The following is an 88,311-nucleotide window of genomic DNA, read 5'->3' as shown; positions in this document are numbered from 1 at the left end:
CCGCAGCGTGGACCGCCCGGCCTACGACACGCTGATGACCAGCCAGCTGGAAGAGGCCGTGGCGCAGAAGGGCCAGGGTGATCTGGCCGATCTGCTGATGGGCGGCGACACCTGGCGCATCGGCTGACCATGCCGTTCCTGAGGCGCCGCCGGATCCCCGGCGGCGCCTCAGATGCGTGAGAGCACCCGGTCGCTGACGAAGCAGAGCATGCCGAACTCCCTGGCCCGGCGGCAGGCGAAGTCGGTCAGCTCGTCGCTGTCGGCGTAGTCCAGCGCGTACAGGTCGAGCCCGAGGCCGAGCAGGCGTTCGGCGACGGTGGCGTGCGCCTCCAGCACGTCGTCAGGCCAGGGCGCGTAGCTCTCGGTGTCCACCCAGCGGGCCGAGAAGGACTCGAAGAGCACGCCGTCCACCAGGTCGGCGAGCTCGGGCAGCAGCCCGAACCCCCGGTTGGCCAGCAGGTAGCCGGGCCTGGCCTCCTCCTGCACGGCGGCGATCAGCAGCAGCAGGTGGGGCAGGTCGTCCGGGTAGTTGTGCTCGATGTTGAGCGTGTCCAGGAACAGCCCGTGGAAGCCCTTGTCCATGGCCTGGACCGCCTGGTCGACCACGTGCGCCACCCAGCGCGGGTCGCCCACGTGCACGAACGCGCCGCCCCAGTCGGGGTTGCGCTCCTCCCGGTGCCACGGCGCGGACGGCCCGACGTCCTCGGTCAGCGACAGGTAGCCGAGCGTCCGCACGCCGCGCTCGCGCAGCAGGTCCAGCTCGGTCCGCGAGTAGAAGTCGGCCTGCAGGACGACCATGTCGAAGCCGGAGAGCCGGTCCACCTCCCCCGCCCCGTAGTAGAACGCGATCGGCCTGGTCATGTCGTCCACGACTCCCGGTACCAGGCGTACGTCCTGCGCACGCCTTCCTCCAGCCGGACGCGCGGCTCGTACCCGGTGAGCCGGCGCAGCAGCGTGAGGTCGGGGCAGCGGCGCGCGACCGATCCCGCCGGGGCGGGCAGCTCGCGGACGGCGGGGCTGATCCCGGCGATCCGCAGGACGAGCTTGGCCAGGTCGCCGATGTTGGTCTCCTCCGTGTCGTCGCCGATGTGCACGATCCGGCCGGCCGCCTCGGGGGTGTCCATGAGCGTGATCACGGCGTCGGTGGCGTCGTCGACGTGGCAGAAGGCCCGGCTCTGGTCCGCGCCGTAGAGGTCGAACGGGTCCTCACCGCGCATGGCGCGCAGCGACAGCTCGGGGATGACGTGGTCGGCGCCCATCCGCGGGCCGTAGACGTTGTGGAAACGGCCGACGACGGCGGCGAACCCCTTGGCCCTGGCGGTGTGCAGGACCGCCGCCTCGCCGAGCATCTTGGAGATGGCGTAGGTGTGGCGCGGCGAGCCGACGTCCTCGATCATCAGCGGCACGCTCTCCGGTGTGGGCACGGGCACCACGCCGGCGCTGACGCCGCCCGCGTACGCCTCGCTGGTGGAGGCGAAGAACAGCCGCGCGCCGGGGGCGATCCAGTCGAGCAGGTGCATCAGGGCCAGCGTGTTGACCCTGATCACCCGGGCCGGGTCGGACTCGACGTTCCGCACGCCGACCACGGCGGCGAGCATGTAGACGTGGTCCCAGCGATGCTCCAGGGCCGCGTACGAGGCCGGGTCCGTGAGGTCGGCCGACCTGATCTCGACCTGGCCGGCGAGCCGGGTCAGCGTGGGGTCGCGGCGGCCGCGGGAGAAGTCGTCGACCACGGTGACCTCGTGCCCGGCTTCGAGCAGCCGCGCGGCCAGGTGGAGGCCGATGAACCCGGCGCCGCCGAGCAGCAGTGCCCTCATGACACGCGCCCCTTCGTGCGGTAGCCGATGCCGGCGTAGCGGACGCCACGCGCCGTGACGGCGGCCTCGTCGAGGATGCGCCACGAGTCGAACAGCACCCGCACGCCCGACCCGGCCAGCTTGTCGTCGACCTCGATCTCCCGGTAGTCCGGATGGTCGTTGATCACGATCACGGCGTCGGCGTCGGCGAACGCCTTGTCCAGGCTGACCGGCTCGCCGCCGTAGCGGCGGATGACCTCGTCGGCGACCAGCGGGTCGTGCCCCCGTACGGTGAGCCCGGCGGCGGTGAAGACGGGCATCATGTCCGCGATCGGGGTGCCGCGCATGTCGTCGGTGGCGGGCCAGCCCTTGTACGCCCAGCCGAGCACGGACAGCCGGATGCCTTCGGTGCGGCCGAACTCCTCGCGGACCAGGCCGACGACCCGCTCGGCGACGTGCCCCGGCAGGCTCTCGTTGAGCGCCCGAGCCCGGCTCACCAGGTACGGTCTGCGCGACATGCTCGCGAGCATCAGGTACGGGTCCTTCGTCAGGCAGCCGCCGCCCACGTAGCCGGGCTTGGCCAGGTCGGGCCGGGGATAGTCGAGGTTGGTGGCCCTGATGACCTCCAGCGGGTCGAGCCCGTGCTGCTCGGCGATGAGGGCCAGCTCGTTGCCGAAGGCGTAGATGACGTCGGTGTGGCAGTTGTTCGACAGCTTGACCATCTCGGCGGTCTCCAGGCTGGAGACGGGGACGATCTGGTCGGCCAGCCCGGCGAACAGCTCGACGCCGGCGCGCAGGCTCTCCTCGTCCAGGCCGCCGATCACCTGGGGCAGCTCGACCAGCTCGCGCAGCGCCTGGCCCTGGATGGTCCGCTCGGGCGCCATGACGAGCCGGGGGCGGGCCCAGCGGGCGGCCAGGGCGGGCAGCACGACGTCGCGGCTGGTGCCGATCGGGACGGTGCTGCGGACCACGACCAGCGTGTCCGGGTCGCACCGGCGGGCGATCTCCTCGGCGGCGGCGGCCAGGTTCTCCAGCCGTGGGGTGCCGGTGGGGAAGTCCACCGGCGTGGACACGGACAGGATGACCGCGTCGAGCGGCTCGGCGGGCAGGTGGTCGCCGACGAAGATGCGCTCGCCGAGGAGCTCGGCGAAGGTCTCCGCCACCCCTGGCTCGTAGACGTGGACGCGGCCGCTGGACAGCGCCTCGACCACGGGGGCGCTGGTGTCGACCCCGACCACGGTGTAGCCGTTGCGTGCCATGGCCGCGGTCAGCGTCAGCCCCACGTAGCCCATGCCTACCACGCCGACTGTCTTCGGCATCGGACGCTCCTTTCCTCTCACTTGGATGCACAAGGCGGGCTGACGCGGTCGAGGTCGACCACGGTGACGTTTCCCGCGACTGCGTGCCTGCGGTAATGGGCGCAGGCGGCCTGGACGTTCGCCGGGTCCACGGCGTAGTCGGTGGCGAGCACGGCCTTGCCCAGGGCTTTCAGCGCGAGGGTGTCGGCCAGGTTCTGGTCGCACCACTCCTCGCGGCAGGGGTCGTCGGTGGCGCGGAAGAACAGCTCCTCCATGCCGATGCCGTCGATCGCGTCCGCGTACCCGGGGAAGTGCCGCAGCTCCGGGGAGTTCTGCGGGACGATCGCGAATCCGGGGCGGCGTTCCTTGGCGTGGCGGCTGATGCGGATGACCAGGTCGGCCATTTTCCGGCCGAGGGTGGCGCGGGTCTCGCCGGGCACCCTCGCCAGGTCGATCTCCTCGTACGCGAGCGGGGTGTCGAGGTAGACGCCGTCGAAGCCGGTCTCCAGCGCCCGGTCGAGCCGAGGGCGGACGACCTGCTCCCACCAGCGCTCCTCCCAGTAGCGGGCGAAGTGCTCGTCCGGCCAGTCGGGCCAGGTGTGCAGGAGCAGGTCCTGGTCGACCTCGGCGAAGTCCGTCCTGAACTCCTCGATGGAGCCGATCTCGAAGTACGCCAGCACCAGCTTCCCGGTGGCGCGTACGCGGGCGATCTCGTCACGGGTGAAGTACCCCGCGACGGTGCCGTCACGGGACAGATCGACCACGGCGAGCCGCTGCGGCGCCCGCGCCACCCCGTCCAGCCGCCCTTTCGGATACCCCTGCAGCACATACGTGAACGACGCCACATCCCCCAACTCCGGCGCCCCCCGCCCTTCAGCGGGCGCGGGCGCAGCCCGGACACACCCCCCCAACACCACCAACGCAGCCCCGACCACCAACACCGGCGCCACCGACACACGCGGCCGCGCAGGACGGCCCGGCGCGCGCCCCCGAACCCCAGGACCTGGCCGTGGGAACCCACCCGACGCGAGAGATCGCGGAGATCGCAGAAGCGAACGCGCGATCCCCTTCGACCTGCGCCCCCACACCACACCCGCTGACGGGCGCGGTCGTGTGGAGCCGCCCGGCTCGCGTTCCCGCTCCGCCCTCACCGGCAGGCTCGGGCGGGAGGAAGCCGGTGTGAGGCTTGGGGCGCTCATAGCATGGCCTTGATCGAGTCGGGCAGGGGGAACTCGGGCTGCCAGCCGAGGACGTTCCCGATGCGGGTAAGGTCGGCGCGGCTCCAGGTGACGGTGGCCGAGCGGCCGGCGGGGGGTGCGCTCTCGCGGATCTCGCCGGTGAAGCCCGCCTCGCCCGCGAGCAGGGCGATCGCCTCGCGGACGGGGACGGCCCGGCCGCCGCCCACGTTGAAGACCCGTTCGGGCAGGTCGGGCGCGAAGGCGGCGCTCACGACGGCGCGGCCCACGTCGCGCACGTCCACGAAGTCGCGGTACGCGCCGAGCGGGCCCAGGTCGAGGTCGCGCACCCCGCTCGCGAGCAGGTCGCGGGCCCTGCCGAGCACGCTCTCGCCGGTGAGGCCCGGCCCGACCGGGTTGAAGACCCGCAGCGACGCCCCGTCGACCCGGCCGTCGGCGGCGGCCTGCTCGACCAGCTGGGTCCCGGCCAGGTGGCTGATGCCGTAGCCGCTGACCGGCCGGGCCGGGTCCTGCTCGTGGACCGCGTGGCCGGGCGGAGTCGGCCCGTACTCGGCGGCCGAGCCCAGGCGGACGAACCGGGCGCCGGGCGCGGCCTGGGCCATCGCCTCGATGATGACGGCGGTGGCCAGCGCGTTGCCCCGCATCAGCTCGTCGTACCCGCCGGACATCCGCCCGGCGCAGTTGAGCACGACGGACGGGCGGACGGCGCGCAGCAGGCCGGCCACGTCGGCGGGCCGGGCGGCGAGCAGGTCCAGGTCCGCCCGGCCGGGGCAGTGCAGGCCGGACACCCGGCCGTCCCGTGTCAGCAGGTCCCTGACCTGCCGCCCCAGGAAGCCGGACGCGCCGAAGAGCAGGACGTCCGTCATCGCACCGGATCCCTGGACGGCAGCAGCTGCGGCCTGATCTCGTCGAAGCGCGCGTTGGCCTCGTCGTAGTCGTCGGGGCGCCCGATGTCGAGCCAGTAGCCGTCGAACTCGTAGATGCCCGGCGGCCTGTTCCGCGCGAGCAGGTCGAGGACGAGGTCGTCGAAGCCGAACGGCATCCCCTCGGGGTAGTGGGCGATGGTGTCCCTGGACAGCGCGTACACGCCCATGCTGACCAGGTAGCTGAGCAGCGGCTTCTCCCGGAAGCCGACGATCCGGCCGCCGCTGGCCTCCAGCACGCCGAAGTCGATCTTGACGACGCGCGGCGAGGTGGCCACGGTCAGCGGCGCCGCGGAGGCGACGTGCCGGGCCAGCAGGTCGGCGTAGTTCAGGGTGGTGAGCACGTCGCCGTTCATCACCAGGAAGTGCTCCGGCAGCCGGTCCCTGATCGGGAACAGCGGCCCGATCGTCGACAGTGGAGCGAGCTCCTCGGTGAAGTCGACCGACAGCCCCCAGCGCGAGCCGTCGCCGACGAACGCGCGGATGAGCGGGCTGAGGTGGCCGACCGCCAGCGTGGCGTGCGTGAACCCCTGATGGGTGAGCTGCTGGAGGATGATGTCGAGGATCGCGTACTCCTCACCGATCGGCACCAGCGGCTTGGGCAGGGCGGAGGTGTACGGGCGCAGGCGGACCCCCTTGCCGCCCGCGAGTATGACGACGTGCATGCTGGTTCCCTCCTGTGGATCAGCGATACCGCTGCACGTCCCGCAGGCTCACGGCCATCGGGACGAGCAGGATGAGGAAGAAGACGAGGCCGGCGACGAGGAAGAGCAGCACGTCGGCCAGGACCGGCGGCGCGCCGGACAACAACGGGCGCGCCCCCGGATGGACGGCCAGGGCGAGCGCCTGCGCCGCGCACAGGTGCCTGACCTTGCCCTGGTTGGCCAGCAGGAAGGCCACGAAGTAGGCGGTCCCGACGACCACGTGCGCGGCAGCCATGACCACACTGGCGTCCGACAGCCGGCCGGTGGCGTGCAGGAACGCCAGCGGCAGCGCCGACAGCACGGACAGCGTGCCCAGGCAGGCGAGCACGCCCTTGGCGAGCAGCCACCGGCCGTGCGAGGTGAACTCGGCCGGGTAGCTCACCCGCCGGATCGCCGCCCTGGCGTCGTCGTCGAAGACGTGCGCCCGGTACTCCAGCACCCCCATGCCGAGCACCAGCCCGGCCCCGGCGATGGCGATGTCGCTCCTGTCGAGCACGTACCTGGCCTCGGCCTGGAGCAGGAAGAGCGCGGTGAGCAGGCTGTAGAGGAAGGCGGGCGGCAGACCGCGCAGGTTGGCGCGCAGCAGCGTGCGCAGCGGCGGCTCGGCGGCGGGCTGTTCCCCCTTGTCCGGGGTGGCGAGGGTGAGCAGCATCGCGGCGCCGACGACGGCGGCGACGCAGATCACGCCGAGGCAGACGGTCAGCAGGCCGACGAAGCGGTCGGCGACGCCGATGTAGCCGATCCCGGCCAGCACGGCGGGCATCATCATCGCGGCGAGCCAGGCCTCGCGCCGGTAGAAGAGCAGGATCCCGGACGAGATCTGGAACGCGATCTGCGTGACGCAGAGCGCGACGAGCGCCACGGGCGCGCCCATGCCCAGGGCGAGCCCGGTGGCCGTCAGCGCCGCGCAGCCCACGCCGATCACCAGCCCGGTGCGGAGCACGCGCCCGGCCGAGCGCGGGCAGCCGCGTCCCATGAGGGTGTAGGCGATCTGGGCGGCGGAGCTGCCGAGCACCCAGCCGATCCCGGTGGTGAACACCAGCCCCGGCATCAGCCACTGGGTCCCGACCAGGCCGGAGGCGGCGGGCAGCAGGGCCGCGGGCAGCCCGTACAGCAGGCCGTGCAGGATCTGCGCGGTCGGCCTGGCCCGGCGCAGCGGCGCGTCGGGCACCGGCGGCACGGCCTTGGCCGCCACCCGCGAGAACGCGGTCTCGGCCAGCGAGAACACGTCGGTGTGCCCGTACCGCTCGCGGGCGATCTTGTCGTTGAGGCCCTCGCTCTCCAGGATGGCGGCCACCTGGAGGGGTTCCACGGCGCGGGCCAGGCTCGCGTCCATGGGCTCGATGAGGGCGTCGATCGGGTGTGCCTGTCCGTCGTCCCTGGCCGCCGTCACGGCCACAGCTCCGTGTAGACGGCGCGGTAGTCGTCCAGCGACTGCCGGAGCGTGAAACGTTCCAGGACGCGGCCGCGGGCGATCGCGCCGAGGCGGCGGCGCAGCGGCGCGTCCTGGAGCAGCCGCACGGCGGCGTCGGCGGCGGCCACGTGATCGCGCGGCGGCACGATCAGCCCGGCGTCGGCGACCGCCTCCGCGACGCCGCCGACGTTCGTGCACACCACGGTCCTGCCGCAGGCCATGGCCTCCACGACCGTGTAGGGGAAGCCCTCGGAGATGCTGGTCAGCGCGACGACGCTGCCCGCGTGGTAGGCGTCGACCGGGGTGGACACCCGGCCCTCGAACACCGCCGCGCCCTCCAGGTCCAGCTCGTCGATGAGCTCCAGGCAGCTCTGGTGGTAGCTCTCGTTGCCCGCGGGCACGCCGCCGAAGATGCGCAGCTTCGCCTTCGGGATCTTGTCGTGGACGATGGCGAACGCCCTGATCAGCGTGTGCAGGTCCTTCAGCGGGTCCACCCGGCCCATGAAGACCAGCGTCGGCTCGTCGGGCTCGGTCTCGGCGAGCGGGAAGTCGTCAGGGTCGACGCCGTTGTACATGACCCGGATCCGGTCAGGGTCGGCGCCGTTGTGGAGCTGCCAGCGCCGGTTGTACGAGGAGTGCGGCGCGATCCGGTCGGCCGCCACGTAGGCGGCGCCGGCCAGCCTGCGGAAGAAGCTCAGCAGCAGCACCCTGACCGCGTGCGAGACGGGCTCGTGGACGTACTGCAGGTAGCGTTCGCGCAGGTAGACGCCGTGTTCCGAGAGGACGACCGGGGTGCCGTGCTGCCACTTGGCGGTCATCGCGACGAGCATGCTGAGACCGTTCATGGCCACGTGGGTCAGGTCGGTGCGCAGCGGCGGCTCGGCCAGCGGGCGCAGCATGTGGCCCATCAGGTCGGCGGCCACGATCGCGTCGGCCAGGTTGATGCCGTCGGTCCTGTTCCAGTACCACGCGTCCATGAGCTGGCTGAGCGAGTCGTTGGCGACGAGCGCGCCGACCAGGTCGCCGCCGTCGTGCGCGTACCGGTAGAGCGACTCCAGCACGGACAGGAACTCCGCGCTGCCCGCGCCCATGACGGCGGGGGTGAGCACGATCTGCAGGAAACGCTCGTACGCCTCGGCGAACTCCCGCCCGGGCGGGCGGCCGGACCGCCGGTGGCCGCCCTTCCACAGCGGGAGGTTGATCACCTGCTCCAGGTTGGGCGGGAGATCCCACACCGGCCGCTCGGCGCCGTCCACGGTCATCGTGACGACGTCCCACCGGTAGTCCGGCATGCCCTTGATGAGCTGGTCCATCCACACGCTGACGCCGCCCATCGCGAACGGGTACGTGCCCTCGGACACGAGCGTCACTTTCACGGGCGCACGCTCGCGTTGACGGTGAGCGGGACGCCCATGGCCAGGTCGAGGTGGGCGATCTTGTCGGTGCCGTACGTGGCCGCGCCGGCCGCGGCGGCGTTGGTGGCGAACACCTCGGCGTCGGCCGAGGCGGTGAACGTGATCGTCCCGGCTGTCCTGTCGTACACGGCGCGCACGTCCGCCAGGTCGTCGAAGTGGACGGTCCGGTCCTCGACGTAGCCGGCCAGCCCGCCCCAGTCGGGCGTGAGCAGCGGGACGCCGTAGTAGCCCTCGTACTTGGCCATCACGGCGTTCAGCCAGTCGAAGACGAGGTTCTTGTTGCCGCCGTAGTTCCGCAGGTTGCCCTGGTGGAACGTGTGCGTGTACACCGATCCCGACATGACGTGCTGCATGGCCACGTCGCTCTCGTGGTCGAGGACCTGGCTGTAGGTCTGGTCGACGGGCCAGTACGGGAACCTGCCGTTCGGGCCGTAGTAGGAGTTGTAGAACAGCGTCTCCTCGGCCGGCGTGGTCGTGTGGTACGCGATGTTCGTCGGCCAGTCGGGCACCACCATGACCGACGGCTTCAGCGGGTGGCGGATGCCGCAGTTGAAGCACGCGGGCCGGTGGCTGGCGAACGACATGTTGCCGTGGAGATACTTCACGCCCAGGTCGGCCGCGGCCTGCAGCAGGTCGGCGTTGGACGCGGCCAGGCCGTGGTCGGTCGGCGGGTCGATGTCGTTGTCCGGGTCCGGGTGGTAGACGCCCAGGCCCGAGTACTCGCCGGTCTTGAGCACGGTCGGGTCGACGGTGAAGCCGAGCGCGGAGCCGATGGTCAGGTTGTCCTCGATCTCGGCGTAGCTGGTCGCGTAGTCGGTGTCGTTCATCTTCGGGTGGCTGAACGTGTGGTTGATCCAGGTGAACGACGACGCGCGGCAGCGCGAGTACGCGGTCAGCCCGTCGGTGAGCAGCGGGGGCAGCAGGCACAGGGTGGGCACGTTCAGGCCGGCTCCATCGCCGTTGTAGGCGATGTTGAGCTTGAAGCCGCCGGCCAGCGGGTGCGCGGTGCGGAAGGAGTTCTGCTGCTGGTACGTGCTGACGGCGTCGCTCCTGCTCATCCGGAAGCCGGGATCGGAGTCGACGGTGCCGTTGGCGAGCAGGTGGTCGGTGTAGCTGAACCAGTCGTCCACGTCGGCGTTCAGGTAGTGGCGCTGCTCGCCCAGGTACAGCCCTCTGGTGGCCCACCGGAACAGCCCGAAGGTGAGCAGGTCGGCCTGCGGCAGGTACTGGTTGGAGGTGAAGGTCAGCGCGGCCCGCTCGCGGCCGTCGGTCGAGGTGCTGCGCACGCCCAGCACGTCGGTTCCGCTGGTGATGAGCGGGTCGGCGGCGCAGCCGGCGGCGATCGTGCCGCGGTAGAGGTACGACAGCGAGATCGGCACGTTCACGCCGTTGCGCAGGTAGTCGAACACGCCCGCGCCGGCCGGGGTCAGCGCGGTGCTGATCGGCGTGTCGCCGACGCCGCCCTCGCTGCCGGCCCGCAGGCAGTAGTCCTCAGGCCAGGTCCCGTACGCGGTGTAGAGCGACACCTGGCGGACGCCGTAGTCGCGCTCGTACGCCCATAGAGCGTTCCATTCGTCGGCGTCGAGACCGCTGAGATAGGAGCCGCCGTCCTCGTAGAGCAGGCTGTTGCTGGTGAGCAGGATCGCGTTGTAGCGGCCGGTGCCGTCGGCGGCGATCAGGTCGGCGAGCGGCTCGGTCCTGCTGTGGAGGACGTCGTAGGCGGCGCCCACCCGGTCCAGGGTGGCCTTCCAGGTGTCCTCGCCCCAGTCGTCGCCGTCCACGGCGATGACGAGGGCGCGCAGCTCGACCTTGTCGGTGGCCGCGGCGGCGAGGGCCTCGGCCGTGGTGGCGGCGCGGGCGGACCGGTCGAGCTTGACCTTGCCCTGCTTTTTCGGCAAAGGGTCCGGCATTTCCACTTTGGGACGTTCCACTTCGCCGCGCAGCGGGGCGTGGCTGTGGGGCCGCCGGTCTTTGGGCGCGGATTCGGCCGGCTCTGAATGGGCTACGAAAAGCCCCGAAACGAGCGCTACCAAGCCGGTCAGCGCGATCATTCTGCTGGAACGTACCAGATTTTTGTTCTTGGACAGCCGAAAAGAACCCACTCGTATCACCCGTCTAAGCCCTGGCCCCCGATAAGCCGTAGAAATGCCGAGCAATCCGTCGTCGGCAAGCCCCGAGTGTGCGGACGGCGGGTTTCACTCGGGTTTCAAGGAGGTTTCCCGCAAAACAGGCAAGGTGACGGCAAGTGTTGGCTCTATAACTGAGGGATCGGGAACGGCACGGGAAGGGGAGCCCATGCAGTTCGGAATTCTGGGTGCGCTGGAGGTGGTCTCGCAAGGCCAGCGCTTACCCGTGCGCTCCGCCAAGCAGCGCACGCTCCTGGCCCTGCTGCTCTGCCATCGGGGCCGGGTGGTGCGCAGCGACGCGCTGATCGACGCGCTCTGGGGCGGGGAGGCCGCGGACGCCGGGCATCGGCGGCTGCGGCTGCAGCTCTTCCGGCTCAGGCGGACTCTCGGGCCGGAGGCGGAGATCGTCCACGACTCGGCCGGTTACCTGCTGCGGGTGCCACCGGGCGCGGTGGACGCGTGGCGCTTCGAGGAACTGGTCAAGGAAGGGCGGCAGGCGTTCAAGAGCGGTGACGTGGGCAAGGGCGGCGAGCTGCTGCGGGCGGCGCTGGGGCTGTGGCGCGGGCAGGCGCTGTCGGGGCTGGACGACCTGCCGCTCCTGCACGCCCAGGCCACCCGGCTGGAGGAGGAGCGGCTGGCCGCGCTCGCCGACCGGGTGGACGCCGACCTGCGGCTGCACCGGCACGCCGACCTCGTCGGGGAGCTCACCGGGCTGGTCCGTGAACATCCGCTGCGCGAACGGTTCCGCGGTCAGCTGATGCTCGCCCTGTACCGGGCTGGGCGGCAGGCGGAGGCGCTGGAGGTCTACCGCGACGGGTGGCACATCCTCACCAACGACCTCGGCCTGGAACCGTCGCCCGAACTGCGCCGGCTGGAGGCGGCGATCCTCACCAGCGACGCCTCCCTCACCCTCACCCGCGCCGACCACCACCACCGTCCCACCCGCCGCCCCACCTCAGGCTGCCCCCACTGCGCCCGCCGCCCCCGCTGACCCACCACAAGGGGGAACCCCCGGTACGGCGCTTCCCCCACAGCCACCTCCTACGGACGTGAGCGGGATACCGGCGCAACGCCCCACAACCGCCCCCGCTCGCACTCCCCTCACCGAGCGTGGGCTTCCGCCGAACCCCGCAACGGCGAGCACCGTGTCCGCACGAGCTCCCCACAGTGCCCCCACCGGAGCGGTCTGGGGGTGGGATCTGGCGCGAGCCACCGCCACCACCTCCACCGGAGCAGCGGGGCGTGCGCGGGATCCATCACGAGCACCCACAACCGCCCCCGGCGGAGCGGTGAGGCGAGGTGGGGCGGGGCGCGAAATGGGTGCCATCCGGCGCGAACTCCCGCATGGCGAGCCGCTGGTGAGGTGCGGTGGGGCCTTGGTGCAATCTGGCGCGAGCCCCGGCCATCGCATCCGCCGGGGTGCTGGGGGATCTGGTGTGGAGGGTTGGTCTCGGGTGAGGATGCCGGGGTGAAGGTGTGGTGGGGGGTTGGCGCGGTGGGGGTTGTCGCGCTGGTGGTGATCGTCGTGGTGCTGGCGGGTGGGCAGGGGCGGGAGAAGCCGCTGGAGGGGGCGGGGGTGAGCGACGGAGCGGTGGTGACGGAGGGGGAGACCGGGGCTGGGCGATGGGTGCCGGATGGGTTTCCGGATGCGGGTAGTACGGGGGTGCCGGTGGGGACGGAGCTTGTGGTGGTGGCTGGGGATCGGACGTTCGCCGTTGACGGTGAGGTGGTCGAGGGCAGGGAGTTCCATGGGTTCGTGACGGTGACCGGGCGGGGTGTCACGTTCAGGAAGTGCCGGTTCCTCGGGGGGAAGGCCGACCGGGTGCGGCCGCTGGTCGACACCGAGCATGCCCGCGACACGGTGATCGAGGACTCCGAGTTCCGGCCGGCCCACCCGTCTCCGTCGGTCGACGGCATCTGGGCCGCGCACACCAGCATCCTCAGGTCGGAGTTCACCGGCACCGTGGACGGGATCAAGGCGCACACGGGCACCCTCGTCCGCGACTCCTACATCCACGACCTGAGCTGGTTCCCCGAGGACCCCGATCAGGGCGGCGGCCCGACCCACAACGACGGCGTCCAGGCGTTCGCCGACCAGACCGGCGTCACGCTGGAGCACAACACGATCGACCTGTCCACCACCCGCGACCCCAACGCCGCCGTCCAGTCCTCGGCCGACGACCTGCGCGTGGAGGACAACTACCTGGACGGCGGCGCATGCGTGGTGAACATCGACCACACGCCGCTCGGCCGCCCGCTGCGCGGCCAGCACGTCACCGGCAACCGGTTCGGCCGGGCGTCCGCGTACGACTGCCCGATCCTGCTCAGCACCGCGTCGGAGCTGGCCGACGGCGGCGGCAACGTGTGGCACGACACCGGCGGCCCGATCCCCGAACCCGAACGGCACGACTAGGAGGCGCACATGTGGGAAGGCACGCCGGCGCTGGTGACGGGCGCGACGGGGTTCATCGGCGCGCACCTGGTCAGGCGGCTGGCGGCGCTGGGGGCGCGGGTGCACGCGGTCAGCCGCCGCCCGCCGGACGTCTCCGGGCACGGCGAGCGCTGGCACGCCGCCGACCTGGGCGACCCGGCCGCCACCGCGAAGCTGGTCGCGGAGACCGCCCCCGAGGTGGTCTTCCACCTGGCCAGCGAGGTGACCGGGGTGCGGGAGCCGGGCGTCGTGGCGCCCACGCTCGCGGCCAACCTCACCGCCGCGGTCAACCTGCTCACCGCCGTCACCGGCTCCCCCGTACGCAGCGTGGTGCTCGCCGGGTCGGTGGAGGAGCCGCGCGACGGCCTCGCGCCCGGCTCGCCGTACGCCGCCGCCAAGGCGGCGGCCACCGGTTACGCCCGCATGTTCCACGCGCTCTGGCAGGTGCCGGTGTCGGTGCTGCGGGTGGCGATGGTGTACGGGCCGGGCCAGCGGGAGACGTCCAGGCTGATCCCGTACGCGACGCTGGAGCTGCTGCGCGGCCGCGACCCGGAGCTGACCTCGGGCACCAGGATGGTGACCTGGGTGTACGTGGAGGACGTGGTGGACGCGTTCGTGCTGGCCGGGGCGGGCGGGGCGGCCGGCGAGGTGCTCGACGTCGGCACGGCCGAGCCGGTCTCCATCCGCGACACCGTGGAGCTGCTCGCCCGGGTGGTGGGCGGCGCGGCGCGGCCCCGGTTCGGCGCGGTCGCGGCCCGGCCGCTGGACCGGACGCAGCGCTCCGACCCGGGCCCGGCGGAGCGGGTGCTGGGCTGGCGACCGGCCACGGAGCTGGAGGAAGGACTGCGCCGTACCGTCGCTTGGTACGCAGAAAGTCTGTAACGTCGCATCTCGGACGCCGATATCCCTCCTGGCGACTACTGACGCAGGGGGCGGGATGCGTGCGGTGACCAACCTGACCGTGCACGGCATCGGCCGCACCACCCGCGAGCTGGACCCGGGCGAGGGAGACACCTGGGTGAGTCTGGCCCAGTTCGAGCAGGTGGTGGACGCCGTGGCGGGCCGGCCCGACGTGCGGCTCACGTTCGACGACGGGAACCTGTCCGACGTGGAGATCGCGTTACCCAGGCTGGTCGAGCGGGGGTTGAAGGCCGAGTTCTTCGTGCTGGCCGGGCTGCTCGGCGAGCCGGGCCGGCTGGACTCCGACGGGGTGCGCGAGCTGCTCGGCGCGGGCATGCGCATCGGCTCGCACGGCTGGGCGCACCGCGACTGGCGCACGCTGGGCACGCGGGAGGCGGCCGAGGAGCTGTCGGCCGCGCACCACCTGCTCGGGCAGCTCGTCGGCGAGCCGGTGTCGCGGGTGGCGATCCCGTTCGGCTCCTACGACCGGCTGGTGCTGAACCGGCTCAGGCGCATGGGCGTGACCCGCGCGTACACCAGTGACGGCGGACGCGCCCGGCCGGGATCCTGGCTGCAGCCGCGCACCAGCCTCCGCCACGACCTGGACCGCGGCTGGATCGCGCGGGTGCTGGGCGGCCCGTCGCTCCCCCGCCGGGCGGCCAAGCTCGCCACGCGGCTCTACAAGCGGATGCGCTGATGGGCCGGGTCGCCGTGGTGATCGTCACCTACAACAGCGAAGGCGTGCTCGGCGGCTGCCTGGACTCGCTCGCCGCCGGGGCCGAGGGCGTGGAGCTCGTGGACGTGGTGGTGGCGGACAACGCCTCGAAGGACGGCTCCGTCGCGGTCGCCGAGCGGGCCGGGCCGCCGGTCAGGGTGGTGCAGACCGGCAGGAACGCGGGCTACGCGGCGGCGGTCAACGCCGGGATCGCGGCGCTCGACCTGGACGCGGTCGACGGCGTGTACGTGCTCAACCCCGACTGCCGGCTGCGGCCCGGGGCCGTCGCGCCGCTGCTGGCGTGCCTGCGCGAGCCGGGCCGGGGCATCGCGGTGCCGTACATGGTCAACCCGGACGGCTCGCTCCAGCCGTCGCTGCGCAGGCGGCCGACCGTGGGGCGGGCGCTGGTGGAGGCGGTGATCGGCGGCAGCCTGGCGGGCCGCGTCGGGCGGCTGGGCGAGCTGGTGACGGACCCGCGCGACTACGCGCGGCCGGGGGCGTACGCCTGGGCGACGGGGGCGGCCATGCTGATCTCGCCCCGGGTGATCCGCGAGGCGGGGCCCTGGGACGAGTCGTTCCTGCTCTACAGTGAGGAGACGGACTTCTGCCTGCGCGCCGCCGACCTGGGCTGGACCACCTGGTACGAGCCCGCGTCGGTGATCGAGCACATCGGCGGCGACTCGGGGATCGACCCCACGCTGGCCGCCCTGCTGGTGGTCAACAAGGTGCGCCTGTACCGGCGGCGGCACGGGCCGCTGGCCGGGCTGGCCTACTACCTGGCGGTGCTGGGCGGCGAGTCCGTGCGCGCGCTCGCGGGCCGGCGCACCTCGCGCGCCTCCGTCGCGGCCCTGGTGCGGCCGTCGCGCCGGATGACGGCGCTGCCGCAATGAGCCGCGCTCCGGCCATGCGGACCGTGCCGTTCGACGGGCTCTCCGCCGCCGAGCTCGACGCCTGGCACGCGCTGCGGGCCGCCAACCCCGTGCTGGACAGCCCGTACTTCCATCCCGGTTTCGCCGCCGCCGTGCACGCGAGCGGGCGGCCCGTGCACGTGGCCGTGAGCACGGGCGACGGCGGGATCGACGCGTTGGTGCCGCACCACCGCGACGGGCGGGTGCTGCGGCCGGCCGGCTGGCCGGGCGCGGACTTCCAGGGGCCGGTGCTCGCCGCCGGGACGCCGTTCCGGCCGCTCGGGCTGCTCTCCAGGGGGACCGCCGCGTACGCGTTCGACCACCTGGTGGAGGCGGCGCCCGGGTTCGGGCCGTGGGTGCTGGGGCGCAGGCCGTCGCCGTACCTGGACGTCACCGGAGGGCTGCCCGGCTACCTGGGGCGGGCCTCGCGCAGCGGCAGGGACAACATGAACCAGGCGCGTCGCCGGGCCGCGAAGGCCGAGCGCGAGCACGGCACCGTGAAGTTCGAGGCCGACTCGCGGGACCGGGACGCGCTCGCGCTGGTGATCGCGCTCAAGCGGGCGCAGTACGCGGCCACCGGCGCGGCCGACTACTTCGCCGAGCCGGACCGGGTGCGGCTGCTGGAGAGCCTGCTGGGCGCCCGCGACGGGTCGTTCGGCGGGGTGCTGTCGACGCTGCACGCCGGGCCCCGGCTGGTGGCCGCGCACTTCGGGCTGCGCGCGGGCGGGGTGCTGCACTGGTGGTTCCCGGTGTACGACCCGGAGTTCGCCCGGCTGTCACCCGGCTGGATGCTGCTGCGCGAGCTGGTCGCCGCCGCGCCCACGCTCGGCGTGGACCGGATCGACCTCGGCCGGGGTGAGGACGAGTACAAGCGGCGGGCCAAGACCGGCGAGACCTGGGTGTGCCAGGGGTTGGTGACGCGGAATCCGGCGCGGCGGGCGGCGGCGGTGGCGATGACCCGGGCACGGGCGATGGTGAGATCTGTCCGAACTCGGACACATCCGTAACGTTCCAACGGACATCCCCGACATATCCGGTGGAGGCGGGGAAGATCGCGAACGTCCTCTGCACGGTCCAGCACGCTCTTCAAGCGGGGGAAGCCATGCGGATCAGCGTCTTCGGGCTCGGCTACGTGGGGTGCGTGTCGGCGGCGTGCCTGGCCTCGATGGGCCACGAGGTCGTGGGCGTGGACGTCAACCCCGCCAAGATCGAGCTGGTCAACGGCGGCCGGGCGCCGATCGTCGAGGAACGCATCGGCGAGCTGGTCGAGCGCGCCGTGCGGGAGGGCAGGCTGCGCGCCACCTCGGACGCCGCCGCGGCGGTCGGGTCCAGCGACCTCTCCCTCGTCTGCGTCGGCACCCCGTCCGCGCCGAACGGCAGCCTGTCGACCGCCTACCTGGAGCGGGTCGCCGAGCAGATCGGCCGGGCGCTGCGACCCGGGCACGTCGTGGTCTTCCGCAGCACCATGCTGCCGGGCACCTGCGCCGAGCTGCTGATCCCGATCCTGGAGCTGTCCTCCGGGCTGCGGGCGGGCGCGGACTTCGGGGTGGCGGTCAACCCGGAGTTCCTGCGCGAGGGGACGAGCGTGCGCGACTTCTTCGCGCCGCCGAAGACGGTGATCGGGGAGTCGGATCCGGCCAGCGGGGACGTGGTGGCCGCGCTGTACGAGGGGCTGCCGGGCGAGGTGTTCAGGGTGCCGATCCCGGTGGCCGAAATGACGAAATATGCGGACAACGCCTTCCATGCTGTCAAGATCGGTTTCGCCAACGAGCTGGGCGCGGTCTGCCAGGCCCTCGGCGTGGACTCGTACCAGGTCATGGACGTGTTCCTGGCCGACAGGAAGCTCAACATCAGCCCGGCCTACCTGCGGCCCGGGTTCGCCTTCGGCGGCTCCTGCCTGCCCAAGGACCTGCGCGGCCTGGTGTACGCGGCGCGCAAGGCGGACGTGTCGGTGCCGCTGCTGTCGCACGTGCTGCCCGCCAACGAGGCGCACCTGCGGCGGGCCTTCGACCTGGTCACCGCGCCGGGGCTGCGCAAGGTCGGGCTGTTCGGGCTGTCGTTCAAGCCGGGCACCGACGACCTGCGCGAGAGCCCGCTGGTGGAGCTGGCCGAACGACTCCTCGGCAAGGGCTACGACCTGCGCATCTATGACGCCAACGTGTCGATGTCGCGGCTGATGGGGGCCAACCGCGAGTACATCGCCGAGCGGCTGCCGCACCTGGGCGACCTGCTCGCCGACTCGGTGACCGAGGTGCTGGACCACGCGGAGGTGTGCGTGATCGGCAGCACGGATCCGGCCGTGCTGGACGGGCTCGACGGCTTCCGCGGCAAGGTGATCGACCTCGTGCGCGTGCCGGGAGCCGCGACACACCGGGACAGAAGGGATTACGTGGGCATTGGCTGGTAGAGCGCTCATCCTCGTCGAGAACCTCTCCGTCCCGCTCGACCGCCGCGTCTGGCAGGAGAGCGTCGCGTTACGCGAGGCGGGCTGGGAGGTGCACGTCATCTGTCCGATGGGCGCCAAGCAGGACCGCGAGGCCGAGGCGGTGATCGACGGCGTGCGCATCCACCGCTACCCGCTCCGCGCCGCCACCGGCGGACCCGTCGGCTATCTGCGCGAGTACGGGTCGGCGCTGTGGCACACCTTCCGCATCGCCCGCCGGCTCGGGCGCTTCGACGTGGTGCACGGGTGCAACCCGCCCGACCTGTTCTTCCTGGTGGCGCTGGCCATGCGGGGCAAGGGCACCCGGTTCGTGTTCGACCAGCACGACCTGGTGCCCGAGTTGTACCTGTCGCGCTTCGGCCGGGGGCGCGACCTGCTGTACCGGGCCGTGTGCCTGCTGGAGCGGCGCACGTACCGGGCCGCGCACGTGGTGATCGCCACCAACGAGAGCTACCGGCAGGTGGCGCTGTCACGCGGCGGCAAGCTGCCCGGCGAGGTGTTCGTGGTGCGCAGCGCGCCCGTCGTGGAGCGGTTCCACCAGGTGCCCGCCGAGCCCGAGCTGCGGCGCGGCAAGCCGCACCTGCTGTGCTACCTCGGCGTGATGGGGCCGCAGGACGGGGTCGACTACGCGCTGCGCAGCCTGGCGCGGCTGCGTGACGAGCACGGGCGGACCGACTGGCACGCGGTGTTCGTCGGCGGCGGCGACACCTTCGACGCGATGGTGGCGCTCTCCCGCGAGCTGGGGCTGGGCGAGGCCGTCGAGTTCACCGGGCGGATCCCGGACCCGGACCTGATGCGTTACCTGTCGACGGCCGACGTGTGTCTGTCGCCGGACCCGTTGAATCCGCTCAACGACGTCTCCACCATGAACAAGGTCATGGAGTACATGGCGATGGCCCGGCCGATCGTCTCCTTCGAGCTGCGGGAGGCGCGGGTGTCGGCGGGCGAGGCGGCCCTGTACGCGCCGGCCAACGACGAGTCGGAGTTCGCCAAGCTCATCGCGCGGCTGCTGGACGATCCGGACGAGCGGCGTCGCATGGGCGAGATCGGCATGCTGCGGGTCGCGGGACCGCTGTCATGGGACCACTCGAAGAAGGCCCTCCTCGCGGCCTACGAAGCCGCCACGGACCCCCGGTGACCCCTGCCACCGCGCGTCGCGGCTTTTCTATGGGGGTCCGGTTTCCGCTCGCGGCTGCCGGGTCACGGGGTTGCCGGGGGTCGTCCGCTTCGGGTGCCGGTGTCCGTACCCCAGGCCGTCTTCCCGCCTCTCAGGAGGGTGAGGGCGCGGTCGGCGGCGAGGACCGTCAGGTAGCAGGCGGCGTCGAGGGCGCTCACCTCGCGGGCGGCGAGGAGGTCGCGCAGGGCTCCGGCGCGGAGCGAGCGGCCTGGCCTGCCGAGCCCGGCGAGCTGCCGGTTGCCCTGCCTGACCCGCACCCGGCGGGCCAGGTGGGCGCGGACCGTGCGGGCGGGCCGGACGACCGACCTGGCCTCGGTCACCACCACGCGCTCGTCGCCGGTGAAGGACCCGTCCACGTAGCCGTCGTCGGAGATCACGTCGGGCAGCGGGAACACCCGCCGGTGTCCCTCCTCGGTCAGCACGTAGACCCCCACCCCGGCCAGCGCCCGGGACGGCGCGATCAGCCGGTCGTGCACCCGGTGCACCCGCCGGACGACCCGCCCCGTCCCCGCCAGGTCCCACTCGGGCACCGGCGCGCAGGCCAGCACCCCCGGCCGGGACGCCGCCTCGGCCAGCGCGCGCACCGACTTCGCGTCCAGCCGCACGTCCGCGTCCAGGTAGACGCGCGGGAAGGCGCGGCAGGCGTCGTCGCCCAGGCGCAGCGCCTCCACCTTGCCCGCTCGCGAGGTCTCCAGCACCCGCACGCCCGGCCGGGCGGCGGCCCGCGCGGTGCCGTCCGTGCAGGCGTTGGCCACCACGATCACGTCGAACTCGCCGGGCCCGGTCCCCGTCAGCAACGTGTCCAGGTTCGCCGCGATCACGCCTGCCTCGTCGTGGGCCGGGATCACCACGCTGACCGTCGGCTTCATCACACCGCCTTTCGGAAGGAGACAGCTTGAGAGTGGAATCGGGCGAGATCGACGGGGTTCTGCTGTTCAGGCCGGTGCCGCACCGGGACCGGCGCGGCCTGTTCACCCGGACGTTCGACGCCGCCGTGGCCGCCGAGGCGGGGCTGAAGCCGGAGACGTTCATCCAGGACAGCCAGTCGAGGTCGGTCCGGGGCACCGTCAGAGGGCTGCACGGGCGCGGTGGGCAGGGTGAGGCCAAGCTGGTGCGCTGCGCCCGGGGGGCGATCCACGACGTGCTGGTGGACGCCCGGCCCGGCTCGCCGACCTTCGGCAGGCAGATGGCTGTGCGGCTGGACGACGAGGACTTCACCGTCCTGTACGTGCCGCCCGGGCTGCTGCACGGCTTCCAGGCGCTGACGGAGCCCGCCGACACCTGCTACCGCATCGACCGCGAGCACGACCCCGCGGAGGATCTCGCGGTCCGGTACGACGATCCGGACCTCAAGATAGCGTGGCCCCTGCCGGTGACCGAAGTGAGCGACCGCGACCTGCGCGCGGGCTCCTGGGCCGACCTGTCGCGCCGGCTCGGCGGCTGAGAGGTGATGCCCGTGAACGCCCACCCCACCACACCGGTTCCGGGCCGTGCGGCCGTCGTGGTCATCTCGATGGTGGTGCTGCTGACGGCATGTCAGGCGGAGCCGCGGCCCACGGTCGCGCCGCCGGCGCCCAGTCCGTCGGCGGCGATCGTCAGGCCCGACGGCAGTTCCTGCCCCGACCATCCCACGCCGGCCTGTACGGGAGCGCCGAAGGGTGTCCGGCTGACCGAGGTCCCGCTCAACACCGAGGACGTCGCGTACAAGGTCCAGACACCGGGGGCCGTGCTCGACGGCGTGCACATCCGCGGCCCCCTGCTCGTCCACGCCGACGACGTCACCATCAAGAACAGCGTCATCGACGGGCACGTCACCAACGCCGACGGCGACCGTTCGTTCCGGTTCACGATCACGGACACCACCGTCGGCACCACGAGGACCTGCGGCCCGCTGCCCGCGATCGGCCACGACAAGTACACCGCCACCCGCGTGCTCGTCCAGGGCCACAGCGACGGCTTCCGCGTCTCCGGTGACGCCGTGGACATCCGCGACTCGTACGTGAAACTCTGCTCGAACCCCGGCGACCACTCCGACGGCATCCAGGCCTACAACGGCGGCAAGGGCCTGACCTTCCACCACAACACCGTCGACCAGCGCGAGGCCGAGCACATCACCGCGCCGATCTTCCTGGTGGACGAGAAGTCCGAGGACGTCGTGGTCACCGGCAACCTGGTGATGGGCGGCACGTTCAGCATCCAGGTGCGCAACGCGCGCGGCAAGCAGGTGGTGCGCGGCAACAAGCTCGTCGACAAGTCGTGGGTGTACGGCCCGGTCGACTCCGAGTGCGGCCGTGCCGACTGGGCCGGGAACGAACTGGTGACCATCGACGCGAGCTATCGGGTCACCTCGATCGTCGGCCCGCTGGCCTGCGAGGGCGCGAGCTGATCGGCGCGTACCGCGCGCAGCAGCGCGCCCGCCGCGCCGACCAGGAGGAACGAGATCCCCGTCACGGTGTGGAACGACAGCAGGTCGAACGTGAACGACCCGGCCAGCGGCACCACCAGGCAGGCGGCGACCGTGAGCCCGAGGTCGCGGGTGACGGGGTCGGCGCTGAGGAAACGCGACCGCAGCGCCGCGTAGCACGCGACCAGGAACAGCCCGGCGAACGCCGCCGTGCCGATCAGCCCGGTCTCCACCATGGACAGGATGTACTGGTTGTCGAAGATCTGGTGCTTGGGCGCGTACCAGGTGCCGAGCCCGCGGCCGAGCCAGAAGTGGCGGCTGATCTGCTGCGCGGCGACCGCGTAGTCGTGGGTGCGGTACTGGATGCTCTCGTCGTTGCCTAAGTTGGTGAACAGGCCGACGAACGTGCCCAGCAGCCCCGGCACAGCTATGCGGACCGCCACCAGGAACCCGGCCGCCGCCACCAGCGCCTGGAGCCGCCGCCTGACCGGCCAGCCCGCGAACAGCACCACGCCCACCACGGCCAGGCTGAGCATCGCCGAGCGGGACACCGAGAACATCAGCCCGCAGCCGATCAGCAGCGCGCACGCCCACCAGCGCAGCGACGGCTCCCGGAGCGCCCGCGCCCGCACGCCGTAGTGCACGGCCAGCGGCAGCAGCATCGCGCAGGTGACGCCGAACTCGATCGGATGCCCGGTGGTGGCGGCCACCCGCCGCAGGTCGGCCCGCTCCAGCACGAACGCGTCGCCCTCGGTCGTGTAGCGCAGGATCGGCAGCTCCATGAACCGGGTGAGGTCGATCGATAACAGGAACTGGAGCGCGCCGATCACCGCGATCACCGCGCCGGCCACGACGAGCGTCTTCAGCACGAAGTCCAGCCGCCGCAGCCCGCGCACCCCGTCGCACACGGTCAGCGCCAGCCCGACGATCGCCACCACGAGCACGAACGAGTGGTCGGCCAGGTTGAGCTCGTCCGACTCCATCGGGCCGTACGTGGCGAAGCCGTACGTGGCGAGCATGGCGGTGAAATAGGCGAACAGCGCGGTACGTACCGGATTGCGCCCCTTGGCTGCCCCGAGCGCGAGCGTCAGCTGCGCGCACAGCCACAGCAGCGCGGCGACCAGGCTGACCACGTTCGCGGGCGTGAGCGACAGCGGCAGGTACTTCAGCACCAGCCGCGCGGGCACCACCAGCAGCACGAAGGCGAACACCGCCGCCACCGTCGCCCCATCCGCCCGGGGCGGTGGCTCCGTCACGGCCCTGCCTTCTCGGCGCCGACCAGTTCCCTCTCCTCGGGCTGGGGGCCGGGACGGCGGCGGCGGCGGCGGAGCGGGGCCGCCAGGCTCTCCGCCGCGAAGGCCGCCGTCAGGGCGGCGATCACGCCGAGGCCGAGGGCCGCCGCCGCCGAGCGGAGCTTCCTACCCTGCTGGGGCGCGGGCGTGGTCGGCGGCACCGCCTCGCTGATCGTGATGTACGTTTCCGGCGGCGCGTGCACCTGCCGCTGCCGCACGTCGAGCTCCTGCCCGACCCGCTCGATCACCTGCCGGACGATGGCCGCGGACGCCTCCGGCGTGCGACTCTCCCCCTCGACGAACACCAGCGGCCCGGTCGCCAGCGACTCCAGGTTGTTGGTGCCGTTGGTGACCGCGTACTCGGTGTCGCCCTCGGCCGTGCCCATGTCGGCCACCATGTCCGGCGTGCTCATGACGCTGATCAGCATCGAGGCGGCCACGTCCAGCCCGTGGTCGAAGTTGAGCAGCGGGTTGACCTGGGGCACGGGCTGGTCGGGGTCGGGTGGCAGGATCCCGCCGGTGGTCGGCGCGGTCAGCACGAGCACGGCGGTGGTGGTGTAGGTGACCGGGATCGTGCTGTAGGCGTAGAAGGCGCCGCCGAGGGCCAGCAGAAAGGCCGGCAGGGCCACGTACCAGCGTCTGATCAGGACGAGGATGGTCCCCCAGAAGTCCACACGCCCTCCCGTACGAGTGCCGCCCCATGGATGTCGGGCGTAGAGGGGTGGAGCGTTACACGAGCATCTGTCCTGTTACTGGGTGTTATGTGCAGATGTCGTTCCCGCCGTCAGCGAGGCAGTTGTGCCCATACGACGCATTCACCCGCCTGCGTGCGGTGGGTGCCCCAGCACCCGAGCGTGAGTTCGTCCACGATCCATAGGCCTCTGCCCCTCTGCTCATAGAGGAGAGGCATACGCGGCATAGGTCCGGACTCGGACAGGCCGGGGTCTGTCACGGTCAACTGCCAGTAGCGCTTCGTCCGTTCTTCTTTCGGACGCAGACTCATCCTGACCCAGTGGGCACCGCCATGGATCACCGCGTTCGTGACCAGCTCCGACGCGAGGAGCTGAAGGTCCTCAAGGGCCGGGTGATCGCCCATCCACGTTCGAAGCTCACGGCGGACCATCGCGGGAAGCAGAGCGCGGTCGTCCAGCTCGCTGATCACCCAAGCCTTGATCCCTGTGTATGGGGGATCTGTGACGGCTGCTCTCATGATCGCCTCCGATGCACATCCAGACCTGTGTCTGTGCGGTTACATGCCTCAGCATGGCCCTCTACCTCTTCAAAGTCGCCCTGAATGTCCCTCCAAAACTCTCACAACATGTGATTGGCTTGTACGTATGGAGGTGCGGCCATTCCGAAAGGCGTGATAGGCGAAAGAGGGCAACGTCAATGGCGAAACCGCCAATAAGGAATACTGCCGACGCATGCGCCAATATCGCACGAAAAGCGGGCTTACTCATGCACGCTTGGCTCCACTGATCCCTTGCAGCGAAAGCCTCGTGGGCGCTGTGGAGCGAGGAACCAGGCCGCCAACAGAGCCTTTCACCCGAGGGTTGGAGAGGGTATTCGGACTAGATGGCGAGTTGCTTGAGTTGCTGCCCGCCATCCGGGATGTCAATCCGACGTGGTTCCGCAAGTGGCCCGCCATCGAAGCCAGCGCCAAAAGCATCCGCATCTACCAACTAGCCTTGATCCCCGGCCTTCTCCAGACAGCGAACTACGCCCGCGCAGTCTTCGAAGGTGAACCTGGAGCCGTGCCGGGCGAGGTGGAGAAGGCCCTCAAAGCTCGCCTCCAACGTCAAAGCATCCTGTCCCAGACCAGCCCGCCGAGCCTCTCTGTGATCCTTGACGAGAGTGTTCTCCTTCGCCACATCGGCGGCCCCGAGGTTATGGCGGAGCAGCTCCGATATCTCCTCGACATGATGGCCCGTCCGTACATTACGGTGCGGATTGTCCCCCTGGCGGCGCGCAGCACGGCGGGACTGATAGGGCCGTTCGTGCTGGCATCCGACGACGACACCAACGCGGCGTTCCTGGAGAACGCCGAGACCGGAGAGGTCATCCACCAGGCCGAGATGATGCACAAGCTGAATCAGCGATGGGAACTGCTTTCCGGCCTGGCTCAGCCGACCTACGAAACCATAAAGATCATCTACAGGATCATGGAGGCGCAATGATCGAGAACGAGTTGGCCACTGCCGCATGGCGGAAGGCCACCACCAGTGGAGGAACCGGCGGTGACTGCGTGGAGGTCGCTCCACTCAGCCAAGGCCGTGTAGCAGTGCGAGACAGCAAGAATCGCAGCGGGCCTGTTCTAGTGTTCACGGCCTCGGAATGGGCCGCGTTCAGGGACGGCATGGCCAAGGGAGAGTTCAACTTCTAGATCGTCAAGTTTTCGAGGGGCCCGCCTGCGGGTGAGGCCCCTCTGTGCGTCATGATTCCTACGTTGCACCCCGAACTTGCAAGTTGCCGACGAGATCCAGCGCAGGATCGAAGCGGGCGAGATCGGCTACAACGACGTCATCTCCGAAGTGCAGCTCGAACGCGAACTTGAGGTCTCACGCCCGACGATCCGTCAGGCTATTGCCCACCTGAGAGACGACCTCAAGCTGATCGAAACCATCCCGGGCCGAGGCTCCTTCGTACGAGAAGACGAGCCAAAGGCGCCAGAGCCCCGAGGCGGCTGACCGCCGGCCGCCGGAGCTACCAGAGCCAAATATCACTCGGAACGCGCCTTAATCACCGGCCAGGGGCGTCCGATATCGCTTTGTGATCCATCTCACAGCGCGTGTATACCGTATCCATGACATCTCGGTTGACCAGCGAGTGTCGCCATCGTTGACGTAAGGACCTGACTGAGGGTGTCGGGTAAGCGACGCTCCCGTCGTTGACCGATCTTCGCTGGACGATCACATTCCTAGTGATCGTCTTATTGCTGCTTTATGACGCACACAAGGCCCCTTCGTCGGGGTCTGCGTCAGCGTGCCCTCGAAGGGATCCGACATGCGCGGACGGTTCGCAGCGCTGCTCATCGGCCTGGCCTGCTTGGTGCTGATCTCCAGCATCGGCGTGCCGGACGTGCTGATCCCACAGGCAGCCGCGGCCGAACCTGACCCCGAACAGTCGGTCCGGGGACGTGGCGTACCCGGCAAGAAGGTGGCCAAGGGCGCTGAGGAGTCCGTGCCCGAGGTGAGGCGTGAAAAGCCGGTCTGGCCGCAGGCGGGCACCGCCGAGGTGGATCTTGCCGAAGCCGGGAAGGTGACGGCGGCCGACAAGCTGCCGTTACGGCTCGGCCAGGTCAAGGGAGCCGGGCCGGACCGGGTCAAGATTGAGACGCTGGCACCGGAAACGGTCCGCGAGCTGGGAGGCGTCGGCCTGGCCGCCCGGATCATCCGCGCTGACGGCGAAAAGGCGGCGGGCACGGTGCGGGCGGAGTTCTCCTACGCTGCCTTCCGCGACGCCTTCGGCGGAAACTTCGCCGGCCGCCTGCAGCTTGTCCGGCTGCCGGTGTGCGTGCTGGAGGAGCCGCGGCCGCGCTCGTGCGTGACCCGGCCGCAGACCGTGCAGGCGGTCAACGACGTCCAGGCCGGCACGCTCACCGCCGAGATCGAAGCCGCACCCGTCGGCACCACCGCCACTGCCGCCGAGCCTGTGACGGGCAAGGACAAGCAGGCAGCGGCCAAGGCCAGGACTGCAGCACTGGAGGCACAGCTGGCGGCCGGGTCGGTGTATCTGCTGGCGGCCGGGCTGACCGGCCCGGACGGTAACTGGGGCGCCACCGACCTGAAGCCGGCGGGCACCTGGCAGGCGGGCACCTCCGGCGGCGGGTTCGACTACGACGTGCCGCTGCCGGAGGCGCCCTCCCCTGCCGGGAACGGGCCGGATCTGTCGCTGCAGTACGACGCCTCGTCGGTGGACGGGCAGGGCCGGTGGACCAACAACCAGTCCGGCGTGGTCGGGGTGGGCTGGGACCTGAACGCCGGATTCATCGAGCGCCGCTACCGCCGCTGCTACGTCGACAACTGGTTCGATGACAACTCCGGCGAGCTGATCTGGTGGGCGCAGGAACTCGGGATCGGCGGCGGGGCGCTGTGCTGGGAGTCACCCGATCAGAACGACGGCGATGCGGCCACCAACGACCAGACCCAGTCGGAGCTGGTGCTTTCGGCCGGCGGCCGGTCGGCCTCGATCGTGCAGGACCGGAGCACCGGTGTGTGGAAGACGGTGCCGGACTTCGGCTGGAAGGTCGAGCAGGTCGCCGGCGGCGCGGATGGGCAGCCGTACTGGAGGATCACCGACCAGGACGGGCAGGTGTGGCGGTTCGGCCACAACCGCGACGCCCAGTGGCAGACCCCGTACATCGGTAACGAACACGACCCGTACGTGGTGGCGGACGAGCCCTGCTACGCGCGCTACTACAACGACGAGATCCCGCCCACCTGCACCGGCGTGTGGCGATGGAACCTCGACCAGGAGATCGACCGCAACGAGAACGTGATCGACTACTCCTACACCCGCGAGACCAACTACTTCTGCCTGCCCTCCTGTGAGCATGAGACCTACCGGGTGCTGCCCTACGACCGGGGCGGGTTCCTGTCGCAGGTGGTGTGGGGGCACAACACGCAGGTGGCCGGCAGCCAGCCGACCGCCCGCACGGTGTTCACCACGGCGGCGCGCGACGGTGAGGACGTCCCCACCGACCTGCACTGTGACAATCCCGCCACCTGCGCCAACGACGCGATCGCGTTCTACTCCACCCGCAAGCTCACCTCGGTGCAGACCGAGTCGCGCAACCCGAGTACCGGCGAGTGGGATCCGGTGGACCGGCTCGACCTCACCCACGAGTGGATCTACCAGCGCACCGACTTCGCCTGGGCCTACGACCAGGTGATGTGGCTGGACACCGTGCAGCAGACCGGCCTGGCCACCGAGCCCGAGGTGATGCTGCCGCCGCTGGACTTCGACGCGGTGATGCTCGCTGGGAAGATGGACTACGACAACTGGTCGGACTGGACCGACTTCCTGTCCTGGCGGATGGTGCCGCGCATCGCCGCCATCGGCAACGGCATGGGCGGCCGGATCGAGGTCACCTACGGCCAAGCCGACCCGTGCGGCGGCGGCAAGGGCCGCATCGGCGGCAACTACCTGACCGACAAGGTCGGCGACTGCTACCAGCTCGACATGGGCAGCGACCCCGACCAGGGGTACGAGACCTGGAGCCGGTTGTTCAAACAGCTGGCCACCAAGGTGGTCGAGCGCGACATGGTGGCCGGCTCCCCGGACGTGGTCCACCAGTACGAGTTCCTCGGCGGTCCCCGCTGGATCGACCCCAACCAGTACGCCGAGCCCGGCCAGGCGCCGGACAAGTCCGAATGGCGCGGCTACGGCCAGGTGCGCACCATCACCGGCTCGGGCAGCGATCCGGCCGGCTACACGGTCGGCACCCGCACCTTCCTCGGTGGCACCGGGCAGAGCGTCACCGACTTCGACGGCAACACCATCACCGACGCGCCGCTGCTGCAGGGGCAGGTGCTGCAGGAGCAGTCATGGAAGATGACCGCGCTCAGCCCGCGCGCCTACACCGAGGTCGACTCCACCCGGTACGAGTACACGATCACCCCCACCGGCACGGGCACCGGGGAGCGGCAGATCGCGCTGGTGCTGGCGACCCGCGAACGCTCCCGGGAGAAGCTGAGCAACGGCAATTGGCGCTACACCGACGAACGCACCGCCTACAACAATGACGGCCTGCCGATCCGGGTCAACGACTACGGCCAGGAAGGCATCGCCGCCGACAACACCTGCACCTCCACCACCTACGCCCGCAACACCGACGCCGGGCAGTGGATGACCGCCTTCCCCTCCGTGGTGGAGGAACGCGCCGGAGACAGCTGCACCAGCGGCACGCTGATCGGCAAGAACATCACCCTGTACGACGCGGGCACCAACCCGGCCACCAACAAGCCCAGCGACGGCAACCCGACCGAGATCCGCGCCTACGCCAACGCCACCACGATCTCCACCGGCAAGGCGACCTTCGACGACTACGGCCGGCCGCTGACCGCGACCGACCCGCTCAACAAGACCACCACGACCACCTACAGCCCCGCGATCGGCTGGCCCGCCACCGGCGTCACCACGACCAACCCGCTCGGCCATACGGTGACCGCGCGCCTGTCCCACACGCTGGGCGAGCCGGTACGGGTGACCGACGCCAACGGCAAGATCACCGAGATCGACTACGACGGTCTCGGCCGTACCACCGCCTTGTGGAAGCCGGGCCAGCCACGCAGCGGCGGCACCCCGTCGGCGAGGGTCGCCTACGACATCCCGTTCGACGGCTGGCTCGGCCAACCTGATGAGCCGATCAAGACCACCGTCCAGCAGTTGCTGACCGGCACCACCTACACCACCACCCACAGCTACGACGACGGGCTCGGCCGCACCCGCGAAGCCCAGACCGCCTCCCCGGCCGGTGGCCGAATCGTCACCGCCACCACCTATGACACCCGCGGCCTGACCGCGGCGGTTTCCGAGCCCGTGCACAACGCCGATGACGCGGGCAGCGGCCTGCTCAACCCCGCGCTGACCGATCTGCCGCAGTGGACCAAGACCGTCTACGACGGCCAGGAACGCCCCACCGCCTCGATCGCCTACCACCTGGGCACCGAACTGCGCCGCACCACCACCACCTACCCGGGCAGCGAACGCACCGAGGTCACCCCGCCGTTCGGCGGCAAGACCGCCACCGTCACCGACGTGTTCGGCCGCACGGTAAAAGTCGAGGAATGGTCGAACGCCACCCAGCATGCCGACACCGGCTACGGCTACGACCTGCGCGGCAACCTGACCACGATGACGGACGCCAACGGCAACGTCCGCGCCTACACCTACGACTGGCTGGACCGCCGCACCGCCGCCGACGACCCCGACGCCGGCACCTCCAGCTACGGCTACGACCTGGCCGGCCAGCAAATCTGGAGCACCGACGGCAACGGCCAGAAGATCTCCAACAGCTATGACGATCTGGGCCGCCGCACCAGCCAGTGGGCCGGCGAGACGGGCACCGGCACCAAGCTGGCCGAGTGGAGCTACGACACCGTCGCCAAGGGCCAGCCCACCGCGACCACCCGTTTCACGGCCGGTCAGGCGTACACGCAGGCAGTTACCGGTTACGACAGCGATTACCGGCCAACCGCCAACACGGTGTCCATCCCCGCCACCGAGGGCGCGCTGGCCGGCACGTACAGCTTCACCAGCAGCTATGACGCGGCCGGGAACCTGCGCACCCAGGGCTTACCCGCCGCCGGAGGACTGGCCGCCGAGACGCTCACCCACACCTACACCGACCTCGGCTTCGCCAAGGCCACCACCTCGAACCTGGGCGGCTTCACCTACGTCCACGACACCACGTTCACCCTGACCGGCAAGCTCGAAAGCCGTTCCCTGGGGGCGGGCGGCCAGATCAAGCGCGTCCTGGAACGCGACCCGGCCACCGACTGGCTCTCGCGGGTCACCACGCAGACGAAGGCCGACACCTCAAGCCCGGACACCGTCCAGGACGACCGCTACGGCTACAACATCGCCGGCAACATCACGCGCGTCCTGGACGCCGCCTCCGCCATCCCCGGCACCACCGACGGCCAGTCCGAGTGCTTCACCTATGACGGGCTGCGCCGCCTGGCCACCGCCTACACCACCACGGCAGGCTCATGCTCCGGCAGCGGGGACAGTAACGGCCTCGACCCGTACAACCAGGCGTACACCTACGACCAGGTCGGCAACATCACCAGCCTGACCGACAACGGCCAGGCCGCCGCCTACACCTACCCCACCCCCGGTGCCAGCGCGGAGCGACCGAACGCGGTCACCGCCATCACTTACCCCGGCCGAACCGACACCTACGCCTACAACGACGCCGGCCAACTCGCCGCCCGCACCGTCGACAACCAGCAAGCCACCTTCACCTGGAACCCGCTCGGCCAGCTCGACCAGGCCGCCATCGACGGCCAAGACACGACGATGGTGTACGACGCCGCCGGCGAACGCCTCATACGCCACGACCCCGACGGCAGCACCACCCTCTACCTGGGCGCCGTCGAACTCCGTCTGTCCGCCGGTCAGGTCACCGGCAAGCGCTACTACAGCAGCAGCGACGGCTCCCTGGTGGCTGTGCGCGAACCCGGCGGCGTCACCTGGATGCTGGCCGGACTGCACGGCAGCACTCAACTGGCCGTCAACGCCACCACCGGCAACGTCAGCCGCGAACGCTACCTGCCTTTCGGCCAGCGCCGCGGCTCCGACGACCTACCCTTCACCGACCGCGGGTTCCTCGGCAAGACCGAAGACACCTCCACCGGCCTCACCTACCTGGGCGCCCGCTACTACGACCCGACGATCGCCAAGTTCATCTCCACCGATCCGGAACTCGACCTGCGCACTCCCGAATGGGCCAACCCGTACTCCTACGCCGCCAACAATCCCATCGACCAATCCGACCCCGACGGCCGCCGCGTCGACGCCGGCGGCGGCAGCAAGGACAACAGCTACGGCTACTCCCGCAGCAAGAACCGGCCCAACGCCAACCAGAACCTCGCCGAAACCCACCACGCCAGCGGCAAGAAGAAGACCGCCCGCGAACGCAAAATCCACAAGAAGCGCATCAAGGCAAACGATAAACAGCGCAAGGACATCGCCGCCTGGAAGAAGCGCGAAGCCCAGCGTTCTCGCTACCTCAGCCGTGAAGCGGGCATCGCAAAAGAGGACATCGAAGCATATCGCTGGATGCTGCAGAACCCGGGGCTTACCGACGACAACGGGATGGTCAGCTCCAGATATCCGTCCATGCGACAGACTGTGAAGAACCGCATCGGCGGCAAGACCCGCAGATCGATCGAGAATGAATCGTGCAGCAGCTTCGTGCCCGGCACCCGAGTCCTCATGGCAGACGGCACCACCAAACCCATCGAGGACATCAGAGCCGGCGACACGATCATAGCCACAGACCCCAAGACCGGCAGAACCGCAGCCAAGTCGGTCCTATCGACTATCGCAAGCAAGGGCGCCAAGAACCTTATTGCGATTACGGTTGAGACCGGCGATCATGATGGCGAACTCTCTCGGACAGTGACCGCAACGGCGGCTCATCCGTTCTGGGTTCCGGAGCTGGGTGAATGGATTGAAGCAGGCAAGCTGCAGAAGGGTATGTGGCTGCGGACATCGGCGGGGACCCATGTCCAACTCTCGGCGATCGCTTCATGGTCGGGCAGCGACCAGCGTGTCTTCAATCTATCGGTCGCGGGTTTTCACACCTATCACGTAGCCGTCGGCGACCAAGACGCCCTCGTTCACAATGCGACCCCGTGCTTCAAGGGAGGCGTGTACACGCTTCGTGACGACACCGGTAAGGTAGTCCGGACCGGTAGAACAAATGATCTTGACCGTCGAAGGAGAGAACATGCGCGCAAGGAGGGAACATCTGATTACAAATTCCAAGTGGAATATCGGACGGATACATATGCCGAGCAGCGAGGGCTAGAGCAAGTTATCTGGGAGCAGAACGGACGTCCCACCATGCCGGGTGTTCGGAGAACGGCACCCATTGACCCGAGGAATAAGAAGAGAGATAGTTATATGGACGCGGCGAGAGACTATCTCGAAGGGCTTGATTAGTTAGTATGACATCCAAGCGAAAGCCGTATGGCGAGGGCGATGTATTCGCAGTTCCACTACGTGGCAGTGGATTCGCACTCGGTGTCGTCGCCCGAGTGGGCCGGTCAGGGATTACCTTGGGCTACTTTTTCGGACCTCGCCTGGACTGTATTCCCAATTCAATAGAAGAAGGGGGGTTCAAACCGGAGATTGCACTAAAAGTATGCCTTTTCGGTGACCTAGGCCTAATCCGGGAGAAATGGATAGTGTTGGGCCGTCTATCCAATTGGAATAGACAAATCTGGCCTGTGCCTCGGTTTTGCCGAAACGGTCAACTTTGTGTGACTTATGACGAATCTACATTGGAGGAGGTACGAGCGGACCGCGTCCCTGGCGGCTGTGCACATTTGCCGACAGACGGCCTAGAGGGTGCCGGCTATGTCGAAATTGCCTTAACTAAACTCCTTGCGCCTCAACCCGGCTCCATGGCATGATTCCGTGGCGTCCATCCGTTCATCCCTGGCCTCGATGACTCACAGGATGGCCGTCCTTTCTGACCGGTTTCAGCTGATAAAGTTTTTCGACCGATCGTCCTTCTCGCAGCGGGTAGGTCGCATTACGGCCTGCCCAAGATGCTCGGGAAGGCGGGGGTTCCACGGGCCGCGATAGAGGCGGGGACCACTCCTTTGCGGGATGTCGGCCGTAAAGGGTGGAGCGTTACATCACCCCTGTAACACCACCCCAATGCCCACGATATGGGAGTCTTCGCGTTTGACTGCGGTGGCGCTGTCGCTCGATCGCTCTGCGTGACGCGTGATCGTCACAGTGCGTTATAAGTGACGGGCCGGAAGCGAGAAACGCCCGCAACCTCTAAGATCACGATCTTGCGAAGGAACGTAATCAAACAGAAGCACGAGCGCATTGATCAATATACATGATCGGACCTCCTCGGACTGATACGGCAGCCGTAGATCGTAACTTCTAAGGCGTTGCCGCTGGTCGTGTGCCGTGACGTGAAAAGCCACCGCGATGCGCGGAAGTTCCAGACGCTCAAAGTCGTCGAGAACCACCTGCTCGAACTCAAGGGCACCGAGCGGGCGACGCGGACGCTCGCGAGCCAAGAGCTGATGGAGTCGGCCAACGCCGAACCGGCGGTCCGGGCGCTCCCATCGACACCAGATGGGGAAGACGCGGTCGCCGGTTGATACCGCTCATCAGCACGGAGGCTCGGGGGTGGAGCGTTGCAGAAACCTTTGTAACGCCCCACAAACCCCCGCGATATGGATAAGAGGGGCGTTTCACGGGGGACTGGAGAGGTCTTCATGAGCGATTTGGCCGTCGTCACGCCCACCTACCGGCCCGACGCCGACCTCTTCGCCCACCTGCACCGCTCGGTCCTGGAGCACACCCCCGGCGGCACCGTCCACCACGTGGTCGTGCCCGCCTCGGACCGCGCCCTGTTCGCCGGGTACGCGGGGCCGCGCTGCCGAGTGTGGACGTACCCCGAGATACTCCCCCACCGCATCACCCACCTGCCCGGCACCGCGCTCTGGATCGACCCGGCACGGCCGTGGCCGCCGCTGCGCGGCTGGGTCGTCCAGCAGGCGGCGAAGATCGCCGTGACGGCCCGGCTGGACGCGCGGGTGGTGCTGGTCGCCGACTCCGACGTGGTCCTGGTCCGCGACGCCGGGCCCGAGCACTTCGTCCGCGACGGCCAGACCGTCCTGTACCGGGCCGAGGGCGCCGTGCACGACGGCATGCCCGAGCACGTCACCTGGCACCGCGCCGCCCGTGACGTGCTCGGCCTGCCCGGCACCGCCACCCCGCCGCTGCCCGACTACGTCAGCTCGCTGGCCTGCTGGGACCCGGCCGTGGTGCGCGCCATGATCGCGCGGATCGAGGAGGCCACCGGCCGCGACTGGCTGGGCGCCTTCACAGCCCACCTGCGGGTGTCGGAGTTCATCGTGTACGGGGTCTTCGTCGACGAGGTGCTGAAGACGTCGCCGCCGGGCGACACCGCGATGTGCCACAGCCGGTGGGACCGCACCCCGCTCGACCACGCCGGCGCCGTGGCCTTCGCCGAACGGCTGGGACCCCGGGCGATCGGCATGATGATCTCCGCCAAGTCGCGGACCCCCGTGGCGGCGCGTCTGGCCGCCATCCAGCGCTGCGCCCAGGTCACCGGACTCGATGGGAGCCCCCCTTGAGCAAGCTGGCGGTCATCACGCCGTCCTACGCCCAAGACGCCGAACTGTTCGCCCTCCTGCACCGGTCGGTGCTGGAGCACACCTCCGAGGACACCATCCACCACGTGTTCGTGCCGCCTGGCGACAAGGAGCTGTTCGCCCCGTACCAGGGGCCGCGCTGCCACGTGTGGGTCCGCTCCGAACTGCTGCCCCGCCGCTACCTGCGAGTGCCCGGCACGGACGTGTACGTCAACTCCCGCCGCCCGTGGCCGCCGCTGCGCGGCTGGGTCATGCAGCAGACCGTCAAGATCGCCGCCGCCGGGCTGATCGACGCCGACGCGATGCTCATCGTCGACTCCGACGCGGTGCTGGTACGGCCGACCGACGCGACGTCGTTCACCCGGGACGGCCGGCTGTGCCTGTACCGCCTCGAAGAAGGCGTCACCGCCTCGATGGAGCGGCACGTGCTCTGGCACCACGTCGCGCGCGAGCTGCTCGGGCTGCCGCCACCGCCGCCGCCCCCGCTGCCCGACTACGTGACCGCGCTGACGTTCTGGGACCCGCACATCGTGCGCGCCATGCAGCGGCGCATCACCGAGGTGACCGGACAGGACTGGCTGGACGCCTTCAACTCCCGGCTGCACATCTCCGAGTTCATCCTGTACGGGGTCTTCGTGGACGAGGTGCTGAAGGCGGCGCCGCCGGTGAACACCTCGATCTGCCATCTGAGCTACAACCACGAGCCGTGGGACGAGGCGACGGCGCTGGCCTTCGCCGACCGGCTGGGGGCCGACGCGGTGGGGATGATGATCTCGGCCAAGTCGAACACGCCCATGGAGTCCAGGCTGGCGGCGATCCGGCGGTGCGCTCAGGTGGTGGAGTCGGGCTGACCCTCGCGGGTCACCACCTCGATCGGCCCGGTGTCCCCGCCGACGACCCGGAACTGCTGGGTGTCGCCGACGTCCTCGGCCTCGCCGGAAGCCTCGGCCTCGCCGGGAGCTTTGGCCGGGAGTGGGTCGCCTCCCAAGCTCAGCTCCTCCACCGTAAGGGGGAAGGCCGGGAGCGTGGTCCGTTCAAGGGGCGTTCCGTTGCGACGCGGCGGCGCTTTGGCCCCCGCCCCGATCCCGTCACCGTCGGAGTCACCGCTTCCGGGGGCCGTGGAGCCCTCAGGAGAGGCGACGCCCCTCTCGGGGGCCGGCAGGCGGAGGCGGGAGGGGACGCCGAGCCGGGTGATCGCGAAGGCCAGGGCCAGGCCGAGCGTGACGCCGGCGAAGGCGCCGCCGGCGGCGGCCATCAGGCGGCCCTGGACGATGGGCTTGGGCACGGAGGCGGGCATCACGTCGAGGATGCCGATGTGCGTGCTGATCGGCGCGTCCAGGGCCACCTGCCGCTCGGCCAGTTCCAGCTTGACCCGCTGCTGCGCCTTGGCCATGACCTCCCTGACCACCCGCGGCGAGGTGCTCTCCACCTCGACGTACACGAACGGCCCGTTGGTGCTGATGCCCAGCAGGTCGGGGTTGGTGCGCCCGTCGTTGATCGTGAGGGAGGTCGGCCCGTCCTCGGCGACCCCGAGTGAGGCCGCGACCTCGGGCGTGTTGGTGGCCAGGATGAGGATGCCGGCCGTGGTCCGGAGCGCGTCGTTGAACTGCAGCAGCGGGTTGGTCAGCCCCGGCTTGGACTCGGGCAGGGTCTCCAGCGTGCCGCCGCTGGCGGGCACGGTGAGCACCATGGACGCGGTCGACACGTACCGGTCCGGGACCAGGAGCCAGCCGGCCAGGGCCAGCAGGACGGCCGCCACCACGACCGGGGGCCCGACGGACTTCCTCAGGGCCAGGCCGACAACGGTCTTCCAAAAGCCCACTACATCCGCCCCCGTCGCATATAACGGTACAAAGAGGAAATCGCACGGTTCATTCGGCGTGTTACACCAGGCGGGCGAGGGAGAGCAGCTTGCGGCCAACTCGTCGACCACGGTGCGTCACCGTCCGCCGCTGCCGTCGCGCGTACATCCTGAGCACCTCCACGCGCGCCCGCCGCCGCTGGTCCTCGGTGAGGCCCGCCCGGCCCAGCCAGGACAGCAGTTCCCTGCACTGCAGCGTGTTGGCCAGGTGCGACTGCCAGGCGGGCACGCCGAGCCGCCTGGCCACGCCCGAGATGCGCTCCACCCGCCAGTTGCGGTGCGCCAGCACCTCGGGCACGTGCGCCCACGGCCCGGCGAGCGCCAGTTTGGCGGCGAACACCTCGTCCTCGCGCAGCATGTTGCGGCGCGGGATGCCGGTGGCCACCGAGCGGCGCAGCATCCCGTACAGCGGGTCGATCAGCAGGTGGCTCTCGTTCAGCAGCCTGAGCAGCTCGGCGAAGCGGGTCACCGGGTCGCCGGAGGACAGCGCGGTGCCGTCGTAGGCGGCGGTGCGCGGCACGCCGTCGGGGCCGGTGTAGGCGACCTGGGTGGTGACCAGCACGACCCGCTCGTCCGCGGCGAACGCGGCCAGCCCCCGGGAGACGCAGGGCGGGTCGAGCCGGTCGTCGTCGCCGATCCAGCGCACGTACGCGCCGCGCGAGACGCGGGCGGCGTGCACGAAGTTGTTGAGCAGGCCGACGTTCTCCGGATGCCGGTGGTAGACGATCCGGGGGTCGGAGGCGGCCAGGTCGCGGCAGAGCTCCTCCGTGCCGTCGGTGGAGGCGTTGTCGGAGATGACCAGCTCCAGGTTCTGGTGGTCCTGGGCGAGCACCGACCCGATCACCCCCTCCAGCCGGTCGGCGCCGTTGCGCACCGGCAGCGCGATCGAGACCAGATCAGCGGCCGACATGGGCCCTCCCTCCGTGTACAAGATGGCGTACGAGATGCAGGAGCGCGGCGCGCGGCACCGCGACGAGCACGAACAGCAGCAGACCGGCCCCGCCGGCGACGCACAGCTCCAGGAACGCCCCGTCGACCACGGTGGCGAGCCCGGCCATGGCCACCCCGGCGAGAACGGCGGCGAGCAGCGGCCTGGCCAGCCCGGCGGCGAACAGCCCGACGGGCACCCCGGCCCGGCGCAGCGCGAACGCCAGCAGCGGCAGCGCCAGCACCACCGCGACCACCGCGTGCGCCGTCGCGGCCCCCTGGATGCCGCCCGTACGAGCGCCGACGAGCAGGGCGGGCACCAGCGCGAGCGCCCAGCACACGTTCACCCACAGGGTCGCCCTGGTGATGCCGAGCCCGGCCAGGATGTCGGTGATCAGCAGGCTGAGCATCCGCACGGCCATGACGATCGCCAGGAACCGCAGCACCTGGGCCGAGGGCAGCCAGCGCGGCTCGTACAGGAACTCCACCAGGGCGGGTGCGAGCACGCACATGACCGCCGCGATCGGCAGCACGAGGCAGCCCAGCAGCGGGACCGCCCGCCGCACCCCCTCCTGGATCGCGGCCGGCCCTTCCTCGGCCAGCCGCGAGAAGCTGGGCAGCGCCACGTACCGCAGGGCGGTGCCGATGATCCCCGGCACCCAGGCCGCGATGTTGTAGGCGAGCAGGTAGAAGCCGAGCTGGGCGGTGCCGAGCGTGTCCCCGACGATCACCACGTCGACGTTGAGCAGCAGCCCCTCGATGCCGAGCCCGACGCAGAGCGGCAGCCCGAAGCGGAGCAGCCGGGCGGCCAGCACCCGGTCGAAACCGAACGCGATCCGCACCCGGGCGAGCACCAGCACCAGCACGCCGGTGAGCGCGGCCCCGCTGAGCTGCCCCCAGGCGAAGCTGTAGGCCCCGGCGCCGTCCGCGGCCAGGGTGATGGAGACGGCCGCGTTGGCGCCGAACCCGGCCAGGTTGGCCCAGGCCAGCTTGTCCTGCTCGAAGCGGCGCATCAGGGCGGCGCTGCGCACCGCCGTCAGCCCGTAGACGACGTTGGTGGCCATGAGGATGCGGATCACCCAGGTGGCGTCCTCGTTGCCGGCGAAGCTCGCGTAGAAGGGCGCGATCACCCAGAACAGCCCGTACAAGGTGAAACTGGAGGCGATGGCGACGACGGTCGCGGTCGGCGCGATCTCCTCCAGCCTGCCGCGCCACTGCACGGTGGCGGCGATGACCCCGGCGTCGTTGACGTGGATGACGAACTGGCTGGCCGCCAGCGCGATGGCGAACACGCCGAAGTCGTCGTTCGTCAGCAGCCGGGCCAGGACCAGGCTCATCGCGAACGAGCCGGCCTTCATGACCACGTTGCCGAGCAGGCTCCAGCGCAGGCCGCGGCCCGCTTTGCGGCCGACCTCGCCGACGTCGCTCACGTACCGTCCTCGACCCTCTCCAGCCAGATCTCCCGCCAGAACGGGACGAACTCGCGCGGGCAGTTCGCGTTGTAGACCCCTTCGCAGACGAGGTCGTCGAGGATGATGCAGGGGTTCTTCATGTGCAGCATCCGCCCGGTCTTCTCGTCCAGGCAGCGTTCCACCCTGGCGCGCACGCGGGCGGTGCGGCCGCAGTGGCGGGCCATCTCCTCCTCGAAGCCGAGCCCGCGGTTGAGCAGGTCGTCGTCGAGCGTGGCGAGGATGTCGTCCTTGGGCCTGATCCTGACCAGCTCCCCCGGCTGGAGGTCGAGCTTGCCGGTGGGCGTGGTCCGGCCGGCCCGCCCTTCGACGAACCCCCAGCGCAGCCCGCGCCTGATCCACAGCCGGCGCGGCAGGATCTTCTTGCTCGCCTCCTGGAACCGGTTGAACAGCCCGACCAGGAACGCCCGCGCCACCGCGGGCACCCCGGCGTTCCCGCTGCGCACGTCGGTGACGTACTGGCCGAGGTCGCGGAACGGCAGGCACGTGGGCGCGGCCCTGAGCAGCTCGGTGGCCTGGCAGGAGTACGCGTCCGCGCCCTTGCGGGTGTTGACCTGGAGCAGCGGCAGCAACCTCGGCGACGACGCGGCGGGCCGCGGCGGATCGCCCGGCTCGACCTTCCTGAGCCAGGCCTCCTTCCAGTAGAGCGAGCAGGCGGTCTGGCAGCCGCCGTGCGCGGCCCCGTCGCAGCGGGCGCCGGTGAGGTGGACGGCGCGCTCCATCTTGCGCATGCCGCTGCGGCTGATCGTGTCGCAGAGCTTGTGCGCCACCTTGTGCACGGTCAGCCGCCGCCCGCAGTAGCGCAGCATCTCCGGCATGAACGGCAGGTTCTCCAGCTCGCCCCGCTCGTCCAGCGTGGCCAGGATCTCCTCCCGGCCGCGGACCTCGACGAGGTCGCCCACACGCAGCTCCATCAGTCCTCCCGTTTGAGCAGCCCGGCGCCTTCGAGCGCGGCGGCGGCGTCGGCGACCATGTCGAAGGGCAGGCCCGACCGGTCCGCGACGTCCAGCAGGCTGTGGCCGCCGTCGGACTGGTTCAGCACCCATAACATCGCCAGCTGCGCCTCTCGCGTGTCACTGCGCCCGCCGATCGACCCGTACAGGCCGCGTCTGCCGAGCTGCGGCTCGCCGTACGGGCTGAGGTTCCGGTAGCGGCCGTCGCGTTCGAGCACGCGCACCGCCTCCCAGAGCGTCTCCAGCGTGTCGGCCATGGCTTCGGCGGTGACGAAGCCCGGGTGGTCGCCGGAGGTGTGGTACTCGGGGTAGCCCGCGTACGGGGTCCTGGTGAGGCTGCCGACCGGCAGGTCGAAGCCGGGCGAGCAGTACTGTCGCTCGTCGTACCCGTACGGGGAGAAGTCGAGGATCGTGTGCGGCCGGCCGGCGAGCACGTGCGCCAGCGCGCGGTCCACGCCCGCGTCGCCGCGCCTGCTGCGCTTGTAGGTGAGCGGGCCGGGGTCGCCGGCGCAGGCGAGCGTCAGCCCGGCCCCGATCCGGCCGAGCCGGTCGCGGTTGCGCGCCAGCCAGGTGATCGCGCCGATCGTGCCGGGCGCGAACACGAACCGGTACGTCAGCCGGGGCGCCTCCAGCCGGGCGGCGAGCGCGACGGCGACGGCGATCCCGGCCAGGTTGTCGTTGGCCAGCGACGGGTGGCACACGTGGCAGGAGATCAGCACCTCCTCGTCGCTGGTGCCGCGCACGACGTGCTCGCCGTAGGTGAGGTGCCCGTCGGCCAGCGTGGCGTCGACCATCACCTCGTACGGTCCCTCGCCGAGCCCGTCGAGCGTCCGCTGGCTGAGGCAGAACCCCCACGTCTCGCTGTAGTAGCTGGTCCGGTACGGCACCAGGTCCGGCTGCTCGGGCAGCGTGTGCAGCCGCGGTCGCAGCTCCTCCAGCGTGTACGTGCCGCGCACCGGCACGCTGTAGCCCACCACGTGCAGGTTGAGCCGCCGGAAGTCGATGACCCTGGCCCCGGAGGGATCCTTGACGTACGCGTCGCGGATGTTCCACTCCTTGGGCACCGTCCAGTCGAGCACCTGCGTCCCGGTGGGCACCTCGTGCACGTCGAGCGGCAGGTGCTCGCCGACGATCTCCAGCGTGCGGCGCACGCCGTCGCCGGTGATGGAGCGGCAGACCGGGTAGAGCCGCTCGACCAGGGCGTGCATCTCCTCACCGGTCACGCGCGCAGCTCCGGGGTGACGGTGCCGTCGGTGCGGCGGTCGGCGAGCCTGGCCAGCCGGGTGAAGCGCCGTTCGAAGCCGTGCGCGGTCAGCCCGTGCTCGCGGTAGGCGTCGGCCAGCTCGACCGACCCCGCCTTGACCGTCCACCGGGCGTGGAAGCCGGGCAGCGCGGCCCTGATGCGGGAGAAGTCCACCCGGTACGAGCGCGGGTCGGCCCCGCTCTCACCGGTGATGAGCAGCTCGGCGCCGGGCACCGCCTCCGCCACGTGCTCGGCGATCTCGGCGACGGTCAGGTTGTTCTGCTCCCAGCCGACGTTGAACGCCCGGTCGTGCACCGCCTCGCGCGGCGCGGCCAGCGCGGCGGCGAACGCCTCGGCGATGTCGGCCGCGTGCACCAGCGGCCGCCACGGCGTGCCGTCCGACAGGACCCGCACGGTGCCCGTCAGGTGGGCGTGCGCGACCAGGTTGTTCAGCACGATGTCGGCCCGCAGCCGGGGCGAGAACCCGAACGCGGTGGCGTTGCGCAGGTAGACCGGCGAGAAGTCGTCGTCGGCCAGCGCCGCCAGGTCGTCCTCCACCCGCACCTTGGACTCCGCGTACGGGGTGACCGGCCGCAGCGGGGCGTCCTCGCCCAGCAGCTCGTCCCCGCCCGAGGCCCCGTACACCGAGCAGGTGGAGGCGTACAGGAAGCGGCGCACGCCCGCGTCCCGTGCCAGCCTGGCCAGCCGGACGGAGGCCGTGTGGTTGATGGCGTAGGTCAGCTCGGGGGCCAGCGCGCCCAGCGGGTCGTTCGACAGCGCCGCCAGGTGGACCACCGCGTCGAAGCCGTCGAGCAGCCCGGCGGGCACGTCGCGCAGGTCCGTCCGGTGGCCCGGCGGATCCGCGGGATCCGGGCCCAGCACGCAGTCGGCGAACAGCCCGGAGTCGAGCCCGGTCACCTCGTGGCCGGCGGCGGCGAGCACCGGCGCCATCACGGTGCCCAGGTATCCCAGGTGCCCGGTGAGCAGAACGCGCATGCGGATCAGCCTCCAGCGAGGTCGAGAGTGAGTTTGCGCAGGTAGAAGGCCTCGGCGTAGCGCGTCTGGCATTCGATCCCGCGGATCCTGGCCAGCCCGGTGAACGCCTCCCTGTCGAACCAGGAGCGGCGGCGCTGCGACGGGTAGTGCTCCCACAGCAGGGCGACCTTGGCCTCGGCGACCGCCGGCATGAGCGGCTGGTAGGCGTTCGGGCGGCCGAGGTCGCCGTCCCACTTGACGATCTCGTACCCGAGCACCAGGTGGTCGCGGAACGCGGTGGTCACCAGCTCCGCCAGCCCCCGGTGGTCCTGGTGGGCGTCGCCGGGGTGCGGCGCGAGTATCAGGTCGGGCGAGATCCTGACGTGCAGGTCCTCCACCGCCCGCTTGGCCTCGTCCCAGTGCGCGGGCAGCCGCCCGTCGGGCATCTTGCCGACCGTCACGCGCAGGTCGGCGCCGGGGCAGAAGGCCGCGAGCGCGTCGCGTTCCTCGCTCTCGCGCTCGGTGCCGCCGCCCGACAGCACCAGCGCCTCCACCCTGATCCCCGGACGGGCGGCGCAGAGCGTCAGCAGCGTGCCGCCGGCGCCGATGGCGACGTCGTCGCAGTGCGCGCCGAGTACGGCGATCCGGCGCAGCTCGCCGGGCACCAGGTCGATCATGCGGCGGGCTCCCAGACGGCCCACGGCCGGTCGCCGCGGGCGTAGGCGCGGTCCAGCTCGACGCGCTGGTTGACGGTGTCGGTGGGCCGCCAGTAGCCGCGGTACGGGTACGCGAGCAGCCGGCCGCGCTTGGCCAGCTCCCGGCAGCCGTCGACGAGCAGGTCACCGCCCTCCGGGATGTGGTCGAAGATCTCCTGGCGCAGGACGAAGTAGCCGCCGTTCACCCATAACGGCATCTCGGTGACGGCGGTGATCTGCCCGACCAGGCCGCCCTCCTCGACCTCCACGCAGTGGAAAGTGCCGGGCGGCGGCACCACCATCAGCGAGGCGCCCGCGCCCGACCGGGCGAACCGGTCGATCATGTCGGGCAGCGGCGCGTCGCTCAGCACGTCGGCGTAGTTGGCCAGGAACATCTCGTCCCCGCCGAGATGCTCGCGGACCCGGCGCAGCCGCTCGCCGATGGACGACTCGACGCCGGTGTGCACGAACGAGATCGTCCAGTCGGAGATGTCGTTGGCCAGCAGCTCCACCCGGCCCTGCCGGAGCACGAAGTCGTTGGACGCCGTCTCCTCGTAATGGAGGAAGAAGTCCTTGATCTGGTGGGCCCCGTAGCCGAGGCAGAGCACGAACTCCTTGTGCCCCCAGTGCGCGTAGTAGCGCATCACGTGCCAGATCAGCGGTCTCGGGCCGACGAGCTGCATGGGCTTGGGCGCGTCCCCGGGTGCGCCGGTGCGCATCCGCGTGCCGTACCCGCCGCAGAAGAGGACGACCTTCACACGACCTCCAACTCGGGGATGGGGAAGACCAGCCGGCCGCCCCAGTCGTGGACATAGGAGAGCTGCCCGATCAGCTCGTCCCGCAGGTTCCAGGGCAGGACGAGCACGTAGTCGGGCCGGTCGGCGGCGATCCTGCCGGGCTCGAAGACCGGGATGCGCGCGCCGGGGGTGAACTTGCCGTGCTTGTACGGGTTGCGATCCACCGTGTAGGCGAGCAGGTCGGGCCGGACGCCGCAGTGGTTGAGCAGCGTGTTGCCCTTGCCGGGCGCTCCGTAGCCGACCACGATCTTGCCGGCCTCGGCCGCGCCGACGAGGAAGCCGAGCAGGTCGCGCCGGACCTTGGCGACCCGGGCCGCGAAGCCCAGGTAGCCGGACAGGTCGTGCAGCCCGGCGGCCTTCTCCAGGGCCAGCGCGTCGCGCACCCGCTGCCCCGGCGTGCCCTCCGGCCGCGCCCAGAGCCGGATCGAGCCGCCGTGGGTGGGCAGCAGCTCGACGTCCACCAGCGTCAGCCCGCCGCTCGCCAGCGCCCGCTGGGCCGAGGCGACCGTGTAGTACTGGAAGTGCTCGTGGTAGATCGTGTCGTACTGGTTGCGCTCGATCAGCGTGAGCAGGTGCTGCACCTCGATCGACACCCACCCGTCGTCGGCGACGAGCGTGCGCAGCCCCTCGGTGAAGCCGACGACGTCGGGGATGTGCGCGTACACGTTGTTCGCCACCACGTGGTCGGCCCTGCCGTGCTCCCGTACGACCGCCCTGGCTGTCTCGGGGGTGAGGAACGCGGTCACCGTGGGCACGCCGGCCCGGCGGGCGGCCTCGCCCACGTTCACCGACGGCTCGATGCCCAGGCAGCGCACGCCCCGCTCGACCACGTGCCGCAGCAGGTAGCCGTCGTTGCTGGCCACCTCCACCACGAACGCGCCCGGCCGCAGCGGCAGCCCGGCCACGAACGCGCGCGCGTGCTCCACCCACGACGTCGAGTAGGAGGAGAAGTAGGCGTAGTCGGTGAACGTCTCCTCCGGCGTGATCAGCGGCGGCAGCTGCGTCAGCCAGCACGCGGTGCACACCCGCAGGTGCAGCGGGTAGGTGACCTCGGGCTCGTCGAGCTGCGCGGCGGTGAGTATCCGCTCGCACGGCGGGGTGGCCCCCAGGTCCACCACCGAGGCCAGGTCACCGGCCCCGCAGAGGCGGCAGGTCGTCATGCCATCGCTCCCTTGTAGAACTCCCGGCACCGCTCGTACGAGGGCAGCAGCCCGGCGTCGAGCGCCTCCTTCAGCGAGGGCGCGGCCGCGTCCTTCTCCGACAGCACCGGCTCCAGCTCGGCGGGCCAGGCGATGCCGAGGTCCGGGTCGAGCGGGTGCACGCCGTGCTCCCTGGCCGGGGTGTACGGAGCCGTGCACAGGTAGACGACGGTCGCCCGATCGCTCAGCGTGATGAAACCGTGGCCGAGCCCCTCCGCGATCAGCGTCGCGGTGCGCTCCTCGTCGTCCAGCACGACCGTCTCCCACCGGCCGAACGTGGGCGAGCCCGCGCGCAGGTCCACCACCACGTCCAGGATCGCGCCGGACACGCACATCACGTACTTCGCCTGCCCCGGCGGCACGTCCGCGAAGTGCAACCCCCGCAGCACCCCGCGCCGCGAGACGGAACAGTTGACCTGGGCGAGCTCGAACGCCCGGGGCAGCAGATCCGCGCGCAGGGCCTCCGCGAACGCGCCCCGGGTGTCGTGATGCACGACCGGAGTGTGCAGCCAGGCGCCGTCGATGCCGAGAGGCTTCACCAGCCCACCTTCCCGACCGCCTGCCCGGCGTGCGGCGCCCTCCCGGTCAGCACCGGCCAGGCGGCGTGCAGGGCGTCCCGCCAGTGCCGGATCGGCTCGCCTCTCGTGACGGCGAGCAGGCTGGTGGCGGGGCGCCGGGCCGGGCGGGGGAAGTCCGTCGAAGGCACCGGCCGGACCCGGTCCGGGTCCTCGCCCAGCAGGGCGAACACCTCCCTGGCCAGCCCGTACCAGGTGGTCTCGCCGGCGCTGACCGCGTGGTAGACCCCCGGCGGCAGGTCAGACTGGGCCAGCCGGACCAGGTGGTCGGCCAGGTCGGCGGACCACGTGGGCTGGCCGCGCTGGTCGTCCACGACGTCCACGACGGGGCGGGTGGCCGCCAGCCGCGTCATCGTGCGGACGAAGTTCGGCCCGCCCGCGCCGTAGAGCCAGGCCGTGCGGACCACGTACTGCCCGTGCTCCAGCGCCGCCCGCTCACCCGCCAGCTTCGTCCGGCCGTAGGCGTTGACCGGCGAGGGCTCCGCGTCCTCCGGGTACGGCCCGGCGGCCGTGCCGTCGAAGACGTAGTCCGTCGACAGGTGCACCAGCCGCGCCCCGGCCCGCTCGCAGACCCGGGCCAGCGTGCGCACCGCCGTGCCGTTGACCTCCATGGCCTCGGTCTCGCGCGTCTCGGCCAGGTCGACCGCCGTCCAGCCGGCGCAGTTGACCACCACTCTCGGCCGGTAGGCGCCGACGAAGTCGCGCACCGCGCGGGCGTCGCACAGGTCCAGCTCGTCGCGGCCGAGCGCGAGCACCGGCTCCCCCGTCACGGCGATCCGGTGCAGCACGTCGGCGGCCAGCATGCCCCGGCCGCCGGTGACCAGCCATCTCATAAGCCGGCCCACCAGTCGCGGTTGGCCGCGTACCAGCGGACGGTCTCCTTCAGCCCCTGCTCGAACGGGATCCGCGGCCGGTAGCCGAGCCCGCGCAGCTTCCCGTCGTCCAGCGAGTACCGCCGGTCGTGCCCCTTGCGGTCCTCGACGTGTTCCACCATGTCCCACCCCTTGCCGCACGCCTCCAGGAGGCGGCCGGTCAGCTCCCTGTTCGTCAGCTCGGCGGTGCCCGCGATGTGGTAGACCTCGCCCGGCTCGCCCACCTCGGCCACCAGGCGGATGCCCGCGCAGTGGTCCTCGACGTGGATCCAGTCGCGCACGTTCCCGCCGTCGCCGTAGAGCGGCACCTTCCGGCCGCGCATCAGGTTCGTCACGAAGAGCGGGATGACCTTCTCCGGGTACTGGCGCGGGCCGTAGTTGTTGCCGCACCGGGTGATCGACACGTTCAGCCCGTACGTGATCGCGTACGACCGGGCGATGAGGTCGCCGCCCGCCTTCGACGCGGCGTAGGGCGAACGCGGTCGCAGCGGCGCGTCCTCCGTCCACGATCCCTCGTCGATCGTCCCGTACACCTCGTCGGTGGAGACCTGCACCACCCGCGGCACCCCCGCGTCCAGGCACGCCTGCAGCAGCGTCTGCGTGCCGAGCACGTTCGTGCGGACGAACTCGGCCGCGCCGTCGATCGACCGGTCGACGTGCGACTCGGCCGCGAAGTTGACCACCAGGTCGTGGCCCGGCACCACCTCGGCCAGCAGGCCCGCGTCGCAGACGTCGCCGTGCACGAACGTGTGCGCGGCGCCGTCCAGGTTGGCGCGGTTTCCCGCGTACGTGAGCTTGTCCAGCACCGTCACGTCGGCGCCGGCGAGCCCGTGGACGAAGTGCGAGCCGATGAACCCCGCACCGCCGGTCACCAGGATCCTCTTCATGAACTGATCTGTACCTTGCTGTGATCGCCCAGCACGAGCCGGTGGGCCCTCGGCGTGTCGGGCGCCCGGGTGACCTCGACGTCGTGCCCGATGAGCGACTGCTCGATCCGGCCCACCCCGTCGATCGACGCCCTCGGCATCAGGATCGAGTACTCGACCTCGCTGCGCGTGACCGCGCAGCCCGCCCCGATCGAGGTGTACGGGCCCACGTACGAGTCGCGGACGACCGCGCCCGCCCCGACGATCGCCGGGCCGACCAGCCGCGAGCGCTCCACGACGGCGCCCGCCTCGACCCGCACCCGGCCGATCAGCTCGCTGGCGGCGTCGACCCGGCCGTACGTCCCCGCGTCGAGCCACTCCAGCACGAGCCGGTTGACCTCCAGCATGTCGGCGACGTTGCCGGTGTCCTTCCAGTAGCCGGTGATCACCGACGACTCCACCCGCATCCCGGCTTCCAGGAGCCACTGGATCGCGTCGGTGATCTCCAGCTCGCCCCGCCACGACGGCTTCAGCTCGGCCACCGCCGCGTGCACGGCCGGGCTGAACAGGTAGACGCCGACCAGCGCGAGGTTGCTCTTCGGGGACGCCGGTTTCTCTTCCAGGCCGACGACCCGCCCGGCCGCGTCCAACTCGGCGACCCCGAACTGCCTCGGGTCGCCGACCCGGGTGAGCATGATCTGCGCCGCCGGCCGCTCACTGGCGAAGCGCTCCACCAGGCCGGTGATGCCGCCCACGACGAAGTTGTCGCCCAGGTACATGACGAAGTCGTCGTCGCCCAGGTAGTCGCGGGCGATCAGCACGCCGTGCGCCAGCCCGAGCGGCGCCTCCTGGCGCAGGTAGGTGACCTCCAGCCCGAAGGCGGAGCCGTCGCCGACGGCCGCCTCGATCTCCGCCCAGGTGTCGCCCACCACGAGCCCCGCCTCGCGGATCCCGGCGGCGGCGATCGCCTCCAGCCCGTAGAACAGCACCGGTTTGTTCGCGACCGGCACGAGCTGCTTGGCCGAGGTGTGCGTGATCGGCCTCAGCCGTGTGCCCGACCCCCCGGCGAGCACGAGTGCTTTCACCGTCAGTACGCCCCTTCTCCACGCGCCACCACGGACCAGGTCTTCCACAGGATCTGCAGGTCGAGCACGAGCGACCAGTTCTCCACGTACCGCAGATCGAGCCGGACCGACTCCTCCCAGGTCAGGTCGGAGCGGCCGCTGACCTGCCAGAGTCCGGTCAGGCCCGGCTTGACGACGAGGCGGCGGCGCACGTCGGCGCCGTACTGGGCGACCTCCTCGCGCAGCGGCGGCCGCGGGCCCACCAGCGACATCTCGCCGCGCACCACGTTGAGCAGCTGCGGCAGCTCGTCCAGTGAGTAGCGGCGCAGGAAAGCGCCGATCCCGGTGATCCTTGGATCGTTCCGCATCTTGAACAGCACGCTGTCGAACTCGTTCGCGCCGGCCAGCCCGTCCTTGAGCCGCTCCGCGTCCGTGACCATGGTCCGGAACTTGACCAGCCGGAACTCCTTGCCGCGCCGGCCCACCCTGGTCTGGTGGAAGAGCGCCGGTCCGGCGCTCGTGACCCGGATCAGCACCGCGATGGCGAGCAGCGGCAGGGCCAGCACGAGCAGCGCCGCCACCGCGACCAGCCGGTCGAACACGCTCTTGACGAACTGTCTCGCCCCGTCGAACTCGGGGTGCTCCACGTGCAGCAGCGGCATCCCGGCGACCGGGCGGATGCTGATCCGCGGCCCGGCCACGTCGAGCAGCGCCGGGGCGACGAACAGGTCGGTGCGTGAGGTCTCCAGGCTCCACGCCAGCCGGCGCAGCGCCGCCCCGTCCAGTTCGGGGCAGGCGAGCACGGCGACCGCGTCCGCCCCGGTGCGCGTCACCACGTCGGCGACGTCCGCGAACGTGCCCAGGATCGGGATCCCGTCCAGGTCGTCGTCCTGCCGCTCGGCCGGCAGGCAGGCGCCCACGACCCGCATCCCGTGGTACGGCTGCCGGCGGAACTGCATCACCAGGTCGAGGATCGACTCCCGGTGGCCGACCGCGATGACCTCGCGCATGTACTCGCCCACCGCTCTCCTGCGGTGCAGGCGTTTACGCATCCGGTAGCGGAAGCAGAGCGTGGCGATCAGCGCCAGCGGCAGCATCGCCAGCACGAAGCTGCGCGCGATCACCGTCTGCGTGGCGTAGGCGCCGATGGCCACGGCCGCCATCAGCCCGACGCCGCCGTTGAGCACCGCCTTGAACTCGTCCGTCCCTTCCCCGTTGGCCCGCTGCCGGTAGGCGCCGCCGAGCGCGAGCGCGACCGGCCAGGCGGCGACCAGCCCGACGCCGAGGAGGAACTCCTCCGCCGGGATGTAGACGCCGTTGAGCAACCGGATGCCGAGCACCACCGCGCAGGCCAGCAGCACGCAGGCGGTGTCCCCGGATAACAGGAGCCGCAGGTAAGCGCGCGTCCAGATGCTCGACGCATGGCGTGGTACGGCTTCGAGGAGCACGACAGCGGACTCCCCAGTCCCCACCCTCATAGCACCACCCAGAATCTTCGTACACCGCGTAACACCAGATGTTCCTTGACTGTTTTCACGGGTCCGGGAAGTCCCATGATTATCAAGGGCGGCGGCCCCCACTAAAGAGTAAAGATCAACCCAGTGATGGGGAATATCGCGATATGTCCACAATCGGACGAAGGTCAGCGGCCGTCAGGGCTTGACGGAACGATCCACAAGTGATCTCTTGAGGGTGGTAAATCATGGCATTACGGCCATATTCCTGCGGAATTACGGCGCGGCAAAACCGCTAGTCGTATTCCAGATCCGGCAATGCGGACGGCGGATCGGGGCTCCGCCACACGACCACAACCCCGTCGTGCTGCGCGTCGCTCGCCATCGTCAACCGGTCGAGGTCGAAATCGGGCAGGTAACGTAACCGGGCGAGAAATGTCGCGTCCGTCGCCGAACGCGGCACCACGCATCCCTCGCCGTCGCGGTCGAGAAGAACGTAAAGGACGTCGGAGTCCGTCTCGGTGACCACACGGACCTCCACCACGTCCTCCCACGCGAGGGCCTCGACGCTCCCGTCGGCGTAGTGACGGGTGACGCCCTCTTCCGTGACGTACACGTAGGAGTCCGGCATCGGATTGCCGTGCATGGCCGCGATTCTTGCGAGTTCGGGGGCTGTCCCGCAAGGGTTCGCGCGTACCGGGCCGCCTGCTCAGGCACCCCAGGTATGGGAGAGGTGCGCCGCCACGGCCGCGCGGGCGGCGTCGGCCGGGCCGGTCGCGATGGCGTCGAGCAGCTCGCGGTGCTCGCGCACCAGCACGTCCCTGTCTTCGTAGACCCGGCGCAGCCGCACCAGCCCGAGCCGGGTCTCGGCCGCCAGCGCGCCGTAGAGCCGCACCAGCCGGGGGCTGCCCACCGCCTCGATCAGCGCCTCGTGCAGCGCCATGTGCTCCGCCACCGACTCCGACCACGGCGCGCCGGGGTCGAGCGCGGCCATCCTGCCGAGCGCCGCGTCGGCCTCGGCCACCCGCCGCCCGGCCAGCGCATCCGCCATCAGGCCCTCCAGCGGCCGTCGCACGAACATCAGGTCGTCCAGATCGGCCGGCGTCACCTCGGGGACGTAGGCGCTGCGGTTGCGCTCCCGCCGGAGCAGCCCTTCGTGGACCAGCCGGGCCAGCGCCTCGCGCACCGTCGGCCGCGCCACCCCGTAGGCGGCGGCGATCTCCTGCTCGGGCAGCGGCGTGCCGGGCTCGATCTCGCCGGACAGCACACGGCCGCGCAGCGCGTCGACGAGCGCGCCGACGGCGGAGACGGGTCTGATCGGGGTCCGCACGGGTGCGACTCTAACGCCCCGCCGGGGCCTCCGACCCCTCTCGTACGATCACCCGCCGCCTCTCCGGCAGGGCCACCGCCACCAGGCTGATCGCCAGCAGGGCCAGCCCCGCCACCGAGACCGGGGCCAGCCGCTCGCCCAGCACCACGAGGCCGAGCAGCGCCGCCACCGCAGGCTCGGCCAGCGCCAGCGTGGCGGCCGTGGCCACCGGCGTGGTCCGCAGCCCTCTCCCGTACAGGAAGTAGGACAGCGCGGTCGTCCCCACCCCCAGATAGAGGGCGGCGAGCAGGCCGCGGGGCTCACCGAGCCAGCCCACGCCCTGCCAGAGCAGGACCGGCAGCATGATCACCGCGGCCCCGCCGAACAGCACCCCCATGACCGCGTTCGACTCCGCGCCCGCACTGATCGCGCCGGCCGCGCTGACCGCGTAGAACGCGTAGAGCAGTCCGCCGAGCAGCGCCAGCAGCACCCCGGACACGACCTGACCGCCAGCCTCGGCCCCGCCGCCGACGATCAGCGCGACGCATCCGGCCACGGCCGCGGCGGTGGCCGCCGCCCAGCGCGGGCTGGGCCGCTGCCGGTGCAGCGCCCAGGAGAGCAGCCCGGTGAAGACGGGCCCGCTGCCGATCGCCACCACCGTGCCGATCGCCACGCCGGTGCGCGCGACGGCGGCGAAGAAGCAGAGCTGGTAGGCGGCCACGGCCACGGCGGCCAGCAGCAGCCCCGGGCGGAGCGCCGTCCTGAGCCCGGACCGGGCGAGCAGCGCCAGCGCGGCCCCGCCGATGACCAGCCGGGCGGCGGCCAGGGCGACGGAGTCGGCCGAGACGAGCAGGCCCGCGGTGCCGGCGGTCCCCCAGAGCACGGCGGCCGCGACGACGGAGAGCGGGCCATTCTTCATGCCAGACATTGTCTGACAACTATACAATTTCGTCCAACAGGTTATCGAGGAGCGCCCCGGCCCGCTCCCCCACCTCGGCCGCGTACTCGTCCAGCAGCGCCAGCGCCCCGCGCACCTCGGGGACATGTCTGGCGGGCAGCTCGACCAGCGCCTCGTCCTCCACGGTCACGCCGCCCTCGACGCGGAACCCGTTCCCCGACGCCGCGACGAGCACGGCGAACGTCACCTCGCGCCCGTCGGGCAACATGAAGGCGGCGCCGGTGCGCACGCCGGCGGGCGGCACCACATAGGAGAAGGGACGGCCGCGCACGAACGGATGCCGTAACTCGGACAGGATCCCCGCCGCCCGGCCCAGGGCCGCCAGCAGGGCGGCCGCGGCCAGGCTCTCGCCGTCCACCCGCCCAGCGTAGATCACCCGCCATCCCCATGACCACCCAGGCCCCTACGTGACCGACCGGATCGGAGTGGACACACCCAAACCCTCACGGGCCGACACGGATCAGGGGGGACGCACCCAGCCCTACGGGGCCGACCTGAATCGGGGTGGACGAAGGCGCGGGGCGGCCATGGCCGATCCCACGGGGTCGGTGGGTGTGGTGGGGCGGGGGTCAGGCGGGTGGGTCGGTGGCGAGGCGGGTGTGGCGTTCGATGTCGTGGCGGGCCCCGTCGTGGTGGAGCTTGCCGCGTTCGACGCCCTGCGGGAGGAAGCCCGCCTTGACCGCGACCCGGCACGAGGCGGGGTTGTCGAGGCGGTGGCCCAGCTCCAGCCGGTGCAGGCCGCGCTCGCCGAACGCCCAGCGCGCCAGCTCGTCGGTGGCCGAAGCCGCGATCCCGCGCCCGCGCGCCTCGGGGACCGTCCAGTAGGAGACCCAGCCGGTGTCGTGGTGGTCGATCCGGGTCACCGCGACGTTGCCGACGACCCGCCCGTCGAGGGTGACGGCGAAGGCGTGGCCGGCGCCCTCCCAGGAGGCGATCCATCCCACCGCGTCCTGCGGCGTGACGACGGGCCACGAGCTCTGCCGCCTCAGGTCGGGCGCCCGGAAGGCACGCAGCACGACCGGAGCGTCATCCTCCCGCCACTTCCGCAGTCTGATCTGTGCCATTAACCGCCTATTTTATGGGCGGCCTCGAACGCGGTGACGAGCTGCTTCGGCGCGGTCAGGCACCACGCCTCGGCGGTCAGCTCGAACAGCTCGTCGTAGTCGATCTTGTCGAGGTGGACCACGACCCACCCGAACCGCCCCGCGGTGAACTGCACCTCGAACACCTCGGGCCGCTCGGCCACCAGCGCCAGCTGCTCCTCGATCGTCGACTTGAGCCCGACGGTCTCGGTGTCCTCCCACAGGTAACCGAAGCCCTTGCCCCGCACCTTGATCGCGACCCAGCCGGGCCCGTCGCTCGTGCGCACTTCGGGCAGGCTCTTCAGCAGTTCGAGAAACTCGTCGACGCTCACACCCATGGGTCCCTGTGTACCAAACGCCCCCGACATTTCCCGCCGGTGACCCCGAGCCAAGCGGTCAGGGGGTGGTCGCCGAGGCGGCGAGGCCCGCGCGTGCCATGCCGCGAATCACCACGTAGTGGACGGGCCGGATCACCGTGAGGTAGATCCGGCCGGTCCACCCGTGGCAGCGCGCCACGGTGATCATGCGGAACCTGGTCCGTCCGCCGCCCGCGTCGTCGGCGACGATCGCCAGGAAGGCCGCGAGGTGCGAGTCGCTCGCCTCCAGCACCAGCTCACGGCCTTCCTCGCCGCCGACCACGGTGAAGAACCCGATCCTGCGCCCCGGCGTGAACGGGATCTCCTCGGGTCGCATCCCGCCCGATCCGGGCCGCACGTCGGGGTGTGCCGTGCGGAGCAGCCGCGCGAACACCGACCGCGCCCTGAAGAGCCCGCGCACCCACCACGGCTCCCAGCCCAGCGCCCCGGCGGCGAACGCGCGCAACCCGCCCCCTCCTTCGACGGCGACCTCGTCCACGAAGTCGGCCCGTTCCATGAGCGTCGACAGCATGCGCCCTCCTTTTTAGAGACTTCTCTCTACAATAACGCGCGGCTACGCTCGACGCCATGGGACGACCGCCTCGCCACGACGTGGACCGGCTGCTGGACGCCGCAGCCGAGCTGGTGACGACCGGCGGCCCCGGCGCCGTCACCATGACCGCCGTGGCCCGCGCCGCCGGCGCCCCGAGCGGCTCGGTCTACCACCGATTCCCCGGCCGCCCCGCCCTCCTGGCGGCGCTCTGGCTGCGCACGGTCGGCCGCTTCCAGCGGGGATTCCTCGACGCACTCGACACCGACCCGCCCGCGCAGGCCGCCCCCGCCGCGGCGCGCCACGTGATCGCCTGGTCCCGCGCCCACCCGCACGAGGCCCGCGTCCTGCTGTACGGACCGGCCGACTTCGACCACCCGCACTGGCCCGGGGAGGCCCGCGCCCAGCTCGCCGCCGCGAACGGCCGGGTCACCGCCGCCCTGCACGCCCTGGCCGCCCGCCTGGGCAGGAGCTCCCCGTACGACCTCGAACGCCTGACGCTGGCGGCCGTCGACATCCCCTACGCCACCGTCCGCCGCCACCAGTCCGCCGGCACCCCGCTCCCCGCCTACGCCGAGGACCTGGTGACCAGTTGCGCCATCGCGGTGGCGGGCTGAAAATATAGAGAAGGATCGCTATTTCGCTCGGGAACCCCCGTCTACAGTGATCAGCATGACCGACGCCAAGTCCACGGGCTGGCCGTTCACCGTGCAGGCCGCGTATGTCGGGTTGACGCTCCAGATGGCGTTCGGGTTGATCGGGCTGGCCGTGGGCTTCGGCGGGGCGCTGGCCATGATGCTCCCTCAGTTCTGGGGCCTCGTCGCCGTGGCGGCGGTGCTCCTGGGGCTGACCGGGTGGGTGATGGCGCGGTTCCCCAGGCGGGAGCGGCGGGTGCGATGGGGCGCGGCGGCGCTCCAGGCGGTCCTGATCGCGGGCTGGCTGGTGGTGGAGTGGGCCGATGCCAAGCTCGGCACCCTGTCGTTCCTGTCGTTGAACGTGCTCATCCCCACGTTCGTCGTCGCCATGCTGTTCACGCCCGCCGCCGCGCGCTGGTTCGACCGCTGACCGCTAGGAAAGTCATTGGCCCGATATCTCAACTTTTGAGTTGACTACTGGTGGGTTGAAGTGAAGCGGGCGTTTTGCCTGTTGTCTCTGATACTCGTGGTGCTACGGTAAGCGCCTGTTCCCGTTCGCACTCTGTCACGGAGCGGTAACAGTAAGCCTCTGCTGCACGGGGAGCAGCAGTACCGACCCCCCGAGGACCGCGGATGCCAGCAGACGTACCTCTTCGAACGCGACGCGATCTTGCCCCGCGAGAGCTCATGGTGGTCACCGCCCTGGGCACCATGGTCGTGGCGGCCTGCCTGTGGCTGTGGGCCGTGTTCGCCACGCCGGCCGACGCCCGCGGGGTGATGGCGATCACCGGCGGGCTCTGCGCGGTGCTGCTGACCGCCGCCGCCGCCGTCATCGCCCACCATGTCGCCACCGGCCGCCGGCTGCGCGAGCAGGCCAGGGCCGCCGCCGCCCGGGTCGCCCGGCTGGAGCGCGAGATCGCCCGGGTGGCCGAGGACACGCTGCCGGCGCTCGGCCGCCAGATGCGCGGCGGCGGGTCCGTCCCCGACGCGCTCTCCCGCCTGCCGCAGCCTCCCGATGGACCGTTGCAACAGCTGCTGAAGGCCACCGCGAACGAGCTCGACGGGCTCGAACGCGAGCGGGCCATCGCGCACGCGTCCCGCTCGGCCACCGAGTCGGAGATCGTCACGCTCACCCGCGACACGCTGCCCGAGCTGGTCAGGCAGATCCAGGTGGAGCGCAAGCCGGTCACCTCCGCGCTCGCCGAGGTGCGCCAGCCCGTGCACGCGCCGCTGCGCGACCTGCTCGCCGAGACGGCCCAGCAGCTCTCCGAGGGCGACCGCAGGGGCGCCGCCGTGATGGCCGCCTGCGCCGGGGCCGCGGCCCGGGTGCAGGCCCAGGCCACCAGCCTGCTGGCGCAGCTGCGCGACCTGGAGGAGCAGTACGGCGACCAGGAGGAGGTCTTCGCCGACCTGCTCGACCTGGACCACCGCGTCTCCCAGCTCGGCCGGCTGGCCGACAACATCGCCCTGCTCAGCGGCGGCCGCTCCGGCCGCAGGTGGACCCGGCCGATCGTGATGGAGAGCGTCCTGCGCGGCGCGATGGGCCGCATCAGCGCCTACCAGCGCGTCCGCGTCCACTCCACCAGCACGGCCGCCGTGGTCGGGTACGCCGCCGAAGGCGTGATGCACGCGCTGGCCGAGCTCATGGACAACGCCGCCACCTTCTCCGCGCACGGCACCGAGGTGCACGTGTACGTGGACGAGGAGGACGCCGGCATGGTGGTCACGATCGAGGACAGCGGCCTCGGCATGCGGCCCCGCGAGCGCCAGCACGCCGCCAAGCTCGTCTCCGAGCCGCTCGACCTGCGCACGCTGTCCGGCACCCGGCTGGGCCTGGCCGTGGTGGGCCGGCTGGTCGACAAGTACGGCCTCACGGTCAGCTTCCGTCCGTCGGCCAGAGGCGGCACCGGTGTCGTGATGCTGATCCCCCGCGTGCTCATCACCCAGCCCAGGACCGCCCCCGAGCCGCCGGCCGCGATCGAGCGGCAGGCCCGCCCCGCCCTGGTGGCCGCGGCCGTGCCCGCCCAGGCCGCGCCCGCCGAGGAGGCCGAGGAGTCGCTGCCGCGGCGGCGGCGCGGCCAGACGCTCGCCGAGGCCACCGGGTCGCGACCGGCGACGGCGGTCAAGCCGCAACGCGACGGGCGCGAGGCGGCGGCCAGGTTCGCCGCGTTCCGCCAGGCGGGCGGTCGCGGGCGTCCCGCCGATCCGGCCTCCGGCGACTCCTAGACCCCGGGCGCAGCGAGCACCGGACCACTTGGATCTCAGATAGGAGGCAGGGGCCGCCCCCGGGCGGACGCCCCGCGTTTCGATGAGCACTATCGACGCATCGCGTACCACGGATCGCACCATTGACGGGCTGCTGGAGAGCCTCAAGGACCGGACCCCCGGCATCAGGTACGTCCTGGTCCTGACCAGGGACGGGCTCAAGATGAGCTACAGCAGCGGCCTCACCAGGGACAGGGCCGACCAGCTCTCGGCGCTGTCCGCCGGGATCCAGAGCCTGTCGCTGAGCGCCTCGGCCGAGTTCGGCGACGCGATCGGCGCCGGGCAGGCGATGGTGGAGTTCGCCGGTGGGCTGCTGCTCATCGTGCCCGCCGGAGAGGGCGCCCACCTGGCGGTGGTCGCCGAGGAGGACGGCGAGGTCGGGCTGATCGCGCACAACATGAACGAGCTGGTCGAGCAGATCGGGGTGTACCTCACCGCGGCGCCCAGACCGGCCGAGGGCGACGCCTCGTGAACCGGCGCCCGATCGACCGGGAGAGCCCGGACCGCCTCTACACGGTCACCGGGGGCCGCACCCGCGCCGACGAGACCGCGTTCGACTCGGTCTCGCTCATCGTCAGCGAGTGCGAGCCGGTCCCGGGCATGCAGTCGGAGCATGTCAAGATCCTCCAGCTGGCCCGCCGCCCGACGGCCGTGGTGGAGATCTCCGCGGAGCTGCGGCTGCCGGTCAGCGTGGTGAAGATCCTGCTGCGCGACCTGCTCGACACGGGCCGCATCACCGTACGCCATCCCTCCGCCGGCGCCACGGCGGGCAAGCCGGATCCGGACATCCTGAGGCAGGTGCTCGTTGCGCTCAACGACCTCTGACGAGACCCCCGTGCGGACGCCGCTGCGCGACTCCGCCGCGGACGCGATGAAGATCGTGGTCGTGGGCGGGTTCGGCGTGGGCAAGACCACCATGGTGGGCTCCGTGAGCGAGATCCGCCCGCTGAGCACCGAAGAGGTGATGACCGAGGCGAGCGTGGGCATCGACGACGCGAGCCGGGTCCGCACCAAGACCACCACCACCGTGGCCTTCGACTTCGGGCGCATCACGGTCAGCGACAGCACCGTGCTCTACCTGTTCGGGGCGCCCGGCCAGGAGCGGTTCTGGTTCGTCTGGGACCAGCTGTTCGCCGGCAGCCTGGGGGCGGTCGTGCTGGTCGACACCCGCCGCCTGGAGGACTCGTTCTACTCGATCGACCGGCTGGAACACCACGACATGCCGTTCGTGGTCGCGGTCAACCGCTTCGCGGGCGGCCCGTCGCTGGACGCCGTGCGCGAGGCGCTGGACCTGTCGCCCGGCATCCCGCTGGTCGACTGCGACGCGCGGGAGCGGCAGTCGTGCAAGCACGTGCTGATCACGCTCGTCGAGCATCTCACCCGCCTGTACGTCTGAGAGGGCAGCCGTGACGAACCCCGGACATCCCGAGCACGCCGGCGCCGTCCGGCTGTACGAGCCGGAGGTCCTCGACGACCCGGCCGCGTTCCTGGAGGAGCTGCGCCGCAAGCACGGCCCGGTCGTGCCGGTGCTGCTCGACGCCGACCTGCCCGCCTGGCTCGTCCTCGGCTACCGCGAGCTGCACCACGTGACGAGCCAGCCGCAGTTGTTCGCCCGTGACCCGCGCCGCTGGAACCAGCACGACCTGGTGCCGCCGGACTGGCCGGCCCGGCCGCACGTCACGTACCAGCCGTCGGTGGTGTTCACGGAGGGCGAGGAGCGGCGGCGGCGCGGCGGCGCCATCGGCGACGCGCTGGACGAGATCGACCGCATCGAGCTGACCCAGCTCTGCGAGAAGGTCGCCGACGCCGCCATCGACCTGTTCTCCGGCGACGGCCAGGCCGACCTGGTCCCCCAGTACGCCCACCGGATGCCGGCCCAGGTCATCGCCCGGCTGTTCGGGCTGCCGGAGCCGGACGTCGGCACCCTGCTGCGCGCCATCTTCCAGGCCATGAACGACCCGGCGAGCCGCGACGAGGCGGAGATGCAGGTCGGCGAGCTCATGGGCCGCCTGGTCGCCGGCAAGCGCGCCCGGCCGGGCCACGACCTCGCCTCCCGGCTGGTGACGCATGACGCCCGGCTCACCGATCCCGAGGTCGTCTACGACATGCTGTCGCTGCTGATCGCCTCGCAGGACAACTGCGCCGGCTGGATCGGCAACACGCTGCGCCTGATGCTCGTGGACGACCACTTCCAGATGGACCTGCAGGGCGGCAGGAGCAGCGTGGCCGAGGCGCTCAACCAGGTGCTGTGGAAGGACCCGCCGGCCCAGAACCTGCCGTCACGCTACGCCGCGCAGGACTGCGAGCTGGCCGGCCACCGCATCCGGCGCGGCGACATGATCGTGATCAGCCTGGTCGGCGCGAACGCCGACCCGCAGGTGCAGCAGGGTCACACCGCGGCCAACCGGGCGCACATGGCGTTCGGCCACGGCGAGTACGGCTGCCCCTTCCCCGCCCCCGAACTCGCGGAGATCATCTCCAAGACGGCCATCGAGGTCCTCCTGGACCGCCTGCCGGACGTGCACCTGGCGGTCGCGCCTGAGGAGCTGCGCTGGCGCCGCAACATCTGGAACCGCATGCTGTCGGCCCTCCCGGTCGCCTTCACCCCCACCATGGGCAGGTGAGCAGCCGGTGACTCTCCTGGACGCCTATCCCGCGCACGCCGGCGCCGTGCGGATGTACGGTCCGGAGGCCGTCGAGGACCCGGCCGCGTTCTTCGAGGAGCTGCGCCGCGAGCACGGCCCGGTCGTGCCGGTGCTGCTCGACGCCGATCTGCCCGCCTGGCTCGTCCTCGGCTACCGGGAGCTGCACCACGTCACCGGCCAGAGCGGGCTGTTCGGCCGCGACCCCAGGCGCTGGAACCTGCGCGAACACGTCCCGCCGGACTGGCCGTCGCTGCCGTACGTGCTCTACCAGCCGTCGCTGGTGTGCAGCGAGGGCGAGGAGCGGCGGCGCCGTCGGCGACGGCCGGGCCGACCTGATCGCCCAGTACGCCCAGCGAACTGCGGTGGCGCCGCACCCTGTGGATCCGCGCCCTGGAGTCGCTGCCCGTCGCCTTCACCCCGGTGGCGCGTCGCCGATGAAGTCCTGAAAACAACTTGCAGCACTCGACCCGTACCGAAAAGATTCCGTCATGATCCGGGTCGATGGGTTAACCAAGGTCTTCCGCCGCCCGCGTACCTTCTCCGGGCCCTTCGGGGCGCTGCGCACCCTCGTGACCCGCCAGTACGAGGAGAAGACCGCCGTCGACGACGTCAGCTTCGACATCGGCGAGGGCGAGGTCATCGGCTACCTCGGGCCCAACGGCGCCGGCAAGTCGACCACCATCAAGATCCTCACCGGCATCCTCACCCCCACCGCCGGCACCGTGCGGGTCAACGGGCTGGTGCCGTGGCGCGACCGGTCAGCCAACGCCCGCCGGGTCGGCGTCGTCTTCGGCCAGCGCAGCCAATTATGGTGGGACCTCCCCCTGATCGAGTCCCTGCGCCTGGTGGGCTCGCTCTACGACATGCCCGCGGCACGCTTCGAGGCCTCGCTGAAGAAGCTGCGTGACCTGCTCGGGCTGGACGAGTTCCTCGACACCCCGGTCCGCCAGCTCAGCCTGGGCCAGCGGATGCGCGGCGACCTGGCCGCGGCCGTGCTGTACGAGCCGCCGCTGCTCTACCTCGACGAGCCGACCGTCGGGCTCGACGTGCTGGCCAAGGAGGCGGTGCGCGAGTTCATCGTGGAGACCAACCGGACCGGGCGCACCACCGTCATCCTGACCACGCACGACCTGGCCGACGTCGAGGCGCTGTGCAAGCGGATCATCCTCATCGACCACGGCAAGGTGCTCTTCGACGGCCCGATCGACGCGCTGGTGGACCAGCCCAGGCGGCTGGTGGTGCTGCTGGAGTCCGCGCCCGAGGAGGTGCGCGGGGTGTCGCGCGACGACCAGGGCCGCCACGTCTTCGACATCCACGGCGACCTGCCCGCCATGATCGCCTCGATCTCCGCCGAGCACACGATCCGCGACCTGTCGATCGAGGAACCGGACCTGGAGAGCGTGATCAAAGGGATCTACGCCCGATGACCCGCGTCGGCTTCCTCTTCGCCCTGGCCTACCGCAGCTCCATCGTCATGACCTGCGTGACGCTGGTCGCCCAGGTGTTCCTGCTGCGCATGATCTGGACCGCGGTCTACGGGTCGCGGGCCGAGGCCGCGGGGCTCACCCTCGAAGCCCTGCTCGCCTACCTCACCCTGGCCAACCTGCAGTCCTTCGCCACCCAGACCCTCGTCTCCCGCGTCATCCACCACCGCATCCGCAGCGGGACGGTCTTCTTCGACCTGGCCCGGCCGATCGGTTACCTACGGCAGATGGCCGCCTTCCAGGCCGGCAACACCGCGGGCAGCCTGCTGCTGCTCGCCCCGGTCGTCCCGGTGGTGCTGCTGGTCGGGTCGATCACGGCGCCGGTCAACGGGCCCGGCTACGTGGTCACGCTGGTGCTCGGGTACGTGATCGCCGTGCAACTGGCGCTGCTGATCAGCCTTCTGGGCTTCTGGATGCTGGAGATCGGCGCGGTCTCGCTGCTCTACCAGCTGGTCAGCCAGTTCTTCGCGGGGACGATGGTGCCGCTCGCCTTCTTCCCCGGCTTCCTGGGCACGCTGGCCGAGGTGCTGCCGTTCAAGTACATGGGGTACGTTCCCGCGGCGATCTACGTCGGCCACATCTCCGACATCTCCGGACCTCTGCTGGTCGAGCTCGCCTGGGTCGCAGGGCTGTGGGCCCTGCTCGCGCTCGCCTGGTCACGCACGCATCGGAGGGTGGTGATCCAGGGTGGCTGAGGTCGTCCGCGCCCTGCGCCTGTACGTCCTGCTCCAGCGCGCCTCCGCCCGCGGCGCCATGCAGTACCGCCTCAACACCGCGATCGGCGTCCTCAGCGGCGCGATCTGGCAGGGCACCGGGTTCGCCTTCATCTGGGTGGTGATGCACACCTTTCCCTCGCTCGCGGGCTGGGGCCTGGCGGAGATCGCCTTCCTGTACGGCATGCGCCTGACGGCCCACGCCCTGGCGATGATCCCCATGATGAGCGTGCACGACATCCACTGGGTGGTGCGCAACGGGGAGTTCGACCGCTTCCTGCTGCGCCCGCTGAACCCGCTCGTCCAGCTCATGGGCAACCGGATGGGCCTGGCCCAGTTCGGCGACCTGCTGGTGGGCGTGGCGCTGCTCGCCGTCGCCTCCCAGAACGCCCAGGTCGACTGGAGCCTCAGCCTGGTCGCCTTCTGCGCCCTGGCGATCGTCGGCGGCGCGCTCATCGAGGCCGCCTTCTTCCTGGCGCTCTGCTCGCTGTCGCTGCGCATGATCGACACCTTCGCCCTGCGGGTCTTCCTGGACGACGTCTTCAGCAAGTTCGGCTCGTACCCGATGAAGATCTTCGGCGGCGTGACCGAGTGGCTGCTCACCTACGTGCTGCCGGTCGCCTTCGTGGCCTACATCCCGTCGAGCGTCGTGCTGGGCAAGCTCGACACCCCCTGGGCCCTGGCCGCCCCGCTGCTGGGCGTGATCCTGGTCTGGCCGGCCTACCTCATCTGGCGCCGCCAGCTCACCCACTACCAGAGCGTGGGCCACTGAGCGGTTCGGGGTGGTCGCCGGCGGGTGTGCTCCAGATGGCGCGCAGGGGGCGCATGCCCTCCTCGACGTAGTCGGCGATGGGGCGGTCGCCGCCGTCGAGGTACCACTGCTCCAGTGCGGCGAAGTAGCCGAAGGCGAGGGCGTTCGCGATCACGCGGGCCTGCGTTTCGCTGACCTCTCCGGTGGCCGCGATCAGCGGTGAGATCCGCCCGCCTGCGCGGTCGAGCGTGGCGCAGACGGCCATGCGCACCGACGGCTCGGCGAAGAAGTAGCGGACCCTGCGCCACGGGCCTCTCCCGGTCTGCGGGCCTTCGCCCGGACCGGGGCTGGATTCGTAGGCGCGGACGGCGCGGACCAGGCTGCCGACGGGGTCGGCGGGGTCGAGGAGGCTTTCGAGCGTCTCCGGGCTCATGTGGTCGAACTCGTCGGCGACCACGATGCCTTCCTTGGTGCCGAAGATGCGGTAGACCGACGACGGCGAGACCTCCGCCGCCGCCGCGATCTCCTCGATCGTGACCGCGCCGAACCCTCGCTCGTCGAACAGGTCGAGGGCGCGCTCCTGGATGGCGCGCATGGCCTTGAGCCGCCAGCGCTCACGAAGTCCGCTCATGCCTCACCGTACCAGAAAGTCACTTTCTCAAGCATGCGGCTGTCGTAGAGACATTGACTGTCTGAAAGCAGCTGCCTAGAGTCACTCGCTGGAGACAGTCACTTTCTCAATCAGATCGGAAGGCCATGAAACGGAGATCGCTGATGTACGCGGGGGCAGGGCTCACCGTGGTCGCCGCCCTGTTCCCGTTCGTCGACCGGACCGTCCTGGCGGATCACATCAGGGCGGGCTACCCGGCCTACGCGCCCGGTGAGATCGACGCCGCCGTCACCGCGTACCTGGTGATCCTGGCCGCGGTCGGGGCGCTGGGACTCCTCGGTTGGGCCGGCACGATCTGGGCGGCCGGCGCCGGCAAGCGCTGGACCCTCTCGCTGGCGGTCGGGCTGCTCGTGTCCGGGCTCTGCGTCGCGGTCGCCGCGCTGACCGTCAGGGACACCTCGGGCGACGTCGGCCTGGCGCCGCTGCTGGGCTGGCTGCTGGTCCTTCCGTGCGTTCCCGGTCTGGCCGCGGTCGCGTCGTGGAGGAGGACTGAGTGATCGTACGCGGGCTCGCGGCCCTGAAACGCGCGATGTACCGCGGAGGGCGGCCGAACGCGCTCATGCGGCTCGTGAACCGGCTCGACGTCCTGGTGTACGGGGCTCGGCGGCTGTCACCGCACCGGACCGCCGTGCTGAAGGTGGAGGGGCGCCGCAGCGGGAAGATCACGTCGGTTCCCGTCGCGGTCGCCCGCCACCGCGACGCCGAGTTCCTCGTCTCGATGCTCGGGCCGGACGCGAACTGGGTGCGCAACGTCCGGGCCGCGGGCGGCAGGGCCACGCTCCGCCGCCGGGGGCGTGACGCCCCGGTCCTGCTGGAGGAGATCCCGTCCGAGCATCGGGCCGAGATCCTCCGCCGCTACCTCGCCATCGCACCCGGTGCGCGGCCGCACGTGGGGCTGAGGCCGACGGCGCCGCTGCCGGAGTTCCACCGGATCGCGCCCCGGCATCCCGTGTTCCGCATCCACCCGCGAGAGGACTAGACGGAACGGCCCGATCAACGCGGGGCCAGTCGGATACGCTCTTGCCCCCATTCCGCGTTGATCCACACGAAAGTCCCCATGACCGTCACAGAGGTCGACCGGCGCTCCGACACGCAGGAGAGCGCCGAACCCGACAAGAACGAAGAACCCACCCCCGGCGTCGTCGGCATGCTCCAACGGACCGGCTCCGTCGCGGTGCCGATCGCCATCGGGCTGTACGCGCTGCTCTACCTGGGCATCCAGGAGGTCTACGGCAGCTCGCCCTGCCCGCCCGCACCGTCGTGCGAGCCGTCGTGCCGCCGTCGGCGGGGGTCGTCCCGGCCGGGCACGAACTGTTCGGCTGGCTGCGCCGCCACCATCTGGCCGTCGACGGCCCCACCCTGGAAGAACACCTCGTGGACGCCGACGGCCGGCGCGCCACGGTTCTCGAGGTGCCCGTACATCCGGAGAATCGTCCTGACCGATCGGCGGGGCGCTCTCGTACGATGAGCACGTGATCGGTCTCATCCGCTCCGTGTGGAATGAGCCGCGGCCCCCCGGCCCGCCCGCGCGGGTGTGGCGCGACTGGGTGCTCGTGGCGGTGCTCGTGCCGGTCGCGGTGCTCGAAGGGGCCCTGCGGACGGACCTCCCGTGGCGGACCGTCGCGGTGCTCATCACCCTCGGGCTGATCCCCACGCTGCTGTGGCGCCGCACCCGTCCGCTGCTCATGCTCGTGATCGCCTTCGGCGTCACGAACCTGGCCACGCTGGTCACGTCCGGCGAGTCCGCGGAGACGAACACGCTGGCCTACCTGCTGATCCTGGTCTACTCGCTGACCCGGTGGGGGTCCGGGCGCGAGATCGTGACCGGGCTGCCGATCATGCTCGGCTCGCTCTTCCACTCGATGGCCGCCGGCCGCATCGCGTCCGCCGACGCGGTCGGCGGGCTCGCCGTCATGTTCGCGGCCCTCGCGCTGGGCGCGGCCTTCCGGTTCCGGGCGGGGGCGCGGGCGCGCGAGCTCGACCAGGTCAAGCTGCTCGAACGCGAACGGCTCGCGCGCGACCTGCACGACACCGTCGCCCATCACATCTCGGCCATGGCGATCCGGGCGCAGGCGGGCCTCGCCACCGCGGCGTCACGACCGGAGGCCGCGACCGACGCGCTGCGGGTGATCGAGGCCGAGGCGGCGCGGGCCCTGGACGAGATGCGGGCCATGGTCCACGTCCTGCGCCATGACGAGCAGCCCGGCCGGGGCATCGCCGACCTCCAGCAGCTCGCGGCCGGGAGCCCGTCCGGCCCGGCCGTGGACGTGGAGGTCTCCGGCGATCTCGACGGGCTCTCCCCCTCGGTCGGCGCCGCCGTCTACCGGCTCGCCCAGGAGTCGGTCACCAACGCCCGGCGGCACGCCCGCCACGCCACCCGCATCGAGGTCCGCGTCGACGCCGACGACAAGTCGGTGCACCTGCGGGTGAGCGACGACGGGCTCGCGCGGCTGAACGCGTCGCCCGGCTACGGGCTCGTCGGCATGATCGAACGCGCCGGCCTGCTGGGCGGCACGTGCGTGGCCGGTCCCAACCCCGGCAGGGGCTGGACCGTGACGGCCGTGCTGCCCCGGACGGGGGCGGCGACGTGAGCGTCAGGGTGCTGGTCGCCGACGACCAGGAGATCGTGCGTACCGGTCTGGTGATGATCCTCGACGCCCAGCCCGGCATCGAGGTCGTCGGCGAGGCCGCCGACGGGCGGCGGGCCGTCGAGCTGGCCCGGCGGCTGCGCCCCGACGTGTGCCTGTTCGACATCCGCATGCCCGGCCTCGACGGGATCGCCGCCACCCGCGCCCTCGCCGGGCCGGACGTCGCCGACCCCCTCGCGGTCGTCGTCATCACCACGTTCGACCTCGACGAGTACGTCTACGCCGCGCTGCGGGCCGGCGCCCGGGGCTTCCTGCTGAAGAACGCCGGCGCCCAGCTGCTCTCCCAGGCGGTGCACGCCGCGGCGGGCGGCGACGCGCTGATCGCGCCGAGCATCACCGCGCGGCTGCTCGACACCTTCGCCCGCACCGGCCCCGCCGAGCCGCCGGCCCGGCCCGTGGAGGCGCTCACCGGCCGGGAGGAGGAGATCCTGCTGACGGTGGCGCGCGGGCGCACCAACGGGGAGATCGCCGACGAGTTCCACATCTCGCTCAGCACCGTCAAGTCCCACATCGCCAGCCTGATGGCCAAGCTCGGCGCGCGGAACCGCGTGGAGATCGCGATGTGGGCGTACGAGACGAACCGGGTCAGGAGCTGAACCTGACCGGCCACCTCTGGATGATCACCTCGGCCACGACCAGGTTGATCAGCCAACCGGCGCCCAGGAGCAGCGCCCTGGCGAGCTGGTCGGGCGGGCCGGCGATCCCGTAGTAGGGCGCGAGCACGAACGCCTGCGTGCCCGCGCCCAGGCCGATCGCGTAACCGCGGATCATCCAGGCGCGGTGCGCGGTGAGGTCGCGCCGCCGGATCGCCGCCAGGCCGAGCACGATCGAGGCGGCCATGGCCGTGCCGAACACCAGCCGGAAGGCGGCCAGGAGCGGCCCGTCATGCTCGGGCAGGGCGTAGAACACGGCCATCCACATCCCGCTGACCGCCGCGACGAGCCCGCACGGGGCCAGCAGCCGTCCGGCTCTGCGATGCCAGCCGACCTTCCTGCGACGTAACCGGGGGACGAACTGGAACGCCCCGAGCACGGTGTAGACGGTCACCCCGACGATGTGCAGCACGATCGGGACGGGCGAGGCCAGGAACCGCGCGTTGTCCGGCGTGACCGCCGCGCCGCCGGTCAGCTCGGCCATGCGGATGCCGCCGGCGATCACCGGGATGAGGCCGAGCCCGATCAGCGCGGCCACGGTCCACCCTGCCCGGCCCCGCCGCGTCGCAATCTTGTCTGTCATGCCCCGATCGTGACGGTGGAGCGGGTGGTGGCTCATCAGCAGAAGGGCCGGTGTTGAGCTGGCCGATCGTCCGTCAATCAGGCGTACTTTCGGCTGATGACCCCCTTAAGCAGGATTTTTACGCTGATTGCACGATTCCGGATCTCCCGAGGAGAAAACGATGAAGGCGTTCGTCCTGCGCTCGTACGGCTCACCCGACGCGCTCGAACTCACCACCCTCGACCGGCCCGTGCCGGGCCGCGGCGACGTGCTGGTCCGGGTGCGCGCCACCTCCGTCCAGCCGTACGACTGGCACCTCATGAGAGGCGAGCCGCGCGTCTCACGCCTGATGGGCGGCCCCCTGGGGGTTCGCCGGCCGAAGATCGCCATCCTCGGCGCCGACGTGGCAGGCCAGGTGGAGGCGGTCGGCGAGGGCGTGACCGAGTTCCGCCCGGGGGACGAGGTGTACGCGATGTCCAAGCAGGGCGGCTTCGGCCAGTACGCCCTCGTACGGGCGGACGAGCTGGCCCCCAAGCCGGAGAACCTGACGTTCGAGCAGGCCGCGGCGGTGCCCCTGGCGGCCAACACCGCCCTGATCGCCCTGCGCGACCGGGCCCCGGTCCAGCCGGGCCAGAGCGTGCTCGTGATCGGCGCCTCAGGAGGCGTGGGCACGTTCGGCGTACAGATCGCCAAGGCGTTCGGCGCGCAGGTCACCGGCGTCTGCGGCCCGCGCAACGTCGACCTGGTCCGCTCGATCGGCGCGGATGACGTGGTCAACTACGCCAAGGAGGACTTCACCCGGCGGGGCCGGCGCTACGACGTCGTCCTGGACTGCGCCGGCAGTCACTCGGCCCTGGCCTGCAGGCGGGTGATGACCCGCAAGGGCACCTACGTGGTCGTCGGCGGCAAGGGCGGCCGGTGGCTGCGTCCCATGCCCCACGTGGTCGCGGCGCCCCTGTTGTCGCTGTTCGTGTCGCAGACGATGACCACGGCCGACGTGGTGGGCTGCACCGAGAACAAGCGGAACCTGCTGGCGCTGACCGAGCTCATCGAGGCCGGCAAGGTCACCCCGGTGATCGACCGTACCTACCCCTTCGAGGAGATCCCGGCCGCCGTCCGCTATCAGGAAATGGGGCACGCGTCCGGAAAAGTGGTCGTCAAGATCTGATCACTCGGCTTGGATGGGTCCATGGAACGCCGGCTCATCAGCCATCTCGCCCACCGCGACCACCCCATCGCCGCTCCGGTCTCCGGCGCGCACGTGACCCGGCTGCTGCGCCGGGCCCGGCTGCCCGAGGGGGCGAGGATCCTCGATCTCGGCTGCGGCGAGGCCGCGTGGACGCTCCGCGCGCTGGCGCTGTACGAAGACGCGACCGCCGACGGCGTCGACGTCTCCGCCGAGGCGCTCAAGGCGGCCGAGGCGCACGCCGAGGTCCAGGGCGTCTGGAAGCGCATCCGGCTGCACGAGAAGCCGGCCGCCGACTTCCCGGTCGCCGAGAAGTACGACCTGGTGCTCTGTGTCGGGGCGACCCACGCGTTCGGCGGCCTCGGCCCCACCGCCGGACACGTGCGCCGCTACCTCAAGCCGAACGGGCTGGCGCTCATCGGCGAGGGCTTCTGGGAGCGCGAACCGACGCCGGAAGCGCTCGCCGGTCTCGGCGCCGGCCCGTCGGACCTCCTCGACCTGCCCGGAACCGTCGCCGCGGCCGAGTCCGCCGGATTCGACACCGTCTACGCGTACACCAGCGACCTGTCCGAATGGGACGACTACGAGTGGTCCTGGACCGGCACGCTGCTGCGCTGGGCCAACGAGCACCCCGGCCCGGACGCCGACGCCGCCCGCGCGGCCGCCCTCGAACACCGCGACACGTGGCTGCACGGCTACCGGAAGGTCCTGGGCTTCGTCACCCTGCTGCTCCAGCGTTCTGCCGAGGAGAAACCAGCTCGAACGTGACGTCCGGCGACAGCGCGCGGAGGAAGTCGGCCGCGTCGAAGATCTCCCCGGCGGACGCGACCCCGACGGCCCTGGTCTGCCCGGTCAGGATCCGGTGGACCGCCTCCACCGCCAGCGGCGCGGAGACGGCGTAGATGTCCTGCCCGCGCGCCACCGCCCGCCGCTCCTCCCCGCCGGAGCGTACGACGACGTCCACGACGAACGTCTGCCCGGAGCGCCCGCGTTCGTCCGCCGCGACCGGCGCCGGCGTGTCCGGCGCCGACAGGTCCCTGGCCGCCTCGGCCGCCATGTACGAGCGCACCTCGGGGATGGACAGGTGGCTGGGGATCGTGACGACGTCGGCCATGGTGAACTCCCCGATCACGTCCCTGGCGCCCATCGGCTCGGGGAAGGACCACCGCAGCGTCGGCAGGTCGTCCCCGTGGTACTCCAGCCGCCCCTTCGTGAACCGGACCCGCCGGCCGTCGCGCCGCCGCCCGGAGACCTGGCCCGCGACGCGCGTCCCGGCGGTCGGGTGCCAGCTGCTCAGGCCGTAGGCGACGTGCGCCTCGTCGGCCGCCGTCCAGTCGCCCATCGCCGCGGTGGCCAGCAGATCGGCCAGACCGCCGTAGAACGCCATCGCGGGGACGACCACGGCTCCGGCCTCGCGGGCCCGGTCCGCGAACCGCGCGAACGTGTCGGCGTTCGCCTCGATCTCGGCCGCCACGTCCACATAGGGGATCCCGGCCCGCAACGCCGCCTCGATCACCGGGGCGGCGGTCGTGGCGAACGGCCCGGCGCAGTTGACCACCGCCGCCGCCCCGGCCAGCGCCCGGTCGAGCGCCGCCGGATCGTCGACCGACGCCGGCCTGACGTCGTCCCCCGGCTCAGCCACCGCCCGCAGCTTGCCTTCGTCGCGCCCGGACAGAACCGGGACGAACCCCCGCTCCCTCAGCTCCGCCACCACGAACCGCCCCGTGTGCCCGTACGCACCGTAGACCACCACAGCCGTGCCCATCAGCTCTCCTACTGTCCTCAGATGTCCGCTGGGGATCATCCTGGCGGCGGCCGCCGGCCGGCACGAGCGTCTGAAACGCCACGATGCGCACAGTTTCGGACACCCGGTGGCCGCATCGAGATCGCTGGAACCTTCTCGGCGTAGTACAGCCGCCGTGCCGTACGGTCGACGTCCGTTCGTCCCTCACCACCTGGTCCACCGACGTGGCCGGGTGAGCACGAAATCGACACGGGTGATCCGCGAACTCTTCAGCGCGCCGCGCTGCGGTGCTCTCGCAGTCGTCCTCCTCGTCGCGGCCGGTCCAGCCACTGGCGCCGCCGAGAACTCTCACGAGACCATTCCAGAAACGGAAGTGATCATGATTGACGTATGGGTAACCGCGGCCGGCGACCGCTACCACACCTCCCCCGACTGCCTGGCGCTGCAGGCGGGGCAGGAAGGTGGCAGGGTCCAGGGCTACGAACTGCGGGATATCGACAAGGTCGATCTGGACAAGGCCAGGGCTTTCGGCAGGTCCGCGTGCGCCATCTGCGGAACGAGCCGCTTGGCGTGACGTACCAATCGGCCGCGCCGGAGTTCCAGAGCGAAGGCCCGCAGCTCGTCTGAGGAAAAGGCCATGACCAGCGCACACGCGGTGGGGACATGTTCGATCAAGGCTCCTCCTCGGTCACCGGCTGTCACGGCGCTGACCACGACCCGGAAGCGGGCTCCCTCCAGGGATGAACGAGAACTATCGTGACTGGTATGGAAAACCGCCCCTCGCCCATGGACTCCCAGCGGTCGCATCTGCGTGCCTCGGACAGCAACAGGGAGCAGATCGCCACCGTGCTCGGTGAAGCGATGAGCACCGGTCAGCTGAGCCATGATGAGTACTCCGAACGCCTGGACAAGCTCTACCAGGCCAAGACCGTGGGAGAGCTCCAGCTCCTCACCCATGACCTCCAGATCGACCAGCCCCACCCGGTGACCCCGAGCCTGGTCTCCAACCCCTCGGCCACGAACTCCGAGCCCGAGAACGTCATCGCGATCTTCGGCGGCGCCGACCGCAAGGGCCGCTGGCGTGTGCGGCGCCGGACCAGGGCGCTCGCCCTCTTCGGTGGCGTGCGGTTCGACCTGACCGATGCCGAGTTCGAGGCGAGGGAAGTCGAGATCAAGGTCACTGCGATCTTCGGCGGGACCGAGATCATCGTTCCCGAGGGGATGGAGGTGCGCAACGAGGGCGTCGGCATCTTCGGCGGCTTCGACGTGCACGGCGGCCCCGACGTCGACCCGTCGGCGCCGGTGCTCGTGGTGAAGGGCCTGGCGCTGTTCGGCGGGGTGACCGGCAAGCCACGACGCCGTCGCGAGCGGTGACCGACACGGCAGATCACTCGTACGCGGCGAGCCGCACATCGGCCTGTCGTGGGGACGCGCTACTCCTCGATGAGGATGCCCAACGCGCCGGCCAGGGCGAGAGCCAGTCCTTGCGCGTCACGGCTGGTCACGATCGCGCCCTTGAGACTGGTGACACCGCCGATCCCCAGCAGCACGCAGTCGGAGAAGTGCGCGCCGTCCATCTGCGCCTGCGAGAACTGGGCCCCGCTCAGATCGCAGCGCTCGAAGCGGACTCCCCGCAGGTCGGCGTTCTGGAAATTGGCCTCACGCATGACGCAGTCGCGGAAAACGGCGTTCTTGAACGTCGAGAATCGAAACCCGGTCAGATCGGCGCGGCATGCGTCGAAGAGCACGTCACGGAACGTGCATTCGGTCCAGGTCATGCCGGTCAGCCGGGTCGCCGACGTCCGGGTCCGATGCATGCCCGACGTTCTGGCCGTCATGTTGGACAGGTCGCAGCGTTCCAGCTCCACGTCCACGAACCCGGCTCTACGCAACTGGGTGCCTGCGAAGCTGGTGGTGACGAACCGGCAGCCCCCGTAGTCGACCGCGTCAGCCTGGAGAGAGGTCAGGTCGCCGCCGTGGAACTCCAGGCCGCGATAGGTGCCGTCGTCCTCCAGGGCATGCTGGGGAAGTTCCGCCATGACCAGCGACGAGGGCAGTTTGGGGGCCGCAGGTGCTTTGGGCCGCTTCGGCTGTCGGCGGGGAGATGGGGAAGACATCGGGCGGAGCCTAGCCCATGCCGCGCGCGGGGAGTCGCTGCTCGGATCGCCACACCCATAGATGCATGCGTTTCGCATACACTTCGCACATGGAGTCAGCTCTGGAAGAGACCATCAACAAGTGGCACGCGAGCGTGAACGGCGGTGACCTGGAGCGTGCGGCGCAGGCGGTCAGCGATCCGATCGTCGTCCTGGGCCCGAAGGGCGCGGGTCCGATCACTCCCGAACAGTTCGCGGAGTGGGTCGAGCGTTCCGGGATCACGATGACGCCGCGGTCGTGGCACCCCATCAGTGACAGGCTCATGGTCGTGGAGGAGGACGCCACCTGGCCCGGGAACGAGACCCCGACCAGGGTGGCCACGGTGTTCCGAGTGACCGGGCAGCAGGTGTCCGCCGCCCTCCGACTGCCCGACCTCAGGTCAGCGCTGGACCTGGCCTACATCTGCCGTGAGATGGCGGCCACCGAATGAGCGGCCCCGGACAGGTCCTGTTCCAGTTCGTACGCCACTGGTCACGCAGGAGCGTGGACCATCGAGCCACGGAGCAAGGCCGGCTCGTCCTCGTCACCGAGGCGGTCCTCGCCCTCACCCGGCACGGCCAGGAAGCGACGGTCAACGCCATCGCCGACGAGATCGGCATCGACCAGAGCGGAGCGTCCCGGCTGGTGAAGAGCGCGGCAGACGCCGGATACCTGGAGATGCGGACCTCGGCGGCGGACGGACGCCGACGCCACGCGACGGTGACCTCGTCAGGCCACGCGCTGCTGGAGGACGCGCACCGCTGGCAGGAGCAGGTCTTCGACCAACTGACGGACGGCTGGAGCGAACAGCAGCGTCTCGACTTCCAACAAGCGATGACCAGCCTGATCGAGCGTTCCCACGCCTTGACGCATGACACACCGACGCCCATTGAGCGCTGAGGGGACTGGCGGAGCGGTACCAGGGACCCGCCCCAGCAACCGTCTCCGGCGTTGTTCAGGAAATACCATCCTTCCGTCGCCAGCGGAGCTAGCATTTTTCCTGAACACCGAGCGACTTGGAGAGCACCGATGGAGGCGAGACCACAGCCACAGAACGAGGATGAAGTTCTGCGAGCCGGAATGGCTGTGCTAGGCGATCGGCTGCCAACCGGGTGGGACGTCCAACCCCTAAGCCGCAGACCGCCCGATGCTCGCTTCGACGCTCTCTGGAAGGTGACAGCACCGGACGGAACCTCGGTCGTGCTGGTCGTTGAAGCCAAGCGCGTGGTGGAGAGACGTGACACCGCCACACTCCTCCAGCAGTTGAATGCCGCCGCGGACGCACATCCGGGCAGCCGTGGGGTCGTCGTCGCCCGATACCTGTCACCACCCGTGCGTAAGCGGCTCTCGGAGGCCGGCCTGTCCTACATAGACGCGACAGGGAACATCAACCTGAACGTCTCTCAGCCCGGTCTCTACATCGCAGATCGAGGGGCTGACCATGATCCGTGGCGCGGTCCTGGAAGACCGCGCGGAACGTTGAAGGGCGCTCCCGCTGCGAAGATCGTCCGTGCGCTGTTGGACCACGAAAGATCGTGGGCGATCCGTGAACTGATCGACGTCGCTGACGTATCTACCGGGTCGACCTACCGGGTGATCGAGTTCCTGGAGAGCGAGAACCTGGCAACGCGGACCAGCTCGGGTGCGGTCGTGGTTCCCGACTGGGTCCCGCTGCTGAGGCGTTGGAGCGAGGACTACGGGTTCGTACGAAGCAGTCGAGTCACACGGTGGATAGCCCCGAGAGGGCTGCCTGACCTCATGCGACGGGCGGGTGATAATCCCACCCAGTACGCCATAACCGGGACGTTGGCCGCAGCCACCTGGGCCCCCTACGCTCCAGCCCGCTCCGCCATGATCTACACGACGGATGCCGAGCACACCGCCCAGCTCTGGGACCTTCGCCCCGCGGATGCCGGAGCGAATGTGATGTTGGCCGAGCCGGAAAACGACGTCGTCTTCGTCCGTACCCTTACCGACGCTTCCGGTCTCACGATCGCCGCGCCACCCCAGGTCGCCGTCGATTTGATGACAGGCCCTGGACGCAGCCCCTCCGAAGCCGAAGAACTCATTGACTGGATGGCACGGCATGAATCCTCCTGGCGTAAGCAGTAGTGACATCCTCGTCCGATCTCGGTCCGCGCTTCTCGATGCATTGGCCGCGTTGGACGCCCATCGCGACGCTGTGATCGTGATCGGAGCACAGGCCGTCTACCTGCGGACCGCACGAAGCCCTGTCGCGCTCGCCGAGACGACGAAGGACAGCGACCTCGTACTCGACCCGAGAGTCCTGGAGGACGATCCGCTTCTGGAAGAAGCCATGGGCCGCGCGGGGTTCTACCGTGACCCCATCGGCGGACAACCCGGAGCGTGGCTGAACCCCGCGGGCATTCCGGTGGATCTGATGGTGCCCGAGGCCCTTGCGGGAGCAGGTACGAGGAACACGCGGGGAGCCCGCATCCCACCACATGATCGCCGTGCCACCCCCCGCGCTCGAGGCCTCGAAGCCGCTGTCATTGACAACACGGTGATGGACGCACCGAGCAGGCCGTCGAACATCTGGCGGCACTGTTCGCGGCTGGACCGGACGCGCTCGGCTCAACGATGGCCGGACGCGCGGAAGAGGGAATCGGCGAGCCCGAGACAGTCGCTTTGGCAACGTCTCTGCTGGCCGCTGATCTCCTGCAGGCCTTGGAACGCACCAATCTCACACAGGGCTCGACCTCAACGTCGAGATCCGACCCTCTCCGCCGACCAGGTCGGATTCCACCCGAGGGACTGATCGACTGATCTACTCACCTGCCGACAGAATGCCCACTGGCCAGGGGGCGCAGGCGCTTCAAGTCGTCCCTGGGGACGACCGTTCGTGCCTTTCTGACGCGCGGCACTTTCGGCAAGTCGCTCAGTTCCCCAGGCGGTAACGGTCCCAGTGCCGAGGTTCCGCTTCCAGGCCGGCTGGTTGCGCCAGGTGGTCTCCGGGCCGATCCGCCCGGTCACCCAGTTCTCCCCGTTACGGTGCGGTTCCCTCGGTACGAGGGTCGCCCGGGAAGGCAACGCGGCAGGAGCCATTTCGGCGACGATCACTTGACTACGGGACCTGTAGTAATAGCGACCTTCCCAGACGCCCCTGACACACGGAGCGGCCTCTCTTCGATTGCTGAACAATCGAATTAATCCGTACGAGTTGGGACATAACAGCTGATGCAGCATACCCACAGACCCTCTCTGTAACATAGTGGCATGTCGACACATCCCCCAGTCGCCAGCTACGTCGGCAAAAGCGTGCGTTGGTATCAGATCGGAAAAAAGACGATAGAAAGGAGAAATTGGCTCAAATACCTGCGCTGGCAGGCCGTCTCCCGCGCGCTCAGCGAGGACGACACCATCCTCTCAGAGAAGGTGGGACAAGCGGCCACCGCCTTCTGCGACGCACTCGACATCACAGAATTTCCGATCGACCAGGACCGTTCCGGCGTGTTCAGGCGCATGAGCCGCTGGGCCAGAGAAAAGGTGACGTGGGGCGTTCGCTTTCCAGATTATCGCGGCCGGCTCAGTCTGACGTTCGACGACCGGCTGAAAGCCTGGATAGAAGACGCCGCCGAAAGCCCCATGGGACAGAGAGCACTTGATTTCGCCCAATACCATGTGAAGCAAGAAGGACGTGGCGCGCTGTTCGCGGAAGCGGTTCTCAACGAAGCACACGGCGTGCTGATAGAAGCGCGTGAAGGCGAATCTCCAGGCGCCGCCCGATGGGAGATGGCCGCCGAGATCCACCGCTACGTCCCGGACAGCGAGATCAGACGGCGGCACCAGCGCTGGAGGAGTTCGGCGAGAGCCATCAGCGCGGGTGGCACGGCCGCGGTCACCACCCAGGTCTTCACAGACGATCTGAGCAGCTCACTTACTCTGGGCGTCGCACTCACCGCCTTGGCCGCGATCGTAGAGCTGACCATTTCCACGCGCACGCTGACCGGTCAGCAGATCGCGGTCCGGGAGCAGGTGCGAGCGTGGCTGGAGGAAGCACTGGTGGCACGACTATGGGCCAACCTGCAGTGGGCAGGCGGCCTGGCCAGGCAGGTCGAAGCAACGGGACGGCCGCTGCCCGTCGGCGACCTCATCATGGCCATGGCCAGGAACCTGGTCACCATAAAACCTCTGGACGACGATGCCAAGGTATTCCGCGATGTGGACCGACTGAGAGAGCATGCCCTCTCTGTTTCGGACCCCGAGCTACTCGCATTCCTCGTACGCCTTGAAACAGCCTTAAGGCACAAGCCTGACACCCTGCCACACGCGTTCCGAGCACTGATCACTTCGGTACGAGAACGGAACACCCTCGGAGAAGTGGAACCAGGAGGCCGACAGATGATCATACGAGCGGGCGGGGACTAGGCCGCAGTACCCATTCGGCACCCCGAATAGGTAGCGGCTCACGCGGAGACCTGGACCGGCCCGAAATCACCGCTCGTGGCCTTACGAGCCTCCGAGTAGTGCGCCGGGTCTGCTTTGATTCTGGCTGTGGCCCGCCAGCCCGCGATGACCTCTTGGGTAGTGGCGTCGACGTCCAACTCGGCCGCGTCGGAGAGTGCCTCGACCAGTTCCAGCGTGAAGGCACGCAACTCGGCCGAAGACAGGTGGCGAACCCAGGGGAAGACCTCCGGCATGGCGATGACCAGGGCACGCGCGGTGGGGTCATGCTTGATCAACGCGAGAAACAGACGAGAAGCGGTGGCCAGCGTCCGGTCTCTCTCTTCTTCACGATCTGCCGCAGTCAGATAGAAGTCCGGAGCATCTCGGTGCGTGACACGTACCCGTCCAAGGCGGGCCGCACGTTCGGCGACTGCTCGAGGATTTCTCGACAGGTCAGAGAAGGTCACTGCGTCGGCATGACTAGTGCTCACCCCCGCAGTCTATGTCAGAACACAATCTGAAGACCATGCTGCCTACAACCCAGAGATGACACATGCGGAAGAGCGCGGGACAGGCCGCTTGGATCAGGAGGGAACAGATTGCGGCGTTCGCCAAGGCCTTCCGCCGATACGCCCCGGATATCACGCGCTATGTCACCCGCAGGCTGGGGAACGACGCGACCGAGGACGTGGTGGCCGAAACCTTCCTGACGGCGTTCCAGCAGCGGAACGGCTACGACCTGTCACGCCAGAACGCGCGGCCGTGGCTGTACGGGATCGCGACCAACCTGATGCGAAGGCACCTGCGGGCCGAGGTGCGGCAGCTACGTCTCCTGGAACGCACCGGCGTCGACCCGGTGACGGCATCGTTCGCCGAGCGCAGCGACGAACGGCTCAGCGCCGAGGCCTCTCGTCGGATCCTGGCGGGAGCCCTGGCATCGCTGCCCAAGGGCCACCGCGACGCGTTGCTGCTGGTGGCCTGGGGCGGCCTCAGCTATGCGGAGACCGCCGAAGCCTTGGGCGTACCTCTGGGAACCGTGCAGTCACGCATCAACCGGGCTCGAAAGAGACTTCGCCGAGAACTCGGCGAGATCAACCCCATGGCCACTTTCAGTGAGGAATCCGTCTGTGAATGAGATGACTCAGCTCGAGCGTATGCGTTCGGAGATCCCACGGCCCGACCTGGCCGACCTCCGGGCCCAGGAGGAGCGGCTGCTGGCCGCCATCGTCGATCCGCCATCCGTTCGCCTTGAACGCGCCGGGATGCGCCCGCGCATCGAACATCGCCTGAGGCTCAGCTTCGCGGCGGGACTGGCTGCCGCCGCGGCGTCAGCCGGGGTCGTGGTGTTCGCCGTCGGTTCAGAGCCGGACGCTCCCCCGATTCTGCACACGATGCCGGTGAAGGTGGAGATGGTTCTCAACCAGGCCGCGGAGAGTGTGAACATGTCGCCGGAACTGCACCCGAAGCCCGGACAGTTCCTGGTCTTCGAGTCACAGACAATGGACACCGTCGGTGGCCACTCCACTTTCCTGGCCCGGTCGAAGCGCAAAGTCTGGCTACCTGTGGAAGGCGACTCGACGGGCGGATTCATCGAGAGCGAAGGGCTTGCGCCCAGCCCTTACCCGGGCCGGCCGATTCCGCCCGAGGCGTGGGAGAACCTCGGCCGCAGCGGCCCGGAGAAGCTCAGCGACTTCGACCACCGCGTCGAGTACCTGCGTACGGACTATGCCTACCTGAGCCGTCTGCCCATCGAGCCGGCGAAGATGTACCAACACCTCTACACCGGCCTTGCGCACGGCGCCGAGGCCGATGCCGAGGCATGGGCCCGGGTCGGGAACATGCTCTCGGAGGCGTACATGCCGGCAGCACAGCGTGCCGCGCTGTTCCGTGCGGCAGCGGCCATCCCCGGCGTCACGACCGTCGGCAAGGCCGTCGACGCGGCAGGCCGTACGGGCGTCGCCGCGGCGAGGGTCAACCCGTGGCTCGGCATCCGGGAGGAGTACATCTTCGACCGGAAGACCTATCAGTACCTCGGTGTACGGAGCGTCGTCGTGGACGCCGACCAAGCCAAGGCGCCGGTGGGGAGCGTGCTGACCTCCTCGGCACTGCTGAGGATCTCGGTCGTCGACCAGGCCCCGCGGTGAACGGGCACTGACCGGTCCTTGGGTCCTCAACACGCTCCTGAGGATCTCGCCCGTCAGGAGCAGCCTGGCGACCCCGTACCTCTCCCGCAATAGCCATCAGGCACCTTGAACGGGTAGCGCTTCACTTCAGGTCATGATGTGCTGCTCAGCCGGGCTTCGACCGGTACTCGGCCCACATGCCGACGGCCTCTTGGAGATCAAGAGCGGCGACGTCCTCGCGAGCCATCCCCACTGTGGAGAAGGAATGGATCACGGGCGGTGCTCACGCCTCTACCCCGGGTCGAGTACGCGCGTCATCCAGATCGTGTTGCCGCGTTCCGCGTCCTTGGTGATGCGGTCGCTTCGGTGGAAATCGAGCTTCTCGAGTACGCGGAACGAGGGTACGTTCCACTCCCACACGGTCGCCCAGAGTCGTCGACGTCCTGTCCGAGTCGCGGCTTCCATGACCGCACGAGCGGCTTCTGTCGCGTAACCATGACCGTGAGCTCGCTGTGCCAGCTCGTAAGCGATCTCCGGTTCGTCGAAAGATCCCTGACCGACAGTCAATCCGCAATACCCGATGAACTCACCGGTGTCTCGCAGCTCGATAGGCAGCAACCCGAGCCCCGGATCCGCCGCCAGCGGATTGTCGAGGAGCCAGCCGCGGATGTCCTCCACCGTCGGACGTCCCTCAGCGTCGATCCGCCGTACCGGCGGCACTCGTGGATCCCGCTCAAGCCATAACCCGCGGTACTCCTCGGCATCCGACGGCACCCACCGCCGCAACCGCAGCCGCTCGGTGACCAGCTCCGCTGGCAGACTCTCGTAGGTCCTCACCCGAGCAATCTAACCCCGTGCTGCCGCGGCTCTACGCTTCACCAGTCGTCAGGCCGACCGGGCACGCCACACCCGTCCCGCCGATGCCGCAGTACCCATTGGGCACTTTGTACAAATACTGCTGGTGATAATCCTCGGCGAAGTAGAACGGACCGGCCTCGGCCAGCTCCGTCGTGATCCCCCCGTACCCCGCCTGAGCCAGCACCTTCCCGTACGCGTCCCGCGAAGCCTCCGCGGCCGCCTGCTGTGACGCCCCGTGGTAGTAGATCGCCGAGCGGTACTGGGTGCCGACGTCGTTGCCCTGGCGCATGCCCTGCGTGGGGTCGTGGGACTCCCAGAAGACCTTCAGCAGTTGCTCGTACGAGATCTCGGCCGGGTTGTAGACGACCCGGACGACCTCGGTGTGTCCGGTGCGCCCGGAGCAGACCTCTTCGTAGGTGGGGTTGGGCGTGTAGCCGCCCTGGTAGCCGGCGGCGGTGGTGTAGACGCCGGGGGTCTGCCAGAACTTGCGCTCGGCGCCCCAGAAGCAGCCGAGGCCGAAGTCGGCGATCTCGTAGCCGTCGGGGTAGGGCGGGGCGAGGGGGGCGTCCAGGACCGCGTGGCGGGCCGGGACGGGGATCGGCTCCGGGCGGCCCGTCAGGGCCTCGTCGGGAGTGACCATGGTCGCCTTGGTTCCGAACAGCCAGCCCATCAGAATGCACCTCCGCAGTCCACTGTACAGAGGCTGCAACGGTTAACCATCACTACATATTTCCGTGAAGATCCTCGCATTTGTGCTCAAAGGTAGTCATGCCCGAAGATGTGTTTCATGCCTGAACTACGGCGCGGTGTCTTGTATGGCGTGGCCGCGTATGCGATGTGGGGTCTGTTCCCCCTCTACTGGCCGCTGCTCAAGCCCGCCGGGGCCGTCGAGATCCTGGCCCACCGGATGGTGTGGTCGCTGATCACCGTGGTCGCGGTGCTGGCCGTGCGCAGATACTGGTCGTGGATCAAGGAGATCGTCCGGCAGCCGCGCAAGCTCGCCCTGCTGGCCCTGGCCGCGCTGATCATCACGGTCAACTGGGGGACCTACATCTACGCGGTCAACACCGGTCACGTGGTGGAGGCCGCACTCGGATACTTCATCAACCCGCTGGTGAGCGTGCTGTTCGGGGTGGTGCTGCTGCGCGAGCGGCTGCGGCCGCTGCAGTGGACGGCGGTGGGGTTCGGCGCGCTGGCCGTGATCGTGCTGACGACGAACTACGGCAGGCTGCCGTATCTGGCGCTGGTGCTCGCCTTCTCGTTCGGTCTGTACGGGCTGATCAAGAAGCAGGCGAACGTGGGCGCGGCCGAGAGCCTGACGGTGGAGACGCTGCTGCTGCTGGTGCCCGCGGTCGCGTACATCGGGTTCCTGGAGGCCGCGGGGCAGGGGACGTTCGTGGACCTGGGGCCGTGGCACGTGGTGCTGATGGTCGGCGCGGGGGTGATCACGGCGGTGCCGCTGCTGTGCTTCACCGCCTCGGCCATCAGGGTGCCGCTCAGCACGATCGGGCTGCTGCAGTACATCGCGCCGGTGCTGCAGTTCCTGTGTGGGGTGCTGATCGCGAAGGAGACGATGCCGCCGAGCCGGTGGATCGGGTTCTCGATCGTCTGGCTGGCGCTGGCCATCTTCACGTACGACAGCTTGCGGGCGGCGCGGGCCGCCCGCATCGGCAGGTCAGCCAGACCGCTCGACCACGTAGTCACATAGCGTCAAAAATGCGGCCTTGGCCGGGATGTCGGGAAGGCCGCTGATGTCGGCCCGAGCCCGGTCCACCCAGGCGTCCAGGTCGCCCCGGGCCCGCGCCATCGCCGGGTGGGCCCGCAGCAGCGTCAGCGCCTCGTCCAGGTCGTCCTCCGCCACCGGCCCGGAGAGCAACTCCCCCAGCCGCGACGACGGGTCGTCGGCCAGCACGTAGAGCACCGGCAGGGTCCTGATGCCCTCGCGCAGGTCGGTGCCGGGCGTTTTGCCCGACTGCCGGGAGGACGAGGCCACGTCCAGCAGGTCGTCGCCGAGCTGCCATGCCACCCCGATGGCCTCGCAGGCCCGGCTGAGCCGCTCCTCGACGTCCGCCGGCGCGCCTGACAGCAGCGCACCGAACCGGCCGGCCGCCGCGATGAGCGAGCCGGTCTTGTCGCCGAGCACCTGGATGTAGTGGGCGACCGCGTCGTCGCCCGCGCGGGCCCCGACGGTCTCGCGGATCTGCCCGCGCACCAGGCGGGAGAACGTCTGCGCCTGGATCCTGATCAGCTCGGGCCCGAGGTCGGCGAGCAGGTCGGAGGCCTGGGCGAACAGGTAGTCGCCGGTCAGGATCGCCACGGTGTTGTCCCACCGCGCGTTGGCCGACGGCGAGCCGCGGCGCACCCGCGCCTCGTCCATGACGTCGTCGTGGTAGAGCGAGCCGAGGTGGGTCAGCTCGATGACCACGGCGCCGGGCACCACGCCCGGCGCCGACGGGTCGCCGAACTGCGCGGCCAGCAGCACCATCAACGTGCGGAAGCGCTTGCCGCCGGCCTCGATGAGGTGCTTGGACGCCTCCGTGACGAAGGCGTCCTCGCTCTCCACCGACGAGCGCAGCAGCTTCTCGACCGCGGCCAGACCATTGGCCACGTCCTGCGCCAGCCGCTCGTCTTCGATAGGAAGGTCAACAACGGGAGGCGCGGACATATGTTTCCCCTTATCTAATGAAAAGGCTGGAAGCAGCCGTGTTGGCGAGCTGGAGCACGGGCTCCGGGAACACCCCGACTCCTACGGTAACCAGCAGCGAGAGCGTGATGACGGTCACAGTGCCCGTACTCGGCACCGCGATGGCCGGGCCGTCGGCCGCCGGCTCGTTGAAGAACATCAGCACGATCACGCGGACGTAGAAGAACGCCGCGATCGCCGAGGCGATGACGCCCACCACGACCAGCCCGGTCATCCAGGCTCCCAGCGAGTCGCCGGCCTCCTGGCCGCTCCCGATGGCCGCCGTGAACAGCGCGTACTTGCCGAAGAACCCGCTGGTGAGCGGGATCCCGGCGAAGGCCAGCAGGAAGAAGGCGAACACCCCGGACAGGATCGGCGCCCGCTTGCCCAGGCCCGCCCAGCGCGACAGGTGGTTGGCCTCGCCGCCGGGGTCGCGCACGAGCGTGACGATGGCGAACGCGCCCACGGTCGCGACGCCGTACACCAGCAGGTAGAACAGGATCGCCTGCAGCGAGACGGCGTTGCCCGCCCCGGTGTCGTACGTCGCCAGCACGCCCACCAGCAGGAAGCCGGCGTGCGCGATGGAGGAGTAGGCGAGCATCCGCTTGATGTCGGTCTGCGTGATGGCGATCACGGCGCCGACCATCATCGTCAGCGCGGCGACGACCCACAGCACCGGACGCCAGTTCCAGTCGAGGTTGCCCAGGCCGACCCAGAACACCCGCAGCAGGGCGCCGACGGCCGCCACGAGCGTGCCGGAGGCCATGAGCGCGGTGATCGGCGTCGGTGCGCCCTGGTAGACGTCCGGCTTCCACGCCTGGAACGGAGCCGCACCGATCTTGAACAGCAGGCCGACGCCGAGCAGCGAGAACCCGAGCAGCAGCAGGGGGTCGAGCAGCGCGCCCTGCGCCATCGCCTGGCTGATGCCGGCGAAGGACACGGTGCCGGCGTAGCCGTAGACCATGGCGGCGCCGTACAGGAAGAACGCCGAGGAGAACGCGCCGAGCAGGAAGTACTTCATCGACGCCTCCTGCGACAGCAGACGGCGCCGGCGGGCCAGGCCGCACAGCAGGTAGAGCGGCAGGGACATGACTTCCAGGCCGACGAACATCGTCAGCAGGTCGTTCGCGGCGGGGAACATGAGCATGCCGCCCACCGCGAACAGCGCCAGCGGGTAGACCTCGGTGTGCTCGTGGCCGGCCCGCTCGGCCCCCTCCTCGTCGGCGCTGCCGGGCACGGACGCGGCCGAGGCGACGAAGTGGCCCTCGTCGTTGATCAGCAGCACGCAGACGGCGGACAGGACGAGGATGACGCCCCAGATGAACAGCGTGGGCCCGTCGATGGCGAGCGCGCCCATGGCGACCGGCCCGGTCGGCAGGTCACCCCTGACGACCTGCACGATGACCAGCGCGAACGCGCCGATCAGGGAGAGCAGGGTGAGCGGCACCTGGAACGACTTGCGCAGGTAGCGAGGCGCGAACGCCTCCACGAGCACGCCGAGGATCGCCGCGCCGAAGACCAACAGCAGCGGCGCCAGCGTGGCGTACTCGATCGTCGGGAACTCGATGGTCGGGTTCACTGCCCGGCTCCCTTCTCAGCGACGCCCGGGTTGTGCACCTGGACGTTGACCAGGGTGGAGGTCACGGCCGGGTTGATCACGTCCAGCAGCGGCTTGGGGAAGAACCCGAAGCCGATGATCAGCGCGACGAGCGGCGCCAGGACCCACACCTCGCGGGCGTTCAGGTCCTTGAACGCCTTGACCGGCTCGGCGGTGGGGCCGTTCAGCGCCCGCTGCACCATCCACAGGATGTAGACGGCGGCCAGGATGACGGCCAGCGCGGAGACGATCGCCGCCGCGGCCAGCGCGCCGGAGCCGAACGCCTCGCTGGAGTAGGTGCCGATCATCACCATGAACTCGCTGACGAACGACGACAGCCCCGGCAGGGAGAGCCCGGCCAGACCGGCGACCAGGAAGAAGCCGGCGAGCACCGGCGTGACCTTCTGGACGCCGCCGTAGTCGGCGATGTGCGGCGAGCCGCGCCTGGCGATGAGGAACCCTGCCGCCAGGAACAGCGCCCCGGTCGCGAAGCCGTGGTTGACCATGTAGAGCGCGGCCCCGGCCTGGGCGACCTGGGACATCGCGAACACGCCCATGACGATGAACCCGAAGTGGGAGATCGACGTGTAGGCGATGAGCCGCTTCATGTCGGTCTGCCCGATGGCCACGATCGCGCCGTAGATGATGCTGATGACCGCGAGCACGATGATCGGCGTGGTGAACGCCTTGGCCGCGTCCGGGAACAGCTCCAGGCAGAAGCGGAGCATGCCGAACGTGCCCACCTTGTCGAGCACGCCGACCAGCAGCACCGCGGCCCCGGCGGGCGCCTGGGCGGCGGCGTCGGGCAGCCAGGTGTGCACCGGCCAGAGCGGCGCCTTGATGGCGAAGGCGATGAAGAACCCGGCGAACAGCCACTTCTGCGTGGCCGGGTCCTGGATGGCGCCGACGAGTTCGGGGAACATGAACGTCCCCTGGCCCGCGACCACGTACAGCCCGATGACCGCGACCAGCATGAGCAGGCCGCCGAAGAGCGAGTACAGCAGGAACTTGACGGCCGCGTAGGACCGCTGGGCCCCGCCGTACGACCCGATCATGAAGTACATCGGGATCAGCATGGCTTCGAAGAAGACGTAGAACAGGAAGACGTCGGTCGCCGCGAAGACGCCGATCATCATCGCCTCGAGCACGAGCAGCAGCGAGAAGTACGTCTTCACCGAGCGCTTGGGCGCCACCACGGTGCCGTCGGCGGCCTTGACCCCGTCGGCGTCGTGCCAGGAGGCCAGCACCACGATCGGCACCAGCACCGCCGACAGCGCGATCAGCACCAGCGCGATGCCGTCGACGCCGACGCCGAAGTGCACCCCGAAGCTCGGGATCCAGTCGTACGTGGCCTCGAACTTGAAGCGCTCACCGGCGGCGTTCGGGAACTGGAACGCCATCACCAGCGTCAGGGCCAGCACCACCAGGGAGACCAGCAGCGTGACCTGTTTGGCCAGGGTGGTGCTGCCCTTCGGGAGCAGGGCCACCACGATGGCGCCCAGGACGGGCACCGCCATGAGTATCGGGAGCCAGAGTGACGACATCAGATGTTCCCTACGAGGAGCAGGGCGCCGGTCAGGATGGCGGCACCGAACAGGATGGACAGCGCGTAGGTTCTGGCGAAGCCCGTCTGGAGCCTGCGCAGGCGCCCGGAGCTGCCGCCGATTCCCGCGGCCAGCCCGTTGACCACGCCGTCGATGCCGCGGTTGTCGAAGAACACCGCGAGGCGGGTCAGCCACTGGCCGGGGCGCATGATCAGCGACTCGTTGATCGCGTCACCGTACAGGTCGCGCCGGGCGAACGTGGTGAGGAACGAGCCGCGCGGCTGCACGGCGGGCACCTCGGCGCGCCCGTACTTGTACCAGGCGAACGCCGCGCCGACCGCGACCAGCGCCAGCGTGGCGAGGCCGGTGGTGCTGGTGAAGTGGAACTCCGGCCTCGCAGCGGGAGCGCCGACCGCGGGGGCCAGCCAGTCCATGAGCCGGTTGCTCAGGATCAGGTAGCCGCCCAGGAAGACCGACCCGATCGACAGAACGATCAGCGGCACCGTCATGACGGTCGGCGACTCGTGCGGGTGGGCGTCCTTCTCCCAGCGCTTCTCGCCGAAGAAGGTCATGAAGACCATCCGCGACATGTAGAAGCCGGTGATGCCGGCGCCGGCCACGGCCAGCCAGCCGAGGATCGGCTGCGCGTGCACCGCGGTCTCGATGATGCCTTCCTTGGTGAAGTAGCCGGAAAGCAGCGGGAACCCGATGATCGCCAGGTAGCCGATGAAGAACGTGGCGAAGGTGACCGGCATGTACGTGCGGAGCCCGCCGTACTTGCGCATGTTCACCTCGTCGTTCATGCCGTGCATGACCGAGCCGGCGCCGAGGAACAGGTCGGCCTTGAAGAAGCCGTGCGTGATCAGGTGGCCGATGGCGAAGGCGTAGCCCACCGGGCCGAGACCCGCGCCCAGCATCATGTAGCCGATCTGCGACATCGTGGAGCCGGCGAGGCCCTTCTTGATGTCGTCCTTCGCGCACCCGATGATCGCACCGGCCAGCAGCGTGGCCGCGCCGACGACGGCGACGGCGAGCGCCGCGCCCGACCCCTCGGGGAAGAAGAACGCGCCGGAGCGGACCACCAGGTAGACGCCGGCGGTGACCATGGTCGCCGCGTGGATGAGGGCCGAGACCGGGGTCGGGCCCTCCATCGCGTCCAGGAGCCACGACTGCAGCGGGAGCTGGGCGGACTTGCCGCACGCGCCGAGCAGCAGGAGCAGGCCGATGGCCAGCGTGGTCGGGTTCTCCGCCGTGATGGGCTTCAGCTCGGCGAAGGCGAGCGTGCCGAACGTGGTCCAGATCAGGAACATGCCGACCAGCAGCCCGAAGTCACCCACGCGGTTGACCACGAACGCCTTCTTGGCCGCGACCGCGGCCGACGGCTTGAACTGCCAGAACCCGATCAGCAGGTAGGACGCCAGGCCGACGCCCTCCCAGCCGATGAACAGGCCGACATAGTTGTCGGCCAGCACCAGCAGGAGCATGGCCGCGACGAACAGGTTCAGGTAGGCGAAGAACCTGCGCCGGTCGGGGTCGTGCGACATGTAGCCGATCGAGTAGATGTGGATCAGCGATCCGACACCGGTGATCAGCAGCGCGAAAGCGATCGACAGGGGGTCGATGAGCAACCCCATGTCCACCATGCCCGGGATGAACTCCCACAGGTGCACCGCCTGGCGGCGCTGCGCCTCGGGGAGCCCGAGCAGTTCGACGAACGCCAGCACCGCCACGACGAACGAGGCGAGGGACATGGCCACGCCCAGCAGATGGCCCCACCGGTTGGTGTAGCGGTTGAACACCAGCAGGATGGTCGCCCCCACCAAGGGGAAGGCGATCATCAGCCAGGACAGCCCGATCACGCCACCGGTGGTGTGCTGGATGATCTCAACGGGATCCACCAGTCACCTCTTAGTACTTCAGCAGGTTCGCGTCGTCGACGGACGCGGACCTGCGGGTTCGGAAGATCGTCACGATGATGGCCAGGCCGACCACGACCTCGGCCGCGGCCACCACCATCACGAAGAACGCGACGATCTGGCCTTCCAGGTTGCCGACCTGCCTGGCGAACGTGACGAAGGCGAGGTTGCAGGCGTTGAGCATGAGCTCAATGCACATGAACACCACGATCGCGTTGCGCCGGATCAGCACGCCGACCGCGCCGATCGAGAACAGCAGGCCCGACAGGATGAGGTAATTCGTGGTCACTCGGACTCCTCCTCGGCCCGTTGCCGGATGGCCTCGGCGAACTTCGGGTCCTTAGGCAGCCGGTCCTGCTCGACGTCGTAGCGGGCGATGTACGGGTTGACCGACTCCTCGGAGACCGAGCCGTCGGGCAGCAGCGCCGGCATGTCGACCGCGTTGTTCCTGGCGTACGTGCCGGGCCCAGGCAGCGGCGTCGGCCGGTCGCCGAGGAAGCGCGCCTTGGACAGGTCCTTCTGCGTGGCCTTCTTGGCGACCCGCTCGCGGTGCGCCAGCACCATCGCGGCGAGCGCGGCGGTGATGAGCAGCGCCGAGGTGACCTCGAACGCGAACACGTACTTGGTGAACAGCAGCAGCGCGATCGAGCGGATGTATCCGCCCTGCGCGGTGGCGGCGGCGAGCCCCGCCTGCGAGCTGAAGACCGCGTTGCCGAGGGCCAGCACGATCAGCCCGGCGAAGCCGATCCCGGCGATGATCGCCCAGAACCGCTGCCCCCGCAGTGTCTCGACCAGCGAGTCGGAGGTGTCGACCCCGACCAGCATGAGCGTGAACAGGAACAGCATCATGACGGCGCCGGTGTAGACG

Annotated in this window: 92 protein-coding genes (1 of these 92 running past the window's edge); 44 read left to right on the top strand and 48 right to left on the bottom strand. The window is 70.2% G+C overall.

Annotation, left to right across the window (positions count from 1 at the left end; genetic code table 11):
* Positions 1-168: 168 nt before the first annotated feature.
* The 9 genes from KME79_RS14990 to KME79_RS14950 all read right to left on the bottom strand — a co-directional run bounded on the left by KME79_RS14990 (position 169) and on the right by KME79_RS14950 (position 10,656).
* Entirely contained in the window at positions 169-861 is a 693-nt protein-coding gene (locus tag KME79_RS14990; RefSeq protein WP_148036471.1) for an endo alpha-1,4 polygalactosaminidase, read from the bottom strand.
* Positions 858-1,817, bottom strand: coding sequence for an NAD-dependent epimerase/dehydratase family protein (locus KME79_RS14985; protein ID WP_219544926.1), 960 nt, complete (start codon positions 1,815-1,817; stop codon positions 858-860). The genes KME79_RS14990 and KME79_RS14985 overlap by 4 nt, the downstream gene beginning before the upstream one ends.
* Positions 1,814-3,115, bottom strand: coding sequence for a nucleotide sugar dehydrogenase (locus KME79_RS14980; RefSeq protein WP_219544925.1), 1,302 nt, complete (start codon positions 3,113-3,115; stop codon positions 1,814-1,816). Before KME79_RS14980 ends, KME79_RS14985 begins: the two co-directional genes overlap by 4 nt.
* A 17-nt stretch (positions 3,116-3,132) precedes the next feature.
* Complete coding sequence (locus KME79_RS14975) at positions 3,133-3,939, bottom strand: glycoside hydrolase family 191 protein (protein ID WP_219544924.1); 807 nt, start codon at positions 3,937-3,939, stop codon at positions 3,133-3,135.
* 350 nt (positions 3,940-4,289) lie between these two features.
* Complete coding sequence (locus tag KME79_RS14970) at positions 4,290-5,156, bottom strand: NAD-dependent epimerase/dehydratase family protein (protein ID WP_219544923.1); 867 nt, start codon at positions 5,154-5,156, stop codon at positions 4,290-4,292.
* Positions 5,153-5,878 carry a sugar phosphate nucleotidyltransferase gene (locus KME79_RS14965; RefSeq protein WP_148036466.1) on the bottom strand — a complete coding sequence of 242 codons (726 nt, stop codon included), beginning with the start codon at positions 5,876-5,878 and terminating at the stop codon, positions 5,153-5,155. The genes KME79_RS14970 and KME79_RS14965 overlap by 4 nt, the downstream gene beginning before the upstream one ends.
* A 19-nt stretch (positions 5,879-5,897) precedes the next feature.
* Positions 5,898-7,310: a hypothetical protein gene (locus KME79_RS14960; protein WP_219544922.1), complete on the bottom strand. Its 1,413-nt coding sequence runs from the start codon at positions 7,308-7,310 to the stop codon at positions 5,898-5,900.
* Positions 7,307-8,707: a GT4 family glycosyltransferase PelF gene (gene pelF, locus KME79_RS14955; protein ID WP_219544921.1), complete on the bottom strand. Its 1,401-nt coding sequence runs from the start codon at positions 8,705-8,707 to the stop codon at positions 7,307-7,309. The genes KME79_RS14960 and pelF overlap by 4 nt, the downstream gene beginning before the upstream one ends.
* On the bottom strand, positions 8,704-10,656 hold the full coding sequence (locus tag KME79_RS14950; protein ID WP_219544920.1) for an Agd3-related carbohydrate deacetylase: 1,953 nt from the start codon (positions 10,654-10,656) through the stop codon (positions 8,704-8,706). Before KME79_RS14950 ends, pelF begins: the two co-directional genes overlap by 4 nt.
* A gap of 385 nt (positions 10,657-11,041) precedes the next feature.
* On the opposite strand from KME79_RS14950, the gene KME79_RS14945 reads away from it, so the two are divergent.
* The 8 genes from KME79_RS14945 (at position 11,042) to KME79_RS14910 (ending at position 19,407) form a co-directional block, all read left to right on the top strand.
* Positions 11,042-11,863 (top strand): AfsR/SARP family transcriptional regulator, encoded by an 822-nt coding sequence (locus tag KME79_RS14945; protein ID WP_187281598.1) that lies wholly within the window; start codon positions 11,042-11,044, stop codon positions 11,861-11,863.
* A 504-nt stretch (positions 11,864-12,367) separates the two neighbouring features.
* Positions 12,368-13,285, top strand: a complete 918-nt coding sequence (locus tag KME79_RS14940; RefSeq protein ID WP_219544919.1) for a hypothetical protein — start codon at positions 12,368-12,370, stop codon at positions 13,283-13,285.
* 9 nt (positions 13,286-13,294) lie between these two features.
* A complete protein-coding gene (locus KME79_RS14935; protein ID WP_219544918.1) occupies positions 13,295-14,185 on the top strand; it encodes an NAD-dependent epimerase/dehydratase family protein in 891 nt (296 codons plus the stop codon).
* 55 nt (positions 14,186-14,240) lie between these two features.
* Positions 14,241-14,900: a polysaccharide deacetylase family protein gene (locus KME79_RS14930; protein WP_219544917.1), complete on the top strand. Its 660-nt coding sequence runs from the start codon at positions 14,241-14,243 to the stop codon at positions 14,898-14,900.
* Entirely contained in the window at positions 14,900-15,808 is a 909-nt protein-coding gene (locus KME79_RS14925; RefSeq protein WP_219544916.1) for a glycosyltransferase family 2 protein, read from the top strand. Before KME79_RS14930 ends, KME79_RS14925 begins: the two co-directional genes overlap by 1 nt.
* Entirely contained in the window at positions 15,805-16,833 is a 1,029-nt protein-coding gene (locus KME79_RS14920) for a GNAT family N-acetyltransferase (protein ID WP_246639833.1), read from the top strand. Before KME79_RS14925 ends, KME79_RS14920 begins: the two co-directional genes overlap by 4 nt.
* A gap of 95 nt (positions 16,834-16,928) precedes the next feature.
* Entirely contained in the window at positions 16,929-18,233 is a 1,305-nt protein-coding gene (locus KME79_RS14915; RefSeq protein ID WP_219544915.1) for a nucleotide sugar dehydrogenase, read from the top strand.
* Positions 18,223-19,407, top strand: coding sequence for a glycosyltransferase family 4 protein (locus tag KME79_RS14910; protein WP_219544914.1), 1,185 nt, complete (start codon positions 18,223-18,225; stop codon positions 19,405-19,407). Before KME79_RS14915 ends, KME79_RS14910 begins: the two co-directional genes overlap by 11 nt.
* Before the next feature lie 62 nt (positions 19,408-19,469).
* On the opposite strand, the gene KME79_RS14905 is transcribed toward KME79_RS14910, so the two are convergent.
* Complete coding sequence (locus tag KME79_RS14905; protein ID WP_219544913.1) at positions 19,470-20,315, bottom strand: glycosyltransferase family 2 protein; 846 nt, start codon at positions 20,313-20,315, stop codon at positions 19,470-19,472.
* A 32-nt stretch (positions 20,316-20,347) separates the two neighbouring features.
* Between KME79_RS14905 and KME79_RS14900 the strand changes: the two genes are divergently transcribed.
* Complete coding sequence (locus KME79_RS14900; protein ID WP_308248919.1) at positions 20,348-20,890, top strand: dTDP-4-dehydrorhamnose 3,5-epimerase family protein; 543 nt, start codon at positions 20,348-20,350, stop codon at positions 20,888-20,890.
* A 12-nt stretch (positions 20,891-20,902) separates the two neighbouring features.
* Positions 20,903-21,832: a hypothetical protein gene (locus tag KME79_RS14895; RefSeq protein ID WP_219544911.1), complete on the top strand. Its 930-nt coding sequence runs from the start codon at positions 20,903-20,905 to the stop codon at positions 21,830-21,832.
* Here the strand turns inward: KME79_RS14895 and KME79_RS14890 are convergent.
* The 3 genes from KME79_RS14890 to KME79_RS14880 form a co-directional block, all read right to left on the bottom strand.
* The gene (locus KME79_RS14890; RefSeq protein ID WP_219544910.1) at positions 21,781-23,106 is read right to left on the bottom strand and encodes an O-antigen ligase family protein; all 1,326 of its coding nucleotides are present in this window, start codon (positions 23,104-23,106) and stop codon (positions 21,781-21,783) included. The two genes, KME79_RS14895 and KME79_RS14890, sit on opposite strands and share 52 nt — an antisense overlap.
* Positions 23,103-23,816 (bottom strand): GumC domain-containing protein, encoded by a 714-nt coding sequence (locus KME79_RS14885; protein ID WP_219544909.1) that lies wholly within the window; start codon positions 23,814-23,816, stop codon positions 23,103-23,105. Before KME79_RS14885 ends, KME79_RS14890 begins: the two co-directional genes overlap by 4 nt.
* 110 nt (positions 23,817-23,926) lie before the next feature.
* The gene (locus KME79_RS14880) at positions 23,927-24,304 is read right to left on the bottom strand and encodes an ATP-binding protein (RefSeq protein WP_219544908.1); all 378 of its coding nucleotides are present in this window, start codon (positions 24,302-24,304) and stop codon (positions 23,927-23,929) included.
* 262 nt (positions 24,305-24,566) lie between these two features.
* Between KME79_RS14880 and KME79_RS14875 the strand changes: the two genes are divergently transcribed.
* From KME79_RS14875 to KME79_RS14840, 8 genes are all read left to right on the top strand, one after another.
* On the top strand, positions 24,567-25,319 hold the full coding sequence (locus KME79_RS14875; RefSeq protein WP_219544907.1) for a helix-turn-helix domain-containing protein: 753 nt from the start codon (positions 24,567-24,569) through the stop codon (positions 25,317-25,319).
* Positions 25,316-25,525: a DUF397 domain-containing protein gene (locus tag KME79_RS14870; protein WP_219544906.1), complete on the top strand. Its 210-nt coding sequence runs from the start codon at positions 25,316-25,318 to the stop codon at positions 25,523-25,525. The genes KME79_RS14875 and KME79_RS14870 overlap by 4 nt, the downstream gene beginning before the upstream one ends.
* 76 nt (positions 25,526-25,601) lie before the next feature.
* Positions 25,602-25,829, top strand: a complete 228-nt coding sequence (locus KME79_RS14865; RefSeq protein ID WP_219544905.1) for a GntR family transcriptional regulator — start codon at positions 25,602-25,604, stop codon at positions 25,827-25,829.
* Between the two features lie 316 nt (positions 25,830-26,145).
* A complete protein-coding gene (locus tag KME79_RS14860) occupies positions 26,146-32,814 on the top strand; it encodes a polymorphic toxin-type HINT domain-containing protein (RefSeq protein ID WP_219544904.1) in 6,669 nt (2,222 codons plus the stop codon).
* A gap of 5 nt (positions 32,815-32,819) precedes the next feature.
* Positions 32,820-33,287: an Imm26 family immunity protein gene (locus KME79_RS47425; RefSeq protein ID WP_219544903.1), complete on the top strand. Its 468-nt coding sequence runs from the start codon at positions 32,820-32,822 to the stop codon at positions 33,285-33,287.
* Between the two features lie 495 nt (positions 33,288-33,782).
* On the top strand, positions 33,783-33,998 hold the full coding sequence (locus tag KME79_RS14850; protein WP_219544902.1) for a hypothetical protein: 216 nt from the start codon (positions 33,783-33,785) through the stop codon (positions 33,996-33,998).
* A 117-nt stretch (positions 33,999-34,115) separates the two neighbouring features.
* Entirely contained in the window at positions 34,116-35,000 is an 885-nt protein-coding gene (locus KME79_RS14845) for a DUF6492 family protein (RefSeq protein ID WP_219544901.1), read from the top strand.
* Positions 34,997-35,869 (top strand): DUF6492 family protein, encoded by an 873-nt coding sequence (locus KME79_RS14840; protein WP_219544900.1) that lies wholly within the window; start codon positions 34,997-34,999, stop codon positions 35,867-35,869. The genes KME79_RS14845 and KME79_RS14840 overlap by 4 nt, the downstream gene beginning before the upstream one ends.
* On the opposite strand, the gene KME79_RS14835 is transcribed toward KME79_RS14840, so the two are convergent.
* The 21 genes from KME79_RS14835 to KME79_RS14735 form a co-directional block, all read right to left on the bottom strand.
* Positions 35,848-36,840 carry a hypothetical protein gene (locus KME79_RS14835; protein ID WP_219544899.1) on the bottom strand — a complete coding sequence of 331 codons (993 nt, stop codon included), beginning with the start codon at positions 36,838-36,840 and terminating at the stop codon, positions 35,848-35,850. The two genes, KME79_RS14840 and KME79_RS14835, sit on opposite strands and share 22 nt — an antisense overlap.
* A gap of 61 nt (positions 36,841-36,901) precedes the next feature.
* Positions 36,902-37,789, bottom strand: a complete 888-nt coding sequence (locus KME79_RS14830; RefSeq protein ID WP_219544898.1) for a glycosyltransferase family 2 protein — start codon at positions 37,787-37,789, stop codon at positions 36,902-36,904.
* Complete coding sequence (locus KME79_RS14825; RefSeq protein ID WP_308248917.1) at positions 37,776-39,236, bottom strand: oligosaccharide flippase family protein; 1,461 nt, start codon at positions 39,234-39,236, stop codon at positions 37,776-37,778. The genes KME79_RS14830 and KME79_RS14825 overlap by 14 nt, the downstream gene beginning before the upstream one ends.
* Positions 39,233-40,189, bottom strand: coding sequence for a hypothetical protein (locus tag KME79_RS14820; RefSeq protein WP_219544897.1), 957 nt, complete (start codon positions 40,187-40,189; stop codon positions 39,233-39,235). The genes KME79_RS14825 and KME79_RS14820 overlap by 4 nt, the downstream gene beginning before the upstream one ends.
* Positions 40,189-41,451, bottom strand: coding sequence for a DUF4910 domain-containing protein (locus KME79_RS14815; RefSeq protein WP_219544896.1), 1,263 nt, complete (start codon positions 41,449-41,451; stop codon positions 40,189-40,191). The genes KME79_RS14820 and KME79_RS14815 overlap by 1 nt, the downstream gene beginning before the upstream one ends.
* Entirely contained in the window at positions 41,448-42,467 is a 1,020-nt protein-coding gene (locus KME79_RS14810) for an NAD-dependent epimerase/dehydratase family protein (protein WP_219544895.1), read from the bottom strand. Before KME79_RS14810 ends, KME79_RS14815 begins: the two co-directional genes overlap by 4 nt.
* 5 nt (positions 42,468-42,472) lie before the next feature.
* On the bottom strand, positions 42,473-43,123 hold the full coding sequence (locus KME79_RS14805) for a PIG-L deacetylase family protein (protein WP_219544894.1): 651 nt from the start codon (positions 43,121-43,123) through the stop codon (positions 42,473-42,475).
* A complete protein-coding gene (locus KME79_RS14800; protein ID WP_219544893.1) occupies positions 43,120-43,899 on the bottom strand; it encodes a sugar phosphate nucleotidyltransferase in 780 nt (259 codons plus the stop codon). Before KME79_RS14800 ends, KME79_RS14805 begins: the two co-directional genes overlap by 4 nt.
* Positions 43,896-45,098 carry a class I SAM-dependent methyltransferase gene (locus KME79_RS14795; protein WP_219544892.1) on the bottom strand — a complete coding sequence of 401 codons (1,203 nt, stop codon included), beginning with the start codon at positions 45,096-45,098 and terminating at the stop codon, positions 43,896-43,898. Before KME79_RS14795 ends, KME79_RS14800 begins: the two co-directional genes overlap by 4 nt.
* Positions 45,095-45,676, bottom strand: coding sequence for a dTDP-4-dehydrorhamnose 3,5-epimerase family protein (locus KME79_RS14790; protein ID WP_148036434.1), 582 nt, complete (start codon positions 45,674-45,676; stop codon positions 45,095-45,097). The genes KME79_RS14795 and KME79_RS14790 overlap by 4 nt, the downstream gene beginning before the upstream one ends.
* The gene (gene rfbD, locus KME79_RS14785; protein WP_219544891.1) at positions 45,673-46,545 is read right to left on the bottom strand and encodes a dTDP-4-dehydrorhamnose reductase; all 873 of its coding nucleotides are present in this window, start codon (positions 46,543-46,545) and stop codon (positions 45,673-45,675) included. Before rfbD ends, KME79_RS14790 begins: the two co-directional genes overlap by 4 nt.
* Positions 46,542-47,471, bottom strand: coding sequence for a dTDP-glucose 4,6-dehydratase (gene rfbB, locus KME79_RS14780; protein ID WP_219544890.1), 930 nt, complete (start codon positions 47,469-47,471; stop codon positions 46,542-46,544). The genes rfbD and rfbB overlap by 4 nt, the downstream gene beginning before the upstream one ends.
* A complete protein-coding gene (locus KME79_RS14775) occupies positions 47,468-48,535 on the bottom strand; it encodes a glucose-1-phosphate thymidylyltransferase (protein ID WP_219544889.1) in 1,068 nt (355 codons plus the stop codon). The genes rfbB and KME79_RS14775 overlap by 4 nt, the downstream gene beginning before the upstream one ends.
* A gap of 2 nt (positions 48,536-48,537) precedes the next feature.
* Positions 48,538-49,992 carry a sugar transferase gene (locus KME79_RS14770; RefSeq protein ID WP_219544888.1) on the bottom strand — a complete coding sequence of 485 codons (1,455 nt, stop codon included), beginning with the start codon at positions 49,990-49,992 and terminating at the stop codon, positions 48,538-48,540.
* Positions 49,993-50,263: 271 nt separating this feature from the next.
* Positions 50,264-50,614: a hypothetical protein gene (locus KME79_RS14765; RefSeq protein ID WP_219544887.1), complete on the bottom strand. Its 351-nt coding sequence runs from the start codon at positions 50,612-50,614 to the stop codon at positions 50,264-50,266.
* Positions 50,615-50,677: 63 nt separating this feature from the next.
* Complete coding sequence (locus KME79_RS14760; RefSeq protein ID WP_219544886.1) at positions 50,678-51,298, bottom strand: GntR family transcriptional regulator; 621 nt, start codon at positions 51,296-51,298, stop codon at positions 50,678-50,680.
* 10 nt (positions 51,299-51,308) lie between these two features.
* Positions 51,309-52,196 (bottom strand): DMT family transporter, encoded by an 888-nt coding sequence (locus tag KME79_RS14755; protein WP_219544885.1) that lies wholly within the window; start codon positions 52,194-52,196, stop codon positions 51,309-51,311.
* 19 nt (positions 52,197-52,215) lie between these two features.
* Positions 52,216-52,611, bottom strand: a complete 396-nt coding sequence (locus tag KME79_RS14750) for a hypothetical protein (protein ID WP_219544884.1) — start codon at positions 52,609-52,611, stop codon at positions 52,216-52,218.
* A 193-nt stretch (positions 52,612-52,804) separates the two neighbouring features.
* Positions 52,805-53,299 carry a GNAT family N-acetyltransferase gene (locus KME79_RS14745; RefSeq protein ID WP_219544883.1) on the bottom strand — a complete coding sequence of 165 codons (495 nt, stop codon included), beginning with the start codon at positions 53,297-53,299 and terminating at the stop codon, positions 52,805-52,807.
* On the bottom strand, positions 53,299-53,655 hold the full coding sequence (locus tag KME79_RS14740) for an MmcQ/YjbR family DNA-binding protein (RefSeq protein WP_148036424.1): 357 nt from the start codon (positions 53,653-53,655) through the stop codon (positions 53,299-53,301). The genes KME79_RS14745 and KME79_RS14740 overlap by 1 nt, the downstream gene beginning before the upstream one ends.
* A 58-nt stretch (positions 53,656-53,713) precedes the next feature.
* Positions 53,714-54,205: a DUF2867 domain-containing protein gene (locus KME79_RS14735; protein ID WP_219544882.1), complete on the bottom strand. Its 492-nt coding sequence runs from the start codon at positions 54,203-54,205 to the stop codon at positions 53,714-53,716.
* Positions 54,206-54,261: 56 nt separating this feature from the next.
* Between KME79_RS14735 and KME79_RS14730 the strand changes: the two genes are divergently transcribed.
* The 7 genes from KME79_RS14730 to KME79_RS14700 all read left to right on the top strand — a co-directional run bounded on the left by KME79_RS14730 (position 54,262) and on the right by KME79_RS14700 (position 59,747).
* Positions 54,262-54,840, top strand: a complete 579-nt coding sequence (locus KME79_RS14730; RefSeq protein WP_219544881.1) for a TetR/AcrR family transcriptional regulator — start codon at positions 54,262-54,264, stop codon at positions 54,838-54,840.
* Positions 54,841-54,895: 55 nt separating this feature from the next.
* On the top strand, positions 54,896-55,288 hold the full coding sequence (locus KME79_RS14725; RefSeq protein ID WP_219544880.1) for a hypothetical protein: 393 nt from the start codon (positions 54,896-54,898) through the stop codon (positions 55,286-55,288).
* A gap of 257 nt (positions 55,289-55,545) precedes the next feature.
* Entirely contained in the window at positions 55,546-57,084 is a 1,539-nt protein-coding gene (locus KME79_RS14720) for a sensor histidine kinase (protein ID WP_219544879.1), read from the top strand.
* A gap of 82 nt (positions 57,085-57,166) precedes the next feature.
* Positions 57,167-57,595, top strand: a complete 429-nt coding sequence (locus KME79_RS14715) for a roadblock/LC7 domain-containing protein (RefSeq protein ID WP_148036419.1) — start codon at positions 57,167-57,169, stop codon at positions 57,593-57,595.
* Positions 57,592-57,948: a DUF742 domain-containing protein gene (locus KME79_RS14710; RefSeq protein WP_219544878.1), complete on the top strand. Its 357-nt coding sequence runs from the start codon at positions 57,592-57,594 to the stop codon at positions 57,946-57,948. The genes KME79_RS14715 and KME79_RS14710 overlap by 4 nt, the downstream gene beginning before the upstream one ends.
* Positions 57,949-57,994: 46 nt before the next feature.
* Entirely contained in the window at positions 57,995-58,519 is a 525-nt protein-coding gene (locus KME79_RS14705) for a GTP-binding protein (RefSeq protein ID WP_219544936.1), read from the top strand.
* Positions 58,520-58,529: 10 nt separating this feature from the next.
* Positions 58,530-59,747, top strand: coding sequence for a cytochrome P450 family protein (locus tag KME79_RS14700; protein ID WP_308248916.1), 1,218 nt, complete (start codon positions 58,530-58,532; stop codon positions 59,745-59,747).
* Here KME79_RS14700 and KME79_RS14695 read toward each other — a convergent pair.
* A complete protein-coding gene (locus KME79_RS14695; RefSeq protein ID WP_219544877.1) occupies positions 59,725-59,934 on the bottom strand; it encodes a hypothetical protein in 210 nt (69 codons plus the stop codon). The genes KME79_RS14700 and KME79_RS14695 overlap by 23 nt on opposite strands.
* 322 nt (positions 59,935-60,256) lie before the next feature.
* Here KME79_RS14695 and KME79_RS14690 point away from each other — a divergent pair, with 322 nt between their 5' ends.
* Genes KME79_RS14690 through KME79_RS14680 form a run of 3 tightly spaced genes read left to right on the top strand, consistent with a single transcriptional unit; the run spans position 60,257 to position 62,737 of the window.
* Complete coding sequence (locus KME79_RS14690) at positions 60,257-61,195, top strand: ABC transporter ATP-binding protein (protein WP_219544876.1); 939 nt, start codon at positions 60,257-60,259, stop codon at positions 61,193-61,195.
* Positions 61,192-61,947 (top strand): ABC transporter permease, encoded by a 756-nt coding sequence (locus tag KME79_RS14685; RefSeq protein ID WP_219544875.1) that lies wholly within the window; start codon positions 61,192-61,194, stop codon positions 61,945-61,947. Before KME79_RS14690 ends, KME79_RS14685 begins: the two co-directional genes overlap by 4 nt.
* On the top strand, positions 61,940-62,737 hold the full coding sequence (locus KME79_RS14680) for an ABC transporter permease (protein WP_219544874.1): 798 nt from the start codon (positions 61,940-61,942) through the stop codon (positions 62,735-62,737). Before KME79_RS14685 ends, KME79_RS14680 begins: the two co-directional genes overlap by 8 nt.
* On the opposite strand, the gene KME79_RS14675 is transcribed toward KME79_RS14680, so the two are convergent.
* Complete coding sequence (locus KME79_RS14675) at positions 62,709-63,347, bottom strand: TetR/AcrR family transcriptional regulator (RefSeq protein WP_219544873.1); 639 nt, start codon at positions 63,345-63,347, stop codon at positions 62,709-62,711. The genes KME79_RS14680 and KME79_RS14675 overlap by 29 nt on opposite strands.
* Positions 63,348-63,472: 125 nt before the next feature.
* Here KME79_RS14675 and KME79_RS14670 point away from each other — a divergent pair, with 125 nt between their 5' ends.
* The 5 genes from KME79_RS14670 (at position 63,473) to KME79_RS14650 (ending at position 66,630) form a co-directional block, all read left to right on the top strand.
* Complete coding sequence (locus tag KME79_RS14670; RefSeq protein WP_219544872.1) at positions 63,473-63,883, top strand: hypothetical protein; 411 nt, start codon at positions 63,473-63,475, stop codon at positions 63,881-63,883.
* Positions 63,880-64,365, top strand: a complete 486-nt coding sequence (locus KME79_RS14665; protein ID WP_308248915.1) for a nitroreductase/quinone reductase family protein — start codon at positions 63,880-63,882, stop codon at positions 64,363-64,365. Before KME79_RS14670 ends, KME79_RS14665 begins: the two co-directional genes overlap by 4 nt.
* Before the next feature lie 78 nt (positions 64,366-64,443).
* The gene (locus tag KME79_RS14660) at positions 64,444-64,854 is read left to right on the top strand and encodes a hypothetical protein (protein ID WP_219544871.1); all 411 of its coding nucleotides are present in this window, start codon (positions 64,444-64,446) and stop codon (positions 64,852-64,854) included.
* A gap of 4 nt (positions 64,855-64,858) precedes the next feature.
* Entirely contained in the window at positions 64,859-65,977 is a 1,119-nt protein-coding gene (locus tag KME79_RS14655; RefSeq protein ID WP_308248914.1) for a sensor histidine kinase, read from the top strand.
* Positions 65,974-66,630 carry a response regulator gene (locus KME79_RS14650; protein WP_148036408.1) on the top strand — a complete coding sequence of 219 codons (657 nt, stop codon included), beginning with the start codon at positions 65,974-65,976 and terminating at the stop codon, positions 66,628-66,630. The genes KME79_RS14655 and KME79_RS14650 overlap by 4 nt, the downstream gene beginning before the upstream one ends.
* On the opposite strand, the gene KME79_RS14645 is transcribed toward KME79_RS14650, so the two are convergent.
* Positions 66,620-67,270: a DUF2306 domain-containing protein gene (locus tag KME79_RS14645; protein ID WP_246639831.1), complete on the bottom strand. Its 651-nt coding sequence runs from the start codon at positions 67,268-67,270 to the stop codon at positions 66,620-66,622. The genes KME79_RS14650 and KME79_RS14645 overlap by 11 nt on opposite strands.
* Before the next feature lie 160 nt (positions 67,271-67,430).
* Here KME79_RS14645 and KME79_RS14640 point away from each other — a divergent pair, with 160 nt between their 5' ends.
* Together KME79_RS14640 and KME79_RS14635 are read left to right on the top strand one after the other, a co-directional pair.
* Entirely contained in the window at positions 67,431-68,417 is a 987-nt protein-coding gene (locus KME79_RS14640; protein WP_219544869.1) for an NAD(P)-dependent alcohol dehydrogenase, read from the top strand.
* A 21-nt stretch (positions 68,418-68,438) separates the two neighbouring features.
* Positions 68,439-69,203, top strand: coding sequence for an SAM-dependent methyltransferase (locus KME79_RS14635; protein WP_219544868.1), 765 nt, complete (start codon positions 68,439-68,441; stop codon positions 69,201-69,203).
* On the opposite strand, the gene KME79_RS14630 is transcribed toward KME79_RS14635, so the two are convergent.
* Complete coding sequence (locus KME79_RS14630; RefSeq protein WP_219544867.1) at positions 69,154-70,200, bottom strand: saccharopine dehydrogenase family protein; 1,047 nt, start codon at positions 70,198-70,200, stop codon at positions 69,154-69,156. The two genes, KME79_RS14635 and KME79_RS14630, sit on opposite strands and share 50 nt — an antisense overlap.
* Positions 70,201-70,411: 211 nt before the next feature.
* Between KME79_RS14630 and KME79_RS14625 the strand changes: the two genes are divergently transcribed.
* Positions 70,412-70,753, top strand: coding sequence for a hypothetical protein (locus tag KME79_RS14625; protein ID WP_219544866.1), 342 nt, complete (start codon positions 70,412-70,414; stop codon positions 70,751-70,753).
* A 191-nt stretch (positions 70,754-70,944) separates the two neighbouring features.
* A complete protein-coding gene (locus KME79_RS14620) occupies positions 70,945-71,553 on the top strand; it encodes a DUF1707 SHOCT-like domain-containing protein (RefSeq protein WP_219544865.1) in 609 nt (202 codons plus the stop codon).
* A 59-nt stretch (positions 71,554-71,612) separates the two neighbouring features.
* On the opposite strand, the gene KME79_RS14615 is transcribed toward KME79_RS14620, so the two are convergent.
* Complete coding sequence (locus KME79_RS14615) at positions 71,613-72,218, bottom strand: pentapeptide repeat-containing protein (protein WP_219544864.1); 606 nt, start codon at positions 72,216-72,218, stop codon at positions 71,613-71,615.
* A gap of 167 nt (positions 72,219-72,385) precedes the next feature.
* On the opposite strand from KME79_RS14615, the gene KME79_RS14610 reads away from it, so the two are divergent.
* The 4 genes from KME79_RS14610 (at position 72,386) to KME79_RS14595 (ending at position 76,704) form a co-directional block, all read left to right on the top strand.
* Complete coding sequence (locus tag KME79_RS14610; protein ID WP_219544863.1) at positions 72,386-72,766, top strand: hypothetical protein; 381 nt, start codon at positions 72,386-72,388, stop codon at positions 72,764-72,766.
* On the top strand, positions 72,763-73,215 hold the full coding sequence (locus KME79_RS14605; RefSeq protein ID WP_219544862.1) for a MarR family winged helix-turn-helix transcriptional regulator: 453 nt from the start codon (positions 72,763-72,765) through the stop codon (positions 73,213-73,215). The genes KME79_RS14610 and KME79_RS14605 overlap by 4 nt, the downstream gene beginning before the upstream one ends.
* A gap of 273 nt (positions 73,216-73,488) precedes the next feature.
* Positions 73,489-74,427 (top strand): hypothetical protein, encoded by a 939-nt coding sequence (locus tag KME79_RS14600; RefSeq protein WP_308248913.1) that lies wholly within the window; start codon positions 73,489-73,491, stop codon positions 74,425-74,427.
* A gap of 1,125 nt (positions 74,428-75,552) precedes the next feature.
* A complete protein-coding gene (locus KME79_RS14595) occupies positions 75,553-76,704 on the top strand; it encodes a hypothetical protein (RefSeq protein WP_219544861.1) in 1,152 nt (383 codons plus the stop codon).
* Positions 76,705-76,742: 38 nt separating this feature from the next.
* Here KME79_RS14595 and KME79_RS14590 read toward each other — a convergent pair whose 3' ends face one another.
* A complete protein-coding gene (locus tag KME79_RS14590) occupies positions 76,743-77,213 on the bottom strand; it encodes a hypothetical protein (protein WP_219544860.1) in 471 nt (156 codons plus the stop codon).
* A gap of 62 nt (positions 77,214-77,275) precedes the next feature.
* Here KME79_RS14590 and KME79_RS14585 point away from each other — a divergent pair, with 62 nt between their 5' ends.
* Both KME79_RS14585 and KME79_RS14580 read left to right on the top strand, forming a co-directional pair.
* Entirely contained in the window at positions 77,276-77,857 is a 582-nt protein-coding gene (locus KME79_RS14585) for an RNA polymerase sigma factor (protein ID WP_219544859.1), read from the top strand.
* A 1-nt stretch (position 77,858) separates the two neighbouring features.
* Positions 77,859-78,866 (top strand): CU044_5270 family protein, encoded by a 1,008-nt coding sequence (locus tag KME79_RS14580; protein ID WP_219544858.1) that lies wholly within the window; start codon positions 77,859-77,861, stop codon positions 78,864-78,866.
* A 270-nt stretch (positions 78,867-79,136) separates the two neighbouring features.
* Here KME79_RS14580 and KME79_RS14575 read toward each other — a convergent pair whose 3' ends face one another.
* On the bottom strand, positions 79,137-79,682 hold the full coding sequence (locus tag KME79_RS14575) for a GNAT family N-acetyltransferase (RefSeq protein WP_219544857.1): 546 nt from the start codon (positions 79,680-79,682) through the stop codon (positions 79,137-79,139).
* 31 nt (positions 79,683-79,713) lie between these two features.
* On the bottom strand, positions 79,714-80,373 hold the full coding sequence (gene msrA, locus KME79_RS14570; RefSeq protein ID WP_219544856.1) for a peptide-methionine (S)-S-oxide reductase MsrA: 660 nt from the start codon (positions 80,371-80,373) through the stop codon (positions 79,714-79,716).
* Between the two features lie 150 nt (positions 80,374-80,523).
* On the opposite strand from msrA, the gene rarD reads away from it, so the two are divergent.
* On the top strand, positions 80,524-81,411 hold the full coding sequence (rarD, locus tag KME79_RS14565; protein WP_308248912.1) for an EamA family transporter RarD: 888 nt from the start codon (positions 80,524-80,526) through the stop codon (positions 81,409-81,411).
* Here rarD and KME79_RS14560 read toward each other — a convergent pair.
* The 6 genes from KME79_RS14560 to KME79_RS14535 all read right to left on the bottom strand — a co-directional run.
* A complete protein-coding gene (locus KME79_RS14560) occupies positions 81,379-82,368 on the bottom strand; it encodes a polyprenyl synthetase family protein (RefSeq protein WP_148036383.1) in 990 nt (329 codons plus the stop codon). The two genes, rarD and KME79_RS14560, sit on opposite strands and share 33 nt — an antisense overlap.
* Positions 82,369-82,378: 10 nt before the next feature.
* Positions 82,379-83,965 (bottom strand): NADH-quinone oxidoreductase subunit NuoN, encoded by a 1,587-nt coding sequence (gene nuoN, locus KME79_RS14555; protein WP_219544854.1) that lies wholly within the window; start codon positions 83,963-83,965, stop codon positions 82,379-82,381.
* Positions 83,962-85,527: an NADH-quinone oxidoreductase subunit M gene (locus KME79_RS14550; RefSeq protein WP_148036381.1), complete on the bottom strand. Its 1,566-nt coding sequence runs from the start codon at positions 85,525-85,527 to the stop codon at positions 83,962-83,964. Before KME79_RS14550 ends, nuoN begins: the two co-directional genes overlap by 4 nt.
* Entirely contained in the window at positions 85,527-87,365 is a 1,839-nt protein-coding gene (gene nuoL, locus KME79_RS14545) for an NADH-quinone oxidoreductase subunit L (RefSeq protein ID WP_219544932.1), read from the bottom strand. The genes KME79_RS14550 and nuoL overlap by 1 nt, the downstream gene beginning before the upstream one ends.
* A gap of 70 nt (positions 87,366-87,435) precedes the next feature.
* Positions 87,436-87,732, bottom strand: coding sequence for an NADH-quinone oxidoreductase subunit NuoK (gene nuoK / locus KME79_RS14540; RefSeq protein WP_148036380.1), 297 nt, complete (start codon positions 87,730-87,732; stop codon positions 87,436-87,438).
* A protein-coding gene (locus KME79_RS14535; protein WP_148036379.1) for an NADH-quinone oxidoreductase subunit J crosses the window boundary here: on the bottom strand, positions 87,729-88,311 show its 3' portion. Its footprint extends 176 nt past the window's final position; the window shows 583 of its 759 coding nt (coding positions 177-759); the start codon falls outside the window, past its right edge — the gene reads right to left on this strand; the stop codon is at positions 87,729-87,731. Before KME79_RS14535 ends, nuoK begins: the two co-directional genes overlap by 4 nt.

It is taken from the genome of Nonomuraea harbinensis, assembly GCF_019396385.1.
Taxonomy (GTDB): domain Bacteria; phylum Actinomycetota; class Actinomycetes; order Streptosporangiales; family Streptosporangiaceae; genus Nonomuraea; species Nonomuraea ferruginea.
The sequence above is the reverse complement of the archived record's forward strand: the minus strand, read 5'-3'. Positions and strand labels throughout refer to the sequence as shown.

Excerpts from the sequence above, each read along its gene's own strand:
- KME79_RS14990 (WP_148036471.1), bottom strand. The coding sequence starts at position 861 with ATGACCAGGCCGATCGCGTTCTACTACGGGGCGGGGGAGGTGGACCGG.
- KME79_RS14985 (WP_219544926.1), bottom strand. The coding sequence starts at position 1,817 with ATGAGGGCACTGCTGCTCGGCGGCGCCGGGTTCATCGGCCTCCACCTG.
- KME79_RS14980 (WP_219544925.1), bottom strand. The coding sequence starts at position 3,115 with ATGCCGAAGACAGTCGGCGTGGTAGGCATGGGCTACGTGGGGCTGACG.
- KME79_RS14970 (WP_219544923.1), bottom strand. The coding sequence starts at position 5,156 with ATGACGGACGTCCTGCTCTTCGGCGCGTCCGGCTTCCTGGGGCGGCAG.
- KME79_RS14965 (WP_148036466.1), bottom strand. The coding sequence starts at position 5,878 with ATGCACGTCGTCATACTCGCGGGCGGCAAGGGGGTCCGCCTGCGCCCG.
- KME79_RS14950 (WP_219544920.1), bottom strand. The coding sequence starts at position 10,656 with ATGCCGGACCCTTTGCCGAAAAAGCAGGGCAAGGTCAAGCTCGACCGG.
- KME79_RS14945 (WP_187281598.1), top strand. The coding sequence starts at position 11,042 with ATGCAGTTCGGAATTCTGGGTGCGCTGGAGGTGGTCTCGCAAGGCCAG.
- KME79_RS14935 (WP_219544918.1), top strand. The coding sequence starts at position 13,295 with ATGTGGGAAGGCACGCCGGCGCTGGTGACGGGCGCGACGGGGTTCATC.
- KME79_RS14930 (WP_219544917.1), top strand. The coding sequence starts at position 14,241 with ATGCGTGCGGTGACCAACCTGACCGTGCACGGCATCGGCCGCACCACC.
- KME79_RS14925 (WP_219544916.1), top strand. The coding sequence starts at position 14,900 with ATGGGCCGGGTCGCCGTGGTGATCGTCACCTACAACAGCGAAGGCGTG.
- KME79_RS14920 (WP_246639833.1), top strand. The coding sequence starts at position 15,805 with ATGAGCCGCGCTCCGGCCATGCGGACCGTGCCGTTCGACGGGCTCTCC.
- KME79_RS14915 (WP_219544915.1), top strand. The coding sequence starts at position 16,929 with ATGCGGATCAGCGTCTTCGGGCTCGGCTACGTGGGGTGCGTGTCGGCG.
- KME79_RS14905 (WP_219544913.1), bottom strand. The coding sequence starts at position 20,315 with ATGAAGCCGACGGTCAGCGTGGTGATCCCGGCCCACGACGAGGCAGGC.
- KME79_RS14875 (WP_219544907.1), top strand. The coding sequence starts at position 24,567 with ATGCGCCAATATCGCACGAAAAGCGGGCTTACTCATGCACGCTTGGCT.
- KME79_RS14870 (WP_219544906.1), top strand. The coding sequence starts at position 25,316 with ATGATCGAGAACGAGTTGGCCACTGCCGCATGGCGGAAGGCCACCACC.
- KME79_RS14860 (WP_219544904.1), top strand. The coding sequence starts at position 26,146 with ATGCGCGGACGGTTCGCAGCGCTGCTCATCGGCCTGGCCTGCTTGGTG.
- KME79_RS47425 (WP_219544903.1), top strand. The coding sequence starts at position 32,820 with ATGACATCCAAGCGAAAGCCGTATGGCGAGGGCGATGTATTCGCAGTT.
- KME79_RS14845 (WP_219544901.1), top strand. The coding sequence starts at position 34,116 with ATGAGCGATTTGGCCGTCGTCACGCCCACCTACCGGCCCGACGCCGAC.
- KME79_RS14830 (WP_219544898.1), bottom strand. The coding sequence starts at position 37,789 with ATGTCGGCCGCTGATCTGGTCTCGATCGCGCTGCCGGTGCGCAACGGC.
- KME79_RS14820 (WP_219544897.1), bottom strand. The coding sequence starts at position 40,189 with ATGGAGCTGCGTGTGGGCGACCTCGTCGAGGTCCGCGGCCGGGAGGAG.
- KME79_RS14810 (WP_219544895.1), bottom strand. The coding sequence starts at position 42,467 with ATGCGCGTTCTGCTCACCGGGCACCTGGGATACCTGGGCACCGTGATG.
- KME79_RS14805 (WP_219544894.1), bottom strand. The coding sequence starts at position 43,123 with ATGATCGACCTGGTGCCCGGCGAGCTGCGCCGGATCGCCGTACTCGGC.
- KME79_RS14795 (WP_219544892.1), bottom strand. The coding sequence starts at position 45,098 with ATGACGACCTGCCGCCTCTGCGGGGCCGGTGACCTGGCCTCGGTGGTG.
- rfbD (WP_219544891.1), bottom strand. The coding sequence starts at position 46,545 with ATGAGATGGCTGGTCACCGGCGGCCGGGGCATGCTGGCCGCCGACGTG.
- rfbB (WP_219544890.1), bottom strand. The coding sequence starts at position 47,471 with ATGAAGAGGATCCTGGTGACCGGCGGTGCGGGGTTCATCGGCTCGCAC.
- KME79_RS14770 (WP_219544888.1), bottom strand. The coding sequence starts at position 49,992 with ATGAGGGTGGGGACTGGGGAGTCCGCTGTCGTGCTCCTCGAAGCCGTA.
- KME79_RS14765 (WP_219544887.1), bottom strand. The coding sequence starts at position 50,614 with ATGCACGGCAATCCGATGCCGGACTCCTACGTGTACGTCACGGAAGAG.
- KME79_RS14755 (WP_219544885.1), bottom strand. The coding sequence starts at position 52,196 with ATGAAGAATGGCCCGCTCTCCGTCGTCGCGGCCGCCGTGCTCTGGGGG.
- KME79_RS14745 (WP_219544883.1), bottom strand. The coding sequence starts at position 53,299 with ATGGCACAGATCAGACTGCGGAAGTGGCGGGAGGATGACGCTCCGGTC.
- KME79_RS14740 (WP_148036424.1), bottom strand. The coding sequence starts at position 53,655 with ATGGGTGTGAGCGTCGACGAGTTTCTCGAACTGCTGAAGAGCCTGCCC.
- KME79_RS14735 (WP_219544882.1), bottom strand. The coding sequence starts at position 54,205 with ATGCTGTCGACGCTCATGGAACGGGCCGACTTCGTGGACGAGGTCGCC.
- KME79_RS14730 (WP_219544881.1), top strand. The coding sequence starts at position 54,262 with ATGGGACGACCGCCTCGCCACGACGTGGACCGGCTGCTGGACGCCGCA.
- KME79_RS14725 (WP_219544880.1), top strand. The coding sequence starts at position 54,896 with ATGACCGACGCCAAGTCCACGGGCTGGCCGTTCACCGTGCAGGCCGCG.
- KME79_RS14720 (WP_219544879.1), top strand. The coding sequence starts at position 55,546 with ATGGTGGTCACCGCCCTGGGCACCATGGTCGTGGCGGCCTGCCTGTGG.
- KME79_RS14715 (WP_148036419.1), top strand. The coding sequence starts at position 57,167 with ATGAGCACTATCGACGCATCGCGTACCACGGATCGCACCATTGACGGG.
- KME79_RS14705 (WP_219544936.1), top strand. The coding sequence starts at position 57,995 with ATGAAGATCGTGGTCGTGGGCGGGTTCGGCGTGGGCAAGACCACCATG.
- KME79_RS14690 (WP_219544876.1), top strand. The coding sequence starts at position 60,257 with ATGATCCGGGTCGATGGGTTAACCAAGGTCTTCCGCCGCCCGCGTACC.
- KME79_RS14685 (WP_219544875.1), top strand. The coding sequence starts at position 61,192 with ATGACCCGCGTCGGCTTCCTCTTCGCCCTGGCCTACCGCAGCTCCATC.
- KME79_RS14675 (WP_219544873.1), bottom strand. The coding sequence starts at position 63,347 with ATGAGCGGACTTCGTGAGCGCTGGCGGCTCAAGGCCATGCGCGCCATC.
- KME79_RS14670 (WP_219544872.1), top strand. The coding sequence starts at position 63,473 with ATGAAACGGAGATCGCTGATGTACGCGGGGGCAGGGCTCACCGTGGTC.
- KME79_RS14660 (WP_219544871.1), top strand. The coding sequence starts at position 64,444 with ATGACCGTCACAGAGGTCGACCGGCGCTCCGACACGCAGGAGAGCGCC.
- KME79_RS14645 (WP_246639831.1), bottom strand. The coding sequence starts at position 67,270 with ATGACAGACAAGATTGCGACGCGGCGGGGCCGGGCAGGGTGGACCGTG.
- KME79_RS14640 (WP_219544869.1), top strand. The coding sequence starts at position 67,431 with ATGAAGGCGTTCGTCCTGCGCTCGTACGGCTCACCCGACGCGCTCGAA.
- KME79_RS14635 (WP_219544868.1), top strand. The coding sequence starts at position 68,439 with ATGGAACGCCGGCTCATCAGCCATCTCGCCCACCGCGACCACCCCATC.
- KME79_RS14630 (WP_219544867.1), bottom strand. The coding sequence starts at position 70,200 with ATGGGCACGGCTGTGGTGGTCTACGGTGCGTACGGGCACACGGGGCGG.
- KME79_RS14620 (WP_219544865.1), top strand. The coding sequence starts at position 70,945 with ATGGAAAACCGCCCCTCGCCCATGGACTCCCAGCGGTCGCATCTGCGT.
- KME79_RS14615 (WP_219544864.1), bottom strand. The coding sequence starts at position 72,218 with ATGGCGGAACTTCCCCAGCATGCCCTGGAGGACGACGGCACCTATCGC.
- KME79_RS14610 (WP_219544863.1), top strand. The coding sequence starts at position 72,386 with ATGGAGTCAGCTCTGGAAGAGACCATCAACAAGTGGCACGCGAGCGTG.
- KME79_RS14605 (WP_219544862.1), top strand. The coding sequence starts at position 72,763 with ATGAGCGGCCCCGGACAGGTCCTGTTCCAGTTCGTACGCCACTGGTCA.
- KME79_RS14595 (WP_219544861.1), top strand. The coding sequence starts at position 75,553 with ATGTCGACACATCCCCCAGTCGCCAGCTACGTCGGCAAAAGCGTGCGT.
- KME79_RS14585 (WP_219544859.1), top strand. The coding sequence starts at position 77,276 with ATGCGGAAGAGCGCGGGACAGGCCGCTTGGATCAGGAGGGAACAGATT.
- KME79_RS14580 (WP_219544858.1), top strand. The coding sequence starts at position 77,859 with ATGACTCAGCTCGAGCGTATGCGTTCGGAGATCCCACGGCCCGACCTG.
- msrA (WP_219544856.1), bottom strand. The coding sequence starts at position 80,373 with ATGGGCTGGCTGTTCGGAACCAAGGCGACCATGGTCACTCCCGACGAG.
- KME79_RS14560 (WP_148036383.1), bottom strand. The coding sequence starts at position 82,368 with ATGTCCGCGCCTCCCGTTGTTGACCTTCCTATCGAAGACGAGCGGCTG.
- KME79_RS14550 (WP_148036381.1), bottom strand. The coding sequence starts at position 85,527 with ATGTCGTCACTCTGGCTCCCGATACTCATGGCGGTGCCCGTCCTGGGC.
- nuoL (WP_219544932.1), bottom strand. The coding sequence starts at position 87,365 with ATGATCGCCTTCCCCTTGGTGGGGGCGACCATCCTGCTGGTGTTCAAC.